This window comes from Pseudomonas sp. SORGH_AS_0211, from assembly GCF_031453455.1.
GTDB classification, from domain to species: domain Bacteria; phylum Pseudomonadota; class Gammaproteobacteria; order Pseudomonadales; family Pseudomonadaceae; genus Chryseomonas; species Chryseomonas aestiva.
This window is the reverse complement of sequence record NZ_JAVIZV010000001.1, coordinates 566,581-680,524: the sequence shown is the minus strand read 5'-3', so window position 1 is coordinate 680,524 and position 113,944 is coordinate 566,581. Positions and strand designations below refer to the sequence as shown.

Annotated in this window: 98 protein-coding genes, 1 tRNA gene and 2 pseudogenes (2 of these 101 running past the window's edge); 53 read left to right on the top strand and 48 right to left on the bottom strand. The window is 67.5% G+C overall.

Translation table 11 applies throughout. The annotated features are described in order from the left end of the window. On the top strand, positions 1 to 688 hold the 3' portion of the coding sequence (locus QE393_RS03080; protein ID WP_273808647.1) for a GGDEF domain-containing protein. 47 nt of this gene lie to the left of the window's left edge; 688 of the gene's 735 nt are visible here — the last part of the coding sequence; its start codon lies beyond the left edge, outside the window; the stop codon is at positions 686 to 688. A gap of 91 nt (positions 689 to 779) precedes the next feature. Here the strand turns inward: QE393_RS03080 and QE393_RS03075 are convergent, their stop codons facing one another. Beyond that, positions 780 to 2,414: a glucan biosynthesis protein D gene (locus tag QE393_RS03075; RefSeq protein WP_273808646.1), complete on the bottom strand. Its 1,635-nt coding sequence runs from the start codon at positions 2,412 to 2,414 to the stop codon at positions 780 to 782. 232 nt (positions 2,415 to 2,646) lie between these two features. On the opposite strand from QE393_RS03075, the gene QE393_RS03070 reads away from it, so the two are divergent. Further along, a complete protein-coding gene (locus QE393_RS03070; RefSeq protein ID WP_310042051.1) occupies positions 2,647 to 3,030 on the top strand; it encodes a glyoxalase superfamily protein in 384 nt (127 codons plus the stop codon). Between the two features lie 317 nt (positions 3,031 to 3,347). On the opposite strand, the gene QE393_RS03065 is transcribed toward QE393_RS03070, so the two are convergent. Beyond that, on the bottom strand, positions 3,348 to 5,621 hold the full coding sequence (locus QE393_RS03065) for an ATP-dependent DNA helicase (RefSeq protein ID WP_310042050.1): 2,274 nt from the start codon (positions 5,619 to 5,621) through the stop codon (positions 3,348 to 3,350). Further along, the gene (locus tag QE393_RS03060; RefSeq protein ID WP_310042048.1) at positions 5,618 to 7,279 is read right to left on the bottom strand and encodes a VRR-NUC domain-containing protein; all 1,662 of its coding nucleotides are present in this window, start codon (positions 7,277 to 7,279) and stop codon (positions 5,618 to 5,620) included. Before QE393_RS03060 ends, QE393_RS03065 begins: the two co-directional genes overlap by 4 nt. A gap of 182 nt (positions 7,280 to 7,461) precedes the next feature. Here QE393_RS03060 and QE393_RS03055 point away from each other — a divergent pair, with 182 nt between their 5' ends. The 3 genes from QE393_RS03055 to QE393_RS03045 all read left to right on the top strand — a co-directional run bounded on the left by QE393_RS03055 (position 7,462) and on the right by QE393_RS03045 (position 12,301). Further along, a complete protein-coding gene (locus tag QE393_RS03055; protein ID WP_273808641.1) occupies positions 7,462 to 8,739 on the top strand; it encodes a glucarate dehydratase family protein in 1,278 nt (425 codons plus the stop codon). Positions 8,740 to 8,887: 148 nt separating this feature from the next. Beyond that, complete coding sequence (gene bglX, locus QE393_RS03050; protein WP_310042046.1) at positions 8,888 to 11,167, top strand: beta-glucosidase BglX; 2,280 nt, start codon at positions 8,888 to 8,890, stop codon at positions 11,165 to 11,167. Between the two features lie 195 nt (positions 11,168 to 11,362). Continuing rightward, entirely contained in the window at positions 11,363 to 12,301 is a 939-nt protein-coding gene (locus tag QE393_RS03045) for a LysR family transcriptional regulator (RefSeq protein WP_273808638.1), read from the top strand. Positions 12,302 to 12,319: 18 nt separating this feature from the next. Here QE393_RS03045 and dld read toward each other — a convergent pair whose 3' ends face one another. The 3 genes from dld to QE393_RS03030 form a co-directional block, all read right to left on the bottom strand. Then, complete coding sequence (gene dld, locus QE393_RS03040) at positions 12,320 to 14,089, bottom strand: D-lactate dehydrogenase (RefSeq protein ID WP_273808637.1); 1,770 nt, start codon at positions 14,087 to 14,089, stop codon at positions 12,320 to 12,322. Positions 14,090 to 14,169: 80 nt separating this feature from the next. Continuing rightward, on the bottom strand, positions 14,170 to 15,513 hold the full coding sequence (locus QE393_RS03035) for an MFS transporter (RefSeq protein ID WP_273808636.1): 1,344 nt from the start codon (positions 15,511 to 15,513) through the stop codon (positions 14,170 to 14,172). A gap of 163 nt (positions 15,514 to 15,676) precedes the next feature. Next, the gene (locus QE393_RS03030; RefSeq protein WP_273808634.1) at positions 15,677 to 16,813 is read right to left on the bottom strand and encodes an iron-containing alcohol dehydrogenase; all 1,137 of its coding nucleotides are present in this window, start codon (positions 16,811 to 16,813) and stop codon (positions 15,677 to 15,679) included. 217 nt (positions 16,814 to 17,030) lie between these two features. Here QE393_RS03030 and QE393_RS03025 point away from each other — a divergent pair, with 217 nt between their 5' ends. The 3 genes and pseudogenes from QE393_RS03025 to QE393_RS22430 all read left to right on the top strand — a co-directional run bounded on the left by QE393_RS03025 (position 17,031) and on the right by QE393_RS22430 (position 19,979). Continuing rightward, positions 17,031 to 17,780, top strand: coding sequence for a carbon-nitrogen hydrolase family protein (locus tag QE393_RS03025; RefSeq protein ID WP_310042044.1), 750 nt, complete (start codon positions 17,031 to 17,033; stop codon positions 17,778 to 17,780). A 198-nt stretch (positions 17,781 to 17,978) separates the two neighbouring features. Beyond that, positions 17,979 to 19,118 (top strand): annotated as a pseudogene (locus QE393_RS22435) (cache domain-containing protein); the annotation flags it as partial. A 153-nt stretch (positions 19,119 to 19,271) separates the two neighbouring features. Continuing rightward, a complete protein-coding gene (locus tag QE393_RS22430; RefSeq protein ID WP_405046274.1) occupies positions 19,272 to 19,979 on the top strand; it encodes a methyl-accepting chemotaxis protein in 708 nt (235 codons plus the stop codon). 141 nt (positions 19,980 to 20,120) lie between these two features. Here the strand turns inward: QE393_RS22430 and QE393_RS03015 are convergent, their stop codons facing one another. The 3 genes from QE393_RS03015 to QE393_RS03005 form a co-directional block, all read right to left on the bottom strand. Next, entirely contained in the window at positions 20,121 to 22,094 is a 1,974-nt protein-coding gene (locus tag QE393_RS03015) for a choline BCCT transporter BetT (protein WP_273808632.1), read from the bottom strand. Positions 22,095 to 22,214: 120 nt separating this feature from the next. Next, a complete protein-coding gene (locus QE393_RS03010; protein ID WP_310042042.1) occupies positions 22,215 to 23,072 on the bottom strand; it encodes an AraC family transcriptional regulator in 858 nt (285 codons plus the stop codon). Between the two features lie 18 nt (positions 23,073 to 23,090). Next, on the bottom strand, positions 23,091 to 23,693 hold the full coding sequence (locus QE393_RS03005; RefSeq protein ID WP_273808630.1) for a LysE family translocator: 603 nt from the start codon (positions 23,691 to 23,693) through the stop codon (positions 23,091 to 23,093). A 143-nt stretch (positions 23,694 to 23,836) separates the two neighbouring features. On the opposite strand from QE393_RS03005, the gene QE393_RS03000 reads away from it, so the two are divergent. From QE393_RS03000 to QE393_RS02975, 6 genes are all read left to right on the top strand, one after another. Further along, positions 23,837 to 24,871: a LacI family DNA-binding transcriptional regulator gene (locus QE393_RS03000; RefSeq protein ID WP_273808629.1), complete on the top strand. Its 1,035-nt coding sequence runs from the start codon at positions 23,837 to 23,839 to the stop codon at positions 24,869 to 24,871. Positions 24,872 to 24,958: 87 nt separating this feature from the next. Further along, positions 24,959 to 26,317, top strand: a complete 1,359-nt coding sequence (locus QE393_RS02995; protein ID WP_273808628.1) for an MFS transporter — start codon at positions 24,959 to 24,961, stop codon at positions 26,315 to 26,317. A gap of 23 nt (positions 26,318 to 26,340) precedes the next feature. Next, positions 26,341 to 27,492, top strand: coding sequence for an L-talarate/galactarate dehydratase (locus QE393_RS02990; RefSeq protein WP_273808627.1), 1,152 nt, complete (start codon positions 26,341 to 26,343; stop codon positions 27,490 to 27,492). Between the two features lie 73 nt (positions 27,493 to 27,565). Then, a complete protein-coding gene (locus QE393_RS02985) occupies positions 27,566 to 29,011 on the top strand; it encodes an ATP-binding protein (protein ID WP_273808626.1) in 1,446 nt (481 codons plus the stop codon). After that, positions 28,996 to 30,333 (top strand): sigma-54 dependent transcriptional regulator, encoded by a 1,338-nt coding sequence (locus QE393_RS02980; protein WP_310042041.1) that lies wholly within the window; start codon positions 28,996 to 28,998, stop codon positions 30,331 to 30,333. The genes QE393_RS02985 and QE393_RS02980 overlap by 16 nt, the downstream gene beginning before the upstream one ends. A gap of 153 nt (positions 30,334 to 30,486) precedes the next feature. Then, positions 30,487 to 31,278: a hypothetical protein gene (locus QE393_RS02975; protein WP_273808624.1), complete on the top strand. Its 792-nt coding sequence runs from the start codon at positions 30,487 to 30,489 to the stop codon at positions 31,276 to 31,278. Here the strand turns inward: QE393_RS02975 and QE393_RS02970 are convergent, their stop codons facing one another. Next, the gene (locus QE393_RS02970) at positions 31,279 to 32,499 is read right to left on the bottom strand and encodes a pyridoxal phosphate-dependent aminotransferase (protein ID WP_273808623.1); all 1,221 of its coding nucleotides are present in this window, start codon (positions 32,497 to 32,499) and stop codon (positions 31,279 to 31,281) included. It abuts the gene before it with no gap. A 160-nt stretch (positions 32,500 to 32,659) separates the two neighbouring features. On the opposite strand from QE393_RS02970, the gene zapE reads away from it, so the two are divergent. From zapE to QE393_RS02955, 3 genes are all read left to right on the top strand, one after another. After that, positions 32,660 to 33,760: a cell division protein ZapE gene (gene zapE / locus QE393_RS02965; RefSeq protein WP_310042039.1), complete on the top strand. Its 1,101-nt coding sequence runs from the start codon at positions 32,660 to 32,662 to the stop codon at positions 33,758 to 33,760. 91 nt (positions 33,761 to 33,851) lie between these two features. After that, a complete protein-coding gene (locus QE393_RS02960; RefSeq protein ID WP_173148444.1) occupies positions 33,852 to 34,715 on the top strand; it encodes an MBL fold metallo-hydrolase in 864 nt (287 codons plus the stop codon). A gap of 216 nt (positions 34,716 to 34,931) precedes the next feature. Continuing rightward, positions 34,932 to 35,381 carry a DMT family transporter gene (locus QE393_RS02955; protein ID WP_241495391.1) on the top strand — a complete coding sequence of 150 codons (450 nt, stop codon included), beginning with the start codon at positions 34,932 to 34,934 and terminating at the stop codon, positions 35,379 to 35,381. Positions 35,382 to 35,389: 8 nt separating this feature from the next. On the opposite strand, the gene QE393_RS02950 is transcribed toward QE393_RS02955, so the two are convergent. From QE393_RS02950 to QE393_RS02920, 7 genes are all read right to left on the bottom strand, one after another. Beyond that, complete coding sequence (locus QE393_RS02950) at positions 35,390 to 37,894, bottom strand: sulfite reductase flavoprotein subunit alpha (protein WP_273808621.1); 2,505 nt, start codon at positions 37,892 to 37,894, stop codon at positions 35,390 to 35,392. Then, positions 37,879 to 38,562 (bottom strand): Fe2+-dependent dioxygenase, encoded by a 684-nt coding sequence (locus QE393_RS02945; protein WP_273808620.1) that lies wholly within the window; start codon positions 38,560 to 38,562, stop codon positions 37,879 to 37,881. Before QE393_RS02945 ends, QE393_RS02950 begins: the two co-directional genes overlap by 16 nt. Positions 38,563 to 38,623: 61 nt before the next feature. After that, on the bottom strand, positions 38,624 to 40,840 hold the full coding sequence (locus QE393_RS02940) for a TonB-dependent siderophore receptor (protein WP_273808618.1): 2,217 nt from the start codon (positions 40,838 to 40,840) through the stop codon (positions 38,624 to 38,626). Positions 40,841 to 41,021: 181 nt separating this feature from the next. Continuing rightward, positions 41,022 to 42,185, bottom strand: a complete 1,164-nt coding sequence (locus tag QE393_RS02935) for a type III PLP-dependent enzyme (RefSeq protein ID WP_273808617.1) — start codon at positions 42,183 to 42,185, stop codon at positions 41,022 to 41,024. Positions 42,186 to 42,658: 473 nt separating this feature from the next. After that, positions 42,659 to 44,131, bottom strand: coding sequence for an AMP nucleosidase (gene amn, locus QE393_RS02930; protein WP_273808616.1), 1,473 nt, complete (start codon positions 44,129 to 44,131; stop codon positions 42,659 to 42,661). Positions 44,132 to 44,203: 72 nt separating this feature from the next. Continuing rightward, the gene (locus QE393_RS02925; protein ID WP_273808615.1) at positions 44,204 to 45,949 is read right to left on the bottom strand and encodes an ABC transporter ATP-binding protein; all 1,746 of its coding nucleotides are present in this window, start codon (positions 45,947 to 45,949) and stop codon (positions 44,204 to 44,206) included. After that, a complete protein-coding gene (locus tag QE393_RS02920; RefSeq protein WP_310042036.1) occupies positions 45,946 to 47,679 on the bottom strand; it encodes an ABC transporter transmembrane domain-containing protein in 1,734 nt (577 codons plus the stop codon). The genes QE393_RS02925 and QE393_RS02920 overlap by 4 nt, the downstream gene beginning before the upstream one ends. Positions 47,680 to 47,858: 179 nt before the next feature. Between QE393_RS02920 and QE393_RS02915 the strand changes: the two genes are divergently transcribed. The 4 genes from QE393_RS02915 to QE393_RS02900 all read left to right on the top strand — a co-directional run bounded on the left by QE393_RS02915 (position 47,859) and on the right by QE393_RS02900 (position 51,347). Then, complete coding sequence (locus QE393_RS02915) at positions 47,859 to 48,656, top strand: bifunctional hydroxymethylpyrimidine kinase/phosphomethylpyrimidine kinase (RefSeq protein WP_273808613.1); 798 nt, start codon at positions 47,859 to 47,861, stop codon at positions 48,654 to 48,656. Next, complete coding sequence (gene thiE / locus QE393_RS02910; RefSeq protein WP_273808612.1) at positions 48,653 to 49,282, top strand: thiamine phosphate synthase; 630 nt, start codon at positions 48,653 to 48,655, stop codon at positions 49,280 to 49,282. Before QE393_RS02915 ends, thiE begins: the two co-directional genes overlap by 4 nt. A gap of 21 nt (positions 49,283 to 49,303) precedes the next feature. Further along, positions 49,304 to 50,590: a glutamate-1-semialdehyde 2,1-aminomutase gene (hemL, locus tag QE393_RS02905; RefSeq protein ID WP_273808610.1), complete on the top strand. Its 1,287-nt coding sequence runs from the start codon at positions 49,304 to 49,306 to the stop codon at positions 50,588 to 50,590. A gap of 211 nt (positions 50,591 to 50,801) precedes the next feature. Further along, on the top strand, positions 50,802 to 51,347 hold the full coding sequence (locus tag QE393_RS02900) for a tetratricopeptide repeat protein (RefSeq protein ID WP_027597185.1): 546 nt from the start codon (positions 50,802 to 50,804) through the stop codon (positions 51,345 to 51,347). 214 nt (positions 51,348 to 51,561) lie between these two features. On the opposite strand, the gene QE393_RS02895 is transcribed toward QE393_RS02900, so the two are convergent. After that, positions 51,562 to 51,897: a DUF1820 family protein gene (locus QE393_RS02895; RefSeq protein ID WP_007159644.1), complete on the bottom strand. Its 336-nt coding sequence runs from the start codon at positions 51,895 to 51,897 to the stop codon at positions 51,562 to 51,564. A gap of 64 nt (positions 51,898 to 51,961) precedes the next feature. Beyond that, positions 51,962 to 52,885: a LysR family transcriptional regulator gene (locus QE393_RS02890; protein WP_273808608.1), complete on the bottom strand. Its 924-nt coding sequence runs from the start codon at positions 52,883 to 52,885 to the stop codon at positions 51,962 to 51,964. Between the two features lie 119 nt (positions 52,886 to 53,004). Between QE393_RS02890 and QE393_RS02885 the strand changes: the two genes are divergently transcribed. From QE393_RS02885 to lnt, 6 genes are all read left to right on the top strand, one after another. Then, entirely contained in the window at positions 53,005 to 53,409 is a 405-nt protein-coding gene (locus tag QE393_RS02885) for a Rid family hydrolase (RefSeq protein WP_273808607.1), read from the top strand. Between the two features lie 86 nt (positions 53,410 to 53,495). Next, a complete protein-coding gene (gene miaB, locus QE393_RS02880) occupies positions 53,496 to 54,869 on the top strand; it encodes a tRNA (N6-isopentenyl adenosine(37)-C2)-methylthiotransferase MiaB (RefSeq protein WP_273808868.1) in 1,374 nt (457 codons plus the stop codon). A 100-nt stretch (positions 54,870 to 54,969) separates the two neighbouring features. After that, positions 54,970 to 55,986, top strand: a complete 1,017-nt coding sequence (locus QE393_RS02875) for a PhoH family protein (RefSeq protein WP_273808606.1) — start codon at positions 54,970 to 54,972, stop codon at positions 55,984 to 55,986. Further along, positions 55,976 to 56,431, top strand: a complete 456-nt coding sequence (ybeY, locus tag QE393_RS02870; protein ID WP_273808605.1) for an rRNA maturation RNase YbeY — start codon at positions 55,976 to 55,978, stop codon at positions 56,429 to 56,431. The genes QE393_RS02875 and ybeY overlap by 11 nt, the downstream gene beginning before the upstream one ends. A 7-nt stretch (positions 56,432 to 56,438) precedes the next feature. Beyond that, positions 56,439 to 57,275 (top strand): HlyC/CorC family transporter, encoded by an 837-nt coding sequence (locus tag QE393_RS02865; RefSeq protein WP_273808604.1) that lies wholly within the window; start codon positions 56,439 to 56,441, stop codon positions 57,273 to 57,275. Between the two features lie 272 nt (positions 57,276 to 57,547). Next, complete coding sequence (gene lnt / locus QE393_RS02860) at positions 57,548 to 59,095, top strand: apolipoprotein N-acyltransferase (RefSeq protein ID WP_273808602.1); 1,548 nt, start codon at positions 57,548 to 57,550, stop codon at positions 59,093 to 59,095. A gap of 7 nt (positions 59,096 to 59,102) precedes the next feature. Here the strand turns inward: lnt and QE393_RS02855 are convergent, their stop codons facing one another. Next, complete coding sequence (locus QE393_RS02855) at positions 59,103 to 59,864, bottom strand: YdcF family protein (protein WP_273808601.1); 762 nt, start codon at positions 59,862 to 59,864, stop codon at positions 59,103 to 59,105. Between the two features lie 41 nt (positions 59,865 to 59,905). After that, positions 59,906 to 60,229, bottom strand: a complete 324-nt coding sequence (locus QE393_RS02850) for a hypothetical protein (RefSeq protein ID WP_273808600.1) — start codon at positions 60,227 to 60,229, stop codon at positions 59,906 to 59,908. Positions 60,230 to 60,406: 177 nt separating this feature from the next. Between QE393_RS02850 and leuS the strand changes: the two genes are divergently transcribed. From leuS to QE393_RS02825, 5 genes are all read left to right on the top strand, one after another. Next, the gene (leuS, locus tag QE393_RS02845; protein WP_273808598.1) at positions 60,407 to 63,070 is read left to right on the top strand and encodes a leucine--tRNA ligase; all 2,664 of its coding nucleotides are present in this window, start codon (positions 60,407 to 60,409) and stop codon (positions 63,068 to 63,070) included. 25 nt (positions 63,071 to 63,095) lie between these two features. Beyond that, on the top strand, positions 63,096 to 63,710 hold the full coding sequence (gene lptE, locus QE393_RS02840; RefSeq protein ID WP_273808596.1) for an LPS assembly lipoprotein LptE: 615 nt from the start codon (positions 63,096 to 63,098) through the stop codon (positions 63,708 to 63,710). 48 nt (positions 63,711 to 63,758) lie between these two features. After that, the gene (holA, locus tag QE393_RS02835; RefSeq protein WP_273808594.1) at positions 63,759 to 64,796 is read left to right on the top strand and encodes a DNA polymerase III subunit delta; all 1,038 of its coding nucleotides are present in this window, start codon (positions 63,759 to 63,761) and stop codon (positions 64,794 to 64,796) included. Positions 64,797 to 64,883: 87 nt separating this feature from the next. Further along, positions 64,884 to 65,045, top strand: a complete 162-nt coding sequence (gene arfA / locus QE393_RS02830; protein WP_007159657.1) for an alternative ribosome rescue factor ArfA — start codon at positions 64,884 to 64,886, stop codon at positions 65,043 to 65,045. An 84-nt stretch (positions 65,046 to 65,129) separates the two neighbouring features. Continuing rightward, positions 65,130 to 66,452 carry a lytic murein transglycosylase gene (locus QE393_RS02825; protein ID WP_273808593.1) on the top strand — a complete coding sequence of 441 codons (1,323 nt, stop codon included), beginning with the start codon at positions 65,130 to 65,132 and terminating at the stop codon, positions 66,450 to 66,452. A gap of 21 nt (positions 66,453 to 66,473) precedes the next feature. Here the strand turns inward: QE393_RS02825 and QE393_RS02820 are convergent, their stop codons facing one another. After that, complete coding sequence (locus QE393_RS02820; RefSeq protein WP_310042028.1) at positions 66,474 to 67,397, bottom strand: LysR family transcriptional regulator; 924 nt, start codon at positions 67,395 to 67,397, stop codon at positions 66,474 to 66,476. Between the two features lie 103 nt (positions 67,398 to 67,500). Between QE393_RS02820 and QE393_RS02815 the strand changes: the two genes are divergently transcribed. Beyond that, positions 67,501 to 68,250, top strand: a complete 750-nt coding sequence (locus QE393_RS02815; RefSeq protein WP_273808591.1) for a sulfite exporter TauE/SafE family protein — start codon at positions 67,501 to 67,503, stop codon at positions 68,248 to 68,250. 158 nt (positions 68,251 to 68,408) lie between these two features. Next, positions 68,409 to 70,073: a phosphoglucomutase (alpha-D-glucose-1,6-bisphosphate-dependent) gene (gene pgm / locus QE393_RS02810; RefSeq protein ID WP_273808590.1), complete on the top strand. Its 1,665-nt coding sequence runs from the start codon at positions 68,409 to 68,411 to the stop codon at positions 70,071 to 70,073. A 116-nt stretch (positions 70,074 to 70,189) separates the two neighbouring features. Here pgm and lipA read toward each other — a convergent pair whose 3' ends face one another. The 12 genes from lipA to QE393_RS02750 form a co-directional block, all read right to left on the bottom strand. Next, the gene (lipA, locus tag QE393_RS02805) at positions 70,190 to 71,191 is read right to left on the bottom strand and encodes a lipoyl synthase (RefSeq protein WP_187978593.1); all 1,002 of its coding nucleotides are present in this window, start codon (positions 71,189 to 71,191) and stop codon (positions 70,190 to 70,192) included. Position 71,192: 1 nt separating this feature from the next. Further along, positions 71,193 to 71,849, bottom strand: a complete 657-nt coding sequence (gene lipB / locus QE393_RS02800; RefSeq protein ID WP_183631280.1) for a lipoyl(octanoyl) transferase LipB — start codon at positions 71,847 to 71,849, stop codon at positions 71,193 to 71,195. Then, positions 71,849 to 72,124 carry a DUF493 domain-containing protein gene (locus tag QE393_RS02795; RefSeq protein WP_273808586.1) on the bottom strand — a complete coding sequence of 92 codons (276 nt, stop codon included), beginning with the start codon at positions 72,122 to 72,124 and terminating at the stop codon, positions 71,849 to 71,851. The genes lipB and QE393_RS02795 overlap by 1 nt, the downstream gene beginning before the upstream one ends. A gap of 73 nt (positions 72,125 to 72,197) precedes the next feature. Continuing rightward, on the bottom strand, positions 72,198 to 73,358 hold the full coding sequence (locus tag QE393_RS02790; protein WP_133863156.1) for a D-alanyl-D-alanine carboxypeptidase family protein: 1,161 nt from the start codon (positions 73,356 to 73,358) through the stop codon (positions 72,198 to 72,200). A 126-nt stretch (positions 73,359 to 73,484) separates the two neighbouring features. After that, positions 73,485 to 74,474 (bottom strand): septal ring lytic transglycosylase RlpA family protein, encoded by a 990-nt coding sequence (locus QE393_RS02785; RefSeq protein ID WP_273808867.1) that lies wholly within the window; start codon positions 74,472 to 74,474, stop codon positions 73,485 to 73,487. Next, positions 74,474 to 75,478, bottom strand: a complete 1,005-nt coding sequence (mltB, locus tag QE393_RS02780; RefSeq protein ID WP_371099744.1) for a lytic murein transglycosylase B — start codon at positions 75,476 to 75,478, stop codon at positions 74,474 to 74,476. Before mltB ends, QE393_RS02785 begins: the two co-directional genes overlap by 1 nt. A 39-nt stretch (positions 75,479 to 75,517) precedes the next feature. Continuing rightward, the gene (gene rodA, locus QE393_RS02775) at positions 75,518 to 76,621 is read right to left on the bottom strand and encodes a rod shape-determining protein RodA (protein WP_208694926.1); all 1,104 of its coding nucleotides are present in this window, start codon (positions 76,619 to 76,621) and stop codon (positions 75,518 to 75,520) included. A 44-nt stretch (positions 76,622 to 76,665) separates the two neighbouring features. Further along, on the bottom strand, positions 76,666 to 78,573 hold the full coding sequence (gene mrdA, locus QE393_RS02770) for a penicillin-binding protein 2 (protein WP_273808584.1): 1,908 nt from the start codon (positions 78,571 to 78,573) through the stop codon (positions 76,666 to 76,668). A 12-nt stretch (positions 78,574 to 78,585) separates the two neighbouring features. Then, entirely contained in the window at positions 78,586 to 79,053 is a 468-nt protein-coding gene (gene rlmH / locus QE393_RS02765) for a 23S rRNA (pseudouridine(1915)-N(3))-methyltransferase RlmH (RefSeq protein ID WP_007159668.1), read from the bottom strand. Positions 79,054 to 79,058: 5 nt separating this feature from the next. After that, positions 79,059 to 79,409 carry a ribosome silencing factor gene (rsfS, locus tag QE393_RS02760; RefSeq protein ID WP_007159669.1) on the bottom strand — a complete coding sequence of 117 codons (351 nt, stop codon included), beginning with the start codon at positions 79,407 to 79,409 and terminating at the stop codon, positions 79,059 to 79,061. 10 nt (positions 79,410 to 79,419) lie between these two features. Further along, positions 79,420 to 80,082, bottom strand: a complete 663-nt coding sequence (gene nadD / locus QE393_RS02755; RefSeq protein WP_017642517.1) for a nicotinate-nucleotide adenylyltransferase — start codon at positions 80,080 to 80,082, stop codon at positions 79,420 to 79,422. Further along, a complete protein-coding gene (locus QE393_RS02750) occupies positions 80,082 to 81,347 on the bottom strand; it encodes a glutamate-5-semialdehyde dehydrogenase (protein WP_310042025.1) in 1,266 nt (421 codons plus the stop codon). The genes nadD and QE393_RS02750 overlap by 1 nt, the downstream gene beginning before the upstream one ends. A gap of 251 nt (positions 81,348 to 81,598) precedes the next feature. Here QE393_RS02750 and QE393_RS02745 point away from each other — a divergent pair, with 251 nt between their 5' ends. From QE393_RS02745 to QE393_RS02735, 3 genes are all read left to right on the top strand, one after another. After that, complete coding sequence (locus QE393_RS02745) at positions 81,599 to 84,616, top strand: cellulose synthase subunit BcsC-related outer membrane protein (protein ID WP_310042023.1); 3,018 nt, start codon at positions 81,599 to 81,601, stop codon at positions 84,614 to 84,616. A 226-nt stretch (positions 84,617 to 84,842) separates the two neighbouring features. Then, the gene (locus QE393_RS02740) at positions 84,843 to 86,171 is read left to right on the top strand and encodes a bifunctional DedA family/phosphatase PAP2 family protein (RefSeq protein ID WP_273808581.1); all 1,329 of its coding nucleotides are present in this window, start codon (positions 84,843 to 84,845) and stop codon (positions 86,169 to 86,171) included. A gap of 100 nt (positions 86,172 to 86,271) precedes the next feature. Continuing rightward, entirely contained in the window at positions 86,272 to 88,839 is a 2,568-nt protein-coding gene (locus QE393_RS02735; RefSeq protein ID WP_310042020.1) for an ATP-binding protein, read from the top strand. 30 nt (positions 88,840 to 88,869) lie between these two features. Here the strand turns inward: QE393_RS02735 and bfr are convergent, their stop codons facing one another. From bfr to QE393_RS02705, 6 genes are all read right to left on the bottom strand, one after another. Then, positions 88,870 to 89,367, bottom strand: coding sequence for a bacterioferritin (gene bfr, locus QE393_RS02730; RefSeq protein WP_310042017.1), 498 nt, complete (start codon positions 89,365 to 89,367; stop codon positions 88,870 to 88,872). 120 nt (positions 89,368 to 89,487) lie between these two features. Further along, a complete protein-coding gene (locus QE393_RS02725) occupies positions 89,488 to 90,378 on the bottom strand; it encodes a PA4780 family RIO1-like protein kinase (protein ID WP_017642530.1) in 891 nt (296 codons plus the stop codon). Between the two features lie 149 nt (positions 90,379 to 90,527). After that, positions 90,528 to 91,460, bottom strand: a complete 933-nt coding sequence (locus QE393_RS02720) for a biotin-dependent carboxyltransferase family protein (protein WP_273808577.1) — start codon at positions 91,458 to 91,460, stop codon at positions 90,528 to 90,530. Continuing rightward, the gene (gene pxpB / locus QE393_RS02715) at positions 91,457 to 92,134 is read right to left on the bottom strand and encodes a 5-oxoprolinase subunit PxpB (protein WP_310042014.1); all 678 of its coding nucleotides are present in this window, start codon (positions 92,132 to 92,134) and stop codon (positions 91,457 to 91,459) included. Before pxpB ends, QE393_RS02720 begins: the two co-directional genes overlap by 4 nt. Continuing rightward, entirely contained in the window at positions 92,131 to 92,877 is a 747-nt protein-coding gene (locus QE393_RS02710) for a 5-oxoprolinase subunit PxpA (RefSeq protein ID WP_310042011.1), read from the bottom strand. Before QE393_RS02710 ends, pxpB begins: the two co-directional genes overlap by 4 nt. 105 nt (positions 92,878 to 92,982) lie before the next feature. Then, entirely contained in the window at positions 92,983 to 93,903 is a 921-nt protein-coding gene (locus QE393_RS02705; protein ID WP_310042009.1) for a LysR family transcriptional regulator, read from the bottom strand. A gap of 272 nt (positions 93,904 to 94,175) precedes the next feature. Here QE393_RS02705 and QE393_RS02700 point away from each other — a divergent pair. From QE393_RS02700 to QE393_RS02670, 7 genes and pseudogenes are all read left to right on the top strand, one after another. Then, positions 94,176 to 94,884: pseudogene (locus QE393_RS02700) on the top strand (DUF969 domain-containing protein). Beyond that, entirely contained in the window at positions 94,881 to 95,831 is a 951-nt protein-coding gene (locus QE393_RS02695) for a DUF979 domain-containing protein (protein ID WP_017642536.1), read from the top strand. The pseudogene QE393_RS02700 and the gene QE393_RS02695 overlap by 4 nt, the downstream one beginning before the upstream one ends. Before the next feature lie 8 nt (positions 95,832 to 95,839). Beyond that, on the top strand, positions 95,840 to 96,478 hold the full coding sequence (gene pcp / locus QE393_RS02690) for a pyroglutamyl-peptidase I (protein ID WP_310042005.1): 639 nt from the start codon (positions 95,840 to 95,842) through the stop codon (positions 96,476 to 96,478). Between the two features lie 79 nt (positions 96,479 to 96,557). Continuing rightward, a complete protein-coding gene (locus QE393_RS02685) occupies positions 96,558 to 97,910 on the top strand; it encodes an MATE family efflux transporter (protein ID WP_310042002.1) in 1,353 nt (450 codons plus the stop codon). 64 nt (positions 97,911 to 97,974) lie between these two features. After that, complete coding sequence (locus QE393_RS02680; protein ID WP_007159685.1) at positions 97,975 to 98,112, top strand: hypothetical protein; 138 nt, start codon at positions 97,975 to 97,977, stop codon at positions 98,110 to 98,112. Positions 98,113 to 98,232: 120 nt separating this feature from the next. Next, complete coding sequence (locus tag QE393_RS02675; protein ID WP_310041999.1) at positions 98,233 to 98,778, top strand: hypothetical protein; 546 nt, start codon at positions 98,233 to 98,235, stop codon at positions 98,776 to 98,778. A 286-nt stretch (positions 98,779 to 99,064) separates the two neighbouring features. Next, complete coding sequence (locus QE393_RS02670) at positions 99,065 to 100,105, top strand: acyltransferase (RefSeq protein WP_273808569.1); 1,041 nt, start codon at positions 99,065 to 99,067, stop codon at positions 100,103 to 100,105. A gap of 152 nt (positions 100,106 to 100,257) precedes the next feature. Here the strand turns inward: QE393_RS02670 and QE393_RS02665 are convergent, their stop codons facing one another. The 6 genes from QE393_RS02665 to queA form a co-directional block, all read right to left on the bottom strand. Then, a complete protein-coding gene (locus QE393_RS02665) occupies positions 100,258 to 100,785 on the bottom strand; it encodes a glycine zipper 2TM domain-containing protein (RefSeq protein ID WP_133863139.1) in 528 nt (175 codons plus the stop codon). A gap of 59 nt (positions 100,786 to 100,844) precedes the next feature. Further along, on the bottom strand, positions 100,845 to 101,753 hold the full coding sequence (gene secF, locus QE393_RS02660; protein WP_310041996.1) for a protein translocase subunit SecF: 909 nt from the start codon (positions 101,751 to 101,753) through the stop codon (positions 100,845 to 100,847). Positions 101,754 to 101,763: 10 nt separating this feature from the next. Then, a complete protein-coding gene (gene secD, locus QE393_RS02655) occupies positions 101,764 to 103,632 on the bottom strand; it encodes a protein translocase subunit SecD (RefSeq protein WP_273808566.1) in 1,869 nt (622 codons plus the stop codon). 64 nt (positions 103,633 to 103,696) lie between these two features. After that, the gene (gene yajC, locus QE393_RS02650; RefSeq protein ID WP_007162951.1) at positions 103,697 to 104,041 is read right to left on the bottom strand and encodes a preprotein translocase subunit YajC; all 345 of its coding nucleotides are present in this window, start codon (positions 104,039 to 104,041) and stop codon (positions 103,697 to 103,699) included. Between the two features lie 147 nt (positions 104,042 to 104,188). Then, positions 104,189 to 105,307, bottom strand: coding sequence for a tRNA guanosine(34) transglycosylase Tgt (gene tgt, locus QE393_RS02645; RefSeq protein ID WP_051226203.1), 1,119 nt, complete (start codon positions 105,305 to 105,307; stop codon positions 104,189 to 104,191). Positions 105,308 to 105,317: 10 nt separating this feature from the next. Continuing rightward, entirely contained in the window at positions 105,318 to 106,361 is a 1,044-nt protein-coding gene (gene queA, locus QE393_RS02640) for a tRNA preQ1(34) S-adenosylmethionine ribosyltransferase-isomerase QueA (RefSeq protein ID WP_115945842.1), read from the bottom strand. A 106-nt stretch (positions 106,362 to 106,467) separates the two neighbouring features. On the opposite strand from queA, the gene QE393_RS02635 reads away from it, so the two are divergent. From QE393_RS02635 to QE393_RS02615, 5 genes are all read left to right on the top strand, one after another. Beyond that, positions 106,468 to 106,552 (top strand) — tRNA-Leu (locus QE393_RS02635). A 244-nt stretch (positions 106,553 to 106,796) separates the two neighbouring features. Continuing rightward, on the top strand, positions 106,797 to 107,336 hold the full coding sequence (locus QE393_RS02630; protein WP_310041992.1) for a hypothetical protein: 540 nt from the start codon (positions 106,797 to 106,799) through the stop codon (positions 107,334 to 107,336). An 83-nt stretch (positions 107,337 to 107,419) separates the two neighbouring features. Continuing rightward, the gene (locus QE393_RS02625; protein WP_273861990.1) at positions 107,420 to 107,590 is read left to right on the top strand and encodes a hypothetical protein; all 171 of its coding nucleotides are present in this window, start codon (positions 107,420 to 107,422) and stop codon (positions 107,588 to 107,590) included. 35 nt (positions 107,591 to 107,625) lie between these two features. Beyond that, positions 107,626 to 108,093 carry a hypothetical protein gene (locus tag QE393_RS02620; RefSeq protein WP_310041990.1) on the top strand — a complete coding sequence of 156 codons (468 nt, stop codon included), beginning with the start codon at positions 107,626 to 107,628 and terminating at the stop codon, positions 108,091 to 108,093. A 100-nt stretch (positions 108,094 to 108,193) separates the two neighbouring features. Beyond that, positions 108,194 to 108,514 (top strand): hypothetical protein, encoded by a 321-nt coding sequence (locus QE393_RS02615; RefSeq protein WP_273808556.1) that lies wholly within the window; start codon positions 108,194 to 108,196, stop codon positions 108,512 to 108,514. 22 nt (positions 108,515 to 108,536) lie between these two features. Here QE393_RS02615 and lptG read toward each other — a convergent pair whose 3' ends face one another. Further along, a complete protein-coding gene (lptG, locus tag QE393_RS02610) occupies positions 108,537 to 109,598 on the bottom strand; it encodes an LPS export ABC transporter permease LptG (RefSeq protein WP_133863132.1) in 1,062 nt (353 codons plus the stop codon). Then, complete coding sequence (gene lptF, locus QE393_RS02605; protein ID WP_273808555.1) at positions 109,595 to 110,707, bottom strand: LPS export ABC transporter permease LptF; 1,113 nt, start codon at positions 110,705 to 110,707, stop codon at positions 109,595 to 109,597. The genes lptG and lptF overlap by 4 nt, the downstream gene beginning before the upstream one ends. Positions 110,708 to 110,878: 171 nt before the next feature. Here lptF and QE393_RS02600 point away from each other — a divergent pair, with 171 nt between their 5' ends. From QE393_RS02600 to QE393_RS02585, 4 genes are all read left to right on the top strand, one after another. After that, positions 110,879 to 112,378: a leucyl aminopeptidase gene (locus tag QE393_RS02600; protein ID WP_310041987.1), complete on the top strand. Its 1,500-nt coding sequence runs from the start codon at positions 110,879 to 110,881 to the stop codon at positions 112,376 to 112,378. Positions 112,379 to 112,449: 71 nt separating this feature from the next. After that, positions 112,450 to 112,878 (top strand): DNA polymerase III subunit chi, encoded by a 429-nt coding sequence (locus QE393_RS02595; RefSeq protein WP_273808553.1) that lies wholly within the window; start codon positions 112,450 to 112,452, stop codon positions 112,876 to 112,878. 4 nt (positions 112,879 to 112,882) lie between these two features. Further along, entirely contained in the window at positions 112,883 to 113,245 is a 363-nt protein-coding gene (locus tag QE393_RS02590; RefSeq protein ID WP_273808552.1) for a hypothetical protein, read from the top strand. A gap of 87 nt (positions 113,246 to 113,332) precedes the next feature. Further along, positions 113,333 to 113,944, top strand: the start of a protein-coding gene (locus tag QE393_RS02585) for a valine--tRNA ligase (RefSeq protein WP_310041982.1). 2,220 nt of this gene lie beyond the right edge of the window; the window shows 612 of its 2,832 coding nt (coding positions 1–612); its start codon is at positions 113,333 to 113,335; its stop codon lies off the right edge, out of view.

The following is a 113,944-nucleotide window of genomic DNA, read 5'->3' as shown; positions in this document are numbered from 1 at the left end:
CCTGTTCGAACAGGAAGCCGGGGTGCTGCAGGCGGCGCGCGCCCTCTATGTGGCCGACGCCGCCGATGCCGAGGGCTACCGAGCCGCCCTGGGCGACCTGACGCTGCATTTCGAACGCCTGATGCGCGAGACCCGCCGGCTGATCGCCCGCAGTGATCGCGCCGAACGCGAGATGAACGCCCTCAACCAGCAGTTGCAGACCCTCAGCCAGCAGCTGGAATACCGCGCGACCCACGACGCCCTCACCGGGATGCTCAATCGCGGTGCGGTGATCGACCAGGCCGGCCAGGCGCTGCGACAGCGGGGCGGTGCCATGATCGTGCTGGACATCGATCACTTCAAACGCATCAACGACGACTTCGGCCACCCCGCCGGCGATCGGGTGATCCAGGCCATCGCCCGCTGCCTGCAGGAGCTGGTCCAAGCGCCGGCCATCGTCGGTCGGGTGGGCGGCGAGGAATTCACCGTGCTGCTGCCGACCCTGGCACGGGACGAGGCCCTGGCCATGACCGAACGCCTGCGCCTGCGCATCGCCCGGGAGGCGACCGGCGCGGCGCCGGTGACGGCCAGCTTCGGCCTCAGCCTCAACCAGCCGGGCACCGACTTCGAGCTCGCCTACGGCCTGGCCGACGCGGCTCTCTACCGGGCCAAGCGCGCAGGGCGCAACCAGGTGGTGCTGGCCGACTGATCACCGCGACCTGTCAGCCTTTGCGCCCTTGCTCCGGGCACAAAAAAGCCGCTGTGCCGGAGAGGCGCAGCGGCTTTTTCCTGGCCGTCGCTTAGGACTGCTTCCAGTCCGGATAACGGCGCTGGTCGGCGGCCGGCGGGAAGTACTGGTACAGCCAGGTTTCGCTCAGGGCGCGGTCCTGGGTGCGGATGAAGGCACGCATCTGCACCGGATCGGCCTTGTCGCTGGTGGGGTACCAGTCGAAGATCACTCGGTAGCCGCCGATCTCGTCGATCTTGAGCACGTGGAAATCCTGCACCTTGCCGTCAGTGACGGTCACCACCGGCTCGATGCCGGTCCCCTCGGGCAGGAACGACAGACCGCCGCCGTTGAAATCGATGGCGAAGCGCCGCGCCCAGACCTTGGGCCAGTGTTCACCGGGCGCCCAGCCCTCGGGGAAGCCGCCGATCCCGGAGCGGGTGGCGTTGACCCGCGCCAGCGGCGTGCTCACCGGTGGCAGCGCACTCCAGTGCAGCTTGTAGCCATAGTGCAGCGACTTGCCGGCGGTGATGGTCTCGGCCGGCGCCCAGAAGGCCACGATGTTGTCCAGGGTCTCGCCGGTGGTGGGGATCTCCAGCAACTGGATGGCACCCTCGCCCCAGGCGGAGGTGGGCTCCACCCACAGGCTCGGCCGGCGATCGTAGCGGACCATGACGTCCTGGTAGCTCTCGAATTCGTGATCGGTCTGCACCAGGCCGAAGCCCTTGGGACTGTCGTCCTTGAAGGCGTTGAACTGCAGCTTGGGCGGATTGTTCAGCGGGCGGCAGATCCACTCGCCGTTGCCCTTCCACATGGCCAGGCGGTCGGAGTCGTGGATCTGCGGGTGGTAGGTGTTGCAGGTCTGGCGCTCGTGGGTGCCGCAGCCGAACATGCTGGTCATGGGCGCGATGCCCAGTTGCTTGATGTCGCGGCGGGCGTTGACGTTGGCGTCCACGTCCATCACCACCCGGTCGTTCAGGCAATCGATGTCGAAGCGATAGGCCCCGGTGGCACTGGGCGAATCCAGCAGCGCATAGACCACGAAGCGGGTGCTGTTCTTGTTCGGGGTGACGAACCAGAACTTGGTGAAGTCGGGGAATTCCTCGGGCCGATCGGCATAGGTGTCGATGGCCAGGCCGCGGGCCGAAAGGCCGTACTGGCGGGTCTTGTCGACGGCGCGGAAGTAGCTGGCGCCGAGGAAGGAGACGATGTCGTACTGGGCCAGGTGCGGCGCCTTGAACAGCTTGAAGCCGGCAAAGCCCAGGTCGCCCTTGAGCTGGCTCTTGTCGACGCCGCTGTCGTTGTAGTTGAACAGCTCGGGGCGGAAGTGGACTTCCTTGGCCTCGTTGGTCTTGGCGTCCACCGAATACATCCGTACCGGCGTCTTGAAGCCCATGCCGACGTGGAAGAACTGGATGTCCAGCTGGCCCTTGAGGTCGTGCCAGAGCGAATGCTGGGCATCGTAGCCGATGGCATTGAACTGCTGGGGCGTCATGTTCGCCAGGGTATCGGGCAATTTCTGGGCGGTGGGCTGGTAGGCCTGGCCGGCCAGCTCCTTGGCGTGCTGCTTGAGCCAGTCGAAATCGAAGGCCTGGCCATCGCCATTGGCCGGATTGGCGAAGGCCTGGAGGGCGAACAGCCCGGTGGAGGGAATGCCAGTGTAGGCCGCCAGGGCCAGGGACGCTTTGAGCAGGTGTCTACGCTGCATGGATCAACCTTGGTCACTAAGGATGAAAGATTCGGCCCAGCCGAACCGCCAGAAAGGAAAAAGAATGCACGATACCCGGATAGGTTCGCCATCGCACCGGTGAACTGCAGCCTAGCGCACGCTCTGGCCTGCCAGAGGGGTTACCAAAGCTTTCCGGATCACACTTCGGGTTGCCGGACGCGGTGGAATGCGCATCATCGACATGCCTCTCGCGCGCCCCTGGAGACCGCTCATGGTCAATGCCGCCATCGCCTTCGGGCAACCCAGCCCCATACTGCGCATCTTCGATGACGAAAAGGCACGTGAATTCTACTGCCACTTCCTGGGTTTACACCTGGTCTGGGAACATCGTTTCGAGCCCGGCCTGCCGCTGTACGCCGAGGTCGAGCGCGCCGGCCTGCGCCTGCACCTCTCCGGTCACCACGGCGACGCCTGCCCGGGCTCCACAGTCTTCGTCCGCATGACCGGCATCCGCGCCTTCCAGGCCGAGTTGCTGGCCAGGAACCAGGGCTTCGCCCGCCCGGGCATCGAGGCATTGCCCTGGGGCCTGGTGATGGAGATCGCCGATCCATTCGGTAACAGGCTGAGGTTTTGCGAGGAGACGCCGGAGGCCTAAGCAACGGCTGTACGGTGATCGCGGCCATGGGCTGCTCCTACAGGCTCGATGATGGAGATGATCGCCTGCGCGGATGGCTCCCTCTCCCCTCGGGAGAGGGTTGGGGTGAGGGCGCCCTCGCCACGAAGTCCCCAGTGGAAAAGGCTGCGCCGTTTTCCACGCTACGGCTCTACAACGGGTGCACCCCTATAACGGCTAAGACAGTTGCTCCTACAGGCTCGATGTAATCGTAGGAGCGGCCCATAGCCGCGATCAACAAAACACCGGAGTGCCATAGGATAAGTTGCATCGGCGGGCGGCCATGACCGCGATAGCCTTCAAGCCGGCGCAGGTTCGCCCGTGGGCACCGCACCCTCCTCCACCTGCCACCAGCTCGGCAACAGCGCCCTGACCTCGGGCTGGGTGAATCTGTCGTCGATAAGATAGAGGCAGCCGCGATCCTGCACGGTGCGGATCACCCGGCCGGCGGCCTGAATGACCTTTTGCAGGCCCGGATAGAGGTAGGCGTAGCGATAGCCGTCACCGAAACGCCGCTGCAGGCGCTGGCGCAGCTGTTCGTTGACCGGATTGAGCTGAGGCAGGCCCAGGGTGGCGACGAAGGCGCCGATCAGCCGGTCGCCGGGCAGGTCGATGCCCTCGCCAAAACTGCCGCCGAGCACGGCGAAACCGATGCCGCGGCCGTCGGCCTGGAAGCGCTCGAGAAAGGCCTGGCGCGCGGCCTCGTCCATGCCGCGGGACTGGCGCCATTGGGGCACGTAGGGCGCCCGCTCGGCGAGGGCCTCGGCTACCTGGTCGAGGTAATCGAAGCTGCTGAAGAAGGCCAGGTAGTTGCCCGGTCGCTGGCGATAGCGACTGGCGATCAGGGCGGCGATGGGGGCGCGGGAGGCGGCGCGGTCGGCATAGCGGGTGGAGAGCCGCATCAGGCGCACGTCCAACTGCTCGGCGGCGAAGGGCGAGGCCACGTCGACCCAGGCACTGCCGGCCGGGACCCCGAGCAGGTCGCGATGGAAATGCGCCGGCGTCAGGGTGGCCGAGAACAGGGTGCAGCTGTGCGCCGCCGCCAGTCGCGGACCGACGAAGGGCGCCGGCACCAGGTTGCGCAGGTTGAGTTGCGACTGCGCCTTGCCGCGGCCCTTAAGCAGGGTGACGTCGAACAGCGAGTGATCGCCAAAGGTCTCGCCCAGGCGCATGAACTGCAGCAGGTCGAAGAACAGCGTCTGCAGCTCCGGCGCCGGTGGCTGCCCGGATTCGCCGAAATGCTCGGTGAGCAGGCCCACCACCCGTTGCAGGGCGGTCAGGAAGGCGGCGGGCAATTCCGGCTGCACCTGGTAGTCGACCTGCTGTTCCTTGTGCAGGCGATTCCATTCGCGGTTGAGCGCCTGCAGGCCCTTGGCGATGGCCGGTGGCGCCACGCTCTTGCCGGCCGCCAGGCGGCGCTGGTCGAGACTGGCGCTGTACATGCCGCGGGCGCGGTCGAGCAGGTTGTGGGCTTCGTCCACCAGCACCCCGACCCGCCACTCCTGGGTCTGGGCCAGGGCATGGAGCATGGCGCTGCCGTCGAAGTAGTAGTTGTAGTCGCCCACCACCACGTCGCTCCAACGCGCCAGTTCCTGGGCCAGATAGTAGGGGCAGACCTCATGGGCCAGGGCCGTCTCCCGCACCCGCGCCCGGGTCAGCTGCCTGGGTTCGGCCAGGGCCGCGGCGCGCGCGGCCGGCAGCCGGTCATAGAAGCCCCGGGCCAGCGGACAGGAGTCGCCATGGCAGGCCAGCTCCGGGTGCTCGCAGGCCTTGTCCCGCGCCACCAGCTCCAGCACCCGCACCGGTGCGGCCAGGGACTCCAGGCCATGCAGGGCCAGGGCGCGGCCAGGGGTCTTGGCGGCCAGGAAGAACAGCCGGTCCAGGTTCTGCCGCGGCATGGCCTTGAGTAGCGGGAACAGGGTGCCGACCGTCTTGCCGATACCGGTGGGCGCCTGGGCCAGCAGGCAGCAGCCGACGCTGGCGGCCTTGTAGACGGCTTCCGCCAGGGGCCGCTGGCCGTGGCGGAAGTCGGGATGGGGAAAGGCCAGGGTCGCCAGCGCCGTGTCGCGCGCGGCGCGATGGGCCAGTTCCTGGCGCGCCCAGGCGAGAAAGCGCGAACACTGCAGCTCGAAATGCGCGGCCAGGTCCGCGGCCGTCCACTGCTCGCTGAAGACGGTCTCGGCACCGGTGCCGATGTCGAAATAGACCAGCGCCAGGGTCAGCTCCGGCAGCGCGCGGCTCTGGCAGAGCAGATGGCCATAGACCTTGGCCTGGGCCCAGTGCAGGTGGCGATGGTTGCCCGGCTGGCGTTCCAGGCTGCCCCTGTGGGTCTTGATCTCCTCCAGGCGCCGGGCCGCGGCATCGAAGCCGTCGGCGCGACCACGCACCTGCAGATCCTCGAAATCGCCCTGCAGGCTGACCTCGCACTCATAGCCTGGACCGCGCCGCGCCGCCACCCGCTGGTGGCCCTCGATGCCTTCCAGGGCGGTGGGCGACGGGGTGAACCTGAGATCCAGGTCGCCAGCCTTGGCGGTAAATTCGCAGAGGGCGCGAACGGCGATGCGATAGCTCATGCGGAGGTCGCGGCCACCTGCCACTGCACGTGGCAGACGCTGACCGGGATGTCATGGGCGGCGAAGAAGTCCAGCCAGCGGCGCTGGTTGTCCTGCAGACGGTCGCCCGGGCCCTTGACCTCGATCATCCGGTAGCGGCCTTCCGCAGGCCAGAACTGGATCAGGTCGGGCAAGCCGGTGCGATTGTTTTCCGGATCTTCCAGCAGCCGCTCGAAGCACAGCCGCAAATGACGCGCCGGCAGGCAGGCCAGCGCCTGGTCGAGCAAGTCGCTGCTGAGGATGCCCCAGGCGACGAAGGGTGAGGCCAGGCCGCGCTTGCTGGCGAAGCGTTCGCGAATCACCGCCGCATGGGAGCCGTCGTCCAACCGCGCCAGGCAGGCGGCGAAGGCCTCGGCCCGCCGCTCGCGAAAGCCCGGCAGGCGCAGATCGGCGGGCTCGCGCTGGTAGGGGTGGAAGAAGGCGCCGGGGATGGCCAGGAAGATGGCGTCCCAGCACAGCAGCCCGAACAGGCTGGTGAGCAGGGTGTTTTCCACGTAGTGCACCGGTGCCTCGTCGCGGCCCAGGTGCTCGCGCACCAGCCACTCGACCCGGCGCAGGCCGTCGTTGACCAATTCGAAATCGAGTCGCTCCACCGGACTGGCCGCACGGCGCCTGTTGGGCGGCCCGCCCTGCTTGCGCACCAGCCGCGGCAGGATGCGCGCTACCTGCTGGCGCTCGGCGTCATGGGCCGGCGCGGCGACGATGGCTTCCGCCAGTGCCTGGGCGGCGGGCCAGTCCTCCAGACGTTCGAGCATGCGCAGGGCGCGGATGCGCGATTCGGGGTGCGCCGAGGCGGCGTAGAGCGCCTGCGCCTGGGCCAGTTCGCCGAGGCGTTCGTGGTGCTGCGCCAGTTCGTGGAGCAGCTTGCCGCGGCGCAACTCCAGCCAGGTGTTGGCGAAGCGTTCGGCGGGCAGCAACGGCAGCAGTTCGGCGGCCGGCAGCCCGTCGCGTAGCGCCTGCCGGCAGCGCTGGATGTGCAGATAGGCATCTACCTCCTGGCGCTGACCGAAGGCACGGGATTCGGTGCTGAAGGCCACCGTCTCGTACTGGAAGATACCCAGGTCGGCCAGCACGAAGTCGGTCCAGTCCTGGTGCAGGTTGCCAAAGAACAGCAGACGCAGGCGATCGCAGAGATCCATCAGCGTCAGCCGCCAGACGCCCTCCTCCACCAGCGCGGGCACGGTTCCGGCCCAGCCGCTGAACGCCAGGGGCGTGGCCTGTTCGGCTTCCAGGCGGGCCAGCCAGTCTTCCTTGCGCCCGGCTTTGGGCAGGCGGGCGCCGAAACAGCCGAGCAGCTCTTCCTTGCGCAGCAAGGCGAAGAGTTCGATCAGGTGCAATTCCGGATCGGCCAGCAGCCAGCCGAGACCCACCAGGGGGGTGGCCGCGGCGCGGGGGCAGCCGATCTCGCCATAGACCAGCTTGCTGGCGCGGAACACCTCGCCCTTGCGCATCACCAGGCGCACCAGCAGTGCCCGCGAAGGCTGCGGCAGGTCAGCGAAGGCGGCGATGAAGGCCTGCTCGCGGTCGTCGAGCAGGTCGGGATAGCGCAGGGCGACCCAGTCCAGTACCCGCTGGAAGTTGTGCAGATAGTAGAAGGGGTCTTCGAGCGGAGCTTTCATGCGAAACGGACGAATGAGGTGGCGGCTGGCTATTTATCCAGCCCCGACCGGAGCGGGCAACCCCGATGCGATATGCGGTCATCCCGCCGGGGTCATGGCGCTTCTTTCGGTTGAAGATCCCGACCGCTAGTCATACGATGACTGACAAAGACCACCACAATGACAAGTCCAGGAGTCTGAGCGTGAAGATCAAACGGATCAAAGTCACCCCCATCGCCTTTCGCGATGCCCCGCTTCTCAATGCCAGCGGCATCCACGAACCCTATGCGCTGAGATCCATCATCGAGGTGGAAGGCGACAACGGCCACATCGGTCTCGGCGAGAGCTATGGCGACGCCCCGGTGCTGGCGGTACTCAAGGCCATGGAAAGCAGCCTGGTCGGCCTCTCCGCCTGGGACCTCAATGGCCTGCGTGCCCGGGTGGTGACGACCGTCGCCAGCCTCGCCGGTGGCGTGGTGGCCGGTGCCGAGCTGGCGCCCGGCTCCCATCCGAGCAAGCAAGTGGCCAACGCCTATTCCGCCTTCGAAGTGGCCTTCCTCGACCTGCAGGCACGCTCCCTGGGCATTCCCCTGGTCGAGCTGCTGGGCGGTGCGGTCCGCCGCGAGGTACCCTTCAGCGCCTACCTGTTCCTCAAGTACGCCGAGCACATCGATGCGCCCTACAAGCCCGATCGCTGGGGCGAAGCCATCAGCCCGGAGCAGGTGGTGGCCCAGGCGGCACGGATGATCGAGGAGAACGGCTTCCAGAGCATCAAGCTCAAGGCGGGTACCCTGCTTGGCCCGGATCACGAAGCGGCCTGTATCAAGGCGCTGCGCCAGGCCTTTCCCGCGGCACCGCTGCGTATCGATCCCAACGGCAACTGGTCGCTGGAGACGTCCCTGCGCATCGCCGAGGTGCTGGCGGACGATCTGCAGTACTACGAGGACCCGACCCCGGGCCTGGAAGGCATGGCCGAACTGCACCGGCGCACCGGCATACCCCTGGCCACCAACATGGTGGTCACCGACTTCGACGAATTCCGTCGCAGCGTGGCCCAGAACAGCGTGCAGATCGTGCTCGCCGACCACCACTACTGGGGCGGCCTCAGGGACACCCAGATCCTCGCGCGGATGTGCGACACCTTCGGCCTGGGCGTCTCCATGCACTCCAACTCGCACCTGGGCATCAGCCTCATGGCCATGACCCACGTGGCCGCCGCGGTACCCAACCTGGCCTATGCCTGCGACACCCACTATCCCTGGCAGGAAGAGGACGAAGAGGTCATCCAGGGCGGCAAGCTGCCGATCCGCAATGGCTGCGTGGCGATCAGCGAGGCCCCCGGCCTGGGCGTGGAGCTGGATCAGGACCAGCTCGCCAAGCTGCACGAGCAATTTCTCGCCATCGACATCCGCAGCCGCGACGACGTGCGCCAGATGCGCAAGTACCAGCCGGACTGGGAAACCCGCAAGCCGCGTTTCTAGGTCTTCGCCCCCTGCTCCCACGCCCCTGACGACCGGCCTTGCCGCCGGCCGTCAACGGCTCCGCTTCCCGGCGGCGCGGCTGTACAATCCCCTCCGCACAAGGGTGCTCAAGAACAACGAGAAAGTACGCACAGGGAATTGGGGGACGATGTTGAACGCACCACGCCTCACCGCACTCATGCTCGGCCTGGGACTGGCGGTCAGCGCCACCCTCGCCCCGGCGCAGAACCAGGATCCGGCTCGCGCCTATGTCGACGCCCTGCTGGCGAAGATGACCCTGGAAGAGAAGATCGGCCAGCTCAACCTGGTGAGCGTCGGGCCGGACTATCCCAAGGAAGCCATCATGGCGGACATCCGCGCCGGCAAGGTGGGCGCCATGTTCAACACCGTGACCCGCCCCGACATCCGCCAGATGCAGGACCAGGTCGTGCACAGCCGGCTGAAGATCCCGCTGTTCTATGCCTATGACGTCATCCACGGCATGCGCACCATCTTCCCCATCAACCTGGGCCTGGCCAGCACCTGGAATCTCGACGCCATCGCCACCAGCGGGCGCATCTCCGCCCTGGAAGCGACGGCCGATGGCCTCGACCTGACCTTTTCCCCCACCGTCGACGTCACCCGCGAACCCCGCTGGGGCCGTGCCTCGGAAACCTTTGGCGAAGACACCTGGCTGACCTCGCGCATCGGCGCCACCCTGGTGCACGCCTACCAGGGCGACGACCTGCGCGCCCCCGACAGCCTGATGGCCAGCATCAAGCACTTCGGCGGCTATGGCGCCGTGGAAGCCGGGCGTGACTACAGCAACGTCGACATGAGTCCGCAACGGCTCATGCAGGACTACCTGCCGCCCTATCGCGCCGCTGCCGAAGCCGGAGCCGGCGCGGTGATGGTGGCCCTGAACAGCATCAATGGCGTTCCGGCCACGGCCAATCGCTGGCTGCTGCAGGACCTCTTGCGCAAGGACTGGAACTACAAGGGCCTGTTGATCAGCGATCACGGCGCCATCAACGAACTGGTGCTGCACGGCGTGGCCAAGGATACCCGCGACGCCGCCGAGCAGGCGCTCAAGGCCGGCGTCGAGCTGAACATGCACGACGACGTCTATGGCAAGCAGCTGCCCGCCCTGCTGGCCGCCGGCAAGGTGACCCAGCCCGAGATCGATCAGGCCGTGCGCGACATGCTCCTGACCAAGTACCACCTGGGCCTGTTCGACGATCCCTATCGTCGCCTGCAGGGCCAGGATCCGGTCGACACCAACGCCGAATCGCGCCTGCACCGCGCCGAGGCGCGCCAGGTGGCCCGCGAGAGCCTGGTGCTGCTGAAGAACGAGAAGGCCGTCCTGCCGCTGCGCAAGGGCGCCACCCTGGCGGTGGTCGGTCCGCTGGCCGACAGCCCGCGCGACGTCATGGGCAACTGGTCCGCCGCCGGCGTGGCCGCCCAGGCCGTGTCCATCCGCCGCGGCCTGGAAAACGCCGTGGCCGGCCAGGGCAAGGTGCTCTATGCCAAGGGCGCCAACCTGCTGGACGACCGCGATGTGCTGGCCTACCTCAACTCCTATGAACCGGCGGTCGCGGTGGATCCGCGCAGTGCCAGCGAACTGATCGCCGAAGCCGTCGCCACCGCGCGCCAGGCCGAGGTGGTGGTGGCCGTGGTCGGCGAATCCCAGGGCATGGCCCACGAGGCCTCCAGCCGCGCCCGGATCAGCGTGCCCGACACCCAGCGCGAGCTGATCAAGGCGCTCAAGGCCACCGGCAAGCCGCTGGTGCTGGTGCTGATGAGCGGCCGCCCGCTGGCGCTGGAATGGGAACAGGAGCAGGCCAATGCGCTGCTGGAAGCCTGGTTCCCCGGCACCGAAGGCGGCAACGCCGTGGCCGACGTGCTGTTTGGCGACCACAACCCCTCCGGCAAGCTGACCATGACCTTTCCCCGCGAAGTGGGCCAGGTGCCGCTGTACTACAACCACCTGAGCAGCGGTCGCCCCTTCGATGCGGCCAAGCCGAACAAGTACACCTCGCGCTACTTCGACATCGTCAACGGTCCGCTCTACCCCTTCGGTTACGGCCTGAGCTACACCACCTTCGAAGTCTCGGCGCCGCAGCTGTCCAGCGCCACCCTGAAGAAAGGCGATACCCTCACCGCCCGGGTCACGGTCAGGAACACCGGCAGCCGCGCCGGCGCCACCGTGGTGCAGCTCTATCTGCACGACGTGACCGCCTCCCTGGCGCGACCGGTCAAGGAGCTCAAGGGCTTCCAGAAGGTCATGCTGCAACCGGGTGAGAGCCGCGAGCTGGACTTCCCCATCACCGAGGCGGACCTGCGCTTCTACAACAACGACCTCAAGCTGGTCTCGGAACCGGGCGAATTCAAGGTGATGGTCGGCCTGGATTCGGAGCGGGTGCGCGAGGGGAGTTTCACACTGCTCTAAAGGGGGTGAGGGACCGGATGCGCGCCTAGAATCCGTCCCGTTGGGCTTCGCTGGCGCTCGACCCAACCTACACGGACCCCGTAGGTTGGGTTGAGGCGGCTCCATCGCCGAAGCCCAACGAATCGGGCCAGGCCTCGTACCTGCTGCTTATTGTTGAAGGTGTGATCGCAGCCACTGCGGTATAACGGTCGGTCAATGAAGAATCTCGCCAGCCTCAACGCCATCATGTCGCGCCTGCACGCCAAGCAGTTGCGCCTGCTCATCGCCCTGGCGGAAAAGGGTTCGCTGCTCAACGCCGCGGAAGGCCTGGGGCTCACGCAGCCGGGCGCCAGCAAGGCGCTCAAGGAGCTGGAGTCCACCCTCGGGGTGGAATTGTTCCTGCGCACCAATCGCGGCCTGCTGCCGACCCCGGCGGGTACCTGCGCGATTCGTTTCGCGCGGCTGATCCAGGCCGACCTGGACAACCTGCGCCATGAGCTGCACGCCATCGCCAGCGGCTCGGGCGGCAAGCTGGCCATCGGCACCATCATGGGCGCCGTCCCCCTGCTCACCCATGCCCTCTCGCGGCTGCTGGAATTGCAGCCGCGGCTGTCGATCGAGGTGGTGGAAGACACCAGCACGACCCTGCTCGGCCTGGTCGACCAGGGACGACTGGACGCCGCCATCTGTCGCCTGTCGGTGAGCGAGCGACCGGAAAGCTACGATGCCCTGGTCATCAAGGAAGAGGCCCTCGCGGTCATCGCCCACGCCTCCCATCCGGCCGCCCGGCGCGAGCGGGTCGAGCTGCAGGATCTCTCGGACAGTCGCTGGGTGGTCTATCAGGCCAACATGCCCATGAGACGTACCCTGGAACACGAATTCTTCGAGGCGCAGCTGCCCTTTCCCCTGCACCTGATCGAGACCACCTCGGCGCTGACCACCCTGTCGCTGCTGAGCCGCAATCCCCGCCTGGTGGCGCTGGTGTCGGTCGAGGTGGCGGACTACGTCTGCCAGCACGGCCTGGTCAGTCGCCTGCCGCTGCAGCTCAGGTCCCATAGCGAACCCTATGAGCTGGTTTCGCGGCGCAGCGCCCAGCAGAACCCGGCGTTCGCGCTGCTGGTGGAATCGCTCTACGCCATCCAGCAGGAGGACTGAGCGGCCCCGCACTCCCGTTCAGGACGTGCGACTCGTCTCCGCAGCCTCCGCTCGGGCCGCCGTCGCTGCCGCGGCGATGGCATCGCCAGCGTGCTCGGCGCAGCAGTCCTCCTGCCAGCGATAGCGCCGCGTCAGCTGCCCGATGCCCGGATTGAAGGCGTTGGTCGGATCGAGCTGGCGATAGTGCCGCTCCAGCTCGGGTGCCGCGGCGTAGAGGTGACCGACATTGTGCTCGGCGGGATAACGGGCGCCGCGGGCCTCCAGCAGGGCCAGCAGGCGACGCTTGAGCGCCGCACAGTCGCGGCCCTTCTTCACCAGGTATTCCTGGTGCAGCACGTGGCAGAAGAAGTGCCCGCAATACATGGTCACCTCGACCTGCTCCGCCAGTTCCGGCGGCAGGGTCTCGAACCAGTCCTGGGTGTTGCGCGGCAGCGCGATGTCCAGGGCGAGGATGTCTTCCACGCTGTCCCGGTGCACCGCCCGGTAGCGATTCATGGCATTGCCGACCGCGAAGCGATTGAGGAAGGCGGCGTTGCCCTCCTCCGCGTCGCACTCGATGAAATCCGCATCGGCGCTGGGCAGCCAGGACTGCAGGTAGGCGCGGGCCTCGTCGATGCCGTCTTCGCCCATCTTGAGCAGCAGGTGATGCTCGAAGCGCTCGGCGAAGGCGTTGAGGCGCGCCGGCAGGTGTTCGGGCAGTGGCGCCGCCAGGCGTTGCAGCAGGCGATCGCCGAGCTGGGCACCCAGCCCCAGGCGTTCGCTCAGGGCATCGAAGCGGGTCTTCCAGGCGAAGGCCTGGGGCACCCGCTGCGCGCCACAGCGCTGGATGAAGAGGAACAGGTCCTTGCCGTAGGTACGGCTGAGCGCATAGGCCGTGCGATGCATGTATTCGCCCGCGATGGGCAACTGGGCGAAATTGACCAGGATATGCCGGCGAATGGCTTCCAGGTCAGCCGCTCGGTTGGAGCCGATGTAGAACACCCGGGTGTTGCGATCGGCCGCAAAGGTATCCAGGCGCAGGGCGAACACGGCGATCTTGCCCGCCGAGCCCGACGCCTCGTACAGCCGCCGCGGATCGGCGTTGTAGCGAGCCGGAGTGGCCGCGTGCACGTCGCGGACATGGCGGGCGTATTCGCGATCGGAGGCCATGGCGCCGACCGGGTCCTGCACGGCGCTGTCGTCGAAGCGGCCCTCGTCGAGCCGGCCGAGGATTTCCTCGGGCGTGTCGCCCAAGGCCAGGCCCAGATGATTGACCAGTTGCAGGTGCCCGGCCTCGTCGATGCGGGCGAACAGCGACAGCTGGGTAAAGGCCGGTCCACGGCGGATCAGCGAGCCGCCGGAGTTGTTGCAGACGCCACCGGTGATGGAGGCGCCGATGCAGGTCGAGCCGATCACCGAATGCGGCTCCCGCCCCAGGGGTTTCAGCGTCGTCTCCAACTGGCTCAGGGTCACCCCCGGCTGGGACAGCACCTGCTCGCCCTGGCGCAACAGGGACAGGCGGGTCAGGCGCAGGGTGTTGATCAGCACCACCGGCCGGTCGTAGCCCTCGGCGACCGGGGTGGAGCCGCCGGTCAGGCCGGTGTTGGCCGCCTGGCAAATGATGATGGTCCCGGCGCCGTGGCAGCGCTGCAGCACGCGCCACATCTCCAGCAGGCTGCCGGGCTGCACCACGGCGAGCACCGCTCCGCCGCCATAGCGGATCCCCAGGCGGAAGCGCCGGGTCGCGGCGTCCCCCTGCAGGACATGGCGACGCCCGACGATGGTTTGCAACTCGCTGACCAGATCCATGACGCCCTCTTCACTGGCAAAGACAGCGGAAGCGAACGGCGGTCGCTCCCGATCGAAAACGCGCGGCTATCCCGGCATGGCTACTCGGCCAGCAGCCCGGTAGTCGACTGCGCGGGCCGTCGTGTCACCCACAGCATCAGCGCCGCGCACACCAGCAGGCAACCCCCGAGCAGCATCAGGCCCCCTTGCGCCGACCCGAACAGGGTGGTCAGCAGCCCTAGCAGATAGGGTCCGGCGAAGCCGCCCAGGTTGCCGAAGGAGTTGATGATGGCGATGCCGGCCGCGGCGGCGGCACCCTGCAGGAAGGCCCCCGGCAGCCCCCAGAACAGCGCGATGGCGCTCAGGCTGCCACCCACGGCGAAGGCGACACCCAGGATCATCAGCAGGAGGTGCTGGGGGAAGGCCGCGCAGAGGATCAGGCCGATCCCGGCCAGCACCGACATCAGGGCGCCATAGGCACGCTGGTTGCCTGTGCGCTGGGCCTGACGGGTGATCCAGACCATGGTCAGCGCCCCGAACACATAGGGGATGGCGGTGATGAGGCCGATGTCCAGGACCGACGCCACGCCGGCATTCCTGATGATGGTCGGCACCCAGAAGTTGATGCCGTAGTTGCCCAGCATCAGCAGGACGTAGATGCCGGTCAGCAGCCAGATGATGGGCAGGGCATACAGGCGCCTGAGGGCGATGCGGGGTTTTTCCGCGGCCTCCACGGCGAGGCGCCGGGTGAGTTCGGCCTTTTCCTGATCGTTCAGCCATTTGGCGTCCTGGATGCCGTTGTCCAGCAGGCACAGCACCACCACCCCAACCAGCACGGCCGGCACGGCCTCGATGACGAACATCCATTGCCAGCCCGCCAACAGGCTGCTGGCGCCCATGTAGTACATGATGGCGCCGCTGAGCGGACCGCCGAAGATGAAGGACACCGGGTTGCCGAGGATGACGATGGCCATCATGCGGCTGTGCAGCGCCGAAGGAAACCAGTAGGTCAGGTAGAGGATGACCCCGGGAAAGAAGCCCGCCTCGCAGACGCCGAGCAGGAACCTCAGACCGTAGAAGGTCAGCTCGTGGCTGATGCCCAGCAGCTGGGCGATGGGCCCGGTGAAGGCCATCAGCGAAGAGACCAGGCCCCAGGTGATCATGATGCGCGCGATCCAGAGCTTGGCGCCGACGCGATGCAGCATCAGGTTGCTGGGGACCTCGAAGATGAAGTAGCCGATGAAGAAGATGCCGGCGCCGAGGCCATAGGCCGCATCGGACATGCCGAGGTCACTGAGCATGGCCAGCTTGGCGAAGCCGACGTTGACCCGATCGAGATAGGCGATGATGTAGCCGAGCAGCAGCAGGGGCAACACCCGCCAGGCGACCTTGCGATAGAGCGGATCGAACTGCACCGGGGATGCGGCGGTACTGGGATGAGCCATGATGTTTCGCGTCCTTTAATTGTTGTGATTGCCGCGCGAGGGTCTTGCAGAACAGCCGTCGGTCATCCGCAGCCCATTGCCCGCCCGGAACGGAATCGAGGCGCGCGGCGGGACGACGGACGACACTGCAGCGGAGGGACTCTCCGCCCCCGGCTGCTGGGCCTCAGAACGAGGCCTGGATCAGTTGGGCATAGTCCTCGGCCGTGGCTTCCCGAGGATTGGTCCTGTGACTGTGATCGGCCAGGGCCCCGGTGACGATGCGCGGAATGAGCGCCTTATCGACGCCCATCTGCGCCAGGCCCGTCGGCAGGCGCAGGGCCTCGGCCTTGTGCGCCAGCGCCTGCTCCACCGACAGCTGCGCGGGCAGCTGCATGGACTGGGCGAGCCGTTCGAGTTTTTCCTCGCGGACCACCGACTCCGCCCCCCGGTTGAAGGCGACCACCGCCGGCAGCAGCACCGCGTTGAGGGTGCCATGGTGCAGGCGCGGATCGATGCCGCCCAGCGAGTGACTCAGGCTGTGCACGCAGCCCAGTCCCTTCTGGAAGGCCAGCGCCCCCTGCAGCGAGGCGCTGAGCATCTGGGTACGGGCTTCCAGATTGCCCGGCTCGTTGAACGCCAGCTCCAGATGGCGCCAGGCCCGGCGCAGGCCGTCCAGCGCGATACCCTCGGCCGGGGGATTGAAGCCGGGCGCGAGAAAGGTCTCGATGCAGTGGGCCACCGCGTCCATGCCCGTGGCGGCGGTCAGGTGCGGCGGCAGGCTGAGCGTCAGCAGCGGATCGCAGATGGCCACCCGCGGGATGACGTGGGGCGAGAGGATGCCGACCTTGCGGCCATCATCGAGAATGATGATGGCACCGCGTCCCACCTCGCTGCCGGTACCGGCCGTGGTCGGAATGGCCACGATGGGCACCGTCGCCGCGGTAATCCGCGTCAGGCCGCCTTCGATGACGGCGAACTGCTTCAGCGGTCCCGGATGGCGCGCGGACACGGCAATCGCCTTGGCCAGGTCGATGGGCGACCCGCCGCCGACGGCGATGATGCCGTCGCATTCCGCTTCCCGGAAGCAGGCGACGCCCTCGCGGGTGGCAGCCTCGGTGGGATTGGCCGGGGTGGCGTCGAACACCTGGTAGGCGGCCAGGGGATTGAGCTCCATCAGCTGCTCGATGAGACCGGCTGCCACCACGCCCCGATCGGTGACGATCAGTGGCCGCTGGAAGCCCAGCCGGGCGTTGACGTCGGCCAGCTCGGCAGCACAGCCGGCGCCGAAGCGGATCTCCGTTACATAGTTGATTATCGCCATGACTCGTCCTGTTATTCTTGAAATTGATAGACGGCTCGACTATAGCGACAGGCTTCCGCTCTAAATACTGAGAGGTAGCGATAGCGGTATAACCTGGAGGCAACCCCAGCATGTCCAGGTAACATCGGCCTGTGATTGCCTTCCCGCCTGGACACCCTACCAACAGCGGTGGACGCGCCCCGATCTCGCGGGCGCTGCCGCTTCCTTCGGAGTCACGATGCCCACCCTCACCCTGGCCGCCGCGCAATCCGTTTCGCTCGCCGGTGACCTCGCCGCCAACCTGCGCAGTCATCTGGACTTCATCGCCGCGGCTGCCAACGCCGGGGTGGAGCTCCTGCTGTTTCCGGAACTGTCCCTGACCGGCTATGAACCGACCCTGGCGGCGGCGCTGACGCTGGAGGGTGCCGATGCCCGCCTGCGGCCCCTGCGCGAGGCCTGCCGCGTGGCCGGGCTCACGGCCGTGGTCGGGGCGCCGGTCCAGGGTCCGACGGGGCTGCAGATCGGTGCGCTGATCCTCGGCGCCGAGGGCAGCTGTCGCGTCCATACCAAGGAATACCTGCATCCGGGCGAGGCGCCGCCCTTCGTCCCCGGCAACGGCGGTGCGCTACTGGAGTTGCCGGGCCTGCGGGCCGCGCTGGCCATCTGCGCCGACAGCAACCACCCGGCGCATGCCGAGGCCGCCCGTGCCCGGGGCGCCGACCTCTACCTGGCCTCGGCGGTCATCGGCCCGACCGGCTACCCCGCCGACAGCGCCCGGTTGGCCGGCCATGCCCGGCGCCTGGGCATGCCGGTACTCATGGCCAACCACGGCGCGCCCACCGGCGGCTATGCCTGCGTGGGTCGCAGTGCCTTCTGGCAGGCCGATGGCCAGTGCCTGGTCGCGGCGCCAGGAGACGGCCCGTGCCTGGTCATTGTCCGGCGGGTCGCCGATGACTGGCAGGGCGAAATACGCGCCTTGCGATCCTGATGGCTGCATGGCGCAGTCCTCTGACTGAAAAGCGGCTAGCAGGTCACGCCACGACCGGAATGGCGATTTGATATCTCGCCCCTTCTGCGACTAAAGGTCACACCTCGCACGCCGATAAGGCTCTGACATCCTCGTCCAGAACACCGCCAAGGATGCCTTTCGCAGCGTGAAAGACGCTGTAACCGCAGGAGCGACACCATGGCCTTGAACACCATCCGGACCCGCTACACCCTGATTTTCCTCGGCTTCATCGGCGCGACCCTCGCGGCCACCGTCATCGGCATCCGCCTGTGGGTGACCCCGGATCTGGTCGCCGCCGGTGAATCCGCCGTGCTTACCCGCGTCAACGAGGTGGGCACCCGCATCTATCGCGAACTCAACCAGATCCAGGCGCAGCAGCGCTCCATCACCCAGACCGTGCCGCTGCTGGACAGTGCCGCCATCGACCGGGTGCTGCCCGGCCTGGTGGACCAGTATGGCGATGCCAAGGTGTTCGGCGGCGGCATCTGGCCGCTGCCCAACCAGCGCGAGCAGGGGCGCGACAAGTTCAGCACCTTCTATCACCGCGATGCCAGCGGCAAGCTGATCGTCAACACCCACTGGAATTCCCCCGAGTCGCTCAACTACTGGGAGCAGCCCTGGTTCCAGGCCGGGCTCAAGGCCCCCGCCGGCCAGTGCGTCTGGGCCGCCGCCTACAAGGACGCCGCCAGCGCCGAGCCGCGCACCAACTGCGCCATGGCCATCCAGCGCGACGGCAAGGCCTTTGGCGTCTCGACCATCGACCTCACCCTGGGCTTCTTCAATCCCCTGGTGGATCAGCTGCGCAAGGAACTCGACGACACCGACATGATGATCGTCGAGGCCGACGGCAAGATCCTCAGCAACCTCAGCGAACTCGGCGAGTCGCAGATCCTGAACAACGTCTCGGCCTATGCCGCCCGTTCGCCCTTCGTCGCCGCCATCCAGCAGAACCTCGGCAAGCTCAAGGGCGAGGCCGTGGTGCGCGACACCTATGTCGACGAGCACGGCACGCCCCACACCTTCTTCCTGCGCCCGCTGGCCGGCACGCCCTGGCTGCTGGCCACGGCGCTGCCCACCTCGCTCATCGCGGCGACCAACACCGGCATCCTCAAGACCCTGGCGGCGATCCAGCTGCCGCTGGTCCTGCTGCTGGTGGGCATCATGGTGCTGGCGCTCGGCAAGCTGATGGGTCGCCTGGGCCTGCTGCAACGCAACATCGAATCCCTGTCCGCCGGCGATGCCGACCTGACCCGGCGCATCCCGATGCACGGCAAGGACGAGGTGGATGCGGTGGCCGGCGCGGTCAACGGCTTCATCGGCTATCTGCAGCGCCTGATCGGCGAGGTGGGTGACGCCACCGACCGCATCGACACCGGTCTCAAGCAACTCCACGGCCAGGCCCAGCAGAACGGTGCCATCCTGGCCCGCCATGCCAGCGAAACCGACCAGGCGGTGACCGCCATCACCGAGATGAGCGCCACCTCCGACTCCGTGGCCCGCAGTGCCAGCGATACCGCCACCCTCACCCAGGCCGCCAACGGCCAGGCCGAGCGCTCCCGCGCGGTGGTCCAGCAGGCCTCGGCCAGCGTCCTGGCCCTGGTCGATCAGGTGGAAGACGCCACCCTCAAGGTGCAGGCCATGCAGAGCGACGCCCAGCGCATCAACGACGTGCTCGGGGTGATCGGCGAAATCGCCGGGCAGACCAACCTGCTGGCGCTCAACGCCGCCATCGAGGCGGCCCGGGCCGGCGAGCAGGGTCGCGGCTTCGCCGTGGTGGCTGACGAGGTCCGCGCCCTGGCCGGACGCACCCAGCAGAGCACCGCCGAGATCAACGAGATGCTCGGCCGCCTGCAGCAGGGCGTGAGTTCCGCGGTCGCGGCCATGGAGGTGACCAAGACCAGTTGCCAGAGCACCGCCGAGAAGACCCGCGAGGTCACCGACGGCCTGGACGAGATGAGTGGTTCGGTGGTGCGCATCAGCGACCTGTCGACCCAGATCGCCGCCGCCGCCGAGGAACAGAGCGCGGTGGCCGGCGAGATCAACCAGAACATGGTCGCCGTGCGGCATATCGTCGACGACCTGGTCAGCAGCGGGCAGCGTACCGCCGAGAGCACCGCGGCGGTGCAGTCGTCCAACGAGCAGCTGATCGCCGTGGTCCGGCGCTTCCGGGTGAAGTGACACCAACGCCGCGCCATGAAAAAGCCGGGCACTGCGCCCGGCTTTTTCCTTTCAGAATCTGTTCACGATCTCGCGAGCGAGAGACAGACGAGGCATGTGCAACGCGGTCTGGCCGACGCGCAACAGATCGTGGACAGGTTGTCAGCCCACCAGATGCAGGAAGTGCATGTGGCGTTCGTACTGGTCGAGGATGTCGCCGATGACGTCCTCGCGTGACCAGCCCATGACGTCATGGTCCTGGCCACCTTCGCGCAGATAGACCTGGGCGCGGAAGTACTTGCGCTCATCGTTCGGCTCGCTGCCCATGACGAAACTGGGCATGGCATAGGCGTGGGGTCTTACCTGGTAGACGAACTCGGGCTGCTCGGCCGGGCCGACCCTCAGGCGCACGCCGCCGTCCTCGCGGTCCTCTACGCCGCAGACATAGCCCTGCTTGCGCCATTCCTCGGCCACCGCCAGGCAGGCCGGCTTGGCCACCTCACTGATGAAGCGCACCACGTGGCTGCGCCGTGGAAACATCGCCAGGCCGCGCAGCCGGCGCTGCCAGCCCCCCGGCGTGCGGCTGGTCGGCGGGGTGAGACTCAGCGACTGATGGCGCAGGCCGCGCTTGGTGGCGTCCAGCTTGAGCGCCTTGAGCAGGCCATGCATGCTGAACAGCAGGGCGATGGTGAACGGCAGGGCACTGGCGATGGTGGCGGTCTGCAGCGCCTTGAGCCCGTCTGCGAGGAGCAAGGCGATGGCTACCAGGCCCATGCTGGCGCCCCAGAACACCCGCTGCCAGACCGGCGTCTGGTCCTGACCGCCGGAGGCCAGCATGTCCACCACCATGGCGCCGGAATCGGCCGAGGTGACGAAGAACACCACCACCATGACGATGGCGATCAGCGAGATCACGCTGGCGAAGGGGAAGTGCTCCAGGAAGGCGAACAGCGCCAGGGAGCTGTCCTGGGATACGGCGGCGGCCAGATCGGTGATGCCCTCGGTGAGGATCATGTGGATGGCGGTGTTGCCGAACACGGTCATCCACAGCAGGGTGAAGCCGGCCGGCACCAGCAGCACGCCGGAGACGAATTCGCGGATGGTCCGGCCGCGCGAGATGCGCGCGATGAACAGCCCGACGAAGGGCGACCAGGCCAGCCACCAGCCCCAATAGAACAGCGTCCAGCCACCGATCCAGTCGGTGGGTCGATAGGCATTGAGATTGAGGGTGCGGCTGACGATCTCGCTGAGATAGCCGCCGGTGTTCTCGACGAAGGTCTGCAGGATCAGCACGGTGGGGCCGAGGATGATCACGGTCAGCATCAGCAGCACCGCCAGGCCCAGGTTGAGCTCCGACAGCCGCCGCACGCCCTTGTCCAGCCCCGAGACCACCGAGAGGGTGGCCAGCGCCGTGGTGATGACGATCAGGCCGATCTGCACCGGGGTGGACACCGGTACGCCGAACAGCACGTTGAGCCCGGTATTGATCTGCGACACGCCAAAACCCAGGGAGGTGGCGACACCCAACACCGTGCCGATGATGGCGAAGATGTCCACGGCATGGCCGATGGGGCCGTAGATGCGCTCGCCAATCAGCGGGTAGAGCGCCGATCTCAGGGTCAGCGGCAGGCCGTGGCGGTAGCTGAAGTAGGCCAGAATCAGGGCGACGATGGCGTAGATCGACCAGGCGTGCAGGCCCCAGTGGAAGAAGGTGATGCGCATGGCCTGGCGTGCGGCATCCACCGTCTGGCCATCGGCATAGGGCGGGTTGAGAAAGTGCATCACCGGCTCGGCGACGCCAAAGAACATCAGGCCGATGCCCATGCCGGCGGAAAACAGCATGGCGAACCAGGTGGTGTTGGCGTAGTCCGGTTCGCTGTGGTCCGGACCGAGCTTGATGTCGCCATAGCGACTCATGCCGAGAAACACCACGGTGCCGAGGATGATGGCCACGGCGAGGATGTAGAACCAGCTCAGGTTGGTGATGATCCAGCCCTGGATGGCGGCGAACAGCCACTGGGCATTGGCCTGGAACAGGCTGGCATAGAGCACCAGCGCGAGTAGCAGCAGGGTCGAGGTCCAGAAGACCGGAGGACTGAAGGTGGGACGAGCGGCAGATTCTCCCTGGCCGGTCATAAAAGGGCTCCTGTTTATGAAGTGCGCACAGGTTGACTGCCCTCGACGGGGATCGTTTCGCTGGCGGCGCTCATTGAACGGCGCATGCCGCAGGGCGAAACCTGCCTGACCGTTGCGGCGCTAAGGGCCGGGTGCACTATCCACGGCAGACACGGCGGGCGGTCTGGCCAGTCCACGAAACCAGCGGGCTGGAGCCATCCCGAAGGCCTGGCGGAAATGTTTCGTCATGTGACTCTGGTCGTAGAAGCCCGCCGCCACGGCCGCGTCGACCAGCCCTAGCCCCAGGCGTACCTGCAGCCGTACCCGGTCGAGACGACGCAGGGTCAGGTAGCGATGGGGACTGGTGCCGAAGTAGGCGCGGAAATCCCGGGTCAGACTCCAGCGATCCCGACCGGCGCAGCGGGCCAGGTCGTCGAGGGTGACGGCCTGCTCCAGATGGTCTTCCAGGTATTCGCGGGCGCGCAGCGCGGCGGCGAAATCCACCCGCCCGCGACTGGGCCAGGCCTGGCAGACCTCGGCCAGGGTGGCGACCAGGCCATAGAGGGCATCGTCGCGACCGAGGGCGTCGGGCCGCGCGTCGAGGGCGGCGAACACCGCTTCGGTGGCCCGGGCCAGGCGCGGATCCTGGGAGATGCTCTCGCGGTGGAAGGGCAAGGGTCGCCCGCCCAGGATGTCCTGCACCAGGGTCGGCGGCAGATAGAGCATGCGATAGCGAAAGCCACCGGCGGCGCCGGCACGACCGTCGTGGACCTCATCGGGATGGAGCACCATGGTCTCGCCCGGCAGGCTGTTGGTCCTGGCGCCACGATAGGAAAAGCTCTGCACCCCGGCCAGGGTGCGGCCGATGGCATAGGTGGCATGCCGATGGGGGTCGAAGGCATGGCCACTGAAAAACGCCTCGATGGACTCCAGCTCGGCATGGGCCGGGGCGTGGCGTACCCAATCCGTGGTGCCGGGCAATTCGATCTGGGTGCTCATGGCGACTCCCTCCGGCGCTCAGCCTAGCAGACCGCGCCAGGCGTCGTGGAACAGCAGCAGGGCGCAGCCGACCAGACTCAGCCCCAGCAGCAGATTCACCCCGCGCAAGCCACGTCCTTGCACCAGGTAGCGCCCGAGCAGCGCGCCAAGCAAGGCGTAGCTGGCCGGGGCGCCGCCCGCCGACAGGGCCAGGGGCAGCGACCAGAGGACGATCTTGCCACCGGTCACCTGGGCCGCCGGAAACATCACCGTGGCAATGGGCAGCACCGCCAGCCAGCCCTTGGGATTGAGCCCCTGGATCAGGAAGCCGCGGGCGAAGGTCAGCCGCGTTGCGGCGCCCTCCTCCGCGTCCGCCGTCGGCGGCGCGGCCCGGGCAATGCGATAGCCGAGGTACAGGCAATAGCCACCGCCCAGCAGCGCCAGCCACGGCAGCAGCGCCCCCGAGACCAGGACCGCGCCGGCATAGCCCAGGGCCAGAAACAGGATCAGCATGGCGCAGCCCACCCCGGCATAGAATCCCAGCGCCCGGCGGGCCTGGCCGCGCAGGCCGGCGTTCAGGCCCAGGGCGTTGACCGGACCGGGGCTGTAGATGACGCTCAGCGCATAGAGGACGATTTCCACGGGACACCTGCAGACTTAGAGAGGGAGACCCAGGCTAGCCAGCACGTCCGGTTCTGGCTTGTACGTCTGTGGCTCGTCCATCTTGAGAGTCATCGTATGACTCGGCAGAATCGGGCATTCCCCCTCCTGTCGCGGAGTCGCTCTTGTCCGGTGATCGCAACGCCCCGTCCTGGCCCGGTCGTCCCGATGGCAAGCCACCGACCCTGAAGGACGTGGCCCGCCTGGCCGGGGTCTCGCCGATCACCGTTTCGCGCACCCTCAACCAGCCGGAGATCGTCCGCCCGGCGCTACGCGAAAAGGTCTTTCGCGCGGTGCGCGAGAGCGGCTACCAGCCGGCCATGCTTACCACCGGCGGCGCGCCCCTGGAGAGTCGGCTGATCGCCATCCTGGTGCCCACCATCGTCAATTCCATCTTCGCCGACACCGTGCAGGCGCTCATGCAGACCCTGACCGAGGCCGGCCATCAGACCCTGCTGGGCCTGACCGACTATTCCGCCGAACGCGAGGAGCGGCTGCTGGACGCCCTGCTGCGCCGCCGCCCCGACGCCATGGTTCTCACCGGCACCCTGCACACGGCCGCCAGCCGACTGCGCCTGTCCCGGGCCGGCATTCCGCTGGTGGAGTGCTGGGACCAGGGCGAGCGACCGCTGGACATGCTGGTGGGCTTTTCCCATGTCGCTGTGGGCCAGGCCGTCGCCCGGGAGCTGCTGGCGCGCGGCTATCGCCACTTCGCCAGCCTGACCCTGGACGATCCCCGCGGGCGGCTGCGCCGCGATGCCTTTCATGCCGAACTGGCCTCCCACGGACTGGCCGCACCCGCCGATGTCAGCCTGCCACCGCCGGCCACCCCGGCACTGGGTCGCCAGGGCCTGGCCCGCATGCTCGCCGCTGGCGCCTGCCCCGAGGTGGTGGTCTGCAGCTCCGACACCCTCGCCCACGGGGTGCTGGCCGAAGGCCATGCCCGCGGCCTGCAGATCCCGGAGGAGCTGGCCGTGATGGGCTTCGGCAACCTGGCCAGCGCCGCCCATCTGATCCCGGCGCTGAGCACCGTGGACGTGCGCGGCGCCGCGATGGGCACCCATGCCGCCGCGGCCCTGCTCGCCCGCCTGGCGGGCGCCGAGGCGCCGCGGCAACGGGATACCGGCTTCGCCCTGGTCATGCGCGAGAGCACGCGCTGACGCTTGAATGATTGCGTAATCAGCTTAGCGTCCTCCTGCAGGTGCCGGCCTCGCCGCCGGCTTTGCCCGCTGAAAAGGACAATAACAATGCGCACTTCCCCCGAGCCGTCGCGGCGCACCCGCGTCCGCTATCTCGTGCTGGCGATGATCTTTCTGGTGACGGTGTTCAACTACGTCGACCGCGCCACCCTCTCCATCGCCGCGCCGGCCATGCGCCACGACCTCGGCTTCGATGCCGTGGCCATGGGCCTGGCCTTCTCGGCCTTCGGCTGGGCCTACACCGCCATGCAGATTCCCGGCGGCATCGTGCTCGATCGCTTCGGCTCGCGGCTGGTACTGGGCGCCAGCCTGATCCTCTGGTCGGTGCTGACCTTCCTGCAGGGCTACGTCGAATTCTTCTCCTCGGCGCTGCTGGCGCTGTTCGTGCTGCGCTTTCTCATGGGCGTCGCCGAGTCGCCGGCCTTTCCGGCCAACAACCGCCTCACGGTGATGTGGTTCCCGCGCCAGGAGCGCGGCCTGGCCACCGCCATCTTCCAGTCGGCGCAGTACTTCGCCCTGGCGGTGTTCACGCCGCTGATGGTGATCCTGCTCAACCAGTTCGGCTGGGAACACGTGTTCTTCTGGACCGGCGGCGCCGGCATCCTCATCGGCCTGCTGTGGTTCGCCACCGTGCAGGAGCCCCGGCATGACCGGCGCGTCAGCCAGCGCGAGCTGGACCATATCGAGGCGGGCGGCGGCCTGCCCGACCTGGGCGACACCCGGGCGCCCTTCAGCTGGCGCACCTTCAAGGCCATCAGCGGCAACCGCATGATGCTGGGCATCTACCTGGGGCAGTTCTGCCTGACCACCATCACCTGGTTCTTTCTCACCTGGTTTCCCACCTACCTGGTCGAGGCCAAGGGGCTGACGATGCTCAAGGTCGGCCTGATCGCCGCCATCCCGCCGGTGGCCGGCTGCCTGGGCGGCGTCCTCGGCGGACTCTGGTCGGACGGCATGCTGCGCCGCGGCTACAGCCTCACCGCCGCGCGCAAGACGCCGATCATCGTCGGCCTGCTGCTCTCCAGCAGCATCGTGGTGGCCAACTACACCCAGTCCATCGCCCTGGTCACCCTGGTGATGTCCATCGCCTTCTTCGCCAAGGGCGTGGGCAACCTGGGCTGGTGCATCGTCGGCGATGTCTCGCCCAAGCGCGCCATGGGCGTGAGCGGCGCCCTCTTCAACTTCTGCGGCAACATCGCCAGCATCGTCACCCCGCTGGCGATCGGCCTGATGATCAACAGGCTTGGCTCCTTCGACGTGGCCCTCACCTACGTCGCCGCCATGGGCCTGCTCGGCGCCTTCTCCTACCTGGTCATCGTCGGCCCGCTCAGGCGCCTGGACCTCGGTGAACTCAACGACGAGCCACCCGCCACCGCCGACGCCGCCCTGCCTGCCACCCGTCCCTGATTCCTCACCCTGGAGACTCCCCCATGTCCGACACCTCCTACAGCGCCGACCAGGACCGCATCGCCTGGGTCCGCCTGGCTTCCGTGTTCCTGCCGCTGGCCAACCCCATCAGCGATGCCAAGGTGCTCACCGGCCGGCAGAAGCCGATGACCGAGATCGCCATCCTCTTCGTCGAGATCGAGACCCGCGATGGCCAGCGCGGCCTGGGCTTCAGCTATTCCAAGCGCGCCGGTGGCCCGGGCCAGTTCGCCCATGCCCGGGAAATCGCCCCGGTGCTGCTCGACGAGAATCCCAGCGACATCCAGAAACTCTGGACCAAGCTCTGCTGGGCCGGCGCCTCGGTGGGTCGCAGCGGCCTCGCCACCCAGGCCATCGGCGCCTTCGACGTGGCCCTCTGGGACCTCAAGGCCCGTCGCGCCAACCTGTCCCTGGCACGCCTGCTGGGTGCCCAGCGCGACTCGGTGCGCTGCTACAACACCTCCGGCGGCTTCCTGCACACGCCACTGGAGCAGCTGCTGGTCAACACCGACCGCTCCCGCGAGCAGGGCATCGGCGGCATCAAGCTGAAAGTCGGCCAGCCCGACTGCGCCCTGGACCTTGAGCGCGTCGCCCGCGTGCGCCGCCACCTGGGCGACAGCTTCCCGCTGATGGTCGACGCCAACCAGCAGTGGGACCGACCCACCGCCCAGCGGATGTGCCGGCGCTTCGAGGAATTCGACCTGATCTGGATCGAGGAGCCGCTGGACTGCTACGACGCCGAGGGCCACGCCGCCCTGGCCGCGGCCTTCGACACCCCCATCGCCACCGGCGAGATGCTTACCAGCCTCGCCGAACACCAGGAGTTCATCCGCCTGCGCGGTGCCGACTTCCTGATGCCCGACGCGCCCCGGGTTGGCGGCATCACTCCCTTCCTCAAGGTAGCGGCCCTGGCCGAGCAGGCCGGCGTGATGCTGGCGCCGCACTTCGCCATGGAATTGCACGTGCACCTGGCCGCCACCTATCCCACCGAGCCCTGGGTGGAACACTTCGAATGGCTGGAGCCGCTGTTCAACGAACGCCTGGAAACCCGTGACGGGCGGATGCAGGTGCCGACCCGTCCGGGGCTCGGGCTGTCCCTGAGCGAGCGGGTGCCCGGCTGGACGGCGCAGGAAGCGGAATTCGGCCGGCGCGCCTGACACCCGCTCTGGCACTCGAACTCCGCCGGGGTGTGGCACTCTATCCAGGCCAAGGCCTGGATAGAGAAACCCCATGTTCGGATCGCTGCGCAGTCGTCTGATTGCCCTGCTGCTGATGCTCGGCGGCATGGCCGTCGGGGTCGGCTGGCTGATGATCCTGCTGCTGCGCCAGTCGGAAAGCGCCCAGCTCGGCCAGGCCACGGTGGAAGCCGAGCAGGCCTGCCAGGCCATCGCCAGCAGCTATCGCTTCTACAGCAATGGCTGGTCCGGCCCTACCGCCGGCCTCGCCGATCCGGTACTGCAGCGCAGTCTCGTCGGCGTGGCCAGTGTCGCCCTGCTGCGTTATCGCGGCATGGGCGGCGGTCTCTGGCAGGAGCAGGCGGGACTGCTGGCCGATGCCAGTCCCTTTTCCCTGACCACCGCCGAACGCCAGCACCTGGCCGATCTCTCCGCCGCCACCCTGGCCGAGGCGCGCAGCCTGAGCGACAGTTTCAGCGCGGATGGCGCCACGGTACTGGTCGCCGCCTGCCCGCTGTCCGGGCCCATTGCCGATCTCGCCGCCTGGACCCTGACCCGCCTGACCTTCGCCGAGGGCAGCGGTCAGCGCCAGCTGAAACTGGGCCTGGGTCTGCTGCTGCTGGCCATGCTCGCGGCGACCCTGCTGCTCGGTCGACTCACCTGGCAGTGGTCGCGCCATGTCGCGCGCGTCGAGCGCGATCTGGGAGCCAGTGCCAGCCACGACCTGCCCACCCTCGCACTCACCGGCGAACGCGAGCTGGATCGGGTGCTGGCGGCGCTCAACCAGGCCGGGCAGCGCCTGACCCAGGCACGGGATGAGGCCCAGCGGCTGACCACCCAGGTCCACGCCAGTGAACGGCTGGCCGCCCTCGGTCGGGTGGCCGCCGGGGTCGCCCACGAGATCCGCAATCCGCTGGCCGCCATGCGCCTCAAGGCCGAGAACGCCCTGGCCGGCGACAGCGGCCGTCAGCAACGCGCGCTGGACGCCATCCTGCTGCAGGTCACCCGGCTGGACCGCCTGCTGCGCCGTCTGCTCGACCTCACCCAGCCGCTGCAGCTGCAACCCACTGCCATCGCGCTGCCGGCCTTTTGCCGCGAGGTGCTGGCCGGTCACGAAGACCAGGCCGCCCAGCGCGGCATCCGCCTGACCGCCAGGGTGGCCGTCGAGCAGGGCTATTTCGATCGCGACGCCCTGGCCCGCGCCCTGGACAACCTGCTGCTCAACGCCCTCCAGGCCGCCCCGGCCGCCAGCGAGATCCGCCTCGACGCCAGCCGCCGTGGCGACTGGCTGGTGCTGGCGGTGGAAGACGCGGGCCAGGGACCGCCTGCCGAGTTGCGCGGCCAGCTCTTCGAGCCCTTCGTCACCGGTCGCCCCGAGGGCACCGGCCTGGGCCTGGCCCTGGTCCGCGAGACCGCCCGCGCCCACGGCGGCGAGGCGCGACTGATCGAACCCTCCGTCCCCACTCGCTTCGAGATCCTCCTGCCATGCCAACCCTGCTGATCATCGATGACGACGCCGGTCTGCGCGACGCCCTGGCGGAAACCGCCGCGGACCAGGGCTACCGGGTGCTGCAGGCCGACGGGGGCGAAGCGGGCCTGCAGCTCCTGGCGCAGGAAACGGTGGACGCCGTGCTGCTCGACCTGCGCATGCCCGGGCTGGATGGCCTGGAGGTACTGGCGCGCATCCGCACCCGCCCCGAGCCGCCCGCGGTCACGGTGCTGACCGCCTTCGCCAGCGCCGGCAACACCATCGAGGCCATGCGCCTGGGCGCCTTCGACCACCTCACCAAGCCCATCGGCCGCGAAGAACTGATCCGGGCGCTGGCCGGGATGACCGCCCAGCGCGGCCCGACCAGCGCGCCACCGGCCGCGGTCGAGGGCCATACCCTGGTGGGCGGCAGCGACGCCCTGCGCCAGGTGCAGAAGACCATCGGCCGTCTGGTGGACAGCGAGGCCACGGTGCTGGTGACCGGCGAGACCGGCACCGGCAAGGAGCTGGTGGCCCGCGCCATCCACGAGCACGGCAAGCGACGCGGGGCGCCCTTCGTGGCGATCAACTGCGCGGCCATCCCGCCGGACCTGCTGGAAAGCGAACTCTTCGGCCATGTGCGCGGCGCCTTCAGCGGGGCAACCGCCAATCGCCTCGGCGCCTTTCGCGAAGCCCAGGGCGGCACCCTCTTTCTCGACGAGATCGGCGACATGCCGCTGCCCATGCAGGCCAAGATCCTGCGCGCCCTGCAGGAACGCGAGGTGACCCCAGTGGGTGGCGCACCGGTACGGCTGGACGTGCGACTGGTAGCGGCCACCCACCGCGACCTGGCCCAGCGTGTCGCCAGTGGCGACTTCCGCGAGGACCTCTTCTATCGCCTGCATGTGGTGCCCATCCACCTGCCGGCCCTGCGCGAGCGGCGGGCCGACATCCTGCCGCTGGCCGAGCACTTCCTCGCCACCAGCGGGCGCGTGCTGGCGGACGATGCCGCCGCCCTGCTGCTGCGCCACCCCTGGCCAGGCAACGTGCGGGAATTGCGCAACGCCATCCAGCGCGCCGCGACCCTGGCCCAGGGCGAGCGCATCGTCGCCGCCGACCTGGCCTTCCTGCAGGGCGAGACGCCGGATGAGTTAGCCATCGACGCCAGCTGGCCGGAGGAGACCCTGGCCGAGGCCACCGCGCGCCTGGAACGCCTGCTGATCGAGCGCGCCCTGCAGCGCAGCGGCGGCAATCGCGCCGAGGCGGCCCGTCGCCTGGGCATCCATCGCCAGTTGCTCTACACCAAGCTGAGCCGGCTGGGCCTGGGTGTCGGCGAAGACGACAATGCTAAATAGGCTGTCCGCTTTGCCGACAGGCCTGTCCGCCAGCCGGACGCCATGCCCGGCCCGAATGGCCGCTTAAAATCACAAGTTATTGATTTATCTATAAAATAAAAGTTGGCACAGGCCCTGCAATAGCCTAGTCGTCAACCACCGCAGGAGTCATCCATGCCTACCAAGACCCAAACCCTCGTGATCGGGACCTTCGCCCTGCTGTCCGTCAGCGGCCTCGTCCTGGCACAAACCGCACCCGCCGGCAGCACCGCCACCACCACCGCGGCCAGCGCCCAGATCCCCACCCAGCAGGGCCAGCTCAAGCAGTTCCTGCTCAATCCTCGCGGCGATATCGACGGCCTGATCCTGGCCGACGGCACCGAGGTCAACACCCCGCCGCACCTGTCCGAGCAACTGGCCGCCACCTTCAAGCCGGGTGACAGCATCAACGTCGCCGGCCTGCGCGCCGCCAGCCTGCCACTGGTCCAGGCGGTGTCCCTGACCAATGTCCAGACCGGCAAGACGGTCACCGATGAAGGTCCCGATCGCGTGGGCGGTCGCCGTCCGCCGGCGCCCCCGGCACCCCCGGCACCTGGCGCCGAGCGCGATGGCGACAGCCTCCAGGGCCAGATCGTCCAGCTGCTGCACGGTCCCCGTGGCGATGTGAACGGCGCCCTGCTGCAGGACGGTACCGCCCTGCGCCTGCCGCCCCATGAAGCCCTGCGCCTGCAAGCGCTGCTCAAGACCGGTCAGAACGTGGCCGTGCGCGGCGAGCTGGTGGCCAATGCCCAGGGTCGTGCCTTCCGGGTCAGCGCCCTGGGCGCCGACGCCAACTCGCTGCAGACCCTGGACACCCCGCCGGCACCCCGCGGTCCCGGCCGTCTGCCGCCGCCCCCGCCCCCCGGCGTCCAGCCGGTCGCCCCGGGTGCCCAACCGCCGGCGCCCCCCGCTCCGCCGGCCGGCTGATCAGGCCAGCAGCCGCCGGGTCGCTTCGGCGATCCGGCGGCAGGCTTCCTCCAGCACCTCGTGCGAGGTGGCGTAGGAAACCCGGAAGTAAGGCGCCAGGCCAAAGGCCGAGCCTGGCACCACCGCCACCCCGCCCTCGTCCATGAGGTAGCGGGCAAAGGCCGTATCGCTGTCGATCACCGCCCCGTTCGGCGTCCGCCGACCCAATATCCCCGCGCAACTGGCGTAGACATAGAAGGCCCCCTCGGGCCGTCGCGCCGACAGACCCGGCACCGCGTTCAAGGCATCCACCACCAGATCCCGTCGCTCGCGGAACAGCTCGCAGCGCTCGCGCACGATGTCCTGCGGCCCATCCAGGGCGGCGATGGCCGCGGCCTGGCTGACCGAGCAGGGGCAGGAGGTCACCTGGCTCTGCACACTGGCCATGGCCTGGATCAGCGCCTTCGGTCCACCGGCATAGCCCAGCCGCCAGCCGGTCATGGCATAGGCCTTGGAGACGCCGTTGATGGTCAGGGTCCGCTCGCGCAGCCGGGGCTCCAGCGCCGCCGGGGTGACGAAGCGAAAACCGTCGTAGAGGATGTGTTCGTACATGTCGTCGACCATCAGCCAGACCTGCGGATGGCGCAGCAGCACCTCCAGCAGCGGGCGATAGTTCTCCTCGCCATAGGCCGCACCCGAAGGGTTGGACGGCGAGTTGAGCATCACCCAGCGGGTGCGCGGGGTGATGGCCGCTTCCAGGGCCGCGGCGGTCAGGCGGAAGCCATCCTCCTCACGGCACGGCAGCACCACCGGCGTGCCGCCGAGGATGGTGACGATGTCGGCATAGGTCACCCAGAAGGGCGCGGGGATGATCACCTCGTCACCCGCGTCCAGGGTCGCCATCATGGCGTTGAAGATCACCTGCTTGGCACCGGCCGAGGCGGTCACCTCGTCCTGGGCGAACACCAGGTCGTTCTCCCGCGCGAACTTGCGGCGGATGGCCTCCTTGAGCGCCGGACTGCCGTCGAGCACCGTGTACTTGGTCTGGCCGGCGCGAATGGCCTGGATCGCCGCCTCCTTGATGTGCTCCGGGGTATCGAAGTCCGGCTCGCCCGCACCCAGTACCAGCAGATCGGCGCCCTGGCGGCGCAGGGCGTTGGCCCGCTCGGTGATCTTGAGGATCTCGGAGACGCCCACGGACGACAAGCATTGGGCGAGGTGCAGGGTGGAATCGGCGGCCATGACGGGGCTCCAGGCAGAGATGAAAGCGGGTGCCGGCGGCGTCCGGCAGCGTCGTCTCGCACTATCGAACCGCCGCGGCCGGCCTTCAAACGCTATAAAGGACTCACGTCATTCCGCCGGGGCATGGTCTGCTGGCCGCACGGGCGCTAGAGTGGCGACCATGTCGAACGCCCGCTCTCCCCTCGCCGCCTACCGCCAGGCCCTGGCCCAGGGCGAACGCCTGCCCGATGCCGCCCAGGAGGCCGCTGCCCTGCGGCTGGAGGCCTGTCACGCGGCGCTGCTGGCGGGCCGGCCGGCGCGCGGGCTCTATCTCTGGGGCCCGGTCGGGCGCGGCAAGACCTGGCTGCTGGACCTGTTCCACGCCAGCCTGCCGGTGCCCGCCCGCCGCCAGCACTTCCATCACTTCATGCGCTGGGTGCACCAGCGCCAGTTCCAGCTCAGCGGCACCCGCAATCCCCTGCAGGTGCTGGCCCGGGAACTGGCCGCCGAGGTGCGGGTGCTGTGCTTCGACGAACTCTTCGTCAGCGACATCGGCGACGCCATCCTGGTGGGCGGCCTGTTGCGCGCCCTGCTGGACCAGGGCCTGGTGCTGGTGGTCACCTCCAACCAGCCGCCCGAGCAGCTCTATGCCGGCGGCTTCAATCGCGAGCGCCTGCTGCCCGCCATCGCCGCGCTGCAGGCGCAGCTGGACGTGCTGGAGGTGGACGGCGGCCAGGATCACCGCCTGCATGAGGGTCAGCCCGAGCCCCGCTTCTGGGTCAACGACCCCACCGCCCTCGTCACGACCTTTGCCCGCCTCACCCCGGGGGAAGCCGTGACGACCGCGCCCCTGATCCTCGGCGAGCGCCCCCTGCCCGTGGTGCAGCGGGCCTCCAGCGCGATCTGGCTGGACTTCGCCGTACTCTGCCAGGGCGCCTGGGCCACCACCGACTACATCGATCTCTGCACCCGCTTCCCTGCCCTGTTGCTGGGCAACGTCCCCTGCCTGTCCGGCGATCCCCGCGCGGGTCGGATCGCCCGCGGCACCGAAGACGGCGCGACGCACGTCCTCGCCGGCGATCGCGAACTGCCCCGCCTGGCGCCCCAGGATGACGCCGTGCGCCGCTTTATCGCCCTGGTCGACGAAGCCTACGACCGCCGCCACCCGCTCTACCTGGACGCCGCCGTCCCCCTGGAACGGCTGTACACCCGCGGATTTCTGGAATTCCCCTTCCGCCGCACCCTGAGCCGCTTGAGGGAGATGCAGCAGGCGCGGTACTAGGCCGGGGCGGACCTGCGGCGACGAGGCACGCCGCGGAGCGGCGGAGCCTCGTGGTAAGGTGGGACATCCCATCTCTTCACGAGGCCCGGTCATGACCCCGCGCATCGAACCCTTCTTCGACGCCACCACGTCCACCTTCACCTATGTGATCTACGAAGCGCCCGGCAGTCGCTGCGCCATCGTCGATTCGGTGCTGGACTACGATCCGCATTCGGGCCGCACCGCCACCCTGTCGGCGGATCGCGTCGCCCGCTTCGTGCGCGACCAGGGGCTGACCGTGGAGTGGCTGCTGGAGACCCATGCCCACGCCGACCACCTCTCCGCCGCGCCCTATCTGCGTCGGCAACTGGGCGGCCGCATCGCCATCGGCGAGGGCATCCGCCGGGTCCAGGGCGCCTTCAAGGACGTCTTCAACCTGGAAGCGGAATTCCGCCTCGACGGCTCCCAGTTCGATCACCTGTTCCAGCCCGACGAGGTCTTCCATATCGGTGCCCTGACCGCCCGCGCCCTGCATGTGCCCGGCCACACCCCGGCCGACATGGCCTACCAGGTGGAGGAGGACCATGTCTTCGTCGGCGATACCCTGTTCATGCCCGATGTCGGCTCGGCGCGTTGCGACTTCCCGGGTGGCAGCGCCCGCGATCTCTATCGTTCGATCCGCCGGCTGCTGACCCTGCCCGAGGCCACCCGCCTCTATCTGTGCCACGACTATCCGCCCGCCGGCCGCGAAGCGCGCCACGAAACCACCGTGGGCGAAGAGCGCGCCCTCAATGTCCACGTCCGCGATGGCGTGGACGAAGACGCCTTCGTCGCCCTGCGCACCCGCCGCGACGCCACCCTGTCCATGCCGACGCTGATCCTGCCGGCCATCCAGGTGAACATCCGCGCCGGTACCCTGCCGCCGGCCGAGGCCAATGGCCGCCGTTACCTGAAGATTCCCATCGACGGCTTCTAGGGCAGGCACCATCCGTCGTACAAGCGAATAGCGACAGGCGTTGGCCGCAGCGACACCGCCGTGTCCTGACCTTTGGCGGCGTGACAGGCATTCGCGCTTCCGCTGGCGGATGCCCTGACGATGACTCTCGGGAAACGGGCATCCAACCGCGAGTCGCCGATTCGACCGTCTCGCCCCACCCTGGGGCATACTGCGCGCCCCTTTTTCCCTGGAGTCCTGTCGATGCCCGTCTGGTGGCTGCTCGTCCTGCCCTTCATCGCCGGCGCCTGCCTGCCGCTGCAGGCCGGCATCAATGGCCAACTCGCCCGGCACCTCGGCAGCGTCTTCGCCGCGGCGTCCATTTCCTTCATGGTCGGGCTGCTCGCCCTGCTGGGCCTGACCCTCTGGCAGCGTGGCGTCCCCACCCTGGGTGCCCTGCGCGAATTGCACTGGTGGCACTGGTGCGGCGGCCTGCTGGGCATGTTCTTTATCGCCATGGCCGCCTTCGCCGGTCCGCGCATCGGCGCCACCCTATTCATGGCGCTGGTGATCGCCGGACAGCTGGCCATGTCGCTGAGCCTGGATCACTTCGGCTGGGCCGGCTTTCGCCAGGATCCGGTCACCCTCGGCAAGCTGGCCGGCGTGGTGCTGATCGGTGCCGGCGTCTGGTGCATCGCCCGGGCCTAGGTCCAGGTCTAATAGAGATCGCGGCGGTAGCGATCCTCGTCGATCAGCCGCTGGACCTCGGCCTCGCCAAGTAGCGCCTGCAGGGTGGCCTGGACGCCGCGCCCCAGGCCCGGCAGACTGCCACAGACCATGATCACGGCATCCGCCGCCAGCCAGTCCAGCAGCAACTCGCGCTGCGCCCGCAGGCGGTCCTGCACATAGCCGTCGCCGTCCCGCGAGAACACCCGGTCCAGCCGGGCCAGCTCGCCCCGCGCCTGCCAGGCATCCAGCTCAGCCCCGTAGAAATCGTCATGCGCCGCCGTGCGTTCGCCGAACAGCAGCCAGTTGCGCCGGTGCCCGGCGGCGATACGCGCCGCCAGCAGCGGGCGCACCCCGGCCAGCCCGGTACCGGCGGCGATCAGGATCAGCGGGCGCTCGTCCAGCGGCGGCCGGAAGCCGGGATGGGCACGTAGCCGCGCCTGCACCTGGTCACCGGGTCGTAGCCCCGTGGTCAGCCAGCCGGAGGCGATACCCAGGCGGCCATCCGCCTTGCGCTCCTGACGCACCAGCAATCGCAGCACGCCTTCGTCGGGCAGCGAGGCGATGGAGTACTGGCGCACGGCGAGCGGCACCAGGGCGTCGAGCAGTGTCTGGGCGTCCAGGCCAGGCAGCGCGGTCTGGTCTTCCGGCAGCAGACGGGTTTCCAGGGCCACGGCCAGGGCCTGGGTGATGCCGTCGCGCGTCACCACGCTGTTCGCGGGCAGCCCCAGGGACGACAGCCAGGCCGCCACGCGTTCGGCGCCCTGGCGGGGGGCGATCTCGAGGATATCGCCAGGTGCCCAGTTGCTCCCGGGCGGTGGCGACAGCTGCAGCTCGAAGACCGCGCCACCGGGGTTGCCGGCATTGAGCGGCTGCACCGCTACCAGCGGCCAGGCCTGCAGCGGCCGCTCGACCGCGGGCGCGCCGGCCACCGCGCCCAGGGCCTGGAGCTGAGCCTGCCAGACCGCAAGTGCCTGAGCGTCACCATTGTCCACCTCCACCGGGGCGAACAGCGGCCGGGCGCCCTGCCCACCTAGCCAGGCATCCAGCCGTCGGGCGAAGGCGCAGTAGGCCGGATAGCGCCGGTCGCCCAGGGCCAGCAGCCCATAGCTCAGGCTTGGTAGCGTCGCCGCCTGGGTCAGCATCCGCCGCTCGAAGCCGCGCGCCGCATCCGGCGCCTCGCCGTCGCCGTGGGTGGCGACGACGAACAGCGCCCGGGTAGCCCGCTGCAGACGCTCGACCGAGAGCCGCCCGAGCGCGACCACCTCGGCGCTCAGTCCCGCCGCCTGCAACTGGCTGGCGGCCTGCCAGGCCAGCGCCTCGCCCTGGCCACTCTGGCTGGCGTAGCCGATCAGCCAGTCGGCGGCGCCCGCCGCGGCCGGTGTCAGCCCGCCTTGCGCCTGGCGTGCCTGCCGGCGTTTGCGCCGGCGATCCAGATAGAGCCAGAGCCCGGTCACCATGAACAGCGGCATGGCCAGGCTGGCGAGCAGCAGTGCCACCCGCCCAGCCAGGCCGAAGTACTCCCCCGAATGCAGGGCATAGACGCTGAGCAGCAACCGGGCGCCCAGCGGCTGCTCGCGATAGCGGCGATGATCGAGCACCCGCCCTGCGCCGTCGAAGACGATGCGATTGAGGGCGCGGATATGGTCGGCATCGTCGGGCAGGTACCAGAGGGTGGGATGGCTGACCTTGCGCGCCGGATTGGGCAGCAGCAGGCCGTAGCCCTCGACGCGTCCACCGGTCTCTTGCCGAAAGCTCCGCCAGAGCGCGTCCAGGTCCACGTCCCGGCGCGCCACCACCCCCGTGGTCTGGGGCTCCGGCGCGGCGCCCAGCAGGCGCTCGCTGGCCTCGCGGTACCCGTCATAGGACCAGTAGAGGCCGGTCAGTGCCGCCAGCAGATAGAGCAGCAGGCACCAGGTGCCGACCACGGCGTGCAGGTCCCAATGGAAGCTGCGCCCCCGGCGGCCCCAGTCCAGGGTCAGCCAGGTGCGCCAGCGCCGGACCTGACGCGGCCAGCGCAGGTAGAGGCCGGACAGGCAGAGCACCAGCAGGATCAGGGTGGCGGCACCGGTCAGGGCCTTGCCCACCGGTCCCAGGGCCAGGGAGCGGTGCAGGTCCAGGATCAGGCGAAAGAACGCCTGGCCACGGGGCGCGCTCAGCACCTCGCCGGTATAGCGATCGAACAGCTGCACCTCGCCCCGGCCCTGACCATTCGCCGGTGCCAGGCCGAGCAGGCCGTAGCCCTCCCCCGCCATGCTGGAGACGAAGCTCAGCTCCCGGCCTGGAGGAACAAGACGCTGCCGCACCTCCGGCAGCGTCAGCGGACGCCGGTCCGGCGTCGCGGTGGTGAGCGGCGGATTGAGCAGCTCCAGCAATTCCAGCTGGAAGCTGTAGAGCGCCCCCGTCACGCCCAGCACCACCAGCACCAGACCCGCGGCCAGGCCGAGCAGGCTGTGCAGCTGGAAGAGGCCCCTGCGGATCAGGGCTGAGCCCATTGGCGCAGGAGATTGTGATAGACGCCGGTCAGCTGCAGGCAGGCCTCATGCCCCTGCCCCAGCTCGGCGGCCGCCCGCTGGATGCCCTGGTCGAGTTCGAACAGCTGACTGCGCTGACCGGCATCGCGCACCAGGCTCTGGATCCAGAAGAAGGAACACAGCCGCGCGCCTCGGGTGACCGGCAGCACCCGGTGCAGGCTGCTGGCCGGATAGAGGATCAGGTCGCCGGCCGCCAGCTTGACGCTGTGGGCACCATAGGTGTCCTCGACCACCAGCTCGCCCCCCTCGTATTCGTCCGGTTCGCACAGGAACAGCGTGGCCGACAGGTCGGTGCGCAGGTAGCCGCCGCCATCCGGCAAGGGGCGCAGGGCGTTGTCCACGTGCAGGCCGAAGGACTGGCCGCCCTGGTAGAGATTGAACAGTGGCGGAAAGACTCGCGCCGGCAGCGCGGCGGCAACGAACAGCGGATGCCGCGGCAGCGCCTGCTGGATCAGCTCGCCCACTGCGCGCGCCGCCGGCTCGTCCGCCGGCAGCTGCAGATTGTCCTTGGCCATGGCCGACTGGAAGCCGGCCGTGTGCCGGCCATCGGCCCAGGCCGCCGCCTCCAGTCGCTGGCGGCACGCCCTTACCTGCTCGGGCGTCAGCACGCCCGGAACGCTGATCATCATGGTGATTCCCTCTAACGCCGAAAGCCCTGCGCAGGCAGGGCTTCGGTTGCTGCAGGCGACCTCAGAAGCTGTAGGTCGCGGTCAGGATGGCGGAACGGGCATCGCCGTATTCGATGGCCGACGACCTCGTGCTCACGCCCAGTTGCGAGCGCACCCGCTCCACGTAGTCCTTGTCAAAGACATTGTTGACGTTGAGCTGCAAGTCGACGTTGCGATTGACGCGATAGCCGACCATGGCGTTGTGCAGCCAGTAGTCGTCGAGCTTGGCGCCGTCGTTGCTGGAGGTGACATTGCGCTCGCTGACATAGCGGGCGCCATAGCCCACCCGCCAACCGGCCGGCAGCTCATAGGTGGTCCAGAGATTGAGCGAACGCGGCGGGGTGTTGGCCAGCGCCTGGCCTTCGCGATTGCGCCCGTCCAGGGTGTCGGCGGCCTTGAGCGTCTCGCTGTCGAGGAAGGTGAAGTTGGCGTAGACGTTCCACTGCGGGGTGATCCGCCCGGTGGCGCCCAGCTCGATGCCCTGCACGCGCTGCTTGCCGGCCAGGGCGGTGCTGCCGTCGGCCAGGGTTTCCCGGGCATTGCTCTTCTCGACGCGGAACAGGGCGCCGTCCAGCTCCAGGCGCTTGTCGAGGAATTCCCACTTGGTGCCCAGCTCCCAGGTCTTGTTCTTTTCCGGACCCAGATCCTGGTTGGCCGCGCTCAGCCCGCCGCCGGTGGAGGTCAGGCTTTCCGCCGAGGGATTGAAGGAGGTGCCATAGGCCACATAGACCCGGCCGTTCGGGGCCGGCTTGAACACCAGGCCGGCGCGCCCGCTCAGCTTGGCGTCATCGGAACTCAGCCGGGTCTTGCTGCCGCGCACGCCGTTGGCGACCGGCGTGGTGTCGCTGTCGCCGTCGAACCAGTCGTAGCGCAGCCCGAGGTTCACATCCCAGTAGTCGTTGAGGGCGATGGTGTCGAAGGCATAGAGCGCCTTGTCGGTCAGCACGTTGTTGGCGATGGCCGAGGTCTGCTTGTCGGTCGCGCCGTCATAGCGCTCCGGCGGCGCGGCCAGGGAGTAGCCGGCGGCGGGGAAGGTCAGGCCATAGCTGTAGGTGTCGCGGTCGTAGTCCTCGCGGGAGAACTCGGCGCCCAGCACGAAGGAATGCCCCAGGCCGAAGGTGTCGAAGTTGCCGGTCAGGTTGGTCTGGTTGATCCACATCTCCGAGGTCACGTCGCGGCCGTAGCCCTGGGGACCGGCCGGGCGATAGCGGCCCGCGGCGACGCCGCCCAGGTTGACGTGGGACGCCGAGATCACCACGTCGCGCTCGATGCGGCTGTAGCGGGTCAGGTTCTGCAGACTCAGGTTGTCGTTGAAGCGATGCTCCAGCTCCACGGTGAAGACATTGTTGTTGATGTCTTCCTTGTCGATGTTCTTGAAGCCGAAATAGGCATCGCGATCCACCCCGCCCAGGCGCTTGCCGTTGAGCGCCGGCACCCCGTAGTCGGGCTGGTTGTTGTCGGTCTGGTGGAAGTAGCTCAGGGTCAGGCGGGTATCGTCCGACAGGCCCAGGGCCAGCGACGGCGCGATGCCCCAGCGCTCGCGATCGATCTGGTCGCGGCCGGGCACGTCGTTCTCGTGAGCCATCAGGTTCAGGCGGAAGGCGCTGCCCTCACCCACGCCCTGCAGCGGCTGGTTGGTGTCCAGGGTCAGGCGGCGATAGCTGTCGGTGCCGAGGCCCGCGCCGATGCGGGTGAACTGACGCTCCTGCGGCTTCTTGCTGATCAGGTTGATGGAGCCACCGGTGGTACCGGCGCCACCGAACACCGAGTTGGGGCCCTTGATGACCTCGACCGATTCCAGGTTGAAGGTGTCGGTGCGGTTGGTCTGGGTGCTGTCGCGCAGGCCATCGATCTGGATGTTCGAGTTGGCGCTGAAGCCGCGGATGTTGATGCTGTCGCCGGAGCCGCCACCACCCTCGCCGGCGTTGAAGGTGATGCCGGACACGTTGGACAGCACCGATCTAAGGCTCAGGGCCTGCTGATCCTGGATGACCTGCGCCGGCACCACCGTCACGGTCTGCGGGGTGTCCAGCAGGGGTGCGGTGTACTTTCGCGAGGCGGACTGCTCGGCCTTGAAGCCTTCCTGCTGCGCCTGACCTTCGATGGTCAGACTTTCCAGTCGGGTCACCGGCTCCTTGGCGTCCTGGGCCTGCGCCCCGAGGGACAGCGAGGCGACGGCGACACTGAAGGTAGAAACCAGCAAACGGCGCTGGGACAGCGAGGACATTTCCTTGGACATGATGGCGAGCCGCCTCCTTATGTGAATGCGGCGCGATTCTATTTGCAAACGATTATCAAATCCATAGCGAATGTAAATTATTCTTAACAATTCGGAAAACCGCCTGACACAGCGCTTTTTCGCAGGCATGAAAAAGCCCGCGTCCCTGACGGGGCGCGGGCTCGATCGACGCGGAAAGCCCTTAGAGGTAGAAGGCCTTCAGCGGCGGGAAGCCGTTGAATTCCACCGCGCTGTAGCTGGTGGTGTAGGCACCGGTGGACAGCCAGTACAGGCGGTCACCGCTGGCCAGGTTCAGCGGCAGGCCGTACTTGTAGTGCTCGTACATGATGTCGGCGCTGTCACAGGTCGGACCGGCGATGACGACTTCTTCCATCTCGCCCTTCTTCTCGGTCCAGATCGGGAACTTGATGGATTCGTCCATGGTTTCGATCAGGCCGGAGAACTTGCCCACGTCGGTGTAGACCCAGCGCTCCACGGCGGTACGCGACTTGCGCGCCACCAGCACTACTTCGCTGACCAGGATGCCGGCGTTGGAGATCAGCGAACGGCCCGGCTCCAGGATGATTTCCGGCAGCTCGTCGCCGAAGTCTTCCTTGAGGAAGCGGATGATTTCCTCGGCATAGGTCTCCAGGCTGTTGGTGCGATGGATGTAGTTGGCCGGGAAGCCACCGCCCATGTTGATCATCTTCAGGGTGATGCCGTCTTCTTCCTTGAGGCGCTCGAAGATCACCTTGACCTTGGCGATGGCGGCGTCCCAGACGTCGATGTCGCGCTGCTGGCTGCCGACGTGGAAGGAGATGCCATAGGGCTCCAGGCCCAGCTGGCGGGCCAGGATCAGCAGGTCCAGGGCCATGTCGGGCTGGCAGCCGAACTTGCGCGACAGCGGCCAGTCGGCCGAATTGGAGCCTTCGGTGAGGATCCGCACATAGATGCGCGAGCCCGGGGCGGCCTTGGCGATGTTGCGCAGGTCGGCCTCGGAGTCGGTGGCGAACATGCGCACGCCCTTCTCGTAGAAGTAGCGGATGTCCTTGGATTTCTTGATGGTGTTGCCGTAGCTGATGCGCTCCGGCTCGACCCCGGTGGACATTACCTTGTCCAGCTCGTAGATGGAGGCGATGTCGAAGTTCGAGCCCTTGTCGCGCAGCAACTCGGTGATCTCGATGGCCGGGTTGGCCTTGACCGCGTAGTAGATCTTGGCGAACGGGAAGTTGCCAACGAGATCGTCATAGGCCCGGCCGATGGTGGCGGTGTCGATGACGACGAAGGGGGTTTCCTGCTGGTCGGCGAAGGCCTTCATCTTCTGGAAGGTTTCGCGAGAATAGTAATCTTCGACCTTGATGGACATGCGTCGGACTCCCGATGGGCAGAACAAATTGAAGGAGGGGGTGTTCTGAACGCCTAATCCGTTTCCCCACTTTGGTTCGCCTACTTCCCAAGGCACATCGCCGAAAGCAAAAAGGTCAACGCGTACTGCCGTTGACCTCGCTGTCTCGTCGTCGGTACTTGAGCCGGATGGATCGTTTCCAGCATGGACGTTCGGGCGCGAACTTTAGGGCCAGACGCCCTGAAGATCAATGTTAAATCCATGATCTTTACCGAACGGTGACGCGTGCGGACTCCCCCCTCTCCTGCAACCGACCGGAGCGGGCGCCGAGATGTTCCTGGGGGGCGATGACAGGGGGTTTCCGAGCGGGCGGACAACGCTTGGGTTGGCCATGTTGGGCTTCGACGATGGAGCCGTCTCAACCCAACCTACCGGAGTCCCACCCGTAGGTTGGGTTGAGCACAGCGAAGCCCAACACGCCCAACCCCAGCGCCTTACCGGAACGGCGGTTCGTCGAAGCTGCGCAGCTTGCGCGAGTGCAGGGAGTCGAGCTGGGTGCGCAGCTGGTCCAGGGCGGCGATGCCGATGGCCAGGTGCTGGCTGACGGCGCGGGCATAGAAGGCGTTGGCCGAACCCGGCAGCTTGATCTCGCTGTGCAGGGGCTTGTCGGACACGCACAGCAGGGTGCCGTAGGGCACCCGCAGGCGATAGCCCTGGGCGGCGATGGTGCCGCTCTCCATGTCCACCGCCACGGCGCGCGCCAGGTTGATCAGCGGGCGTTCCTGGGCCCAGCGCAACTCCCAATTGCGGTCGTCGTAGGTCAGCACGGTACCGGTACGCAGGCGACGCTTGAGCGCTTCCCCTCGTTCGCCGGTGACGCTGGCGGCGGCTTCCTGCAACGCCACCTGCACCTCGGCCAGCGCCGGGATGGGAATGTGCGGCGGCACCACGCGGTCGAGGATGCCGTCGCGTCTCATGTAGGCGTGGGCCAGCACGTAGTCGCCGATGGTCTGCGACTGCCGCAGGCCGCCACAGTGGCCGATCATCAGCCAGCAGTGCGGACGCAGCACCGCCAGGTGGTCGGTGATGTTCTTGGCGTTGGACGGGCCGACGCCGATGTTGACCAGGGTGACGCCATGGCCGTCACCGGCGATCAGGTGGTAGGCCGGCATCTGGAAGCGGTGCCAGGCGATGGCGGCGATGACCGCCTGGGCCTCGGTGGGGTCCATGTCGCGTTCGATGATGACGTTGCCCGGCAGCACCAGGCGCTCGAAGCGCGGATCGCTGCGCAGTTGCTCCAGGCCGTGCTGGATGAACTGGTCGACGTAGCGATGGTAGTTGGTCAGCAGGATCCAGGGCTGCACGTGGCGCCAGTCGCTGCCGGTGTAGTGGACGATGCGTCTCAGCGAGAAGTCGGTGCGGGCGGCATCGAACAAGGCCAGCGGCAGCGGATCGATGCGCTCCCAGTCGTAATGGCCGTCGGCGATGTCGTCGTGGGCGGCGGAGAGATCGGTACTGGGGAAGACCCGCGCCAGCTCGGCGGCGGTCACGCCGCTGCCGGCCAGTTCGTCGCCCTGCTCCACCACATAGGGGTAGGGGATGTCCTGGCGACTGCGACCGATCTCGACCTGGAGGTCGTAGTCGCGCATCAGCGGCTCGAGCTGCTCCAGCAGATAGCCGCGAAAGGCCGCCGGATGGGTCACGGTGGCCACATAGGTGCCGGGCAGCTGGATCTTGGCGTAGGCGCGGGTGGTGGCCGGCGGCACGCCGGGGGCGCGATAGCGGATGCGGATCTCGGGGTAGCGGAACAGCTCGCGCTCGGCGGCGCTGGGTTCGACGCGATCCTTGAGATAGCGCTTGAGCGCCGCATCCAGGGCCTGGGTGGCCTCCTGGTGCAACGCCGCGAGCCGGTCGACCGCCTCGCTGGCGGTGGCGACGACGGTGAAATCCTCGGATACGGAGGTCATGCAGGTTTCCTTGTTGGGGCGCTGGCTATAGCTGACACCCTAACACCCCTGGGTGACAACGGCTGTGACGGCTCATAGGGGTTTGTCACCCTGGGCATGCTGCTCCCACAGCCGGCGATAGTGGCCGTCGGGCCGTTGCAGCAAGGCCTCGTGACTGCCCTCCTCCACCTTGCGGCCATCACGCAGCACCAGGATGCGATCGGCATGGCGGATGGTGGACAACCGGTGCGCCACCACGATCAGGGTGACCTGGCCACGCAACTCGTCCAGCGCGCCCTGCAACCGCGCCTCGGTGGCGCTGTCGATGCTGGCCGTGGCCTCGTCGAGCAAGAGCACCTTGGGGTCGCGCAGCAGCGCCCGGGCCAGCGCCAGCAGCTGCCGCTCGCCGGTGGAGAGGGTGAAGCCACGCTCGCCCAGCAGGGTATCCAGGCCTTCCGGCAACCGCGCCACCAGGTCGTCCATATGGGCGGCGGCCAGGGCCTCGCGCAGACGCTCATCCGACACCTGGCTGCCGAGCAGCAGGTTGTCCCTCAGACTGGTAGAACGGATGAAGGGCTCCTGGGGCACGCTGGCCAGGGCGGCGCCCAGCACCTCGGGGGTCAGGCTGCCCAGTTCGCGACCGTCCAGGCAGAGGTGGCCACCGGTGACCGGTTGCAGTCCGGCGAGCAGGTCGAGCAGCGTCGACTTGCCGCTGCCGGTAGGGCCGACGATACCGAGAAAGGTGCCTGGAACGATGTCCAGGTCGATGCCGTGCAGGGTGTCGTGGCCCGCACCGGCATGACGGAAGCGCACGGCCTCCAGATGGAAGTGCGCGGTCGCGATGGGGCGGTCATCTTCGCCGCTCAATGCCGGCTTCTCTTCGAGCAGGTGCAGCAGCCGGGTGCCGGCCACCGTGGCCTGCTGGAACAGGTTGAATCTCTGGGTGATGTCCATCAGCGGCTCGGTCACCCGCCCCAGGTAGGTGACGAAGGCATAGAGCACACCGATCTCGGCGCCGCCCTGCAGATGGCCCATCCCGTAGACCAGCAGCAGCACCGCCAGCACCGCCACGCTGACCAGGTCCAGCGCCGAGCGCAGCAGCAGCCCGGAGACGCGGATGGTGCGCATGCGGGCGCCGTACTGGGCCTGGTTGAGCCGCTGGAAATCCTGGCGGAAGCGCTCGGTCTGGTTGAAGGCCTGCAGTAGCCCCATGCCGCCGATGGCCTCGCCCAGCCGGGCGCTCTGCTCGGCGCGCAGCATGCGCACCTCCATGGCCGCCGCCCCGCTGTATCGCTGGTAGGCCCAGACGATCAGCACCGCGGCCGGGATCAGCAGCACGGCGATGGCCATCAGGCGTACGTCGAGCAGGGCCATGGCCACCAGGATGCCGATCAGCAGCACGATGTTGCCGACCATGTTGCCGAGAAAGGCCACATAGAGTTCACGCAGGGCGTCGGTGTCGTTGGTGACCCGTGCCACCAGTTCGCCGGTGGCGGTGCGGTCGTGGAAGCTCTGCGGCAGGCTCAGCACGTGGCGGAACAGCCGGCGCCGCTGCAGCAGCACCACGTCCATGGCGATCTCGGCGAAGCGTAGCGATTGCAGGTAGCGGCCGTAGGCGGCCAGCCCCTGGGAGACCACATAGGCGGCGACCAGGCCCACCAGCGGCCAGAGGCGCAGGTCGTGGGGCACCAGGTAGTTGTCGAGGTAGTGCTTGGTCAGCCAGGGCCCCAGCACGTCGAACAGCGTGGCCACGACCAGGATCGCCAGGGTGCCGGCCAGCTTGCGCGGATTGGCCAGTACCGGCTTGAGCAGCAGGGAAAGCACGCGGGTCCTGGTCATTGGCTGGCCTCCTCCGCCTGCTGCAGATTCCACAGTCGGGCATAGAGCCCCCCGGCGGCGAGCAGCTCGCCATGGCGACCCCGCTCCACCAGGCTGCCCTGGTCGAGCACGATGATCTCGTCGGCGTGCTGCACGGCGGAGAGACGGTGGCTGACGATCAGGGTGGTACGCCCCTGCAGCCCGGCCAGCGTCTTCAGCAGGCGGGCTTCGGTGGCGGTATCCACCGCCGAGAGGGTGTCGTCCAGCAGCAGGATGGGCGCGGGCGAGAGCAGCGCCCGCGCCAGGGCCACCCGTTGGCGCTGACCACCGGAGAGGGTCAGGCCGCGCTCGCCCACCGGCGTATCCAGCCCTTGCGGCAGCGCCGCCAGATCGGTGGCGAAGGCGGCGGCGTCCAGGGCTTCGCGGATCTCCCCGGCGGTCGCATCGGGACGACTGAGGGCGACGTTCTCGCCCAGGGTGCGGGCGAACAGGAAGGGATCCTGGGGCACATAGGCGAACTGGGCACGCAGATCGCCCAGGCGATACTCCTCCAGCGGCACCCCGCCCAGGCGAATGCTGCCCTGCTCCAGCGGAAACTGGCGCAACAGCAGGCGCAGCAGGGTGCTCTTGCCGCTGCCGGTGGCCCCGACGATGCCCAGGGTATCGCCGGCGGGCAGGTCGATGACCACGTCCTGCAAGGCCGGCTGACGCGCCTGGGGATAGGTGAAGGCCGGAATATAGACCGACAGATCGGCCTGGTCCGGTGGCGTCTGGGTGCCCTCGTCACGGATGCGCTCGGTGACGGCGAACACCTCTTCCAGCCGGCGGGCCCCGGCCTCGCCGCGCTGCAGCAGGTTGAAGCACCAGCCGATGGCGAACATCGGCCAGATCAGCTGCACCAGATAGAGGCTGAAGCTGGTCAGCTGGCCCAGGGTGATGTGGCCATCGAGATAGCGCCAGCTGCCCATGACCAGGGTCAGCAGGGTGGCCAGACTCAGGGCGACGAAGATGATCGGCTCGTAGCGCGCCTCGGTGCGCTGCACCTGGTAGTCGGCCCTGGCGACGCTGCGGGCGCGGGCGTCGAAGTCGTCCAGCTCGGCTTCGATCAGGGCATGCTGGCGCAGCATGCGCAGGCCGCTCAAGGCTTCCTGGGTGCGGTCATTGAGGGCGGAAAAGCCGGCCAGTGCCAGGCCGAAGCGCTGCTGCACCCGCCGCGCCACCCGATAGAAACCCCAGGCCATGAAGGGAAAGGGCAACAGCGCCAGGGCGGCCAGGGGCGCGTCGATGCCGATGAACATGGCCAGCAGCACCAGCAACAGGGTCAGCAGGCCGTCGAAACTGGCCAGCACCCCTTCGCCGGCCGCGGTCTCCACGGCGTCGATGTCCTGGGTGGCGCGGGCCAGCAGGTCACCGGTACGACTGGACTGGAAGAAACCGGGATCCAGGCGCGCCAGCTTGGCGAAGAAGGCGTCGCGCAGCTCCACGCCGACCTGGTAGGAGGTACCGAACAGGCGCACCCGCCATTGATAGCGCAGCACATAGAGGCCACAGCCGACCGCCACGATCAGGGCGACGCGCCACAGCAGGCCGCTCCGATCCAGCTCGCCGGCGCGCAGGGCGTCGATGGCCTTGCCGATCCACCAGGGCAGGGTCAGGTTGAGCAGACCGACGCCCAGCAGGCAGAGGATGGCCGTCCCGTAGGCACGCCGTTGGCGCAGGAAGAAATCACGCAACAACCGCCACAACGCCATAGAACCGCCTTACCCGAGCAAAGGTGCAGTATATCGGCTACCCAACCGGCAGCGGAGTTCCTTCGTCCCGATCCGGGTCCCATGTCAACGGGTGGCGCAGGGCGCGAGGTCGTTGTAGGGTGCCACTCCCTGCGGCACCCGGCCGCTGCGCCCCTTTCCCCTTTGCTAGGCTGACGCCCATGACCCTCGAACCCCAACGTCCTGTCGTCCTCTGCCTGTCCGGCCACGATCCGAGTGGCGGCGCCGGCCTGCAGGCCGACATCGAAGCCCTGCTCGCCCAGGGTTGCCACGCCGCCCCGGCGGTCACTGCCCTGACCGTGCAGGACACCGTCGACGTGCATGACTTCCGGGTGCTGGATCGCGAGTGGGTACTGGCCCAGGCCCGGACGATCATCGCCGACCTGCCGGTGGCGGCGGTCAAGCTGGGCATGCTCGGTTCGGTGGAGATGGTCGAGACGGTGCTGGAGATCATGGAGTCCCTGCCCGGCGTCCCCCTGGTCTGCGATCCGGTGCTGCGCGCCGGTGGTGGCGGCGCCCTGGGCAAGGACGAGGTCGGCTACGCCATCCGCGAGCGGCTGCTGCCCTGCGCCACCATCGCCACTCCCAACCTGCCCGAGGCGCGCATCCTCGCCGAGTTGCCCGAGGGCACCCCGGAGCAGTGCGCCGAGCGCCTGCTGCCCTTCTGCGCCCACCTCCTTATCACCGGCGGCCATGGCGAGGAGCACGAGGTGCACAACCGCCTCTATGACCGCGCCGGTGGCTGCGAGACCCACATCTGCCAGCGCCTGCCCGGCAGCTACCACGGCTCCGGCTGCACCCTGGCGAGTACCCTGGCCGGGCGCCTGGCCCTGGGCGAAGCCCTGCCCAGCGCGGTGCGCAGCGCCCTGGACTACACCTGGCGTACCCTGAGGGACGCCGAGCGTCCCGGGCGCGGTCAGTACGTGCCACGGCGCCTGCCACTGGACTTCTGCTCATGAGCCCGCTGCGCGGCCTCTATGCGATCACCGACAGTGCCCTGCTCGCCGAGGGTCGCCTGCTGCCCTATGTCGAGGCCGCACTGCAGGGCGGTGCCCGGCTGGTGCAGTACCGCGACAAGTCAGGGGATGCCAGCCGCCGGCAGGACGAAGCCGCCGCCCTGGCCGACCTCTGCCGCCAGCACGGCGCCCAGCTGATCATCAATGACGACCTCGCCCTGGCCCGTCGGCTGGGCGTCGGGCTGCATCTGGGCCAGGAAGACGGCTCCCTGGCAGCGGCCCGTGCCGAACTGGGTACGGAAGCCATCGTCGGCGGCACCTGCCACGCCAGCCTGGAACTGGCCGAGGCTGCAGTCCAGGCTGGCGTCAGCTACCTGGCCTTCGGCCGGTTCTTCGCCTCCAGCACCAAGCCGGATGCCCCGCCGGCGCCCCTGGAATTGCTCGACCAGGCCCGCAGCCGCTTCAACCGGCCCGTCTGCGCCATCGGCGGTGTCACCCTGGACAACGCCCCGCACCTGCTCGCCCACGGCGTCGACCTGCTCGCCGTCGTCCACAGTCTGTTTTCCGCCGCCAGCGCGGGCGAGGTGGAGCGCCGTGCGCGCGCCTTCGCCCGGCTGTTCGCGGCCTGATCCCGCTCAAGGAGACCCCCTATGTCCCGCTCCGCGCAACTCTTCGACCAAGCCCAGCGCCACATCCCCGGTGGCGTCAACTCGCCGGTCCGTGCCTTCAAGAGCGTCGGCGGCACGCCGCTGTTCTTCAAGCACGCGCAGGGCGCCTACATCGTCGACGAGGATGACAAGCGCTATGTCGACTACGTCGGTTCCTGGGGTCCGATGATCCTCGGCCACAGCCATCCGGACGTGCTCGACGCCGTGCGCCGCCAGCTGGAACATGGCCTTTCCTACGGCGCTCCGACCGCCCTGGAAACCACCATGGCCGACCTCATCTGCGAGATCGTGCCGTCCATGGAAATGGTGCGCATGGTCAGCTCCGGCACCGAGGCCACCATGAGCGCCATCCGCCTGGCGCGTGGCTACACCGGGCGCGACACCATCATCAAGTTCGAGGGCTGCTACCACGGCCACTCCGACAGCCTGCTGGTCAAGGCCGGCTCCGGCGCCCTGACCCTGGGCGTGCCCAGCTCCCCCGGCGTGCCGGCGGCCTTCGCCCAGCACACCCTGACCCTGGCCTACAACGACCTGGGCGAAGTGGAAGAAACGCTGGCGAACGTCGGCGACCAGATCGCCTGCATCATCGTCGAGCCGGTGGCCGGCAACATGAACTGCGTACCGCCCGCGCCAGGCTTCCTGGAAGGGCTGCGCAGCCTCTGCGACCGCTATGGCGTGGTGCTGATCTTCGACGAGGTCATGACCGGTTTCCGCGTCGCCCTGGGCGGTGCCCAGGCGCACTATGGCATCCGTCCGGACCTAACCACCTTCGGCAAGATCGTCGGCGGCGGCATGCCGGTGGGCTGCTTTGGTGGCAAGCGCGAGATCATGGAAAAGATCGCCCCGCTCGGCCCGGTCTACCAGGCCGGCACCCTCTCGGGGAATCCGCTGGCCATGGCCGCCGGCCTCACCACCCTGCAACTGATCCGCCGTCCCGGCTTCCACGCCGAGCTGACCGACTACACCACGCGGATGCTGCAGGGCCTGCAGGACCGCGCCGATGCCGCCGGCGTGCCCTTCGTCACCACCCAGGCAGGCGGCATGTTCGGTCTCTACTTCAGCGGCGCCGAAGACATCGTCACCTTCAGCGATGTCATGGCCAGCGACAGCGAGAGATTCAAGCGCTTCTTCCACCTGATGCTGGACGGTGGCGTCTACCTGGCACCCAGTGCCTTCGAGGCCGGCTTCACTTCCATCGCCCATGGCGACGAGGAATTGCGCATCACCCTGGACGCCGCCGAGCGCGCCTTCGCCACCTTCAAGGACTAGGGCCTGTCTGACAGGTGTCATTCGTCCCGCTTGCGGAACCTCTCTGCCCTGCCGGCCTCACACCTAGTTGAGTGGCCGGCGTCACAGGTAAAAAAGTTCCGCCGTTGCGCGTAAAGGTTTTGAAAGCGTGCGTCGGCTTGACCCATAATGAGATGTCGGCGCGTTTCGCCGGCCGGGTTCTCCGAACCTGCCTCGCTTGTGGAGGCGCTTCATGCACCGCGCTGGTCGTACCCTGTGCGCAGCCCTGATTCTGATGCCCCTGGTCGCCCTGGCCGGAGGCAATTCGCTGCTCGTCCCCAGCACCAGCCGTTGCAACCTGAATCTGGCCAACGAAGCCCTGGCGCAGGCGATCGCCCGCTGTCAGCAGATCGCCCACGACGGCGATTCCCAGGCGCAGTACGAACTCGGCGACTTCTACTACGAAGGCAAGCAGACGCCCAAGGATCTCAACCAGGCGCGCCAGTGGTTCGAGCAGGCCTCGCTCAAGGGCAATGCCGATGCGCAGAATCGCCTCGGCAACATGTTCTTTCGCGGCGAGGGCGTACCGCCCAACAACATCCAGGCCTACATCGTGCTGAAGATGGCCGCCATCAATGGCAACGACGAAGCCATGGATACCGCCGACCTGGTCAGCGCCCAGATGCGCCGGGACGAGCTGGAGATGGCCACCCAGGTACTGGGGCAGATCTTCCGCGACTATCTGCAGGACATGCAGACCGCGGGCAACCTCAATCCCTTCCAGCCGCCGCAGAACTGACGGCGAGCCCGGCAGAGCCTGTTCAAAGTCTCGCGAGCTAGAGACAAACAAGGCCTAGGCGGCCCCACGAAAAGGGCTGAGGAAGCGGATCGGACCCGCGCTCGGGTTTACAAGTAGTAAATGAGCATTACGACGGGGCCGCCCAGGCGGGGCTGGCGACCCAGGCCATTTTCAACGCCGTTTGGCCGACGCGCAGCAGACTTTGGGCAGGTTCTCAGGGCTTGTCGGGCATTGGCATCGGGAACGGCATGACATTGGTGCCGCCCTTGGCTTCGCTGATCTTGGGCTGGCCCAGGCGCTCCACCTCGTCGATGCGGATGATCGAGTGCATGGGCACGAAGCTGCGCACCACGCCTTCGAATTGCGCCTTGAGCTTTTCCTCGCTCGGATCCACCACCACCTGGGTGCGCTCGCCGAACACCAGCTCCTCGATCTCCAGGAAGCCCCAGAGATCGCTCTGGAAGATCTGCTTGGCGTAGATCTCGAAGACCTGGCCCTGGTTGACGAAGATGACCTTGTAGATGGCCGGCTTGCTGGGGGATGAGCTCATGGCGGAGGCGGATTTCGACAGTGAAAAGCGGGCGGCGAGCATAGCATGCCGGCCTCGACTCCCGTCAGCCGTCGCCAGGGGTTTCCAGCCAGGCGCGCTCGGCGACCAGCGCGCTCACCCAGTCGATGAAGACCCGCAACTTGGCGCTGACGTGCCGGTTGGGCGCGAAGGCCAGATACAGCGGCATGGGCGCCACCTGCCAGTCCGCGAACAGCCTGACCAGTTCGCCACGGGCGATGGGCGCCGCCGCCAGATAGTGCGGCAGGCAGACCACCCCGAGCCCGGCCTGCCCCGCCGCCAGGCAGGCGTTGCCGTCGTCCACCTCCAGGCTGTGCCGGCTCTGCAGCTCCAGCCGCTCGGCACCACGTTGCAGGGCATAGGGAAAGCCCTTGCCCGCCCCCCAGAGAAACCGCACCACCCGGTGTGGCGCCTCGGCCAGCTCGGCGGGATGAGCCGGCGTGCCCTGGGCGGCAAGGTAAACTGGCGCGGCGTAGCAACCCAGCCGTAGCGCCCCCAGTGGCCGGGCCACCAGATACTGCTCGCGGATGCGCCCGCCGCGGATCACGCAATCGACGTTGTCGCCGATCAGATCCACCTGGCGATCGCTGACGCCCAGCTCGAGCTGGATGTCCGGATAGCGCCGAAAGAAGTCCGGCAGGGCCGGGATCAGGATCAGCCGCGCCAGCGGACTGGGCACGTCCACCCGCAGGCGCCCGCGGGGCGTGCGGGTAGCCACCGAAAGCCCCGTCTCGGCATCGTCCACCGCCGCCAGCACGCCCAGGCAGCGGTCGTAATAGGCCGCGCCGTCGGCGGTGACCCGCACCTGCCGGGTGGTGCGATTGAGCAGGCGCACCTGCAGGTGCGCTTCGAGCTGCTGCACCTGCTGGGTGACGCGGGTGCGGCTGTGGCCGAGGGTCTCGGCCGCGCGGGTAAAGCTGCCGGCTTCCACCACCCGTACGAAGGTCTGCATCGCGGCGAACAGATCCATGCCGACTCCTGAAACAGGGACTGTTTGGATTGTACAAACAATGCTGACCGCCTGGCCGGGTTTATCCCCTGACGAGCGGCGCCTAAGGTGGCCCGATCGATCCCCACCGGAGCCCCGCCATGACCCGCGACGTCGTCTTTCCCGCCCAGCGCCACGCCCTCTACGAACAGCACCGCTATTCGCCGGCCATCCGCTCCAATGGCTTTCTGTTCGTCTCGGGACAGGTCGGCAGCCGCGCCGACGGTTCGCCCGAGCCGGAACTGGAAGATCAGGTCCGCCTGGCTTTCGCCAACCTCGACGCCGTCCTTGCCGCGGCCGGCGCCGCCTTTGCCGACGTGGTGGACGTCACCCTGTTCATGGTCGATGCCGAGGCCAGCTTCGAACGCATCTGGCCGGTGCTGCTGGAACACTGGGGCACGGCGCCCTACCCCACGGTGACCGCGGTCGGCGCCACCTGGCTGGCGGGCTTTCGCTTCGAGATCAAGGTCATCGCACGGCTGCCGGAAGGCTCAGGCCAAGCCTAGGCCGACCGCCTTCCGGGCGGCTCTTCCCCGTGCGGAAGGCCATCACTATAATGCGCGGTCCACTCGCCACCGACTCCCTGCCGCGCATGTCCAAGAAGCTCTATATCGAAACCCATGGCTGCCAGATGAACGAATACGATTCGTCGCGCATGGTCGACCTGCTCGGCGAACGGGAGCCGCTGGAAGTCACCCAGAATCCGGCCGAGGCCGATGTCATCCTGCTCAACACCTGCTCGATCCGCGAGAAGGCGCAGGAAAAGGTGTTTTCCCAGCTCGGTCGCTGGCGCGAACTCAAGCTGGAGAATCCCGACTTGGTGATCGGCGTCGGCGGCTGCGTGGCCAGCCAGGAAGGTGCCGCCATCCGTGACCGCGCGCCCTATGTCGACGTGGTCTTCGGCCCCCAGACCCTGCATCGCCTGCCGGAGATGATCGACGCCGCGCGTGCCACCAAGGCGCCCCAGGTGGACATCTCCTTCCCCGAGATCGAGAAGTTCGACCGTCTGCCCGAGCCGCGCATCGACGGCCCCAGCGCCTTCGTCTCCATCATGGAAGGCTGCAGCAAGTACTGCACCTTCTGCGTGGTGCCCTACACCCGGGGTGAAGAGGTCAGTCGGCCGCTGGACGACGTCCTCGCCGAGATCATCCACCTCGCCGAGCACGGCGTGCGCGAGGTGACCCTGCTGGGCCAGAACGTCAACGGCTATCGTGGCGCCACCGGCGATGGGCGCATCGCCGACTTCGCCGAGCTGCTCTATGTGGTGGCGGCGGTGGATGGCATCGATCGCATCCGCTACACCACCTCGCACCCGCTGGAATTCTCCGACGCCCTGATCCAGGCCCACGCCGAGATCCCGGAGCTGGTGAAATTCGTCCACCTGCCGGTGCAGGCCGGTTCGGATCGCATCCTGGCGGCCATGAAGCGCAACCACACGGCGCTGGAATACAAGTCGCGCATTCGCAGGCTCAAGGCGGCGGTACCCGACATCTGCATCAGCTCGGACTTCATCGTCGGCTTCCCCGGCGAGACCGAGAAGGACTTCGAACAGACCATGAAGCTGATCGAGGACGTCGGTTTCGACTTCTCCTTCTCCTTCATCTACAGCGCCCGCCCCGGCACCCCGGCGGCGGACCTGGTCGACGACACCCCCGACGAGCTCAAGAAGCAGCGCCTGCAGATCCTGCAGGCGCGCATCCACCAGCAGGGCTTCGAGATCAGCCGGCGCATGGCCGGCAGCGTCCAGACCATCCTGGTCAGCGATTTCTCCAAGCGCGATCCCGGCATGCTGCAGGGCCGCACCGAGAACAACCGCATCGTCAACTTCCGCTGCAGCGATGCCAGCCTGATCGGCCAGTTCGTCCAGGTGCACATCGACGAGGCCCTGCCACACTCCCTGCGCGGCACCCTGCTGGCCCCCGTCGCCAGCGGTGCGCGCCCGCCCGTCGCCGTCGCGCTGGCCTGATGGATGGTCGCACGCGCCCTTTGCCAAGGGCGCGACGCAGGTTACTCTCAAGCTACGTCAAGTTTTCGTAAAGCCAATCCAAAGGGTTTCCCAGCACACCTTGAATACCCCCCAGACGCTCCAGCACTTCACCCTCGAACCCTTCGATGCCGACCGTTTCGCCAACCTGTGCGGCCAGCTCGATGAAAATCTGCGCCAGCTCGAACGCCGCCTCGGCATCGAGATCCGCAATCGCGGCAACCAGTTCGAACTGGTCGGCGATCCCGAGCGCACCCGCGCGGCCCAGAACCTCCTGCAGCGCCTCTACCGCGAGACCGCCAGCGGCACCGCGGTGGCCCCGGAACTGGTGCACCTCTACCTGCAGGAATCCGGCCTGGAAGCCCTCCAGGAAGAGCACCGCAGCGGTGGCGACACCAGCGTGGCCCTGCGCACCAAGAAGGGCATGATCCGCCCGCGCGGCGCCAACCAGCAGCGCTACGTCAAGTCGATCCTCGACCACGACATCAATTTCGGCATAGGCCCGGCCGGTACCGGCAAGACCTACCTGGCCGTGGCCTGCGCGGTGGATGCCCTGGAGCGCGAGCAGATCCGCCGCATCCTGCTGGTGCGCCCGGCGGTGGAAGCCGGCGAGAAGCTCGGTTTCCTGCCCGGTGACCTGGCGCAGAAGATCGACCCCTACCTGCGCCCGCTGTACGACGCCCTCTACGAGATGCTCGGCTTCGAGCAGGTGGCCAAGCTCATCGAGCGCCAGGTCATCGAGGTCGCGCCGCTGGCCTACATGCGCGGCCGCACCCTCAACAATAGCTTCATCATTCTCGACGAAAGTCAGAACACCACCCTCGAGCAGATGAAGATGTTCCTGACCCGGATCGGTTTCGGCTCCACCGCGGTGATCACCGGCGACGTCACCCAGGTCGACCTGCCGCGCGGTACCAAGTCGGGCCTCAGGCACGTCATCGAGGTCCTCCGTGACGTACCGGGCATCGGCTTCACCCACTTCGAATCCAAGGACGTGGTGCGCCACCCGCTGGTGCAGCGCATCGTCGAGGCCTACGACCGCTTCGAGGCGCTGCAGGACAAGCCGCGGGCGCAGGGAGAGGATCGCCATGGCGATTGAACTGGACGTCCAGGTCGCCAGCGAGGCGGCCGACTTCCCCGAGGAGCCGGACTTACGCCGCTGGTGTGAACTGGCCCTGCGCACCCGCCAGGGCGATTCGGAACTCACCATCCGCCTGGTGGACGAAGACGAAGGCCGCGAGCTGAACCGCACCTGGCGGCACAGGGACTACGCCACCAATGTGCTGTCCTTCCCGGCCGACGTGCCGGACGAATTCCTCGATATCCCCCTGCTCGGCGATCTGGTGATCTGCGCCCCCGTGGTGGCCCGCGAGGCCGCCGAGCAAGGCAAGCCCGCCGCGGCGCACTGGGCGCACCTGGTCATCCACGGCTGCCTGCACCTGCTCGGCTACGATCATCTGGAAGATGACGAAGCCGAGGAGATGGAAGAACTGGAACGCCAATTGCTCGCTGAACTGGGCTACCCCGATCCCTACGGTGAATGACAGACACATGAACGAAGATCGATCAGGCACTGGGCATCGTTCCTGGCTGGAACGCATCGTCCAGGCCTTTGCCCATGAACCCAAGAGTCGCCAGGAACTGCTGGAACTGCTGCGCGAGGCGCATGAGAACAAGGTGCTCGACAGCGAAGTGCTGTCCATCGTCGAGGGCGCCATCTCGGTGGCCGACCTGCAGGTGCGCGACATCATGGTGCCGCGCTCGCAGATCATCAGCATCCGCGCCCAGCAGACCCCGGCGGAATTCCTGCCGGCGGTGATCGAGGCGGCGCATTCCCGCTATCCGGTGATCGGCGACGGCCCCGACGACGTGCTCGGCCTGCTGCTGGCCAAGGACCTGCTGCCGCTGCTGCTGGACCCTGCGCGGGTGTTCGACTTCAAGACGGCCTTGCGCCCGGCCACCTTCGTACCCGAGTCCAAGCGCCTCAACGTACTGCTTCGGGAATTTCGCTCGACCCACAGCCACATGGCCATCGTGGTGGACGAATACGGCGGCGTCGCCGGCCTGGTGACCATCGAGGACGTGCTGGAGCAGATCGTCGGCGAGATCGAGGACGAGCACGACGTGGAGGAAGAGAGCTTCATCAAGTCGTTGCCCAATGGCGACTTCGTGGTCAAGGCGCTCACCCCCATAGAGACGCTCAACGAGACCCTGGAGACCCGTTTCGCCGATGCCGAGGCCGACACCGCCGGTGGCCTGGTGATGAACCGCCTGGGTCACCTGCCCAAGCGCAACGAGGAAACGGTGATCGACGACTTCCGCTTCCGCGTGCTCAACGCCGATGGCCGCCGCATCCATCTGCTGCGCGTGACCCCGGTCAACCGCTAGCCGCGGCCCAGGCAATAACCATTGCGCGCCCTCCTACGGACCACCGTAGGTTGGGTTGAGCGCAGCGAAGCCCGACAGGCCTTGCTTCGAGGTCGATACTGTTGGGCTTCGACGATGGCGCCGTCTCGACCCAACCTACGGGACGTTCGCGCCGCGACAAGCTCCATCCCCCTCTCCAACTGCGATCCAGCTCGCTCCCCCGCACACGCCTTTGGCACTCCCTCGCGGCGACGAGTAAGCTTGCGCAGCCTCGATCGGACCAAGGATTTTCGATGCGCTGGATCTCTCAACCCGGCTGGAAGGGCAACCTTCTGGCGCTCTTCGCCGGTGCCCTCACGCCCCTGGCGCTGGCCCCCTTCAACATCTGGCCGCTGGCACTGCTGTCCGCCGGTCTCTTCTACCTGGGCCTCAAGGGGCTCGGTGCCTGGCGCGCCCTGCTGCGCGGCTGGTGCTACGGCTTCGGCGCCTTTCTCGCCGGCACCAGCTGGATCTACGTCAGCATCCACACCTACGGAGCCGCGCCGGTGCCCCTGGCGCTCTTTCTCACCGTGGGCTTCTGCGCCGGCATCGCGCTGTTCTTCGCCCTGCCCGCCGGGCTCTGGGCACTGTGCCTGAGACGCAACCAGGCACCCCTGGGCGACGCCCTGACCTTTGCCGGCCTCTGGTTCGCCCTGGAGCTGTTCCGCAGCTGGGCGCTGACCGGCTTTCCCTGGCTGCTGCTGGGTTACAGCCAGCTCAGCGGCCCCCTGCAGGGCCTGGCGCCGCTGGGCGGCGTCTGGCTGATCTCGGCCGCGCTGGCCTTTACCGCGGCGCTGCTGGTCAACGCCCCGCGCCTGATCATGCGACCGCTCGCCCTGGTCGCGAGCCTGGTGCTGGTGGCCCTGCCCTGGGTCGCCGGCGATGTCTTCAAGGGCCAGGTCTGGACCCAACCCGCCGGCGCACCGCTCAAGGTCGCCGGGGTCCAGGGCAATATCGCCCAGGAGCTCAAGTGGAATCCCGACCACGCCCGCGCCACCCTGGCGCTCTATCGCGACCGCACCGCCGAGCAGACCGAGGCCGACCTGGTGGTCTGGCCGGAAAACGCCATTCCCGTGCTGCGCGAATACGTCAGTGACTTCCTGGCTGCCGAAGGTGCCCAGGTGGCGGCCCATGGCGGCGCCCTGGTGACCGGCCTGCCCGCCCGCGAACGCGACGCCGACGGCGATTCGCGTTACTTCAACAGCATCACCGCGGTCGGCAACGGCTCGGGCACCTACTACAAGCAGAAGCTGGTGCCCTTCGGCGAATACGTACCGCTGCAGGAATACCTGCGTGGCCTGATCGGCTTCTTCGATCTGCCCATGTCCGACTTCGTCCGCGGTCCCGAGCAGCAGGAGCCGCTGCTGGTGAAGGGCTATCGCGTGGCGCCCTACATCTGCTACGAGGTGGTCTATCCGGAATTCGTCGCCAGCATGGCGGCCCAGAGTCAGCTGCTGCTCACCATCAGCAACGACACCTGGTTCGGCAAGTCCATCGGTCCGCAACAGCACCTGCAGATGGCGCAGATGCGCGCCCTGGAAAGCGGTCGCTGGCTGGTGCGGGTCACCAACGATGGCATCACCGCCCTGGTCGATCCCTTCGGTCGCATCAGCCGGCAGATCCCGGCCTTCCAGGTCGGCGTGCTGCAGGGCACCGTAGTGCCCATGGATGGCCTGACGCCCTATCTGCACTACCGCCTCTGGCCGCTGGCGATCTTTTCCGCCCTGGTGCTGCTGTGGGGCCTGCTGCTGCGTCGGCAGGATCGTCCGGAAGAGGCGCCGCTGGTGGTCACCCAGAGCTAGGCGAGCATTAGCGATAAGCGAGCGGATAGAGCAATAGCCCGGCGGCCTCGTTGAGCAACTGGGCGGTCTGCTCGACCGCCTTGGCTTCCGGCAGCCAGCCACCGAAGGGCCGGGCATTGGGGATACCGATGAAGCCCATGGGCGCGGCCACCACCGCGAAGCCCTGCCGTTCGAAGCACCAACGCGCGCGGGCCATGTGATAGGCCTGGGTCACCAGCACCACCCGCTTCACTCCCGCCTCGCGCAGCAGCGGCGCACTCAGGGTGGCATTTTCCCAGGTGGTGCGACTGGCGCCTTCCTGCCAGCGCACCGGCACCCCCAGGTCGCGCTCCATCACCTCGGTCATCAGTGCCGCCTCGCTCAGCGGGCGGTCATGGGGCGAGCCCCCGGTGATCAGCACCGGCAGGCCGCTGGCCTTGGCCAGCCGGGCCGCATAGCGCAGCCGCTCCACCGCCAGGTGGCTGGCGGCATCGCCCGCCCAGCCCGGGTCGTCCACTTCGCGACCGGCACCCAGCACCACGATGGCGTCGGCCTGCTGCGCAAGGTTCGCCCAGCGCGCCTCGGGCAGCGCGGCATCGCGCTCCAGCAGGCGTCCACCCGTCTCCACCACGACCGGCAGGGTACTGGCCCAGAGGCCCAGCAGACCGCCCAGGAAACAGGCCAGGCCCAGGCGCGGATAGCGACGGCGCAACCACCAGCCCAGCAGGAGCAGCAGCAGCAGGCCGCCCGGTGGCAGCAGCAGTTGCTTGAAGAAATAGCGCAGACCCATGGTCCCTCCGGTCGGGGGCGACCTCCGGGTCGCGGCGGCGCCTAGTGTAGGGGAGCGCCAACCTGGGCAGAAGAACCCTCGACCAACAGTTGTCGACCCTGGCACTGGGTACAGAAGGCACCTGCCGGCTGGACCCGGCCACAGCCCAGACAACAGGCCAGGGCGGCATCGGCTGCCTGATGGCGCGCCAGCCAGCGCTTGACCAGGGCATATTCGGCCGGACTCAGGCCCTGCACCTCGACTTCCCCGTTGGCACTGTCATAGAGGCGTTCCTGGGTAACCGCCTCATCCAGCGCCAGCGCCAGGCGCCGTTGCAGGCGCACGTCGACGGGCAGCTTTTCGGACTCGCGTCGAAACTTTCCCATGATGGCGATCATCCTCCCGGATAAGTGAACGGACGTTTGAACAGCCTAGTACGGCCCTTCCAACCCTGCCTCCCCCAGAGTGCGAAACAAGCGGCGGACCGGGACATTTCCCCGCGCTCGGGGGGTCATGTATGCTTGGCGGCTCGATCAAACGCCTCTGCAGCCCTCGACACGCCCATGCACGAACACTATCAGCCCCGCGAAATAGAAGCCGCCGCCCAGTCCTTCTGGGACCAGAATCTGTCCTTCAAGGCCACCATGCGCCCGGGCCAGGAGAAGTTCTACTGCCTGTCGATGTTCCCCTACCCCAGCGGCAAGCTGCACATGGGGCACGTGCGCAACTACACCATCGGCGACGTCATCGCCCGCTACCAGCGGATGCTGGGCAAGAACGTCCTGCAGCCCATGGGCTGGGACGCCTTCGGCATGCCCGCCGAAAACGCCGCCATGAAGAACGGCGTGGCCCCGGCCAAGTGGACCTACGAGAACATCGCCTACATGAAGTCCCAGCTGCAGAGCCTGGGCCTGGCGATCGACTGGTCCCGCGAGGTCACCACCTGCAAGCCCGACTACTATCGCTGGGAGCAGTGGCTGTTCACCCAGCTGTTCGAGAAGGGCATCATCTATCGCAAGAACGGCACCGTGAACTGGGACCCGGTGGACCAGACCGTACTGGCCAACGAGCAGGTCATCGACGGCCGCGGCTGGCGCAGCGGTGCGCTGATCGAGAAGCGCGAGATCCCCATGTACTACTTCCGCATCACCGACTATGCGGAAGAGTTGCTGACCTCCCTCGACGGCCTGCCCGGCTGGCCCGAGCAGGTCAAGACCATGCAGCGCAACTGGATCGGCAAGTCCCGCGGCATGGAGGTGCAATTCCCCTATGACCAGGACAGCATCGGCGCCGAAGGCACCCTGAAGGTCTTCACCACCCGCCCCGACACCCTGCTCGGCGCCACCTATGTCGCCGTGGCCGCCGAACACCCGCTGGCCACCCAGGCCGCCCAGGGCAACGCCGAGCTGCAGGCCTTCATCGACGAGTGCAAGCGCGGCGGCGTCGCCGAAGCCGACATCGCCACCCAGGAGAAGAAGGGCCTGGACACCGGCCTGTTCGTCCGCCACCCGCTGACCGACGCACGCCTGCCGGTGTGGGTCGCCAACTATGTGCTGATGCACTATGGCGACGGCGCGGTCATGGCCGTGCCCGGTCACGACGAGCGTGACTTCGAATTCGCCAACAAGTACCAGTTGCCCATCGTCCAGGTGGTGGATACCGCAGAGGCCACCCGCGTGCTGGCCAATCCGGACGACTTCAGCCCCGCGGAATACGAGCGCTACCAGTTCGACCCGGTGCAGTGGAAGGACTGGTACGGCAGCAAGGAAGGCTTCCTGATCAATTCCGGCGCCTATGACGACCTCGCCTACGACGCCGCCTTCGACGCCATCGGCGCCGATCTGCAGGCCAAGGGCCTGGGTCAGCCGCGCACCCAGTTCCGCCTGCGCGACTGGGGCATCAGCCGCCAGCGCTACTGGGGCTGCCCGATCCCGATCATCCATGGCGACGACGGCATCGACATCCCGGTACCGGCCGACCTGCTGCCGGTGGTGCTGCCCGAGGACGTGGTGCCGGACGGCGCCGGCTCGCCCCTGGCGCGCATGCCGGAATTCTACGAGACCGTCGATCCGCGCAACGGCCAGCCGGCGCGTCGTGAAACCGACACCATGGATACCTTCGTCGAAAGCTCCTGGTATTTCGCCCGCTATGCCTCGCCGAACTTCACCGGCGGCATGCTGGACAAGGAAGAAGCCAACTACTGGCTGCCCGTCGACCAGTACATCGGCGGCATCGAGCACGCCATCCTGCACCTGCTCTATTCGCGCTTCTTCCACAAGCTGATGCGCGACCAGGGCCTGATCGATTCCGACGAGCCCTTCGAGAATCTGCTGACCCAGGGCATGGTGGTGGCCGAGACCTACTACCGCACCCTGCCCAACGGCAGCAAGGACTGGTTCAACCCGGCCGATGTCGAGGTGGAGCGCGATGCCAAGGCCAAGGTGATCGGCGCGCGCCTGAAGAGCGACGGCCAGCCGGTGGAAATCGGCGGCGTCGAGAAGATGTCCAAGTCGAAGAACAACGGCGTCGATCCCCAGGCGATGATCGACCAGTACGGTGCCGACACCTGCCGGCTGTTCATGATGTTCGCCTCGCCGCCGGACATGAGCCTGGAATGGTCCGATTCCGGCGTCGAGGGCGCCAGCCGCTTCCTGCGCCGCGTCTGGCGTCTGGCCCAGGCCCACGTCAGCCAGGGCCTGCCGAGCGCCGCCGCCCTCGGCGAGCTGTCGCCGGCTCAGAAGGAGGTGCGTCGCGCCATCCACCTGGCCATCCGCCAGGCCAGCCAGGATATCGGTCAGCATCACAAGTTCAACACCGCCATCGCCGCGGTCATGACCCTGATGAACGTGCTGGAAAAGGCCGCCCAGGACAGCGATACCGATCGCCGTCTGCTGCAGGAGGGCCTGGAGGCCGTCACCCTGCTGCTGGCCCCCATCACCCCGCACATCGCCCACGGTCTCTGGCAGCAGCTGGGCCACAGCGATGCGGTCATCGACGCCCGCTGGCCGCAGGTGGACGAAAGCGCCCTGGTGCAGGACAGTCTGCAGATCGTCATCCAGGTGAACGGCAAGCTGCGCGGCCAGATCGAAGTACCGGCCGATGCCAGCCGCGAGGCCATCGAGGCCGCCGCCCGCGCCAATGAGAACGTGGCACGCTTCACCGAGGGCCTGACCATCCGCAAGGTCGTCGTGGTCCCGGGTAAACTGGTCAACATCGTCGCCAACTAAGACACGCGAACGGAGCAGACAACAGATGAAGAAACGGATTCTCCCCGGCCTTGCGGTAGTCGGCCTGGCGACCCTGCTGACCGCCTGCGGCTTCCAGCTGCGTGGCACCGGCGAAACCCGCCTGACCGTGAACGAGCTGAACCTGACGGCGCGCGACGCCTATGGCCAGACCGTCAAGGACGTACGCGACATGCTCGAGGACGCCCATGTGCGGATCACCTCGGGCTCGCCCTACACCCTGGATCTGGGCGGCGAAGCCCAGAGCGAGCGCACCGCCAGCTACACCAGCGGCGCCCGCAGTGCCGAGGTCGAGCTGACCACCCGTCAGCCCTACACCATCATCGGCAAGAACCAGGCGGTGCTGGTCAGCGACTACCTGGAAACCCAGCGCTACTATGTGACCGACCAGAACAACATCGTCGGTTCCGAACAGCAGAAGGACCAGCTGCGTCGCGAGATGCGCCGCGAACTGGTGCAGCAGCTGGCCGCCCGTCTGCAGGCCCTGACGCCGGAGCGACTGGACAAGCTGCAGCGCGACGCCGATGCCCGCGCCGCCGCCAAGGCCGACGCCGACCGCCGCGCCCGCGAGTCCGCCCCGCCGCAGCAGTCGCCGATCGACATCCCCTCCCCCGCGCGCTAAGCGCCGCACCCGGAGCCGCAAGGCTCCGGTTTGCCATTCCGGTCCAGCATGAAACTCAACGCCAACCAGCTCGGCAAGCAGCTCCAGGGCTCGCTGGCCGCCGTCTATGCGGTCAGTGGCGATGAGCCCCTGCTCTGCCAGGAAGCCAGCGATGCCATTCGCGGCGCGGCCCGCGCCCAGGGCTTCGACGAGCGCGAGGTCTTCGACGTCGATGCCGGCTTCGACTGGGGCCGTCTCTACGAGGCGGGCGCCAGCCTCTCGCTGTTCGCCCAGAAACGTATCCTCGAATTGCGCCTCCCCACCGGCAAGCCCGGCGACAAGGGCTCCGCCGCCCTGCTCGACTACCTCGCCCGCCCGGCCGAGGACACCCTGCTGCTGATCAGCCTGCCGCGTCTCGACGCCGCCGCGCAGAAGACCAAGTGGGCCAAGGCCCTGCTGGAGCACCCGCAGGCGCAATTCGTGCAGATCTGGCCGGTGGAACTGGCGCAGCTGCCGCAGTGGATCAACCAGCGCCTGTCGCGCCTGGGGCTGGCCGCCACCCCCGAAGCCGTCGAGCTGATCGCCGAGCGGGTGGAAGGCAACCTGCTGGCCGCCGCCCAGGAGATCGAAAAGCTCCGCCTGCTCATCGAAGGCTCCCAGGTGGATGCCGAGACCGTACGCGCCTCGGTGGCCGACAGCGCCCGCTACGACGTCTTCGGCCTGCTGGATGCCGCCCTGGCCGGCGACGCGGAGCACGCCCTGCGCATCCTCGAAGGCCTGCGCGGCGAAGGCGTGGAAGCGGCCGTGGTGCTCTGGGCCCTGGCCCGGGAACTGCGCCTGCTGGCCAACCTGGCCCATCTGCAGGAAAGCGGTACGCCGCTGGAGCGCGCCTTCACCCAGGTCAAGCCACCGGTATGGGACAAGCGTCGTCCGCTGGTCGGCCGCGCCCTGCAGCGCCAGGGTGCGCGCCGGCTGGAAGCCCTGCTGCGCGAGGCCCAGGTCGCCGACGAACAGATCAAGGGCCAGGCGCCTGGCGAGGTCTGGCTGACCCTGGCCAGCCTGGCCCTGACGCTCGCCGGCAAGCGACTGACCCTGCCCAGGTCCTAGCGCTGGCGGGCCTTGTAATTCACGGCCCTTGCAATAGACTGGCGCGCCCCCATCAAGGGGGAACCCCCATCACTCGGAGCCCGCACCATGGCCAAGAAATACAGCCGCGGCCCCAACAAGGCCAAGGTCCTCGTCAGCGATCCCCGTTATCGCGCCCGTCAGGAAAAGCCCGCCAAGGGCAAAGGCAGCTACCGCCGCGAAGCCTTCTCGTTGCAAGACGAGAAGGCTTCGGTCTTTCTGGCCGCCTGAAAGCCGCGTGCAGACGCCTAACAGACGTCGGGACCCGGGCCGTGCTAAGGTGAGCTTTCCTGCCTAGACGTCCGGTGGAGACAGATGCAATTCGGGAAAACCCGCGGATTCAAGACCGGCGGCCTCCTCGCCGGAACCCTGGTCACCCTGCTGACCGCCGCCCTGGCCGCCTGCGCCCAGACGCCGACGACGCCCACCGCGGCGCCCTCTTCGCCCTCCTCGTCCAAATCCGCACCCGCGGCGAGCGCCCCCGCCTCGGCGGCCGAGGCCATGCCGCAACCGGAGGAAAGCTTCGAGCAGTGGCGTAGTCGTTTCCGCGCCCTGGCCCTGGGCCGGGGCATATCCGCCGCCACCTTCGACCAGGCCTTCGCTGGCGTGCAACCCGACCCGGCGGTGATCGCCGCCGATCGCAGCCAGCCGGAATTCACCAAGCCGGTCTGGGAATACCTGGAATCCGCCGTCTCGCCCCTGCGGGTGCGCAACGGCAAGAGTCTGCTGATCCAGCAGGCCGGGCTACTGGCTTCCCTGGAAGCCCGCTACGGCATCGAGCCGGCGCGCCTGGTTGCCTTCTGGGGCATGGAGAGCAACTACGGCAACAACATGGGCAACAAGGGCGTCATCCGCTCCCTGGCCACCCTCGCCTACGAAGGTCGCCGCCCGGACTTCGCCCAAGACCAGCTCATCGCCGCCCTCGGCATCCTGCAGCACGGTGACGTCACCGCCGACCGCATGATCGGCTCCTGGGCCGGCGCCATGGGCCAGACCCAGTTCATCCCCACCACCTACGACCAGTACGCGGTGGACTTCGACGGCGACGGTCGCCGCGACATCTGGGGTTCCACCGCCGATGCCCTGGCCTCCACCGCCAACTACCTCAAGGCCTCCGGCTGGCAGGACGGCAAGCCCTGGGGCTACGAGGTGCGGGTACCGGCCAATTTCGACTACAGCCTGGCCGACATGGGCGTGCGCAAGAGCCTGGCCGAGTGGAACGCCCTGGGCATCCAGGATCTCGGCCTGCCGCAACCGGCCGCCCAGCCGAGCGACGGCGCTTCGCTGCTGCTCCCCGCTGGCCATCGCGGCCCGGCCTTCCTGGTGTTCAACAATTTCCGCACCATCCTCAAGTACAACAACTCCAGCTCCTATGCCCTGGGCGTGGCGCTGCTCTCGGAGCGCTATCGCGACGCCGGCCAGGTCGCCGGCAGCTGGCCCACCGACGATCTGCCGTTGAGCCGCAGCGAGCGCGTCGAGCTGCAGCAGCGCCTGGCCGCCCTGGGGCTGGACCCGGGCAGCGCCGACGGCATCATCGGCGCCAACACCCGCAAGGCCATCCGCGCCTACCAGCAGTCCCAGGGCTGGCCGGCCGACGGCTATCCCAACCATCAGCTGCTGGACAAACTGCGCGGCTGAGCCCTGGCGACGACCCGTCCCTTAGCCAGGGACGGGTCGTCGAGCTTCAGCCGTATCGCTTTTCCCCGCCAGCACCTCCAGCAAGGCCGCTGCCGCCGGCGACAGCTCGTTGGAGTCCCGGCAGCCCACCACCAGTTCGCGATGCGCCCAGGCATCGCGCAGCGGATGGCTGGCCAGCGCCACGCCCGGTCCTACCCGGAGCAGACTCGCGGCCGGCAGGATCGCCACGCCCAGGCCGCGAGCGACCAGGGCACAGGCCTGGATCGGACTCGGTACCCGAATGCGGATCGCCAGCTCCCGGCCCCACTGCGCCGCCTGGGTTTCCACATGGAGCTGCAAGGCATTGCCGCGAGACAGGCCGACGAAGGGCTGCTCGAGCAGTCGCGCGAAATCGACCGACTCGCCATCCTGCAAAGGCACGCTACCCGGCGCGGCGACCAGCACCAGGGGATCATCGCGAAAGGGCCGGATCTGCAAATCCTCCAAACCCGGCGCCGCCAAAAAAATTCCCAGGTCGGCGCGACCTTCGCGGAGCGCCAGCACGATGCGTGAGCTGGGCAGCTCCTCGACTTCCACGTCCACCCTGGGCTGCGCCTGGAGGAAAGCGGCCAGGGGTTCATCCAGATGTTCCATCACCGCGGCACCGTTGCCCAACAGCCGCACCCGTGCACGGCTGTCCGCCACCGCGCCAGCGAGGTCCTGGTCCATTTCTTCCAGCCGCAACAGGATCGCCCGGGCATGGCGCTCCAGGCTCAGCCCAGCCGGCGTGGGGCGTACGCCACGCGCGTGGCGGATCAGCAGCGGCGTGCCCAGGCTGTCTTCCAGGGCCTTGATGCGGGCGCTGGCGGAAGGCAGTGCCAAGTGGCTCCGTTCGGCGCCCAGGGTGATGCTGCGCGCTGCCACGACGTGGAGAAACAGACGCAGGTCGAGCAGGTCGTAGCGCATCGCCGGAGAGCCTCTGTGCCGACCGTAGGCAGCCTTCGCCAATCCCGGCTTCTCACCTGCGGTCCTGAAATCCATGGTAACGCCTCCACCCGAGGAGGCGACCATGACCCTGCTGCTCTGTACCCTGATCTTCGTGCTCGCGGGTCTGACCAAGGGCGTACTGGGCCTGGGCCTGCCCACCGTCGCCATGAGCCTGCTGGCACTGCTGATGACGCCAGCCGAAGCCGCCGCCCTGCTGCTGATCCCCTCCCTGCTCACCAATGTCTGGCAATTCTGCGCCGGTCCCTCGCCCTGGCAGACGTTCAAACGCCTGTTGCCGCTGCAACTGGCACTGGTGCCGGGCACCCTGCTCAGCATCCCGCTACTGACCGGGAGCCATAGCGCCGGACTCGCCGCCGCGCTCGGTGCGGTGCTGATCGCCTATGGCCTGATCGGCTGGACGGGCCGGCGCCTGCCCGCGCCAGGTCGTTGTGAAGGGAAGGTCGCTCCGCTGGTGGGTTTCGTCACGGGGCTCATCACCGGCATGACCGGCGTCTTCGTGCTGCCGGCGGTGCCCTATCTGCAGAGCCTTGCGCTGGAAAAGGAACAGCTGATCGAGGCCCTGGGGTTGAGCTTCACCGTCGCCACCCTGGCGCTGCTGGTGGGCCTCTGGTGGCAAAACGGACTGGCGGTCGAGCGCCTGGGTGCTTCCAGTCTGTTGCTGCTACCGGCCCTCCTGGGCATGGGGCTGGGCCAGCGTGTGCGCCAGCATCTCGATGAGCGCCTGTTCCGCCGGCTGTTCTTTGCTGGATTGCTGCTATTGGGCGCCTACACCGTCCTGCATTATCTGCTGCGCCTGGGCTATCTTGGCTGAATCCGTCACAGTGCTGTCAGGTCCAGCCGGTGTAGGCTGCACCTTCGACGGGCAGCACGGTCTATGGGCGTGATTGAAGGGTCGCCGTGCCATGGTGCCCCTTCGACCCGGCCTTGTGCCTGACCGCTGCCCTTTTCCGACGTATACAGGACGCTTTCATGACGCTCGCTCCCAACGCAGGACGCCTCCCCGACGAGAATACTCTGACCCACCTGCCGCGCCTGGTGGCACGCTACTACAGCGATCGCCCCGACCCCAGCGATCCGGGTCAGCAGGTCGCCTTCGGCACCTCCGGGCACCGCGGTTCCTCGCTCAAGGGCAGCTTCAACGAGTGGCACATCCTCGCCATCACCCAGGCCATCTGCGAATACCGCAAGGCCCAGGGCGTCGACGGCCCGCTGTTCATGGGCATGGACACCCATGCGCTGTCCGAGCCGGCCTTCATCTCCGCCCTGGAAGTGCTCGCCGCCAACGGCGTGGAAGTGCGCATCGACGCCGGTTGCGCCGAGACCAATGGCGAGCCGGGCTATACGCCCACCCCGGCGCTGTCCAACGCCATCCTCGAATACAACGCCGGCCGCAGCTCGGGCCTGGCCGACGGCATCGTCATCACCCCGTCGCACAATCCGCCGGCCGACGGCGGCTTCAAGTACAACCCCACCAATGGCGGCCCGGCCGACACCAACGTCACCAAAAGCATCCAGGACCGCGCCAATGCCCTGCTGGCGGCCGGTCTCGACGGCGTCAAGCGGATGGATTACCGCCAGGCGCTCAAGGCCGGCACCACCCATAAATTCGACTTCCTCGACAGCTATGTCGGCGGCCTGGGCCAGGTCATCGACCTGGACGCCATCCGCGGCTCCGGCCTGACCTTTGGCGTCGATCCCCTCGGCGGCGCCGGGGTGCACTACTGGCCGCGCATCGCCGAGCGCTATGGCCTGCCGCTGGAAGTGCTGTCCACCCGCGTCGACCAGACCTTTCGCTTCATGCGCCTGGACTGGGACGGCAAGATCCGCATGGACTGCAGTTCGCCCCACGCCATGGCCGGCCTGATCGAGAACAAGGACAGATTCGACGTCTCCTTCGCCTGCGACACCGACCATGACCGCCACGGCATCGTCGCCCGCTCGGTGGGCCTGCTCAATCCCAACCACTACCTGGCGGTGGCCATCGAATACCTCTTCACCCACCGTCCGCAGTGGAGCCAGCAGGCCGGTATCGGCAAGACCCTGGTGTCTTCCTCGATGATCGACCGCGTGGCCCAGGGCATTGGCCGCCAGGTGGTGGAAGTGCCGGTAGGCTTCAAGTGGTTCGTCGATGGCCTGCTCGACGGCAGCCTGGGCTTCGGTGGCGAGGAATCCGCCGGCGCGTCCTTCCTGCGCAAGGCCGGCGGCGCCTGGTCCACCGACAAGGACGGCCTCATCCTCGGCCTGCTGGCCGCGGAGATCACCGCCGTGACCGGCAAGGACCCGGGCGAGCGCTACCAGGCGCTGACCGAGCGTTTCGGCGCCCCGGTCTACCAGCGCATCGACGCCGCCGCCGACCGCGAGCAGAAGGCCCGCCTCGGCAAGCTGTCCGCCGCCCAGGTCACCGCCAAGGAGCTAGCCGGCCAGCCGATCACCGCCATCCTTACCGAGGCGCCCGGCAACGGCGCCGCCATCGGTGGCCTCAAGGTGGTCACCGAGAACGGCTGGTTCGCCGCCCGGCCTTCGGGTACCGAGGACGTCTACAAGATCTACGCCGAGAGCTTCGAGGGCGAAGCCCACCTGGGTCGTATCCAGGAAGAAGCCAAGGCGCTGGTGGATGGCGTGCTGCGCGGCTGATGGCACGTGCCCTCTCCCTCGGGGAGAGGGCTGACAGCAGATCACCAGGGATGAAGTTTTTCCATCCGCAAAAAAAGGGCAGCCCGTGGCTGCCCTTTTCTATTGCGACGCGAGGATCAGCTGATCTTCTTGGCGCCGTGCGCCTGCTGGTCGGCATGGTACGAAGAACGCACCAGGGGACCGGAGGCGACGTTCTTGAAGCCCATCCTGGCGCCTTCCTCGGCAAACCAGGCGAAGGTATCCGGGTGGACGAAACGCTGCACCGGCAGGTGGTTGCGCGAAGGCTGCAGGTACTGGCCGAGGGTCAGCATGTCGATCTCGTGCTCGCGCATGCGCTGCATGACCTCGATGACTTCCTCGTCGGTCTCGCCCAGGCCCAGCATCAGGCCGGACTTGGTCGGCACGTGGGGCACGCGCTTCTTGAAGTTCTGCAGCAGGTCCAGCGACCACTCGAAGTCCGAACCCGGGCGCGCGGCCTTGTACAGGCGCGGCACGGTCTCCAGGTTGTGGTTGAAGACATCCGGCGGCTCCTGCTCGGTGATGGCCAGGGCGACGTCCATGCGACCGCGATAGTCGGGCACCAGGGTCTCCAGCTGGATGCCGGGGGTCAGCTTGCGGATCTCGCGCAGGCAGTCGACGAAGTGCTGGGCACCGCCGTCGCGCAGGTCGTCGCGGTCCACCGAGGTGATGACTACGTACTTCAGACCCAGGTCGGCGATGGCCACCGCCAGATTCTTCGGCTCGTCCACGTCCAGCGGCTTCGGTCGGCCATGGCCGACGTCGCAGAAGGGGCAGCGACGGGTGCAGATGTCACCCATGATCATGAAGGTGGCGGTGCCACCGGAGAAGCACTCGCCCAGGTTGGGGCAGGAGGCCTCTTCGCAGACACTGTGCAGCTTGTGCTTGCGCAGCAGCTGCTTGATGCGCTCGACCTCGGGGGTGACCGGGATGCGCACGCGGATCCAGTCCGGCTTGCGCGGCAGCTCCTCGGTGGGAATGATCTTTACCGGGATGCGTGCGACCTTTTCGGCGCCGCGCAGCTTGACGCCGGCTTCCACCTTGCTGGGGCGGGCGGGCGGGGTAAGGGTCTGGACGCTGTCTTGTACTGTAGTGGTCATGTCAATCCGATTCCAGGGTGATCGGTTCGGGGTAGCCCAGGCGCAGACTCAGGTGACGGACCAGAGACTCGCGGACCTCGTCGAAAGCTAGTGGCCCGGTCACCAGATCGCGGAGCTGGGTCATGGCCAGGCCGGCATAACCGCAGGGGTTGATCCGGCGGAAGGGTGCCAGATCCATGTCAACGTTGAGCGCCAGGCCATGGAAGGACCGGCCATTGCGGATGCGCAGGCCCAGGGAGGCGATCTTGGCGCCATCCACGTAGACACCCGGCGCATCGGCCCGGGCCGCGGCCTGCACGCCCCAGTCGGCGAGCAGCGCGATCAGGCTGTCCTCCATGGCGCTGACCAATTCTCTCACGCCCAGGCCCTTGCGGCGAACATCCAGCAGCACATAGGCGATGAGCTGACCGGGACCATGGTACGTGACCTGGCCGCCGCGATCGACCTGCACCACCGGAATGTCGCCCACGGCGAGCAGGTGCTCGGGCTTGCCGGCCTGCCCCTGGGTGAAGACCGCAGGGTGCTGCAGCAACCAGAGTTCGTCGGGGGTCGCGGGGCCGCGCTCGTCGGTGAAGCGGCGCATGGCCTCCAGGGTCGCCTCGTAGGGCCGCAGGCCCCAGCGGCGCACGCCCAGGCTGGCCGGGGCGGGAGTGCTCATCAGATCACCATGTGCACGCGGCCGGTGGCGCGCAGATCCTGGTGGATGGCCTGCAGCTGATCCACGCCGGTGGCGGTGATGAGCACCTGCACGGAGAGGAAACGGCCGTTACGACTGTCGCGGGTCACCAGGGTATCGCGATCCAGATCCGGGGCATGGCGCTGGACGATGTCGAGCACCAGCTCGGCGAAGTCGGCACCGGCATCGCCAATCACCTTGATGGGATAGCGCGGGCAGGGAAATTCGATCTTTGGGGGTTGAACGTCTTCGGTCATGCGGACTTCCAGGCCGATCGCTGTCGGCAGGGGGTGAAAGGCCCGCAGATGCGGGCCTTTGCAGGGTGACGGATCAGTTGAACAAGCCGTAGAAGAACAGGCGAATGCTATCCCACAGGCGACGGAAGAGGCCACCCTCCTCGACCGGCTGCAGGGCAACCAGGTCGGCGGTGTGCACCACCTTGTCATCCAGCTTCACCTCGACCTTGCCGATCACCTGGCCCTGGGCGATGGGTGCGATCAGCTGCGGATTGAGCACCATCTCGGCGTGCAGCTTCTTGGCCTGGCCGCGCGGCAGGGTCATGGTCAGGTCGTTGGCCAGACCGGCCTGGACCTCGCGGGTGTCGCCTTTCCATACCGGCGCCTTGGCCAGCTCGGTGCCCTTCTTGTAGAAGGACTGGGTTTCGAAGAAGCGGAAACCGTAGGTCAGCAGCTTCTGGGTCTCGGCGGCACGGGCCTGCTCGCTGTTGGTGCCGAACACCACGGCGACCAGGCGCATGCCATCGCGCACGGCCGAGGCCACCAGGCAGTAGCCGGCTTCGTCGGTGTGGCCGGTCTTCAGGCCGTCGACGGTCTTGTCGCGCCACAGCAGCAGGTTGCGGTTGGGCTGCTTGATGTTGTTCCAGAAGAATTCCTTCTGGGAGTAGATGGCGTAGTGCTGGGCATCGGCGTTGATGATGGCGCGCGCCAGGATGGCCATGTCATGGGCCGAGGAATAGTGGTTCGGATCCGGCAGGCCGGTGGCGTCCATGAAGTGGGTGTTCTGCATGCCCAGCTTCTGCGCGGTGGTGTTCATCATGTCGGCGAAGGCGTCTTCGCTGCCGGCGATGTGCTCGGCCAGGGCGACGCTGGCGTCGTTGCCGGACTGGATGATGATGCCGTGCAGCAGGTCACCGACCGACACCTGGGTGCCGACCTTGATGAACATCCGCGAACCGCCGGTACGCCAGGCGTGCTCGCTGACCGTGACCATGTCCGATTCCTTGATGCGACCCCGGTTGATTTCCAGGGTGGCGATGTAGGCGGTCATCAGCTTGGTCAGGCTGGCCGGCGGCAGGCGCTGGTCGGAGTTGGATTCGGTGAGCACGGCGCCGCTGTTGGCATCCATGAGAATCCAGGCCTTGGCGGCCAGTTGGGGCGCTGCCGGAACCATTGTCTCGGCCGCCCAGACGGCCGGGACACAGGCGATCGTTACTAGGAGGAGCAGGCGTCGAGCGAGTTTTGCGATTGTCATCCGAATCTCTGAAAGGTTGGGGTATGGCAGGAGCAGCGGACCCAGACCGCTCGGTCCACGTCGATCCGCGCGAGGCGGATCACGACGGCTGGGACCGGCGACTGGGCGTCATGAAGCATCCCTGCTTCAATCCGGTTGCACGAGAGACGCCTGACCCAGGCGGGCCACGCGTACGCTGTTCTGGAGCTGGGAGACCTCAGCCGGCTGGACCGGTCCGAGGCGGACCCGATGCAAGGTCTGCTGGTTGCGCACCGTCGAACTGACGAACACCGGGGCACTGGTCAGGTCGCTGAGCTTGTCCTTGAGCAATTCCGCAGCGTCCGGATTGGCGAAGGCCGCCACCTGCAGATAGAGCCCAGCGGCTGGGGCAGAAACGTTTTTTTTTGCGTCGACGGCCGCGGGCGTCACCGGCTCGGCATGCTGGTTGACCGGCGGCGTATAGGTCTCGATGGCGCCGAAGGTCTGGGTCTCGGTGGTCTTCTGGGCCACCGGCGCCTGGCGCGGCTGGGCCAGCACCATGGGCACCGCCTGGCCGCGCTGGGCCCAGTACTGCTGCGGATCGATGCCTTCGACGCTGACCCGGGCAGTACCGATCTCGGCATAGCCGAGTTTCTTGGCGGCGGCGAAGGACAGGTCGATGACCCGGTCGGAATAGAAGGGACCGCGGTCGTTGACGCGCAGGATCACGCTGCGGCCGTTGTCCAGGTTGGTGACCCGCACATAGCTGGGCAACGGCAGGGTCTTGTGCGCCGCAGTCATGCCGTAGAGGTCGTAGGTCTCGCCGTTGGCGGTGGCCTGACCGTGAAACTTGGTGCCGTACCAGGAGGCGGTGCCGGTCACGCGGTAGTTGCGCGAATCGGTCAGCGGGAAATAGGTCTTGCCCAGCACGGTATAGGGATTGTTCTTCAGCGGCCCGTTGTAGGGCATGGGCACGGCGTCGGGGATCCGGCTGACGTCCACGTCCCACCAGGGCGCGCCGTCACGGTGCGGACGCAGGTAGCCACCCGGCCCGGCGACGCCCTTGCTGGTCGGCTTGGGCGCCTGGCTGGAGCAGCTCACCAGCAGCAGGCCGAGGCCCAGGCAGCCGGCCAGGCGCGCCAGGGCAGTCAGGCGCATCACGGCTTGGCACCCTCGGCGGCATGGCGCTCGGCGATGGCGTTCGCCAGATCGGTCACCGCCATGGCGTACATGACGCTGCGGTTGTATCGGGTAATGGCGTAGAAATTGGGCAGGCCCATCCAGTACTCCGGTCCCTTGTCTCCGTCGAGGCGGAACGAGGTTACACGCAAATCGTCACGCAGGGCAGGGTCTTGGGCGTTCCAGCCCAGGGCGCGCAGCTCGGCGACGCTCTTGACCGGCTCGATGCCGGCCACCACGCCCTCCTCCACCCGCTCGCCACTGACCTGGGCGCGGATGGCGGTCGGTCCGCGGCCGGACCAGCCGTGGCGCTTGAAGTAGTTGGCCACGCTGCCGATGGCGTCGGTGGGATCGGACCAGATGTTGATGTGGCCGTCGCCGTCGAAGTCCACCGCATAGGCGCGGAAGCTGCCCGGCATGAATTGCGGCAGGCCCATGGCGCCGGCGTAGGAACCGGTGAGGCTGAGCGGATCGACCTGCTGTTCGCGGGCCAGCAGCAGGAATTCGCGCAGCTGGCTGCGGAAGAAGGGCGCGCGTGGCGGATAGTCGAAGGCCAGGGTCGAGAGCGCATCCAGCACCCGGTAGTTGCCGGTGTTGCGACCGTAGAAGGTTTCCACGCCGATGATGGCGACGATGAACTGGGCCGGCACGTCGTATTCGCGCTCGGCGCGGGCCAGGGCTTCCTCGTGGGCCTTCCAGAAGTCGACGCCCTGGGCGATGCGCCGATCGGTGATGAAGATGGGCCGGTATTCGCTCCAGGGCTTGACCCGCTCGGCCGGTCGCGAGATGGCATCGAGGATGGCCTGCTTGCGCTCGACCTCGCCGAACAGCGCCTGCAGCTGTTCCGGAGCGAAGCCATAGCTCTGACTCATCTCGGCGATGAAGTCGCGCGTCAGCGGTGCCGCGTCGTAGTCACCCGCGACGACGCCGGTCGTCACGCCCATCGCACCCGCGAGCCCGAGGCTCAGCAGGCAGCGACGCATCCATCCCATTGTCGGCATCTAACCCTTCTTTGTTGCGTGTTAAACCTGGGCGATCCACTTGCGGTGCGTGTGGATCGACATCAAAACTCCGAACCCGGTGAACAAGGTGACCACCGAGGTGCCGCCATAGCTGATGAATGGCAGCGGTACGCCCACCACGGGCAAGAGGCCGCTGACCATGCCGATGTTGACGAAGACATAGACGAAGAAGGTCATGGTCACGCCGCCGGCGAGCAACTTGCCGAACAACGTCTGGGCCTGCACCGTGATGGTCAGTCCGCGACCGATCAGCAGCAGATAGAGCACCAGCAGCAGGCAGACGCCGACCATGCCGAACTCTTCGCCGAGGACGGCAATGATAAAGTCCGTGTGACTTTCCGGCAAAAAATCCAGATGAGACTGGGTACCCAGCAGCCAGCCCTTGCCGAATACCCCGCCCGAGCCGATGGCGGCCTTGGACTGGATGATGTTCCAGCCGGCGCCCAGCGGATCCATCTCCGGATCGAGGAAGGTCAGGATCCGGCGCTTCTGGTAATCGTGCAGGACAAAGAACCACATGGCCACGGCCATGGGCACCGCGGCGCTCACCGCGCCGATCAGCCAGCGCCACTGAAGGCCGCCGACGAACAGCACGAAGCCGCCCGAGGCCAGCACCAGCATGGCGGTGCCGAGGTCGGGCTGGTCGAGGATCAGCACGAAGGGCACCACCACCAGCGACAGGCTGATCAGGCTGTGCTTGAAGTTGGGCGGCAGGCTGCGCTTGGACAGGTACCAGGCCATCATCATGGGCATCAGCAGCTTCATGAATTCCGACGGCTGGAAGCGGATGACCCCGGGAATGTTGATCCAGCGGGTGGCACCCATGGCGTTGTGGCCCATGACGTCCACCACCACCAGCAGGGCCACGCCGATCACGTAGCCGAGGGGCACCCAGCGCGCCATGAAACGCGGTTCGAGCTGGGCGACGACGGCCATGGCCACCAGCCCGAGGCCAAAGGAGCTGGCCTGCTTGAACAGCAGGTCGAGATTGCGCCCGCCCGCGGAATAGAGGACGAACAGTCCGGTCGCCCCCAGCATCACCAGCAGGATCAGCAGCGGGCCATCGATGTGCAGGCGCTGCAGCAGGGTGGCGCGCCGCTTCATCACGTCCCCTTCGGGGATGGTGCGATCGAAGTTGGGAGCAAGACTCATGGCTGCACCTTGGTCGCGGCGGCGGTGGCCGCGGCGGTATTGGGCTTGGCGTACTCGGCCTTGAGACGGCCCTGGTCATCGAGCAGCCAGGCGTCCAGCACCTGGCGCACCACCGGGGCGGCCACGCCGCTGCCCGACTCGCCGTTCTCGACCATCACCGCCACGGCGATCTGCGGATTGTCGGCCGGGGCGAAGGCGACGAACAGGGCGTGGTCGCGGTGCCGCTCCTTGAGCGCCGCCGAGTTGTACTTCTCGTTCTGGCGAATGGCGACCACCTGGGCGGTACCGCTCTTGCCGGCGATGCGGTACTGGGCGCCGACATTGATCTTGTGCGCGGTGCCGCGCGGATTCTGCACCACCATTTCCATGCCGTGGACGGCCCTGTCCCAGTAGGTCGGGTCCCTGAGCTCGATGTCGGGCATGGGATTGCTGTCCACCGGGGGCTGGCCATCGAGGGTCCTGGCGAGGTGCGGACGGATCCACTTGCCATGGTTGGCGATCAGGGTGGTGACCTGGGCCAGCTGCAGCGGCGTGGTCTGCATGTAGCCCTGGCCGATGCCGAGGATCAGCGTCTCGCCGGGGAACCAGGCCTGGCGGCGGGTGGCACGCTTCCACTGGCGCGAGGGCATCAGGCCCGGTGCCTCCTCGAACATGTCCAGGGAGACCTTCTGGCCGAGACCGAACTTGCCCATGTACTCGGAGAGGCGATCGATGCCGATCTTGTGGGCGAGATCGTAGAAATAGGTGTCGTTGGATCTCATCAGCGCCATGTCCAGATCCACGTAGCCGTCGCCGCCGTGGTTCCAGTTGCGGTACTTGTGATCGTAGTTGGGCAACTCGTAGTAGCCCGGATCGAAGACCCGCGCCTGGGGCGTGGTGGCGCCGCTGTCGAGACCGGCGATGGCCACCGCAGGCTTGATGGTCGAACCGGGCGGATAGAGGCCGCGCAGCACCCGGTTGTAGAGCGGGCGATCGATGGAGTCGCGCAGCTCGGAATATTCCTTGAAGCTGATCCCGGTGACGAAGGGATTGGGGTCGTAGCTCGGCTGGCTGACCATGGCCAGCACCTCGCCGGTCTTGGGCTGGATGGCGACGATGGCGCCACGGCGCCCGCCCAGGGCGGCTTCGGCGGCGGCCTGCAGACGTGAATCGATGGTCAGGACGATGTCCTTGCCCGGCTTGGGGTCGGTGCGATTGAGCACCCGCAGCACCCGGCCGCGGGCGTTGGTCTCCACCTCTTCGTAGCCTACCTCGCCGTGCAGCTCGGGCTCGTAGAAGCGCTCCACGCCGGTCTTGCCGATGTGGTGGGTGCCGCTGTAGTTGACCGGATCCAGGCGCTTGAGCTCCTGTTCGTTGATCCGCCCGACATAGCCCACCGAGTGGGCGAAGTGCTCGCCCATGGGATAGTGGCGCACCAGCTGTGCCGTCACCTCGACCCCGGGCAGGCGGAACTGGTTGACGGCGATCTTGGCGATCTGCTCCTCGGTCAGCTCGAACAGCACCGGCACCGGCTCGAAAGGCCGCCGGCCCTGCTTCATGCGCTTTTCGAACAGCTCGCGGTCTTCCTCGGTCAGGCCCAGCACCTGCACCAGGGTATCGAGGGTCTGCCGCCAGTTGTCGGCCCGCTCGCGGGTGATGGTCAGGCTGAAGCTGGGGCGGTTGTCGGCGACGATGATGCCGTTGCGGTCGTAGATCAGGCCGCGGGTGGGCGGGATCGGCTGGACATGGACCCGGTTGTTTTCCGACAGGGTCGAGTGGTAGTCGTGCTGGATGACCTGCAGGTAGTACATGCGCGCCACCAGTACGCAGGCGAGCACGAGAAACAGCACCGCCCCGACCGTCACGCGGGCGCGGACGAGCTGGGCGTCTTTCTCGTGGTCCTTGAGGCGTATGGGTTGCGACATCGCAGGTACGGACTACTTGTGATACGGATGGCCGGCCAGTACGGTCCAGGCGCGATAGAGCTGCTCGCCGACGAGGATGCGCACCAGCGGATGCGGCAGGGTCAGCGGCGAGAGCGACCAGCGCTGTTCACTGCGCGCCTGCACCTCGGGAGCGAGACCCTCGGGACCGCCGACCATGAGGTTGACGGTGCGGGCTTCCAGGCGCCACTGCTGGAGTGTTTCAGCCAGTTGCTCGGTGCTCCAGGGCTTGCCGGTGACCTCCAGGGTCACCACGCGCTCGCCCGGTTGCACCTTGGCCAGCATGGCCTCACCCTCCTGGCGGATCAGCCGGGCGACGTCGGCGTTCTTGCCACGGGTCTGCAGCGGGATCTCGACGAGCTCCAGCGGCAGTTCCGGCGGCAGACGCTTGACGTACTCGTGCCAGCCCTCCTCGACCCAGCGCGGCATGCGCGAGCCGACGGCGATGAGACGCAGGCGCACCGGCGTTATTCGCCGTGGGCGGCGCGGCTCTGCTCGGCACCGCGCCAGAGGCGCTCGAGGTCATAGAACTCGCGGGTGGTCGGCAGCATCACGTGGACGACCACGTCACCCAGGTCGAGCAACGCCCATTCGCCGCCTTCCAGGCCTTCGCTGCCCAGCGGGCGCACGCCCTGCTGCTTGACCTTTTCCAGCACGTTGTCGGCCAGCGACTTGACGTGGCGGCTGGAGGTGCCGCTGGCGATGACCATGATATCGGTCACGCTGGTCTTTTCACGGACGTCCAGGGAGATGATGTCCTGGGCCTTCATGTCTTCCAGGGCGGCGATGGCCACCTGGACGAGTTGTTCGCTTTGCATGGTGTAACTCTTACCTCGGTTCGGAGGACGCCGGATAGAGGCCGTGCGTCCGGATGTAGTCAAGCACGGCATCGGGCACCAGGAAGCGGATGGACTTCCCGGTGGCCAAGAGGCCGCGGATCTGGGTGGCGGACACCGCGAGCGGGTTCTGCCAGATAAAGGTGATCTGCCCGCCCGGCCCCTTCAGGGCCTGGGGATCGGGCTGACTGCGCGCCGCCAGGAAATCGCGCAATTCCTGGCAGGGCTCGCTGTCGGCGTCGGGTCGTTGCAGGACCAGGATGTGGCACAGCTCCAGCAATTCGCGCCAGCGGTGCCAGCCCGGCAGGCCGCAGAAGGCGTCCCAACCCAGCATGAGCAACAGCTGCACCTCATCGCCGAGTTCGGCGCGCAGGCTTTCCAGGGTCTCTATGGTATAGGAGTGGCGCGTCCGGCGCAGTTCCCGGTCATCGACCACCAGGGTCGCGACGTCGGCCACCGCCAGTCGCACCATCGCCAGGCGATCCTCGGCGGAGACGCTGGGCGCCTCGCGATGGGGCGGCCGGGCGCTGGGGATCAGCCGCAGTTCGTCCAGCGCCAGCGCCTCGGCCACCTCCAGCGCCGCGCGCAGGTGGCCGATGTGCACGGGATCGAAGGTACCGCCGAACAGGCCGATGCGGGTGGGCAGGCTGCTCATCAGCTACGGACGTGACCGTCGCCGAAGACCACGTATTTCTCGCTGGTCAGCCCTTCCAGGCCCACCGGCCCGCGGGCGTGCAGCTTGTCGGTGGAAATGCCGATCTCGGCGCCCAGGCCGTATTCGAAGCCATCGGCGAACCGCGTGGAGGCATTGACCATCACCGACGCCGAATCGACTTCGGTCAGGAAACGCCGGGCGTCGCTGAAATTCTCGGTGACGATGGCATCGGTGTGCTGCGAGCCATAGGCATTGATGTGCTCGATGGCCGCATCGAGGCCGTCCACCACCCGGATGGACAGGATCGGGGCGTTGTATTCGGTCCGCCAGTCTTCTTCGCTGGCCAGCAGGACGTCGGTCCCTAGCAGCGCTCGTGTCCGCTCGCAGCCGCGCAGCTCCACCTGCTTGTCGCGATAGATGGCGGCCAGGGCCGGCAACACTCGCTCGGCGATGGCCGCATGGACCAGCAGCGTCTCCATGGTATTGCAGGGAGCATAGCGCTGGGTCTTGGCGTTGTCGGCGATGCGAATGGCCTTATCGACATCGGCGGCGCGGTCGATATAGACGTGGCAGATACCGTCCAGGTGCTTGATCACCGGTACCCGGGCATCGCGGCTGATGCGTTCGATCAGGCTCTTGCCACCCCGCGGCACGATGACGTCGACGTATTCGGGCATGGTGATCAGGGCGCCTACCGCAGCGCGATCGGTGGTTTCCACCACCTGGACCAGCTCGGCCGGCAGTTCGGCTTCGGCCAGACCCGCCTGGATGCAGGCGGCGATGGCCTGGTTGGAATGAATGGCCTCGGAGCCACCGCGCAGGATGGTGGCATTACCGGATTTGAGACAGAGACTGGCCGCATCGATGGTCACGTTGGGGCGCGACTCGTAGATGATGCCGATGACACCCAGCGGCACACGCATCTTGCCCAGCTGGATGCCCGAGGGCACGTATCTCATGTCGCGGATTTCGCCGATGGGATCGGGCAACGTTGCCACCTGGCGCAGACCTTCGATCATGTCGTCGATGCGCTGGGGCGTCAGTGCCAGGCGATCCAGCATGGCCGGTTCCAGACCATTGGCGCGCGCGGCGGCCAGGTCCTGCTCGTTGGCAGCAGTCAGCTCGGCACGGCGAGCATCCAGCGCGGCGGCAGCCGCGAGCAAGGCGCGGTTCTTCTGGGCGGTGCTCGCCCGGGCGGCGACCCGCGACGCAGCACGGGCAGCCTGGCCAAGACGGGTCATGTAGGCGGAGACGGACTCGGTCATGGTCGGCGGCCTGCGAAAGACGGTGGGAAAGCCGCAGAGTATAGCGTCGCCGGGCCCTGCGCGGCCAGCGCCGGGGGGCCTGGCCGTGGCATTCGCCTGCTCTATTTGGTTGACTCGCCACGGCCTGTCGGGAATCATCCCCGGCTGTATTTGCCGTTCAGCTTGCGTTCAGCTATTCCCTAATAGCCGAAATCGTTCCAGCTCTGCGCCAGGTGCTGCAGCGACGCCTACCAGCCTTCACGGAAAGAACCATGCCCAAGCACCTCACCTTGTCCCTTGGTCTGCTCGCCCTGCTGATCCATGCCGACGCGACCTGGGCCGCCGCTGCCGACGCCGCGCCGACCGCGGCCGCCGTCCAGGCGCTGGAAGCCCAGCTGAAGAAGACGCCCCAGGATCCGGATGCCCTGGGCAAGCTGGGCAGTGCCCGCCTGGCGCAGCAGCGCTGGACCGATGCCGAGCAGTTGCTGACCCAGGCCGTGCAGAAAGGCGGCAAGACCTGGCAGCCGGCGCTGGACGAGGCGCGCTACCACCACCTGCTGGAACGCGCCCACGCGGCCGAGAACAAGCGCGAGCTGGACCAGGCACGGGATCTCAGCGTGGAGGCCATCCGGCTGAAGCCCGAAGCGGTCGAGGCGCAGCTGTTCCTCGCCGGCATCCAGAGCCAGAAGCGCCAATGGGAACTTGCCGAGGCCACCTATCGCCAGGTGCTGATGCGCGAGCCGGCCAACGTCGACGCCTACTATGGGCGCATCGCCGCGCTCAACGAGCTGGGCCGCACCGAAGAAGCCCTGCAACTCACCAAGAATCTGCAGCCAAGCGCCAAGAACCCGATCAAGGGCCTGGATCGCCTGCGTGCCGGGCAGGCCATGCAGGAAGCCGAAGCCGCCGAGGCGCGGGGCGACCTGCAGGGCGCCTCGCGGCTGCTGGAACAGGCGCGCAAGGAAGCCCCGGAAGACCCCTGGCTGCGCCTGGCCCAGGCCCGCCTGGAGGTCCGTCAGGGCCGGCCGCGCGCCGCCCGCGACCTGGTGGACAGCCTGGTCAAGGATGGCGCCCAGCGCCCCGAGGTGCTCTATGCGAGTGCCCTGCTGTCCAACGAGCTGGGTGAATACCCGCGCGCCATGCAGACCCTGATGCGCATTCCCCAGACGCAGCGTTCGGCGGACATGAACGCCCTGGCCGCGCGCATCACCTTCAACGAACAACTGGCCGAGACCGTGGCCCTGGCCAAGCAGGGTCGCCGCGAGGAAGCGCGCAGCCTGATGCAGCGCCTGGAAGCCCGCGCCGGCCGCAATCCGGATCTGATCGGCGACTTGGCCGAGTCCTTCGCCACCGCCGGCGATCCCGAGCACGGCCTGGCCCTGCTCAAGCCGATGATCACCGGCGATACCCGTCCGGCGCCCGCCATGCAGCTGCACTACGCCAGCATCCAGCTGCAGCTGAACCAGGACCAGACCGTGGGCAACGTCCTGCGCGACCTGCAGGGCGTGGTGCTCGACAGCGGCGAGAAGCAGCAGTACGACGACCTCCTCGCCCGCTACCGCATCCGTCAGGCCGATCGCCTCACCGACCAGGGCAAGCTGGCTGCCGCCTACGACACCCTGGCCCCGGCGCTCAAGGCCCGTCCCGACGACAAGGCCGCCCAGGCCGCCCTGGCGCGCATGTACCTGGCCAGCGGCGACACCCAGAAGGCCCGCCAGCTCTACCGCGACGTGCTCAGCGACCAGCCGAAGGACGCCGAGCTCTATCTGGGCGCCGCCGAAATCGCCGCCAAGTCCCAGGACAGCGTCACCGCCCGCCAGTACCTGGACCAGGCGGTCAAGCTCGGCCAGAGCGATCCCCTGGTGCTGCGCCGCGCCGCCCTGCTCTACCGCGACATCGGCATGGCCGGCACCGCGACCGGCCTGCTGGAGCAGGTGGTGCAGGTGGAGCGCAAGGATCGCGAATCCGCGGCCCGCGCCGCCGGCGCCAGCGACAACCCCTTCGCTACCCTGCCCGGGCAGACCCGCAGCGCTGACGCCCTGGCCGCCGTTCCGGCCGCCGCGGGTGGCAACGCCGGCGGCGCCGACTACGCCTGGAGCGATCCGCTGCAGGCGCAGAAGGCTGCCAACAACCCCTTCAACGACCTGTCCGTGGTACCCACTAGCAGCCTGTCGAGCAGCCTGGCCACCGAGCAGATCCTTGGCCAGCTGCAGCGCGAGCGCAGCATCCGCATCACCCAGGGTCTGAGCGTGCGCAGCTACGATCCCAGCGGCAGCTCGCGCCAGACCACCGTCAGCGCACCGCTGGAGATCTCCTTCCCCACCGGCGACCAGCGCCTGGCCGTGCGCGTCACCCCGACGCGAATCAACGACAGCAGCAGCGACGGCAGCCAGAAGGAAAACGGCGTGGCGGCGTCCATCGCCGTGGAAGACGCCGGGCGCGGGCTCAAGGGCGATATCGGCGTCTCGCCGGTGGGCCTGAGATACAGCACCGTGGTCGGCGGCGCGACCCTGGAACGCCCGCTGAGCAGCCTCAGCGAGAACCTGCTCTATGCCTTGAGCGTGTCGCGGCGTTCGGTGACCGATTCCCTGGCGTCCTACGGCGGCATCCGCGATCCGCGCACCGGCCAGGAGTGGGGCGGCGTCACCGCCAACGGCGGCCTGGCGCGGCTGAGATACGACGATGGTCGTTACGGCTCCTACATCTACGGCGCGGCCCATCGCCTGACCGGTCACGACGTCAAGGACAACGATCGCTTCGAGATCGGCACCGGCGTCTACTACTACCTGCGCAATGGCCCGGACAGCCTGTTCACCGTGGGCCTCTCGGCCACCGCGATCGGCTACGACAACAATCAGAACCACCTGAGCTACGGTCATGGCGGCTACTTCAGTCCGCAGCGCTACTTCGCCATCGGCGTACCCCTGGTGTGGGCGCAGCGGGGCGATCTCTGGGCCTACCAGGTGCAGGGCATGCTGGGCGTGCAGACCATTCGCCAGGACGCCGCGGATCGCTATCCGGACGACGCTGCCCTGCAGGCGGCCGCGGAAGCCGCCGGCGAAGGCCAATACGGCAGCAAGAGCAAGACCGGCGTGGCCTACAGCCTCTCCGCCAATGGCGAATACCGCCTCAGCGGGCAGTTCGCCCTGGGGGGCCGTCTGGGCATGGACAATTCCCAGGACGAGCGCGACGTCAACGGCAACCTCTATCTGCGCTACTTCTTCGAAGAGCAGGAAGGCCGACCGCAACTCTCGCGGCCACAGCCCTACCGCTCGCGCAACGAGGAATAAGGAAAAAGGCCCGCACCCGCGGGCCTTTTTCTTGGCCTGCAAACGTCGGCCAGTCACCCTTTCGCCTTCCGACAAACCCCGCCACAGTTATTGGTCTGGGAAATTCCCGAGCGCGATTTACAATCCCCCGGCCCCGAGGCGTTACGTCTCGATCCGCGTCCTTGAGGCAACCAAGGCTTTCCCCATGGGTCTGAGGACGCAACCCCAGCCCCCAGGAAGCCTTTCGATGACGGAACTGCTAGACGGCCTGACCCAGTGGATCAACCAGCACCACCAGTGGCTGGGTGTGGCCATCTTCATCATCTCCTTTCTCGAGTGCCTGGCCCTGGCCGGGCTGGTGGTACCCGGCACGGTGATCCTGTTCGCCGTAGCCGTCGCCGCCGGCAATGGCGCGCTCAATCTCTTCGACACCCTGCTGCTGGGCTTTCTCGGCGGCATCCTCGGCGACGCGGTGTCCTATTTCATCGGTCGGCGCTTCCATGAAGGCATCCGCCGCCTGCCCGGACTGCGCACCCACCCGGAATGGATCGGCTCGGCCGAGGGCTTCATCCACAGATACGGCATAGCCAGTCTGCTGGTGGGTCGCTTCATCGGTCCGCTGCGCCCGCTGCTGCCGCTGATCGCCGGCATGCTCGACATGCCCCTGGTCAAATTCGTTAGCGTCAGCCTGGTGGCCGCGGCCGGCTGGTCCATCGCCTACCTCGGCCCGGGCTGGGTGACCGGCGCGGCCTTCCGCCTGCCGCTGCCGGAGGGCTTCTGGCAACAGGCCGGCATCGTCTTCGGTGGCGCGGCGGTGCTGCTGACGGTGGTGGCCCATGGCGCCTGGCGCGAGCGCGCCGGCACCACGCTGATCAGCGGCGCCCTCTGCCTGGCCGGGCTACTGGCGCTGCTGTTCGGCTGGCACCATCTGCGCGCCTTCGACGAAGGCCTGATGGCCCTGGTCCAGGAACATCGCGAAGGCTGGCTCAACCTGGTCGCCGTGGTCATCACCCGCATGGGCGATTTCCGTACCCAGCTGATCCTCGCCGCCGTGCTGATCCTGGTGCTGGCGGCCTATCGCCAGTGGCGCCCGCTGCTGTTCGCCCTGGGCACCACCCTGGGGACCGCCCTGGCCAACGGCCAGTTGAAGAATCTGCTGGCCCGCGCCCGCCCCGACGTGCTCGCCGAGCCGCTGACCACCTACAGCCTGCCCAGCGGCCACAGCTCGGCCTCCTTCGCTTTCTTCCTGACCCTGGGCATCCTCGTCGGGCGCCGCTACGGTCCGCGCGGGCGCCTCGCCTGGCTGGTGATCGCCGCCCTGCCAGCGGTACTCATCGCCCTCAGCCGCGTCTATCTGGGCGTGCACTGGCCCACCGACATCCTCGCCGGTGCCCTGCTCGCCGGGGGGTTCTGCGGCCTGAGCCTGGCACTGCTGCAGAAGACCGGCGGCAATCGCCTGGAGCCGATTCCGACGCGGACCTGGTGGGTGCTGCTGCCACTGGTGGTGCTCGTGCTGGCCTTCGCCGTCGGCTGGGCCCTGCCAGAGGCCATCGAGCGCTATGCGCCCCGGCTATAAGGGCCCGCCAACCAAAAAATCCGCTCAGGGTCCTGCAGTTCCGCTGCTCTTGTGGTCTGAACGCCTGGAATTGCACAAGTGGCCGGGGGAGGCACAATAGATGGCAGCGCAGATTGCCGACTGGAACGAACTGGACTTTCTCGCCGGCGGCGGCGAGATGGGTGCCCGACTGCGCACCCACGACTGGTCGGATTCGCCCCTGGGTCCGCCGTCGCAGTGGCCGCAATCACTGCGCTCGGCATTGAGCATCTGCCTGAACTCCAGCTTTCCTACCGCCATCTACTGGGGCCCCGACCTGCTGCTGCTCTACAACGATGCCTGGGCACCGATTCCCGCGGAACGGCATCCCTGGGCCTTGGGATGTCCCGCCCAGGAAGTCTGGCAGGACATCTGGCCGGTGGTCGGACCGCAGTTCGGGCAGGTCCTGAGCAGCGGCCAGGGCTTTTCGGTCTTCGACCAGTTGCTGCCGATGGTGCGCCAGGGCGTGGTCAGCGAGACCTACTGGAACTACAGCTTCACGCCCATCCGCGGTGAAGGCGGCGAGATCGCCGGGATCTTCAACCAGGGCCACGAGACCACCCAGCGCATCCTCGACGAGCGGCGGCGCGCCGCCGAGGCCGCACGCCAGCGGCGGATGTTCGAGCAGGCGCCCGGCTTCGTCGCCATCGTACGGGGGCCGGACCACGTCTTCGACTTCATCAATGTCGCCTACAGCCGCTTGTTCGATGGCCGGCCCCGCGAAGGCCTCACGGTGCGCGAAGTCTTTCCCGAATTGCAGAGCCAGGGCTACTTCGAGTGGCTCGAACAGGTCTATCGCAGCGGTCGCCGCTTCGTCGCCGAGCACCAGCCGCTGCGCCTGGAGACCGCGGGCGAACCGGTCCGCACCCTGTACCTGGATTTCATCTACGAACCCCTGACCGATGAAACCGGCCAGGTGATCGGCATCTTCTGCCAGGGGCAGGACGTCACCGAGGCCCATCTGGCCCGGGCTGCCCTGGAGGCCAGCGAACGACGCTTTCGCACCGCCCTGGAGATCGAGACGGTGGGCGCCCTCTGCTTCGATGCCGAGGGGCGGCTGATCGATGCCAATGACGCCTTCCTGCGCATGAGCGGCCATGACCGCGAGGATCTGGCCGCCGGGCGCATCGCCTGGCCGGCCCCGAGACTGCCACGCGCCGACGCTCAGGTGCCGCCCGAGGAGCGTTGCTATCGACGCCGCGACGACTCGACCGGCTGGGCCCTGGTGGCCGCCAAGCGCCTGCCCGATGGCAGCGCCTTCGAATTCCTGGTCGACATCAGCGACCGCAAGCAGGCCGAAGCCGAGTTGCGCGAGGAAACCCGCACCCTGGAAGCCCTCAAGCGCATCGATACGGAACTGGCCAGCGAGCTGGATCTGGTACATCTGGTGCAGACCGTGACCGATGCCGGGGTGGAGTTGACGGGCGCCCGCTTCGGCGCCTATTTCAGTCATCAGGTCACCGACGCTGGCGGCGGCCTGCGGCTCTTCACCCTATCCGGTGCCGAGCGCGACGCTTTCGAGCGCCTCGGCGAGCCCGGCGCCACGGCCATGTTCGCCCCCACCCTGGAGAACGCGGGCGTGGTAAGAGCCGACGACGTGGCTACCGATCCGCGCTATGGCCAGTCCGCACCGCACCAGGGCCTGCCGCCCGGACACCTGCCGGTGCGCAGCTATCTGGCCGTCTCCGTGGTGGCCCGTGACGGGACGGTGCTGGGTGGGCTTTTCTTCGGCCATCCCGAACCCGGGCGTTTCAGCCTTCGCCACGAACGGCTGATGGCGGCCCTGGCCGCTCGCGCGGCCATCGCCATCGAGCAGGCCCAGTTGTTCCAGGCGGTGCGTACCGCCAACGAGACCCTCGAACAGCGGGTGATCGAGCGCACCGTCGAACTGACCCAGGCGCAGCAGGCGCTGCATCAGGCGCAGAAGATGGAAGCCATCGGCCAGTTGACCGGCGGCATCGCCCATGACTTCAACAACCTGCTGGCCGGCATCATCGGCAGCCTGGAGTTGATCGAGCGGCGCCTGCAGCAGAGCCGTACAGACCAGCTCGACCGGCTGCTCGGGGGCGCCCAGGCCTACGCCGCACGCGCCGCCTCCCTGACCCAGCGGCTGCTGGCCTTTTCCCGGCGGCAGACGCTGGAACCCAAGCCCACCGACGTCAACGAGCTGATGCTGGCCATGGAAGAACTGATCCGCCGCAGCGTCGGCCCGGCGATCGAGGTCCGGGCCGAGCCGGCGGAGCCACTCTGGCCGACGGTGATCGATGCGGTGCAACTGGAAAGCGCCCTGCTCAACCTGGCGATCAATGCCCGGGATGCCATGCCCCAGGGGGGGCAGCTGCGGTTGTCCACGGCCAATCTGCCCGAGGACGCACCCGGGCGACCGGACGACCTGCCTGCCGGAGACTATGTGCGGGTCAAGGTAAGCGATACCGGTAGCGGCATCGCGCCGGAGATCCTGGAGCGGATCTTCGATCCCTTCTTCACCACCAAGCCGCCGGGCCAGGGCACCGGATTGGGCCTGTCGATGGTGCATGGCTTCGTGCACCAGTCGGGCGGTCAGATCCAGGTCGACACCACGCCTGGCGTGGGTACCTGCATCTCGCTCTATCTGCCTCGGGCACCGGAGGACGACGCCCGCACCTCCTGAGCGACGCCTGACGGCGCCGCCCGGCCGACCTCAGAGGCCGGCGCCATGGGGCGTGGTGCCGCCCTTCATCTGCGACTGCAGGTAGTTCTGCAGACCGATCTTGTCGATCAGGCCCAGTTGCTGCTCCAGCCAGTAGGCGTGGTCTTCCTCGGTGTCTTCCAGCTGCACCACCAGGATCTCGCGGGTCACGAAGTCCTTGTGCTGGTTGCACAGGGCCACGCCCTGGGCCAGGGCTTCCCGCACCTCGTACTCCAACGTCAGGTCGGCGCGCAGCATCTCCGGCACGGTCTGGCCGACGGTGATGGCGTTGGGACGCATGTCCGGCGTGCCTTCGAGGAACAGGATGCGACGCAGCAGCGCATCGGCGTGCTGGGTTTCCTCTTCCATCTCATGGCCGATCCGCTCGTACAGGCGCATCAGGCCCCAGTCCTCGTACATCCGCGAATGGATGAAGTACTGGTCGCGCGCCGCCAGCTCGCCGCGCAGCAGCTGGTTGAGGTAGTTGATGACGTCCGGATGGCCTTGCATGAAAAGAGTCCTGTGCTGTTCAGTGCCCAGTTTAGCGCGCTGGCGCCCAGAGGACGCCGTTCATCGCCCGACCACTGGGGCCGTTCGTCTCATCGCAGCGCTAATCGTTCTGCTTCACGATCAGCTTAGCCAGGGCGGCGGCGGTTCCTCGCGCACGCTGGGTTCGTCCTGCTCGCGACGCGCGGCCTGCCGTCGCTCCTCGTCACGCCGCGCCGCCTCGATCTCGCGCATCACCGCATGGACATCGGCCTGGTCTTCACGCTCGGCGAATTCGCCGGTCAGACGGGTATTGGCGAACAACTCGCCCTTCTCGAACAGCGCCCACATCTCCGGCGCATAGCGGGTCGTGCGCAACTCAGGCGCGAAGCGGCCAAAGTAGAGCGCCATGTTCTCCACATCCCGCGCCAGCAGGCGGAAGGCATGGTTGTTGCCGGCCGCATCCACTGCCTGGGGCAGGTCGATGATGACCGGGCCGTCTTCGGCCAGCAGCACGTTGAATTCGGAAAGGTCGCCATGGACCAGTCCGGCGCAGAGCATGCGCACGATCTGGCCGATCATCAGTTCGTGATAGCGCAGGGCTTCCTCGGCAGTGAGCGTCACGTCGTTGAGCCGCGGCGCGGCCTCGCCATTGCCGTCGGTGACCAGGTCCATCAGCAGCACGCCGTCGAGGAAGTCGTGGGGCTTGGGTACCCGTACCCCGGCGTCGGCCAGGCGATAGAGCGCCGTCACCTCGGCGTTCTGCCAGTTGTCCTCGCGCTCGCGCCGACCGAACTTGGAGCCCTTGGCCATGGCGCGGTTTTCCCGACTGCCACGCACCTTGCGCCCCTCCTGGTACTCGGCGGCCTGGCGGAAGCTGCGCTTGTCGGCCTCCTTGTAGACCTTGGCGCAGCGTACCTGGCTGCCGCAGCGCACCACGTAGACCGCCGCTTCCTTGCCACTCATCAGGGGCCGTATCACCTCATCGACCAAGCCGTCCTCGATCAGCGGCTCGATGCGTTTGGGAGTTTTCATCGCCGGTTCCAGCTCCTTCTTGTCGGTCGTCACAGCGGACGTGTGACGCAAGTTTCAAGCCAGACGCCGAGAAAGGGAAGTCGGCGTCGTCCTTGAGCGTGCGACTCATCGAAGCGGACAAGATTCCTCGGCCGTGACCGACTGCGTGCTCAACCCCCGAAGAAGGCCAGGAAACGCCGCCACTCGGCCTGGGCGACGGCCAGTTCCACCGGGGCGAAACGCACCTCGTGATGAGCCGGGCACTGGGCCAGGCGCGCCAGGTCCAGCGGATGGATGAAGCCCAGCAGCGGATAGCCGCCCATGGTCTGGCGATCCGCCATGAGCACGATGGGCTGCCCGTCGGGCGGCACCTGGATGGCCCCGGTTACCACCCCCAGCGACCACTGGCGACGGGGGGGCGCCAGGGGCACCTCCCCGGCCAGGCGGATGCCCATGCGATCGGATTGCGGACTGATTCGCCAGGGTTGCGTGAAGAACGCCTGCTGCTGCGCCAGTCCGAAGGCCTCGGCGTCGCCGCCAAGGATCACCCTCAGCGTCGGCACCTCGCGATAGTCCGGCACGAAGCGCGCAGCCGGTCCGCAGCCGTGGGCATGCAGCTCGGCCACCGTCGCGCAATCCAGCCGCTGCCCGGTTGCCAGGGGCGCGCCCCTGCCCTCCAGCCCGCCCAGGCCTTCGCGTCGATTGCTGGCCACGCTACCCAGGGTCGCCGCCGCCTGGAAACCGCCACCGGCAGCGGCCAGGTACGCGCGCTGCCCGGCCTGGGCGAAGCCCAGGCGCAGTCGCATGCCGGCCTGTACCGGAAAGCACGACCAGGCCGGCAGCGGCTCGCCATCCAGGCGGGCGTCCAGCGGCGCGCCGGTCAGCGCCAGCCAGGTAGCGGTCTCCATCTCGAATTCGGCGCCGCCCAGGGCGATCTCCAGCAGCGGCGCCGTTACCGGATTGCCCACCAGGCGATTGGCCCAGCGCGCGGCATGGCCGTCCATGGGCCCCGAGGGGGCCACGCCCAGGTGTTGCCAGCCCTGGCGCCCCAGGTCCTGCAACAGGGTCAGGGGACCGGACTTGATGACCTTGAGACCGCTCATGACTGACCTCCCCGGGCACGAAAGGCCGCTGCGTCGACGGGCACGAAGCGCACTCGATCACCGGGTGCCAGCAGGCACGGCGGCTCGGCCTGGGCGTCGAAGACCGTCCACAAGCAGCGGCCGATGAGATTCCAGCCGCCCGGCGAGGCCTGCGGATAGACCGCGGTCTGGCGCTCGGCGATGGCCAGGCTGCCGGCGGGCACGCTGGTGCGTGGCGTGCTGCGCCGGGGCAGCGCCAGGCGCTCGTCCAGCTCGCCGAGAAAGGCGAAGCCCGGCATGAAGCCGACGGCGCCCACCTGATAGTCACGCCCACAGTGCCGGGCGATGACCTCGGCCTCGCTCAGGCCACAGCGCTCGGCCACCTCGGCGAGGTCCGGGCCGGCATAGAGCGTCGGGACCTCGTGCAGACGCCCGCCCTCGCCCGCCGGCGCGGCGCCCGGCCAGTCGGCCAGCAGGGGGTCGAGTCCGGCCTGCAGCTCGGCCAGGGTCAGTCGCAGGGGATCGTAGTGCACCAGCAGGCTGGTCCAGCCCGCCACCAGATCGGTCACCGCCGGGCCGAAGCGCTGGCGAATCCGCTCGCCCAGGCGGGCGATGCGCGGGGGCAGCTCGGCGTCGGGATGCTCGGCCAGCTCGAGCAGCAGCGCCGCGACGCCGAAGGGTTTGCAGACGATCATAGGGCGTCCAGTGCCGCGCGCAGCCGGCGCAGCACTGCCAGGGATTCGGCATTGTCGCCATGCACGCAGAGGCTGTCGGCGCGCAGGCGCATGGGCTGGCCATCGAAGCCGGGGAAGTCTTCGCCCCGGGCGATGGCGACGGCCTGGGCGAGGATGCGTTCGGCATCGTGATGGACGGCGCCGGCCTGGCCACGCGGGGCCAGGGAGCCATCGGCCAGATAGGCGCGATCGGCGAAGGCTTCCAGCAGCAGCGGTACTCCGGCGGCCTCGGCCAGCCGGCGCTCGCGGTCGTTGTCGGCCTTGGCCAGCACCATCAGCGGCAGCCCCTGGCGATAACGGGCGCATGCGGCGAGCGCGGCGGTCAGCAGGGCATCGTCCTTGACCAGGGCGTTGTAGAGGGCGCCATGGGGCTTCACGTACTCGACGCGCACGCCGGCGGCGCGGCAGAAGGCGTCCAGGGCGCCGATCTGGTAGAGGATCATGGCTTCCACCTCGGCCGGGGTGCAGGCCATGGGCCGCCGACCGAAGCCCACCAGATCGGGATAGGCCGGATGGGCGCCGATCTGCACACCATTGGCCACCGCCAGGGTCACGGCGCGTTGCATGGTCAGGGGATCGGCGGCATGGAAGCCGCAGGCCAGATTGGCCTGGTCGACCAGGGGGATGGCATGGGCATCGTCGCCCATGGACCAGGCACCGTAGCTTTCACCGGAATCGCAATTGAGCAGCAGGCGAGCGGGCATGACAGGATCCTCTGAGGAAGTAGCTCGAGTGTCGGAAAGCCGGGGCGCCGCTGTCCAACAAAAGATTCCGGGCGCTGGCGATAAGAAGGCGTTGAAACACCCGGGCTAGACCAGCACCGGCAAGGCGCGCTCCGGGCCCAGCCGCGTACACCAGTCGGCCACCACCGTCTGGCTCAGGGCCACCACCGCCTCGCTCAGCGCCAGGCCGGCACCGCCATGCCAGCTGGCCTGGACGTCGAAGGGCGGCGGCCCGGCCAGCGGCAAAGGCATCAGGCTGCCACGGGCCACTTCCTCGATCACCAGGGCCGGCGGCAGGGCGCCGATGCCGAAGCCCTCGCCCATCAGCTTGATGATCGCCGCCACCGAGTTGATGCAGCAGACCCGCGGCTCGGCGATGCCCTCGCGCTGCAGGAGGCCGAGGATGTCCTGGTGCGGTCGCGAATGGCGGGAAAAGGTGATCAGGCGCTCGCCAGCCAGCTCGGCCAGATTGGCGTAGGGGCGCGCCAGATGGCTGTCGCTGGCCACCAGCCAGCGCACCGGATAGCTGGCCAGGTGCAGGTTGCGGATGCCCTCGGCGCGCAGGAGATCGGTCTGGAAGATGAGGTCGAGCTGCCCCCGCGCCAGTTGCTCGGCCAGATTCAGCGCCGTGTCCGCGGTCAGTTCCAGCTCGATGGCCGGATAGGTCTGGGTGACCGCGGCGATCAGCTGGTCCAGCCAGCTGTGGATCACCGTATCCATCACGCCGATGCGCAGGCGGCCCTCCAGGGTCTGGCCATGGCCCAGGGCCTCGTGCAGCTCGCGCTGTGTGGCCAGCATCCGCTCGGCGTAGCCCAGTACCCGATGACCCTCGGCGGTCAGGCTCACGCCGCGGGAATCGCGCAGGAACAGTTGCACGCCCAGCTCGCTCTCCAGCACGGCGATGCGACTGGAGATGGCGGCCTGGGTGGTGGACAGCTTTTCCGCCGTCAGGCGGAAACTGCCCAGGCGGGCGACCCAGACGAAGGTATCGAGAAAGCGCAGATTCATGGGGACCTCGACAAGGCTATCCCGCCACTTTACCCCCACCAGTCGCCTTGTCTGCCCCGCTTTTCCCTATCGGCGGCGAACAGTTTTATTTGCTGGACGCCACCTCCACCGGCGGCGAAAGATGCCAGCCGGCGTTATGCCACATGACGCCCGACAACAATAACGAGCCGTGCCGCGGGCACTGCCTGGATCAGCCGAAGCCGCCCGCGGCTTCCTACCGTCCGCCGCACCGTCTGCCCGGAGCGCGGTGGACCCGCTGGAGACATCCACCTATGCAAACCACCGTCAACCTCTGGCCGCTGCTGGGCGTGCTGGTCATCGTGGTCGGCTTCGTGCTGAGGTTCCATCCGCTGCTGGTGGTTGCCCTGGCCGCCGTGGCCACCGGAATCGCCGCCCAGTTCAGCCCCGAGGCGCTGCTCGCCGCCATCGGCACCGGCTTCATCAAGGCACGCGCCCTGCCGCTGATCATCCTGCTGCCGCTGGCGGTGATCGGCCTGCTCGAACGCCACGGCCTGCGCCTGCATGCGCAGAACTGGATCGCGCGCTTTCGCAACGCCACCGTCGGCCGCCTGCTGATCTTCTATCTCTTCGTCCGCGAGACCACCGCTGCCCTGTGGGCTGACCAGCCTCGGCGGCCATCCGCAGATGGTGCGACCGCTGCTGGCGCCCATGGCCGAAGGCACCGCCGAAAAGATACATGGCCGCCTGCCCGAAGCCCTGCGTCAGCGGTTGCTGGCCTTTTGCGCCGCCACCGACAATGTCGGGCTGTTCTTTGGCGAGGACATCTTCGTCGCCTTTGGCGCCATCGCCCTGATGCATACCTTCCTGCTCGGCGCCGGACTCGATGTCGAGCCCCTGCACATCGCGCTCTGGGGCATTCCCACGGCCCTTTGCGCCTTCTTCATCCATGCCCTGCGCCTGCACCGCTTCGATCGCCAGCTCTATCGCGAGCTGACCGCGCGCAAGGAGGTGCAGCCATGATCCTGTCGATCCAGTATCTGTTCTGGCTGGCCGGCGCCATCCTGGCGCTGACCGCGGTCATGACCCTGGCCGATCGTCACCACCCCAAGCGCTGGACCAGCGGCCTGTTCTGGGGCCTGTTCAGCCTGGTCTTCCTGATCGGCGATCGCCTGCCGCCGGCCTGGGTGGGCGCCGGGGTGCTGCTGATGGCGGTGCTGGCCGGCTGCGGTGCGGTGGGCAGCGGTCATCACGTGACTCGCCCGGAGCGCGAGACCCGCGCCAGCGCCGGCCGCCTGGGCAATCGCCTATTCATTCCGGCGCTGGCCATTCCGGTGGTGACGGTGATCGGCAGCGTGCTGCTCAAGGACGTGCAGATCGCCGGCCTGCCGTTGCTCGACCCGAAGAATGTCACCTTCGTCTCCCTTGGCCTGGGCGCCCTGGTGGCCCTGGCGCTGGCCTGCTGGCTGACCCGCGACACCCCGATCCAGGCGATGCGCGAATCGCGCCGCCTGACCGATGCCCTGGGCTGGTCGCTGGTGCTGCCCCAGGCGCTGGCCATGCTCGGCCTGGTCTTCACCGACGCCGGCGTCGGCAAGGCGGTGGCGCACCTGGCCACTGCCTACGTGGCCCTCGACCTGCGCCTGGTGGCGGTGGTGGTCTATGTGGTGGGCATGGCCGCCTTCACCGTCATCATGGGCAACGGCTTCGCCGCTTTCCCGGTGATGACCGGCGGCATCGGCGTACCGGTGCTGGTGGGCGTCTACCACGCCGATCCGGCGGTGATGGCCGCCATCGGCATGTTCTCCGGCTACTGCGGCACCCTGATGACGCCCATGGCGGCCAACTTCAACATCGTCCCGGCGGCCCTGCTGGAGCTGGACGACAAGAACGCCGTGATCAAGGCCCAGGTCCCCACCGCCCTGGCGGTGCTGGCCTGCAACGTGGTGCTGCTCTATCTGCTGATGTGAGGTATCTCATGACCCTGCTGCTCACCGGTTTCGCGCCCTTTGGCGGCGAGGCCCTCAACCCTTCCTGGGAGGCCGTGCGCCGGCTGGATGGAGAGCGCCTTGGCGACCTGCCCGTGGTCGCGGCGCAACTGCCGACCGAATTCGGCAAGGCGCTCGAGGCGCTGGATGAGCTGCTCGACCGCCATCGCCCGACCCTGGTGGTGGCGGTCGGCCAGGCCGGCGGGCGGGCCGAGCTGTCGGTGGAGCGCATCGCCATCAACGTCGACGACGCCCGCATCCCCGACAATGCCGGACGCCAGCCGATCGACGAGCCGGTGGTGGCCGGCGGCCCCGCGGCCTACTTCAGCACCCTGCCGATCAAGGCCATGACCCGGGTCCTGCGCGACGCCGGCATCCCCGCGGCGGTGTCCCAGACCGCCGGTACCTTCGTCTGCAACCACGTCTTCTACGGCCTGCAGCATCGTCTGCAGGACACCGGGGTACGCGGCGGCTTCATCCATATCCCCTATCTGCCGGCCCAGGCCGCACACCAGCCCGGGGCGCCGTCCATGGCCCTGGAGACCCTGGTCGCCGGCCTGCGCCTGGCGCTGACCTGCGCGGCGACCACCCAGGCGGACCTCCGCGAAGGCGGCGGCCAACTGGACTGACGCCCGCAGGAGCTGCGGCGGAGGACCACCCGGGCCGGCTGGCCTACAATGCGTCCTCCGCCGCCGCTGCGATTAGCTCATGTCCACCCTGCTTGCCGACTGGCGTCATCCCCTGCTGCACCGTCGCGTCTGGGCCCTGGCCGCGCCGATGATCCTGTCCAATCTCAGCGTGCCGCTGGTGACCCTGGTCGACAGCGCCATCGCCGGCCATCTGCCCGAAGCCCGTCAGCTCGCCGCGGTGGCCATGGGCGGCGCCTTCTACACCGCCCTGCTCGGCATCCTCGGCTTCCTGCGCATGGGCACCACCGGTTTCGCCGCCCAAGCCAGCGGGCGGCGCGACGGCGCCGCCCTGCGCCAGATCCTCCTGCAGGCCGGCCTGCTCGGGCTGGGCCTGTCGGTGCTCCTGCTGCTGGCCGCCAGCCTGGCACTGGAACCGCTGCTCGCCTGGCTTGGCCTAGATCCCGCCTTCGCCGACCTGGCCGCGCGCTTCCTGCACCTGCGCCTGCTCGGCCTGCCCGCGGCGCTGCTCAGCTACGCGGTGATCGGCTGGCTGCTCGGCACCCAGGATGCGCGCACGCCGCTGGTGCTGCTGCTCACCACCAATGTCCTGAACCTGCTGCTGGTGACCGGCTTCGTGCTGGGCCTCGGCGCCGGGGTGCAGGGCATCGCCCTGGCGTCGGTCCTGGCGGAATGGAGCGGCATGCTGCTCGGCCTCTGGCTGGTGCTGCGCCGCCTGCGGCTGTGGCCCGGCCGGATCGACCATCCGGCACTGCGCCGCCTCGCCAGCTGGCGGCCGCTGCTGGCGGTCAATCGCGACATCTTCATCCGCTCCCTGGCGCTGCAGGCGGTGTTCCTGCTGTTCGCCGCCCAGGGCGCCCAGCTGGGCGAGACCACAGTGGCGGTCAACGCCCTGCTGCTCAATGGCCTGCTGGTCACCGCCTTCGCCCTCGACGGCCTCGCCCATGCGGTGGAGGCCCTGGCCGGCCATGCCCTCGGCGCCCGCGAGGGCGCCACCCTGCGCCGGGTGCTGGTGATCGCCGGTGGCTGGTCGCTGCTGGCCAGTCTCGGCTTCGCCGTGGCCTTCGCGCTGGGCGGCGATCTGTTCGTCGCCCTGCAGAGCGACATCGCCGCGGTGCGCCAGGCAGCCCACGCCTACCTGCCCTATCTGGCCGTGCTGCCGCTGATCGCCATGGTCAGCTACCTGCTGGACGGCCTCTTCATCGGCGCCACCCGCGCCCGGGAGATGCGCAACTCGATGCTGCTGGCCCTGCTGCTGGCGCTGCCGCTCGGCGGCTTGCTGCGCGGCCTCGGCAATCACGGCCTGTGGCTGGCCTTTCTCGCCTTCATGGCGCTGCGCGGGCTGATCTCCGCGCTGCTCGCCTGGCGCCTGGCCCGCCGCGAAGGCTGGCTCAGCGATGGCGGCAGTGGCTGAGGTTGCGGAACCGTCGGGTCGGCGCTCCCCTCAAAGTCGGACATCCCCTGCCGAGAGCGCTGCCATGAGCGAAGACACCCGCGATCAGGAACCCCTGGACACCCCCGCCGACGGCGACGACGTCCCCGAGCACCAGAAGCCGGAAAACCTGGAAAAGCTCAAGGATTACGGCAAGGACCAGATTCCACCCGGCATCGCCTGACGCCAATCCTGAACCCCTCGACAAAAGCCGTCGACAGCGGTGGCAAAGCCCCGGCGGAGCTCTTAGCATCCGTCGGGTTGAGTGGGCCCCAGGGCCTTCGTGAAGGGAATCCAGATCACCATGACCGTCAGGTCCTACCTGTCGCCTCTCCTTGCGCCCCTGTTGGCGCTGCTGGTGCTCGTCCCCGCGCCGGCCCGGGCCGTGGACGGCTACGCCGGCATCGCCTTCGGTACCGACCAGAAAGCCTTTCTGGCGAAAAAGCTCTGCACCTTCCAGCCGCGCAAGATCGACGTGGTCGGCGTCGACTATTTCGAGTGCACCGACCTCGGCTTCGCCGGTGAAAAGGTCGAGGCCGGCGCCTTCTTCATCGATGGCCGCTTCCTGCGCCTGTCCATCGTCACGCCCCTGGCGCAGTCCTTTCTGATTGCCGAAGGCCTCACCCAGAAGTACGGCAAACCCTCCTCCCAGTCGTCGGCCGCGGCCTTCGAGCGCCTGACCCAGGACGACAATGCCCAGGCCTATCTGGCCTTCGATCACGACACCGTCGTCTACAAGTTCAGCGCCCAGGCGGCGCGCAAGAAGCAGGTCCTGCTGATCTATACCTCGCCGCGCTACGAGCCCCTGCTCAAGGAGAAGCAGCTGCAGTTCGTCAAAGACTCTCTCTAAACATCCGGTTACAGCTCGTCGGACAATTGCCCTTCGGGCGGCCAAAGTGTCGTCCCGGTCACGCATCGCCGGAAACAGGCCATGAACAATGGCAGATAGCCACGGTCAGAACGCGGGCAAGGAGCCCCTTCCTGTAACCAGCTACTTACGGACGTCGTTCCTTCGGGAGTCCTACCATGACCGAACCTGTCGCAACGCGCGCCCTGGCGTCGCAGCGTCCCTGCTTTCGTTTGCCCCAGTGCTTTGGCCTCAGCTGCACAGGTTCTCTTTTGAAAAGGATCATTCAATGAACACTCGCAATCTCTGGGTCGACTATGCCAAGGCCATTGGCATCGTGCTGGTCGTCTATGGCCACGTCGTCCGCGGCCTGCTCAACGCCGGCATCCTGCAGGACGCCGAATTCCACGGCCTGGTGGACAGCGTCATCTACAGCTTCCACATGCCGCTGTTCTTCTTCCTGTCCGGCCTGTTCTTCTACAACTCCTTCGTCAAGCGCGGCACCGGCGGCCTGCTGGTGAACAAGATCGACACCATCGTCTATCCCTTCCTGGTGTGGTCGCTGCTGCAGGGTTCGGTGGAGGCGCTGATGTCGCGCTACACCAATGGCGGCGTCAGCTTCAGCGAAGTCCTGATGGTTTGGGAGCCGCGCCAGCAGTTCTGGTTCCTCTATGCGCTGTTCTTGGTGTTCTGCCTGGCCATGCTCGCCTATCGCTGGGCCAAGCCGATGGCGTTCTTTGCCGTGTTCGCCTTTGGCGCCCTGGTCTATCTGTTCCAGAACGCCGGCCCGGAAGACTTCTTCTTCACCTTCACCGCGCAGAACTTCGTCTTCTTCGCCTTCGGCGTCTGGTTCAACAACTTCAAGCAGGCCATCGAAGAACAGGCCGGCCGCGTGATGCTGGGTTCAGGCCTGCTGTTCGTGGTGCTCGAATACTGGTTCCACGGCCTGCTGGGCCTGGTCTACACCGATCGCGGCCTGGCCACCCTGGTCCTGGCGCTGAACGGCATCATCTTCGTCAGCGCCACCTGCATGGTGCTGGCGCAGCGGCCGCTGCAATGGGTGCTGACCCTGGGCGCGCTGTCCATGCCGATCTATGTGATGCACGTGCTGAGCGGCAGTGGCGCACGCATCATCCTGAGCAAGGGCCTGCACATCAACGACGGGCTGCTGCACATCATCGCCGGTTGCGCCTTCGGCATCCTGGTGCCGGTGGCCATCGCCAAGCTGCTGGAAGCCCGCGGCATCAACGGTCTGTTCGAGGCGCCGGCGTGGATCTCCGCCCGGCGGTGGCTTCGGCCCAAAGCAGAAACCCCCCGCCCCGCCATCTGAGTGACGGCGCCGGCCAAGGCGCCCCGCGCGCCCGGCCGGAGCAGGTGACCTCACCGGTCACCGCGAAAGGCCCAACAAAAAACCCGCTACTAGTTGCCTGGTAGCGGGTTTTTCATTGGCTGAAGCCCTGGGGCTTCAGCCGCTGGCGCGGATCACTGGCTGGCCAGCACCTGGCCGTTCTTCACTTCCAGTTGCTTGCCCGGCTCGTGGTCCATGCGGACCTGGCCGATCTTGCCATCCAGCAGGTACTTGACGTCATAGCCGACCACCTGGTCTTTGCTGTCATTGACCGTGCTGCAGCGGGTCTGGCTGGTGGTGTAGGTGTCGCGGTTCTGCATGTATTCCTGACCCTTGTTGCCGGCGTAGCCACCGCCGACGGCACCGGCGATGGTCGCCAGGGTCTTGCCGCTGCCATTGCCGACCTGGTTGCCCAGCAGACCGCCGACGACCGCGCCTACGGCGGTCCCGGCGATCTGGTGCTGGTCCTGAACCGGCCGCCGATGCGTCACCGCGACCTCCTTGCAGACCTCGCGCGGGGTCTTGACCGTTTCCTTGACCGGCTGGACGGCGACGACCTCGGCGTACTGAGGCCCGCGGTCGACGAAACTGTACGCCACGGCGCCACCTGCGGTGGCGACGATGGCTCCCAGAACCGTACCTACGAGCATCGATTTGTTCACTACAACCTCCTGACTACTCTGTCATAGCGGGCACCTGGCCCTTTGCCATGCCTGGGACATCAGGGACGCTCGTCGAGTTCCTTGGCTTGCGGGGGAATCAGATCCTCGCTCTTCAGGTCCAGCCAGATCAGCACCACGTTGGCGATGTAGATCGACGAATAGGTACCGGCCAGCACACCGATGAACAGCGCCAGCGAGAAGCCGAACAGGTTGTCGCCGCCAAAGAACAGCAGCGCCGCCACGGCCAGCAGGGTGGAGATCGAGGTCGCCAGGGTGCGCAGCAGGGTCTGGGTGGTCGAGACGTTGATGTTCTCGATCAGACTGGCCTTGCGCAGTACCCGGAAGTTCTCCCGCACCCGGTCGAACACCACGATGGTGTCGTTGAGCGAGTAGCCGATGATGGCCAGGACCGCCGCCAGCACCGTCAGGTCGAAGGTGATCTGGAAAAACGACAGCAGACCCAGGGTCACCACCACGTCGTGCACCAGGGAAATGATGGCGCCCACGGCGAACTTCCACTGGAAGCGGAAGGCGACATAGAGCAGCACGCCTCCCAGGGCCAGCAGCATGCCCAGGCCGCCCTGGTCACGCAGTTCCTCGCCCACCTGCGGACCGACGAATTCGGTACGGGTCAGGGAGAAGCGCTCGGTGCTCGCTTTCTGCAGCGCGCCGGTCACCTGCTGGCCCAGCTGCGGGTTGTCACCCGGCATCCGTACCAGCACATCGGTGGTGGTGGCGCCGAAACTCTGTACCACGGCTTCTCCGAAGCCGGCGCCCTGCAATTCCTGACGGATCTTGCCAAGGTCGGCCGGCTGCTCGTAGCGCAGCTCGATCAGGGTACCGCCGGTGAAATCCAGGCCGAAGTTCAGCCCCTTGTAGAACCAGCTGAACAACGCCAGAACGGTCAGGAGCGCGGTGATGGCGAACGCGATATTGCGTACGCCCATGAAGTTGATGGTCTTTTTCATCGCCGCGTCCTCAAATCCACAGCTTCTTGACGTTCCGGCCGCCATAAATCAGGTTGACCATGGCACGGGTCACGAAGATGGCGGTGAACAGGGAGGTGAAGATACCCAGCGACATGGTCACGGCGAAGCCCTTGACCGGCCCGGTGCCCATGGCGAACAGGATGGCGCCCACCAGCAGGGTCGTCAGGTTGGAGTCCAGGATCGCCGTGAAGGCGCGACTGAAGCCCTCGTGGATGGCGCGCTGGATCGGCATGCCGTTGGCGATCTCTTCGCGGATCCGCGAGAAGATCAGTACGTTGGCGTCCACCGCCTGGCCCATGGTCAGGACGATACCGGCGATACCGGGCAGGGTCAGGGTGGCGTGCAGGATGGACATCAGGGCCATCAGCAAGACCATGTTGAAGCCCAGGGCGATGGTCGCCAGCAGGCCGAAGAAGCGGTAGATGGCGATCAGGAACAGCGAGACAAAGACCATGCCCCACAGCGAGGCATCGATACCCTTCTCGATGTTGTCGGCACCCAGGCTCGGGCCGAGGGTGCGTTCCTCGGCGAAGTACATGGGTGCGGCCAGGCCACCGGCACGCAGCAGCAGCGCCAGTTCCGAGGCCTCGCCCGAGCCGTTCAGGCCGGTGATGCGGAAGCTGTTGCCCAGGGCCGACTGAATGGTCGCCAGGCTGATGATGCGCCGCTCTTCCTCGAAGCCGGGCACCGCCACTTCCTTCTGCACGCCATCCACGGTCTGGGTGGTGTAGCGGGTGACCGGACGCTGCTCGATGAACACCACGGCCATGCTGCGGCCGACGTTGCTGCGGGTGGCGCGGTTGATCAGATCGCCACCATGGCCATCCAGGCGGATGTTGACCTGGGGCCGACCGTTTTCGTCGAAGCTGGCCGAGGCATCGGTGACCTGGTCACCGGTGATGATGACGTTACGCTCCAGCGGCACCGCCGGGCGACCGGGCTCGCGGAATTCGAAGCTCTCGGTGGAGGCGCGCGGGGTGTCCGCGGTGGCGGCCAGGCGGAATTCCAGGTTGGCGGTCTTGCCGAGGATGCGCTTGGCTTCGGCGGTGTCCTGCACGCCTGGCAGCTCGACCACGATGCGGTCGGCACCCTGGCGCTGCACCAGCGGCTCGGCCACGCCCAGTTCGTTGACCCGGTTGCGCACCGTAGTCAGGTTCTGGGTGACGGCATAGTTGCGGATCTCGCGCAGCTTGGCCTCGGTCAGCTGCAGCCGCAGCACCTGCAGGTCGCCCCGGGTATCGGTGGTCAGCTCGAAATCGGTGTAGTTCTTGCGGATCAGGCTCTGTGCCTGCTGCAGGTCGGCGGCGTCGGTGAAGCCGAGCTGCAGGGCACCGTTCTGGTCGGGCATGCTGCGATAGCGCACCTTCTCGCGACGCAGCAGGGTCTTGACCTCGTTGTCATAGACCTTCAGGCGCGCATCCACGGCCTTGTCCATGTCCACCGCCAGCAGGAAGTGCACACCGCCGGACAGGTCCAGGCCGAGCTTCATGGGGCTGGCGCCCAGCTTGCGCAGCCACTGCGGCGTGGTAGGCGCCAGGTTCAGGGCGACCACGAAGTCGTCGCCGAGGGTACGACGGACCACTTCCTGGGCCGGCAGCTGATCGTCGGCGCGCGTCAGGCGGATCAGCACTCGGCTGCCATTGGCGTTGAGATCACTGGACTTCACGGCGAGCTTCGCCTGCGCCAGGGCCGCGTCTACACGCTGGACCTCGGCGGGGGTCACCGCGCGTTCGGTGCTGGAAGCGCTGATCTGCAGGGCCGGATCGTCGGGGTACAGATTAGGAACCGAATAGATGGCGCCCACGACCAGTACGGCCAGGATCAGCAGGTACTTCCAGAGGGGATATTTGTTGAGCATGACACCGCCCGAGATAAAGGCGGGGCGCCTTGCGCGCCCCGGTGTTAGCTAGATTGAGGAAGGCTCAGAGCGCCTTCAGGGTGCCTTTCGGCAGGGTCGCGGCGATGGCGCCCTTCTGGAATTTCAGTTCGACGTTGTCGGACACTTCCAGCACCACGAACTCATCGGTGACCTTGTTGATGCGGCCGGCGATACCACCGGTGGTCACCACTTCGTCACCCTTCTGCAGGCCGCCGATCAGGTTCTTGTGATCCTTGGTGCGTTTGGCCTGGGGACGCCAGATCAGGAAATAGAAGATCACCACGAAGCCGATCAGGAAGATGAACTGAATGTATTCACCTCCCGGTGCAGCGTTGGCGGCCGGCGCGGCAGCTTCCTGGGCCTGGGCCGTGGAAATCAGAAAACTCATTGCACTACTCCTTGCAGAGTTGGATGACGGAAAAAGAAGAGATGCCGGGGGTCGCTCGCAGCCGTTCCGACCGCTTCGGGACCCCGCTCACGCACCTGGCGAAGGACGCGCGAGCGCCGTTTCGCCTGGACGATCGGACAGGGGCTTTCAGCGGTCGAGCGGCGGCGTAGGCAGGCCGCGCCGTGCATAGAAGGCGTCCACAAAGTCGGCCAATTTACCCTCTTGGATAGCCTGGCGCAAACCGGCCATCACCCGCTGGTAATACCGCAGGTTGTGGATCGTATTCAGCATACTCCCCAGCATTTCCCCGCATTTATCCAGATGGTGCAGATAGGCCCGGGAGAAATGTTTGCAGGTGTAACAGTCGCAGGTGGGATCCAGCGGCGTCTCGTCATGACGGTGCACGGCGTTGCGCAGCTTGAGCACGCCGGTGTCGATGAACAGATGGCCGTTGCGCGCGTTGCGGGTGGGCATCACGCAGTCGAACATGTCGACGCCACGGCGCACGCCTTCCACCAGGTCTTCCGGCTTGCCCACGCCCATCAGGTAGCGCGGCTTGTCCGCCGGCAGATGCGGCGGCAGGAAGTCCAGCACCCGGATCATCTCTTCCTTGGGCTCGCCCACCGACAGGCCGCCGATGGCGTAGCCGTCGAAGCCGATGCCTTCCAGCCCCTCCAGGGATCTCAGGCGCAGCTCTTCGTGCATGCCGCCCTGGACGATGCCGAACAGCGCCGAGGGATTGTCGCCATGGGCTTCGCGGGAGCGCTTGGCCCAGCGCAGCGACAGCTCCATGGAGCGGCGCGCGGTGTCGAAGTCCGCCGGATAAGGCGTGCACTCGTCGAAGATCATCACGATGTCCGAGCCCAGCGCACGCTGCACCGCCATGGATTCCTCAGGCCCCATGAAGACTTTGGCACCGTCCACCGGGGAGGCGAAGTAGACGCCCTCTTCCTTGATCTTGCGCAGCGCGCCCAGGCTGAACACTTGGAAGCCGCCGGAATCGGTGAGGATCGGCCCCTGCCACTGCATGAAGTCGTGCAGATCGCCATGACGCTGGATCACCTCGGTCCCGGGCCGCAGCCAGAGGTGGAAGGTGTTGCCAAGGATGATCTGGGCGCCAATGTCGGCGACGCTGTCGGGCAGCATGCCCTTGACCGTGCCGTAGGTACCGACCGGCATGAAGGCCGGGGTCTCGACTACGCCGCGGGGAAAGGTCAGGCGACCGCGACGGGCCTTGCCTTCGGTGGCCAGCAATTCGAAATTCATGAAACTCATATCAGCTCTCCGGGCCCTGGGCCCCGGGATTGCGGGTGATGAACATGGCGTCGCCATAACTGAAGAAGCGATAGCCCTCGGCCACGGCCGTCGCATAGGCGGCCATGGTCTCGCGGTAACCGGCGAAGGCCGACACCAGCATCAGCAGGGTCGACTCGGGCAGGTGGAAGTTGGTCACCAGCGCATCGACCACGTGGAAGGGCCGACCGGGATAGAGAAAGATGTCCGTCTCGCCGGCGAAGGCCTTGAGCTCACCGTCACGGGCGGCGCTTTCCAGCGAACGCACGCTGGTGGTGCCGACGGCGATCACCCGACCACCCCGGGCGCGGCAGGCGGCCACGGCATCCACCACGGCCTGGTCGACCTGCAGCCACTCGCGGTGCATGTGGTGGTCTTCGATGCGCTCGACCCGCACCGGCTGGAAGGTACCGGCGCCGACGTGCAGGGTGACGAACGCGGTCGCCACGCCCTTGGCGCGGATGGCGTCCAGCAGCGGCTCGTCGAAGTGCAATCCGGCGGTGGGCGCGGCCACCGCGCCGGCATTGCGCGCATAGACGGTCTGGTAGCGCTCGCGATCCTCGGCCTCGTCGGGCCGGTCGATATAGGGCGGCAGCGGCATGTGGCCGACCCGCTCCAGCAGCGGCAGCACCGGCTCGGCGAATTTCAGCTCGAACAGCGCCTCGTGGCGCGCCACCATCTCGGCCTCGGCACCGCCGTCGATGAGGATGCGGCTGCCCGGCTTGGGCGATTTGCTGGACCGCACATGGGCCAGCACCCGCTCTTCGTCCAGCACCCGCTCCACCAGGATCTCCAGCTTGCCGCCACTGGCCTTCTGGCCGAACAGCCGCGCCGGTATCACCCGGGTGTCGTTGAACACCATCAGATCGCCGGGCCGCAGATAACCCAGCAGATCGGCGAAATGGCGATGACTCAGCTCACCGCTGGGCCCGTCGAGCACCAGCAATCGACTGCCGCGGCGCTCGGCCAGCGGATGACGGGCGATGAGGGATTCGGGAAGGTCGAAATGGAAGTCGGCGACGTGCATGGCAGGTAGATCTCGAAAGGCCGCACAGCTTACCGGAAGCGACCTTTTTCACCAAAGCACTTTGGATTGACCGGGCCTGCCCGCGTCCCTATACTCCGCCGCCATTGCCCCGGTGGCGGAACCGGTAGACGCGGCGGATTCAAAATCCGTTTCCGAAAGGAGTGGGAGTTCGAGTCTCCCCCGGGGCACCAAGCTGTACCTTCCAGGCCGCCTTCGAGAGGCATGGAAACTGAAGAAACCGCCCATTGAGGCGGTTTTTTTGTGTCTGGCAATCGACCGTGCAGGCGTTGGTAGCTGCGGGCCATCTGCCGCCTTGCGGCAAAAGACTCGGTCTCTCGTAGCAGCGACTAGACTGCCCTGACCGGCGCGCCAGCGTCTCGTCCAGCGCACGGCGAGCGTCCCTGGAGCCGGCCCCTCACTAACCGGAGCCAACCGATGATCAGACTCGTCGTTGTCGCTGCACTCCTGCTGGTTGGCGGTTGCGCCGCCAAGGTCACCTCCTCCGCGAATCAGACGCCGATTCCCGTCTATGCCGATGCCAGAACCACGCTGGTGGTGCTGTTCAAGGCCGATGCCAAGGTTCAGGCCAACGAAAAATGGCCGCTGCTGAAGAGCGAATGGCTGGAGGCCCTGCGTACCCGCGGCCAGGCCAAGGGGCTGCAGGTCCTGACCGAGCGACCGAAGACGGCAGCGACCCTGGCCACCATCGAGGTTACCAACTTTCGCTACATGAGCTCAGGCCTGCGCTATTCGGTGGGAGTGATGGCGGGTAACGCCTGGATCAGCGCCCAGGTGCGCTACCAGGACGCCACCTCAGGGGAAACGCTGGCGACCCGCAACTACGACACCTCGTCCAGCGCGTGGGAGGGTGTATTCTCGCCAATGACGTCCGATCAGATTAAGGCGCTGGCGACCACGATCATCGATGACGTGACCATCAATTCAAGCAGCAAACCACGGCGAAGCCCTCAGTAAGTGCCGCCTGCCCGCCCAGTGAGCCACCGATCGCTCGTCCAGGCTCACCGGCGGCGTTACCCATCACCACCCGAGAAGACTGTGTGAAACCGCTCCTGCTATGCCTCGCCCTGCTACTGACCGGCTGCAACCACTACAGCCCAGCCGGCTCCGTCTGCGAACCCAGTCCATTGAGCGGCGAGGACTGCAAGCACCGGCAGGCGGTCGGTGACCACCTGATGGACAAGTATCGGGAATGGCAGCGTTACCAGTAGGCTGGTGCCTGCCAGAGGCTTGCCGAGACCTGAAGATGCGCCTGTGCCCTCCCCTGCTGCTCGTTCTGCTGCTGACCCTGTGTGGCTGCGCCGTGCAGCAACCGGCCCAGCCGACTGGTACGGGCGTCGACCTGAATCGCTCCCCCAGCTGGACCCTGCAGGCGCGGTTGCACAGCGCCCTCTATGGCTGCGAGTTGCTGGTGCTGCATGGCAACAATGCCCGTCTCGCGGGCGAACAGGCGCGTCTGGCGGACTTTCGTCAGCGGCTGAGCAGCTGCCAGACCCAGGCCGCTGACGAAGAAAAGCATGCCACGGGCCAGTTACCCACCGGCCAGGATCGACTGCTGCGCAATGCGCAGAAGGCCTACCTGGCCGCCTGGCAGGGCTATCTGGCCGGGCTCACCATCGATCATCCGGCCGACTTGCAGCAGAAGCAGTCTTATCTTAAGGCGCGATCAGCGCTGCTCGACGTGGCGGCAGAAGCACCCGGACATCCGCGCTGAGCCCTAGAAACGACCGGATAGCCAGCTGACCACCGGCAGCTGAAACGCAGGGGCAAAGCGTGCAATAGTAAGACATCGATACGGACGCGAGATTTTGCGCATGGAAACGCTCTCCCCCCTCTCCCAGGTGGCGGTCAAGGACCTGGAAACGGCCCAGACCCCCGCCCGCTTCTCCCCGGCCTTCATCGAGCGGCTGCTCTCGCGTTGCGAGACGCGCATCGACGAGATGGAAACCTGCCCCGACATGAGTGCGGATCTGCGCCTGATCCACATGCAGAACGTCGATCTGCTGGTGCGTACCGTGGTGGGCGAATGTCGCCACCGGGATCAGATCCGCCGTGTGCAGCGGATCCTGAACTTCTGCGAAGCGCACGCCGGCTGGTTGCAGCCGCAGCCGGCAGCGAGCAAGGGCGCCGCCTAGCGAGCGGCGCCGCCGGGCGGCGCTAGCCGGCCCGGCGCAGCAACAGCACCCCGGCCACGGCGCAGAGCAGCGCCGGTGCCAGCACGGCCAGCAGCGGCGAGAAGCCGAACACCAGGCTGGATGGCCCGAGCAGATCCTGGAAGATCCGCAGGGCGAAGCCGATGATCACCCCGGTGAAGATCCGCTGTCCCAAGGTCACCGAACGCAGCGGACCGAAGATGAAGGAGATCGCCATCAGCACCAGGGCGGCGGTCACCAGCGGCTGGAAGATCTTCGACCAGAACGCCAGCCAGTAGCTCTTGTTGCTCAGCCCCTGATCGGCCAGGTAGTGGATGTACCACCACAGCCCGGAAATCGACAGCGCATCCGGCTCCATGATCACGGTGTCGAGCACCTGCGGCGTCAGCTCGACGTTCCAGATCACCTTGGGCTCCTGGCGGATGCTGGTCTGGCGATTGCCGAAGTCGGTGATGCTGACGTTTTCCAGCTCCCAGTGATCGCCGCGATAGATGCCGCGCTGGGCGAAGCTGGATTGCAGCAGGTGGCGATTGTCGTCGAATTCGTAGCGCGTCACGCCCAGCAGCAGGCCATTGGGCTGCACCGCGTTGACATGGGTGTACTCGTGACCCTGACGATGCCAGAGGCCATGGCGCGAGCTCTGCGCCTTGCCGGCGCTCTGCGCCAGGGCGCGGCCGCTCTGGGCCAGGTTTTCCGACCAGGGCGCCACGTACTCGCCAACCAGGATGCCGGCGATGAGCAGCACGAACATCGGCTTCATCACCGCCCAGACGATGCGCCCCAGCGAAACGCCGGCGGCGCGCATCACGATCAGCTCGCTGCTGCTGGCCAGGGTGCCCAGGCCGATCAGGCAGCCGATGAGCGCGGCCATCGGCAGCATCTCGTAGGCGCGCCGCGGCGAGGTCAAGAGGACGAATTTGAGCGCCTCGGCGACGCCGTAGTTGTCGTCGAAGTCGCCGAGCTGGTCGATGAAGGCGAACAGCAGGGCCAGACCGACGATCACGCCCAGCACCGCGAGGATGCTGACGAAAACGGTGCGCCCAATGTACCAGTCGAGCTTGTTCATGCCGCCACCTCCGGCTTGTGACCGCGCAGACGCGCCTTGAGCGGTTCCCAGAAGGCCAGCAGCAGGCCGAGCACCAGGAACAGCAGGTGCACGCCCCACAGGCCGATGGCCGGCGGCAGGCGGCCCTTGTCCAGGGCGCCGCGGGCGGCGATCAGCAGCGACAGGTAGGCCATGTACAGCAGGATCGCCGGCAGCAGCTTGAGGAAGCGGCCCTGGCGCGGATTGACCTTGGCCAGGGGAACGGCGATGAGGGTCACGATGAACACCAGGATCGGCAGCGACAGCCGCCATTGCAGTTCGCCGCGATACTGCAGCTCGTTGCTGCGCATGAGTTCGCCGGTGGTGACGGCGTCACGCTCGCTGATGTCCTCGCTGACCGCGGGCTTGGGCAGGAGCACGCCGTAGGTGTCGTACTGCACCGCGCGGTAGTCGGCCTGGCCGGGGACGCCATCGTAGCGGAAGCCGTTCTGCAGGATCAGGTAGCGACTGCCGTCCGGGTGGATTTCCTGCCGGCCGGTGTCGGCCACCAGCACGCCCACGCCACGGTCCTTGCCACCCACGGTGGAGGTGTTGCGCTCGGAAATGAAGACGCCGCCCAGCTGGCTGCGATCCGCCGACAGGCGCTCGGTGTAGGTCACCCGCGAGTTGTCCCGCAGCGACTGGAAGCGGCCCGGTTCGAGGGTGTCGAACTCGGTCATGGCGTCCTGCTGGTTGAGGATGGTGGTGACCTTCTGCACGCCCAGAGGCGCCAGCGACAGGCTCAGCCAGGCAACCACCAGGGCCACCAGCGCGGCGGGCGCCATGCTGTAGGCCAGCAGGCGGCGCGGACTCAGGCCGGTGGCGGTGAGCACGGTCATCTCGCTGTCCAGGTACAGCCGGCCATAGGCCAGCAGGAAGCCGAGAAAGAGCCCCAGCGGCAGGATCAGCTGCAGGAAGCCGGGGATGCGGTAGGCCATGATGAGCAGCAGCACACCCGGATCCAGCAGGCCCTGGGCCGCCTGGGCCAGGTACTTGATGAAGCGGCCGCTCATGATGATCACCAGCAGCACGGCACTGACCGCACCGAGGGTGGTGAGAACTTCTCGAGACAGATAGCGGAAGACGATCAAACAGGATTCTCCAGGGTTGTCAGGCTCTGGCGCGAACGCTCACACTAGCTCGGCTGCATGGCTTGCGTTGCAAGGCCCACCCGTTGAAGGCCGATCGCCGGGAAAGGCCCTGGCGAAAGCCCCGCATTATATCCTGCGAACTCATGTGTTTGTCTTGGGGAGCTTCTCCTAATGGAATTCGTCGTCAAAAACGCTCGTCCGGAAACCCTGAAAACCGCCACGCTGGTCGTGGCCGTCGGTGAAGGCGGTGCGCTCGACGCAGCGGCCAGCGCCGTGGACGCTGCCACTTCCGGCGCCCTGAGCGCGGCCGTCAAGCGCGGCGACATCGCCGGCAAGGCCGGCCAGACCCTGCTGCTGACCAACCTGCCCGGCCTCAAGGCCGAGCGCGTGCTGCTGGTGGGTAGCGGCGCCAGCGAAGGGCTGTCCGACCGCCAGTACCGCAAACTGGCCAGCGGTGCCCTGAGCGTGCTCAAGAGCCTGGGCGGCAGCGACGCCGCCATCGCCCTGGGCGATGTGCCGGTCAAGAATCGCGATGGTTATGCCCGCCTGCGCCTGCTGACCGAGACCCTGGCCGATGGCGACTACGTCTTCGATCGCTTCAAGAGCAAGAAGGCCGAGCCGCGGCCGCTGAAGAAGCTGACCCTGGTCACCACCAAGGCCTCCCAGCCGGAGGCCGAGCGGGCCCTGGCCCATGCCCTGGCGATCACCCATGGCACCGCCTACGCCAAGGACTTCGGCAACCTGCCGCCGAACGTCTGCAATCCGGTCTATGTGGCCGATCAGGCCAAGGCCCTGGGCAAGCAGTTCAAGGACGCCGGACTCTCCGTCGAGGTGCTCGACGAGAAGAAGATGCGCGAACTGGGCATGGGCTCCTTCCTCGCCGTGGCTCAGGGCAGCGCCCAGCCGCCGCGCCTGGTGGTGCTGCAGTACCGGGGTGGCGCCAAGAATGCCCAGCCCTACACCCTGGTCGGCAAGGGCATCACCTTCGACACCGGCGGCATCAGCATCAAGCCGAGCGCCGGCATGGACGAGATGAAGTACGACATGTGCGGCGCCGCCAGCGTCCTGGGCACCTTCCGCGCCCTCATGGAGCTCAAGCCGGCGATCAACGTGGTGGGCCTGCTGGCCCTGGCCGAGAACATGCCCAGCGGCACCGCCACCCGTCCGGGTGACATCGTCACCAGCATGAGCGGCCAGACCATCGAGATCCTCAACACCGACGCCGAAGGCCGCCTGGTGCTGTGCGACACCCTCACCTACGCCGAACGCTTCCAGCCCAAGGCGGTGATCGACATCGCCACCCTGACCGGCGCCTGCATCACCGCGCTGGGTTCGCTGGTCTCGGGCCTGATGGGCAACGACGATGCCCTGATCGACCAGGTCAAGCAGGCCGGTGATCGCGCCGACGACCGCGTCTGGCAACTGCCGCTGCACGACGAGTACCAGGAGCAGCTGGACAGCCCCTTCGCCGACATGGCCAACATCGGCGGCCCCAAGGCCGGCACCATCACCGCCGGCTGCTTTTTGGCGCGCTACGCCAAGGCCTATCCCTGGGTGCACCTGGACGTGGCCGGTACCGCCTGGATCAGCGGCGGCAAGGACAAGGCCGCCACCGGTCGTCCGGTCCCGCTACTGGTGCAGTACCTGCTCGACCGCACTACCGAGGCCTGAGCCTCTCCCCAAGGCCGCGACGCCCCTACGTCGCGGCCTTGCCGTCTCCCTCCCCTTCTTCGTGATCCGCCATGACCCGTGTCGACTTCTATGTTCTGCCTTCCACCGATCCCGCGGCGCGGCTGGCCTTTGCCTGCCGGCTGGTGGACAAGGCCTGGAAGCAGGGCATGCCGGTCTATGTGCATTGTGCCGACGCCGAACAGCGCCAGCGTCTGGATGACCAGCTGTGGGCCTTCCGCCCGGACAGCTTCGTTCCTCACGATCTTGCGGAAACATCCGGCGATAGTCCGGTAGTGCTCGGCCTGACCACGCCCGCCGAGCTGAGGGGTGAGCTGCTGATCAACCTCAGCCTGGCCCCGCCGCCCTGCCATGCGGGTTTCGCCCGGATCGCCGAAGTGGTCGTCGAAGCCCCCGAAGTCCGTCAGGCGATGCGCGAAGGTTTTCGCTTCTACCGCAAGCTTGGCTATGCTCTACAGGACCATCAGCTGTCACGTGTCTGATTTCATGACCAGCACCAAGCCTCCCGCGCACGTCCTGCAAGACCTCGAAGCCATCCGCCAGGTGCTCGACAAGAGCCGTAACACGGTCCAGCCGAGCAGCGCCGATGGCATCCCCATCCTCTCCGACGTCATCGCGCCCAGCGCCGAGCGGCTCAAGGCCATTCCGCCGCTGCTCGACCAGATCGTGCCGGACGTCATCGAGGAGGTGACGCCCAGCGCGCCGCACGAAGACCTGGCCCAGGTGCGCCTGCGCCAGGAAGCACCGGCCATTCTCCAGGAGCTGCTCGACGAGCAGTTGCCGCGCCTGGAAGCCGAATTGCAGCGGCGTCTGCAGCGGCGCCTGGAAGAACTGCTGCAGCGTCCCTGAGCGCGGGGCGCCAAGGCGCCCTGCCGTCGGCGGGCCGGAGTCGCTATACTCGGAGGCTTTCCTCTTCCAGCGACAAAAGCCCCCTCCATGGACAAGACCTACCAGCCGCACGCCATCGAAACCTCCTGGTACCAGACCTGGGAACGCCAGGGCCATTTCGCGCCCCAGGGGTCGGGCGAGCCCTACACCATCATGATCCCGCCGCCGAACGTGACCGGCAGTCTGCACATGGGCCATGGCTTCAACAACGCCATCATGGACGCCCTGATCCGCTTCCGTCGCATGCAGGGTCGCAACACCCTCTGGCAGCCGGGCACGGACCACGCCGGCATCGCCACCCAGATGCTGGTGGAACGTCGCATCGGCGCCGAGGGCCTGTCGCGTCATGACCTGGGCCGGGAGAAATTCCTGGAGAAGGTCTGGGAATGGAAGAACGAATCCGGCGGCAACATCAGCCGGCAGATCCGCCGCCTGGGCTCCTCGGTGGACTGGTCGCGCGAGCGCTTCACCATGGACGAGGGCCTCTCCGAGGCGGTCAAGGAAGCCTTCGTGCGCCTGCACGAGGACGGCCTGATCTATCGCGGCAAGCGCCTGGTCAACTGGGATACCAAGCTGCACACCGCCATTTCCGACCTGGAAGTGGAAAGTCATGACGAGAAGGGTCACCTCTGGCACCTGCGCTATCCGCTGGCCGATGGC

Coding starts and splice junctions, on each gene's coding strand:
- QE393_RS03075 (WP_273808646.1), bottom strand. CDS start 2,414: ATGCAGCGTAGACACCTGCTCAAAGCGTCCCTGGCCCTGGCGGCCTAC.
- QE393_RS03070 (WP_310042051.1), top strand. CDS start 2,647: ATGGTCAATGCCGCCATCGCCTTCGGGCAACCCAGCCCCATACTGCGC.
- QE393_RS03065 (WP_310042050.1), bottom strand. CDS start 5,621: ATGAGCTATCGCATCGCCGTTCGCGCCCTCTGCGAATTTACCGCCAAG.
- QE393_RS03060 (WP_310042048.1), bottom strand. CDS start 7,279: ATGAAAGCTCCGCTCGAAGACCCCTTCTACTATCTGCACAACTTCCAG.
- bglX (WP_310042046.1), top strand. CDS start 8,888: ATGTTGAACGCACCACGCCTCACCGCACTCATGCTCGGCCTGGGACTG.
- QE393_RS03045 (WP_273808638.1), top strand. CDS start 11,363: ATGAAGAATCTCGCCAGCCTCAACGCCATCATGTCGCGCCTGCACGCC.
- dld (WP_273808637.1), bottom strand. CDS start 14,089: ATGGATCTGGTCAGCGAGTTGCAAACCATCGTCGGGCGTCGCCATGTC.
- QE393_RS03035 (WP_273808636.1), bottom strand. CDS start 15,513: ATGGCTCATCCCAGTACCGCCGCATCCCCGGTGCAGTTCGATCCGCTC.
- QE393_RS03030 (WP_273808634.1), bottom strand. CDS start 16,813: ATGGCGATAATCAACTATGTAACGGAGATCCGCTTCGGCGCCGGCTGT.
- QE393_RS03025 (WP_310042044.1), top strand. CDS start 17,031: ATGCCCACCCTCACCCTGGCCGCCGCGCAATCCGTTTCGCTCGCCGGT.
- QE393_RS22430 (WP_405046274.1), top strand. CDS start 19,272: ATGAGCGCCACCTCCGACTCCGTGGCCCGCAGTGCCAGCGATACCGCC.
- QE393_RS03015 (WP_273808632.1), bottom strand. CDS start 22,094: ATGACCGGCCAGGGAGAATCTGCCGCTCGTCCCACCTTCAGTCCTCCG.
- QE393_RS03010 (WP_310042042.1), bottom strand. CDS start 23,072: ATGAGCACCCAGATCGAATTGCCCGGCACCACGGATTGGGTACGCCAC.
- QE393_RS02995 (WP_273808628.1), top strand. CDS start 24,959: ATGCGCACTTCCCCCGAGCCGTCGCGGCGCACCCGCGTCCGCTATCTC.
- QE393_RS02990 (WP_273808627.1), top strand. CDS start 26,341: ATGTCCGACACCTCCTACAGCGCCGACCAGGACCGCATCGCCTGGGTC.
- QE393_RS02985 (WP_273808626.1), top strand. CDS start 27,566: ATGTTCGGATCGCTGCGCAGTCGTCTGATTGCCCTGCTGCTGATGCTC.
- QE393_RS02980 (WP_310042041.1), top strand. CDS start 28,996: ATGCCAACCCTGCTGATCATCGATGACGACGCCGGTCTGCGCGACGCC.
- QE393_RS02975 (WP_273808624.1), top strand. CDS start 30,487: ATGCCTACCAAGACCCAAACCCTCGTGATCGGGACCTTCGCCCTGCTG.
- QE393_RS02970 (WP_273808623.1), bottom strand. CDS start 32,499: ATGGCCGCCGATTCCACCCTGCACCTCGCCCAATGCTTGTCGTCCGTG.
- zapE (WP_310042039.1), top strand. CDS start 32,660: ATGTCGAACGCCCGCTCTCCCCTCGCCGCCTACCGCCAGGCCCTGGCC.
- QE393_RS02960 (WP_173148444.1), top strand. CDS start 33,852: ATGACCCCGCGCATCGAACCCTTCTTCGACGCCACCACGTCCACCTTC.
- QE393_RS02950 (WP_273808621.1), bottom strand. CDS start 37,894: ATGGGCTCAGCCCTGATCCGCAGGGGCCTCTTCCAGCTGCACAGCCTG.
- QE393_RS02945 (WP_273808620.1), bottom strand. CDS start 38,562: ATGATGATCAGCGTTCCGGGCGTGCTGACGCCCGAGCAGGTAAGGGCG.
- QE393_RS02940 (WP_273808618.1), bottom strand. CDS start 40,840: ATGTCCAAGGAAATGTCCTCGCTGTCCCAGCGCCGTTTGCTGGTTTCT.
- QE393_RS02935 (WP_273808617.1), bottom strand. CDS start 42,185: ATGTCCATCAAGGTCGAAGATTACTATTCTCGCGAAACCTTCCAGAAG.
- amn (WP_273808616.1), bottom strand. CDS start 44,131: ATGACCTCCGTATCCGAGGATTTCACCGTCGTCGCCACCGCCAGCGAG.
- QE393_RS02925 (WP_273808615.1), bottom strand. CDS start 45,949: ATGACCAGGACCCGCGTGCTTTCCCTGCTGCTCAAGCCGGTACTGGCC.
- QE393_RS02920 (WP_310042036.1), bottom strand. CDS start 47,679: ATGGCGTTGTGGCGGTTGTTGCGTGATTTCTTCCTGCGCCAACGGCGT.
- QE393_RS02915 (WP_273808613.1), top strand. CDS start 47,859: ATGACCCTCGAACCCCAACGTCCTGTCGTCCTCTGCCTGTCCGGCCAC.
- thiE (WP_273808612.1), top strand. CDS start 48,653: ATGAGCCCGCTGCGCGGCCTCTATGCGATCACCGACAGTGCCCTGCTC.
- hemL (WP_273808610.1), top strand. CDS start 49,304: ATGTCCCGCTCCGCGCAACTCTTCGACCAAGCCCAGCGCCACATCCCC.
- QE393_RS02900 (WP_027597185.1), top strand. CDS start 50,802: ATGCACCGCGCTGGTCGTACCCTGTGCGCAGCCCTGATTCTGATGCCC.
- QE393_RS02895 (WP_007159644.1), bottom strand. CDS start 51,897: ATGAGCTCATCCCCCAGCAAGCCGGCCATCTACAAGGTCATCTTCGTC.
- QE393_RS02890 (WP_273808608.1), bottom strand. CDS start 52,885: ATGGATCTGTTCGCCGCGATGCAGACCTTCGTACGGGTGGTGGAAGCC.
- QE393_RS02885 (WP_273808607.1), top strand. CDS start 53,005: ATGACCCGCGACGTCGTCTTTCCCGCCCAGCGCCACGCCCTCTACGAA.
- miaB (WP_273808868.1), top strand. CDS start 53,496: ATGTCCAAGAAGCTCTATATCGAAACCCATGGCTGCCAGATGAACGAA.
- ybeY (WP_273808605.1), top strand. CDS start 55,976: ATGGCGATTGAACTGGACGTCCAGGTCGCCAGCGAGGCGGCCGACTTC.
- QE393_RS02865 (WP_273808604.1), top strand. CDS start 56,439: ATGAACGAAGATCGATCAGGCACTGGGCATCGTTCCTGGCTGGAACGC.
- lnt (WP_273808602.1), top strand. CDS start 57,548: ATGCGCTGGATCTCTCAACCCGGCTGGAAGGGCAACCTTCTGGCGCTC.
- QE393_RS02855 (WP_273808601.1), bottom strand. CDS start 59,864: ATGGGTCTGCGCTATTTCTTCAAGCAACTGCTGCTGCCACCGGGCGGC.
- QE393_RS02850 (WP_273808600.1), bottom strand. CDS start 60,229: ATGGGAAAGTTTCGACGCGAGTCCGAAAAGCTGCCCGTCGACGTGCGC.
- leuS (WP_273808598.1), top strand. CDS start 60,407: ATGCACGAACACTATCAGCCCCGCGAAATAGAAGCCGCCGCCCAGTCC.
- lptE (WP_273808596.1), top strand. CDS start 63,096: ATGAAGAAACGGATTCTCCCCGGCCTTGCGGTAGTCGGCCTGGCGACC.
- holA (WP_273808594.1), top strand. CDS start 63,759: ATGAAACTCAACGCCAACCAGCTCGGCAAGCAGCTCCAGGGCTCGCTG.
- arfA (WP_007159657.1), top strand. CDS start 64,884: ATGGCCAAGAAATACAGCCGCGGCCCCAACAAGGCCAAGGTCCTCGTC.
- QE393_RS02825 (WP_273808593.1), top strand. CDS start 65,130: ATGCAATTCGGGAAAACCCGCGGATTCAAGACCGGCGGCCTCCTCGCC.
- QE393_RS02820 (WP_310042028.1), bottom strand. CDS start 67,397: ATGCGCTACGACCTGCTCGACCTGCGTCTGTTTCTCCACGTCGTGGCA.
- QE393_RS02815 (WP_273808591.1), top strand. CDS start 67,501: ATGACCCTGCTGCTCTGTACCCTGATCTTCGTGCTCGCGGGTCTGACC.
- pgm (WP_273808590.1), top strand. CDS start 68,409: ATGACGCTCGCTCCCAACGCAGGACGCCTCCCCGACGAGAATACTCTG.
- lipA (WP_187978593.1), bottom strand. CDS start 71,191: ATGACCACTACAGTACAAGACAGCGTCCAGACCCTTACCCCGCCCGCC.
- lipB (WP_183631280.1), bottom strand. CDS start 71,849: ATGAGCACTCCCGCCCCGGCCAGCCTGGGCGTGCGCCGCTGGGGCCTG.
- QE393_RS02795 (WP_273808586.1), bottom strand. CDS start 72,124: ATGACCGAAGACGTTCAACCCCCAAAGATCGAATTTCCCTGCCCGCGC.
- QE393_RS02790 (WP_133863156.1), bottom strand. CDS start 73,358: ATGACAATCGCAAAACTCGCTCGACGCCTGCTCCTCCTAGTAACGATC.
- QE393_RS02785 (WP_273808867.1), bottom strand. CDS start 74,474: ATGCGCCTGACTGCCCTGGCGCGCCTGGCCGGCTGCCTGGGCCTCGGC.
- mltB (WP_371099744.1), bottom strand. CDS start 75,478: ATGCGTCGCTGCCTGCTGAGCCTCGGGCTCGCGGGTGCGATGGGCGTG.
- rodA (WP_208694926.1), bottom strand. CDS start 76,621: ATGAAGCGGCGCGCCACCCTGCTGCAGCGCCTGCACATCGATGGCCCG.
- mrdA (WP_273808584.1), bottom strand. CDS start 78,573: ATGTCGCAACCCATACGCCTCAAGGACCACGAGAAAGACGCCCAGCTC.
- rsfS (WP_007159669.1), bottom strand. CDS start 79,409: ATGCAAAGCGAACAACTCGTCCAGGTGGCCATCGCCGCCCTGGAAGAC.
- nadD (WP_017642517.1), bottom strand. CDS start 80,082: ATGAGCAGCCTGCCCACCCGCATCGGCCTGTTCGGCGGTACCTTCGAT.
- QE393_RS02750 (WP_310042025.1), bottom strand. CDS start 81,347: ATGACCGAGTCCGTCTCCGCCTACATGACCCGTCTTGGCCAGGCTGCC.
- QE393_RS02745 (WP_310042023.1), top strand. CDS start 81,599: ATGCCCAAGCACCTCACCTTGTCCCTTGGTCTGCTCGCCCTGCTGATC.
- QE393_RS02740 (WP_273808581.1), top strand. CDS start 84,843: ATGACGGAACTGCTAGACGGCCTGACCCAGTGGATCAACCAGCACCAC.
- QE393_RS02735 (WP_310042020.1), top strand. CDS start 86,272: ATGGCAGCGCAGATTGCCGACTGGAACGAACTGGACTTTCTCGCCGGC.
- bfr (WP_310042017.1), bottom strand. CDS start 89,367: ATGCAAGGCCATCCGGACGTCATCAACTACCTCAACCAGCTGCTGCGC.
- QE393_RS02725 (WP_017642530.1), bottom strand. CDS start 90,378: ATGAAAACTCCCAAACGCATCGAGCCGCTGATCGAGGACGGCTTGGTC.
- QE393_RS02720 (WP_273808577.1), bottom strand. CDS start 91,460: ATGAGCGGTCTCAAGGTCATCAAGTCCGGTCCCCTGACCCTGTTGCAG.
- pxpB (WP_310042014.1), bottom strand. CDS start 92,134: ATGATCGTCTGCAAACCCTTCGGCGTCGCGGCGCTGCTGCTCGAGCTG.
- QE393_RS02710 (WP_310042011.1), bottom strand. CDS start 92,877: ATGCCCGCTCGCCTGCTGCTCAATTGCGATTCCGGTGAAAGCTACGGT.
- QE393_RS02705 (WP_310042009.1), bottom strand. CDS start 93,903: ATGAATCTGCGCTTTCTCGATACCTTCGTCTGGGTCGCCCGCCTGGGC.
- QE393_RS02695 (WP_017642536.1), top strand. CDS start 94,881: ATGATCCTGTCGATCCAGTATCTGTTCTGGCTGGCCGGCGCCATCCTG.
- pcp (WP_310042005.1), top strand. CDS start 95,840: ATGACCCTGCTGCTCACCGGTTTCGCGCCCTTTGGCGGCGAGGCCCTC.
- QE393_RS02685 (WP_310042002.1), top strand. CDS start 96,558: ATGTCCACCCTGCTTGCCGACTGGCGTCATCCCCTGCTGCACCGTCGC.
- QE393_RS02680 (WP_007159685.1), top strand. CDS start 97,975: ATGAGCGAAGACACCCGCGATCAGGAACCCCTGGACACCCCCGCCGAC.
- QE393_RS02675 (WP_310041999.1), top strand. CDS start 98,233: ATGACCGTCAGGTCCTACCTGTCGCCTCTCCTTGCGCCCCTGTTGGCG.
- QE393_RS02670 (WP_273808569.1), top strand. CDS start 99,065: ATGAACACTCGCAATCTCTGGGTCGACTATGCCAAGGCCATTGGCATC.
- secF (WP_310041996.1), bottom strand. CDS start 101,753: ATGAAAAAGACCATCAACTTCATGGGCGTACGCAATATCGCGTTCGCC.
- secD (WP_273808566.1), bottom strand. CDS start 103,632: ATGCTCAACAAATATCCCCTCTGGAAGTACCTGCTGATCCTGGCCGTA.
- yajC (WP_007162951.1), bottom strand. CDS start 104,041: ATGAGTTTTCTGATTTCCACGGCCCAGGCCCAGGAAGCTGCCGCGCCG.
- tgt (WP_051226203.1), bottom strand. CDS start 105,307: ATGAATTTCGAATTGCTGGCCACCGAAGGCAAGGCCCGTCGCGGTCGC.
- queA (WP_115945842.1), bottom strand. CDS start 106,361: ATGCACGTCGCCGACTTCCATTTCGACCTTCCCGAATCCCTCATCGCC.
- QE393_RS02630 (WP_310041992.1), top strand. CDS start 106,797: ATGATCAGACTCGTCGTTGTCGCTGCACTCCTGCTGGTTGGCGGTTGC.
- QE393_RS02620 (WP_310041990.1), top strand. CDS start 107,626: ATGCGCCTGTGCCCTCCCCTGCTGCTCGTTCTGCTGCTGACCCTGTGT.
- QE393_RS02615 (WP_273808556.1), top strand. CDS start 108,194: ATGGAAACGCTCTCCCCCCTCTCCCAGGTGGCGGTCAAGGACCTGGAA.
- lptG (WP_133863132.1), bottom strand. CDS start 109,598: ATGAACAAGCTCGACTGGTACATTGGGCGCACCGTTTTCGTCAGCATC.
- QE393_RS02600 (WP_310041987.1), top strand. CDS start 110,879: ATGGAATTCGTCGTCAAAAACGCTCGTCCGGAAACCCTGAAAACCGCC.
- QE393_RS02595 (WP_273808553.1), top strand. CDS start 112,450: ATGACCCGTGTCGACTTCTATGTTCTGCCTTCCACCGATCCCGCGGCG.
- QE393_RS02590 (WP_273808552.1), top strand. CDS start 112,883: ATGACCAGCACCAAGCCTCCCGCGCACGTCCTGCAAGACCTCGAAGCC.